The organism is Geodermatophilus africanus (assembly GCF_900107105.1).
Lineage (GTDB): Bacteria > Actinomycetota > Actinomycetes > Mycobacteriales > Geodermatophilaceae > Geodermatophilus > Geodermatophilus africanus.
Genome location: NZ_FNOT01000003.1, coordinates 400167 through 513516, shown reverse-complemented (window position 1 = coordinate 513516; position 113350 = coordinate 400167). Strand labels below are relative to the sequence as shown.

Here is a 113350-nt window from a genome sequence, read left to right as displayed (position 1 = left end):
TATCCCAGAGCCGGGGGCAGGTTGCCCACGTGTTACTCACCCGTTCGCCACTCATTCCCCACCGAAGCGGGTTCAGCGTTCGACTTGCATGTGTTAAGCACGCCGCCAGCGTTCGTCCTGAGCCAGGATCAAACTCTCCGTAGATGAATCGATCCGGGCGAGAACCGAGAACAGGCGCTCTCGAAATCCATCAACCCAAAGAAACCCACAAAGGGGTTCTATACTTGGCACTGACTTTCGGCACGCTGTTGAGTTCTCAAAGAGCGGACGCGCAGCGACTCGACCCTCTCGGGCTTCGTCTCTGGCGGCTTGTCCCACTGTACGCCGTCTTCGGAGTCTCGCACCCGGAGGTGCTCTCCGCGGCCCTCCCGGGCCCGTCCGGCGCGTAGAGAACCATACACGACCCTGGGCGCGGGTGCGCAAGTCGACCGAGGGCGTCGCCCGTCACAGGCGCGCCGTCCCGGCCCGCGCCCTGAGCTGACGCCGAAGGGGAGGTCGGTGGCGCGGTCCGGAGGCCGCCCTGAGCCTGCGGAGGCCGAGGGGACGGGGCCTCCCTCAGAGTCCGAGGAAGCCCTCGATGCCCACGGTCAGGCCGGGGTGCCGGCCGATCTCACGGACGGCGAGGAGCACACCGGGCATGAAGGACGCCCGGTCGAAGGAGTCGTGCCGGAGCGTGAGCGTCTCCCCCCCGGCGCCCATGAGCACCTCCTGGTGGGCGACCAGACCGGTCAGCCGGACGGCGTGCACCGGGATGCCCTCGACGTCGGCTCCCCGGGCGCCCGGGAGCGAGTCGGAGGTGGCGTCCGGCGCGGCCGGCACGCCCGCCGCGCGCCGGGCGGCCGCGATCAGGCGGGCGGTGCGCACGGCCGTACCCGACGGGGCGTCCACCTTGTTGGGGTGGTGCAGCTCGACGACCTCCGTCGAGGGGAAGAAGCGCGCCGCCTCCTGGGCGAACCGCATGAGCAGCACGGCACCGATGCCGAAGTTCGGCGCAATGACGACACCGACGTCGGGCTTGGGCTGCAGCCACTCGGCGACGGTCGCGAGCTTGGCCTCGTCGAAGCCGGTCGTCCCGACGACGCAGTGGATGTCGTGGTCGATGCAGAACCGGATGTTGTCCATCACGACGTCCGGCCGGGTGAAGTCCACGACCACCCGGGCGCCGGCGTTGGCCACGTCGAAGAGCCAGTCCCCTGCGTCGACCATCGCGACGAGCTCGAGGTCCTCGGCGGCGTTGACCGCCTTGACGACCTCGGTGCCCATCCGCCCGCGGGCGCCCAGCACGCCCACGGGGATGAGCGGGTCCTCCCCGGCGGGGGCGGGCGCGGCGTGCTGGTCGGCGGCGGAGCTCGGAGTCACCGGGTCAGGCTTCCCGTCGCCGGCGCACGACGCAAGGCAGCCTCAGGAGGTCAGGTGCGGGGGCGCCGTGCGGCCCAGGCCCAGGCCAGCAGACCGGCGAGGACGCCGACGACGTCGGCGACCCAGTCGGCCACCGACGCCGACCGCTCCAGGGCCGACACCCCCTGGACCACCTCGCTGACCGCGGCGTAGACCACCAGGAGCACGCCGAGGACGCCGGCCCGCGCGCCGGCCCACCTGCCGCTGCCCGCCAGGGCGGCGAACAGCAGCAGGTGCACCAGTGTGTCCACACCCGGCGGCGCCGAGGGGACGTCGTCCGCGGGGGCGAACAGGACGGCCAGCGACACCAGGACAGCGACGGCGAAGACGCCGCGCGAGAGCGCGCCGTGGACGGCGAGGGCGGGGTGCGGGCGGGGCATCAGAGCCGGTCGAGGTCCGATTCGCGGTAGGGACCCACCACGGCCAGGCAGGTCTCGCGGGTGAGGAGCTCGGCGGCGACGGCGCGGACCTGCTCCTCGTCGACGCCGTCCAACCGGTCGAGCACCTCGCGCACCGGCAGGTACTCGCCGTAGGAGAGCTCGCTCTTGCCCAGCCGGCTCATCCGCGAGCCGGTGTCCTCCAGGCCCAGGACCATGCCGCCCTTGAGCTGACCGCGCCCGCGCGCGACCTCCTCGGCGGTCAGCCCGTCGGCCGCCACGCGCGCGAGCTCCTCACGGACGAGCCGCAGCACCTCGGGCACCCGCTTGGGCGAGCAGCCCGCGTAGACGGAGAACGACCCGGTGCCCGCGTAGTGCGACAGCGACGAGCCGACGCTGTACACCAGTCCGCGCTTCTCCCGGATCTCCTGGAACAGCCGCGAGCTCATGCCCCCGCCGACCGCGACCTCCAGGACCGCCGCCGCGTAGCGCCGCTCGTCGAGCCGGCCGAGGCCGACCGAGCCGAGGAGCAGGTGGGTCTGCTCCGTGCGCCGCCGGACCAGGCCGGTCGGCCGGGCGGGGCTGGTCGCCGCCTGCTCGCCGGTGCGCAGCGGTGCCGGGCGCCCCGGGCCGGACAGCCGGGAGTCGAAGGCGGCGGCGACCAGGTCCAGCACCTGCTGGTGCTCCACCCGGCCGGCGGCGGTCACCACGACGGAGGGGACGGTGTAGCGCCGGCGGTACCAGCCGTCGACGTCGTCCCGCGTCAGGGCCTCGATCGACTCCACGGTGCCCAGCACCGACCGGCCCAGCGCGGTGCCGCCGAACAGCGTCTCGGCGAACAGGTCGTGCACCAGGTCGGAGGGCTCGTCGTCGCGCATGGCGATCTCCTCGAGCACCACCGTCCGCTCGCTCTCCAGGTCCGCGGCCGTGTTGAGCGCGTCGGTGACGAGGTCGCCGAGCAGGGTGACGGCCAGCGGGAGGTCGCTGGCGAGCACGTTCGCGTAGTAGCAGGTGTGCTCCTTGGCGGTGAAGGCGTTCATCTCACCGCCGACGGCGTCCATGGCCGTCGCGATCTCCAGCGCACTGCGGCTGCCGGTGCCCTTGAAGAGCAGGTGCTCGAGGAAGTGCGAGGCGCCGGCGACCGGGTCGGTCTCGTCCCGCGAGCCGACGCCGACCCAGATGCCGACGGTCGCCGACAGCACGCCGGGCATCGTCTCGGTCAGCACCCGCAGGCCGCCGGGCAGCTCGGTGCGCTCGACCCGGCCGCCGACCTCGTCGACGTCCAGGACGACGGTCTCCCCGACACCGGCCGGGGCCGGGACGGGTGCGGCACCCGTCCCGGCCCCGGTCAGAGCCTGCTGCGTGCTCGTGGTCACGCCTCCGCGGGCGCGACGTCGGCCGCCGGGGCGGCGTCGCCGGCCGGGGCGGCGTCAGCGGCGCCGTCCCCCTCGGCCGCCACCGGGACGAGGCTGATCTTGCCGCGGGCGTCGATGTCGGTGATCTCGACCTGCAGCTTGTCACCGACGTTGACGACGTCCTCGACCTTGCCGATCCGCTTGCCGCCACCCAGCTTGCTGATGTGCACCAGGCCGTCCTTGCCCGGGAGCAGGGAGACGAAGGCGCCGAACGGCGTGGTCTTGACGACCGTGCCGAGGAAGCGCTCGCCGACCTTGGGCATCTGCGGGTTGGCGATGGCGTTGATCCGGTCCACCGCCGCCTGGGCCGAGGGGCCGTCGGAGGCGCCGACGTAGATCGTGCCGTCGTCCTCGATGGTGATGTCCGCGCCGGTCTCGTCCTGGATCGCGTTGATCATCTGGCCCTTGGGGCCGATGACCGCGCCGATCTTGTCGACCGGGATGCGCACCGTGGTCACCCGCGGGGCGTACGGGCTCATCTCGTCGGGGCCGTCGATGGCCTCGTTCATCACGTCGAGGATGTGCAGGCGGGCGGCGCGGGCCTGGGTCAGCGCCTGGGCGAGCACGTCGGACGGGATGCCGTCGAGCTTGGTGTCCAGCTGCAGCGCGGTGACGAAGTCCCGCGTGCCGGCGACCTTGAAGTCCATGTCACCGAAGGCGTCCTCGGCACCGAGGATGTCGGTCAGCGCGACGTACTCGGTCGTGCCGTCGACCTCGTCGGAGACCAGGCCCATGGCGATGCCGGCGACCGGGGCGCGCAGCGGCACACCGGCGTTGAGCAGCGCCAGGGTCGAGGCGCAGACCGAGCCCATGGACGTCGAGCCGTTGGAGCCCAACGCCTCGGACACCTGCCGGATCGCGTAGGGGAACTCCTCGCGGTCGGGCAGCACCGGCAGCAGCGCACGCTCGGCCAGCGCGCCGTGGCCGATCTCCCGGCGCTTGGGCGAGCCGACGCGACCGGTCTCACCCGTGGAGTACGGCGGGAAGTTGTAGTTGTGCATGTAGCGCTTGCGGTTCACCGGCGAGAGGGTGTCCAGCTGCTGCTCCATGCGGAGCATGTTCAGCGTGGTGACGCCGAGGATCTGGGTCTCGCCGCGCTCGAACAGCGCCGAGCCGTGCACCCGCGGGATGACCTCGACCTCGGCCGAGAGCGGGCGGATGTCGGTGAGGCCACGGCCGTCGATGCGGACCTTGTCGCGCAGGATGCGCTGCCGGACGACCTTCTTGGTCAGCGCGCGGAAGGCCGCGGAGACCTCCTTCTCGCGGCCCTCGAACCGGCCCGCGAGCGCGGCGACGGTCTCGTCCTTGAGCTCGTCGGTGGCGTCGTTGCGCTCGGTCTTGCCGGCGATCACCTGGACCTCGGCCAGCCGCGCGCCGGCCTGCGCCTCGACGGCGGCGTAAACGTCGTCCTGGTAGTCCAGGAATCGCGGGAAGTCCGCGACCGGCTTGGCGGCCTTCTCGGCCAGCGCCGACTGTGCGTTGCACAGCTCCCGGATGAAGGGCTTGGCGGCCTCGAGGCCCTGGGCGACGACCTCCTCGGTCGGGGCCGTGGCGCCGCCGGCGACGAGCTGGATCGTCTTCTCGGTCGCCTCGGCCTCGACCATCATGATCGCGACGTCGCCGTCCGGGAGGACGCGGCCGGCCACGACCATGTCGAAGACGGCGTCCTCGAGCTCGGCGTGGGTCGGGAAGCCGACCCACTGGCCGTTGATCAGCGCGACGCGGGTGCCGCCGACCGGGCCGGAGAACGGCAGGCCCGAGAGCTGGGTCGACGCCGAGGCGCCGTTGATGGCCAGCACGTCGTAGAGGTGGCCGGGGTCCAGCGACAGGACGGTGATGACGACCTGGACCTCGTTGCGCAGGCCCTTGGCGAAGGTCGGGCGCAGCGGGCGGTCGATGAGCCGGCAGGTGAGGATCGCGTCCTCCGAGGGGCGGCCCTCGCGGCGGAAGAACGAGCCGGGGATGCGCCCGGCGGCGTACATGCGCTCCTCGACGTCCACCGTCAGCGGGAAGAAGTCGAAGTGCTCCTTCGGCTGGCGGCCGGCCGTGGTGGCCGACAGCAGCATCGTGTCGCCCGTGCTGACGACGACGGAGCCGGCGGCCTGCTTGGCCAGCCGGCCGGTCTCGAAGGTGATGCTGCGGCTGCCGAAGCTGCCGTTGTCGATGACCGCGGTGGCGGTGGTGACCCCGTCCTCGGGGTCGAACTCCGCGGCGATGGTGTTCTGGGTGGTGGGTGCGGACACGGTGTCCTCTTCCTACGTCGCATGCGGCGACGTCCTCTTGTGGCCTCGCGCCTGACTGCGCCCGGGTGACCGGTCTTCGATCGAAGCCCGCGGGAGACGCCCCTCGTCCGGAGGGGCGTGCCCGGGGGCCACTACCGAGGACCGACCAGCGTCGGGATCCGGCGCGCTGCCTGGGCCCGTGCGGCGGGTGCCGCACGAGAGAGGGGACCGTCCCGGCCGGGACGGTCCCCTCTGGCTCACCGGCGCAGGCCGAGCCGCTCGATGAGCGACCGGTACCGGCCGATGTCGGTCTTGGCCAGGTAGTTCAGCAGCCGGCGACGACGACCGACCAGCAGGAGCAGCCCCCGCCGGCTGTGGTGGTCGTGCTTGTGCTGCTTGAGGTGCTCGGTCAGGTCGCTGATCCGGCGGGTCAGCATCGCGACCTGCACCTCGGGCGAGCCGGTGTCCTTCTCGACCGTGGCGTACTCGGTCATGATCTGCTGCTTCGTCGCGCTGTCGAGCGCCATGGATCGCCTCCGGAGGCAGGTCGCGTGTGGCCCCCGGTCTCTGTCACGGGGGCAGGTCGCACACAGGTCGGCTCTGCCGACCATCGTTCAGGTTACCAGTGAGGGCGGGACGACAGACCGTGGCGTCCGGAGCCAGGCCCGGACCGGCAGCGTCCACACCGACCGGAGACGGCACCTGGCCGGGGTGGACCGGTCGCGGGGGCCCGGAGGGTCCCCGGGCCGGGACACGGGCAGCGGCTCAACGGCCGCCGGGGACGGCACCTGACCGCGGTGCCGGCCGGTAGGTCGGCGATGTCACCGCCGGTCCACGCCCATGACCTCCCGGGTCCGGGCGACGTCGCGGTCCATCTGGGCGACCAGTTCCTCGACGCCGGAGAACGCGGCCATCGGGCGCAGCCGCTGCACGAACTCCACGCCGACGTGCTCGCCGTAGAGGTCGCCGTCGAAGTCGAGCAGGTACGCCTCGACCGTGCGCCGGCTGCCCTGGAACGTGGGGTTGGTGCCGACCGAGATGGCCGCCGGTGACGAGCTCACGCTGGCCCCGGTGCGCGGGTCGAGGATGACCAGGCCGCCGGCGTAGACGCCGTCGGCGGGGATGGCGGTGAACGGCGGGGACTCCACGTTGGCCGTCGGGTAGCCCAGCTCGCGGCCGCGCCGGTCGCCGCGGACCACGACGCCCTCGATGCGGTGCGGGCGCCCCAGCGCCCGCGCGGCCGAGACCATGTCCCCCGCCGCGACGCAGGCCCGGACGTAGGTCGAGGAGATGGTGATCTCGCCGTCGGCCGAGGAGTCGCCGGCCAGCGGGACCGGCTCCACGGTGAAGCCGAACCGCCGTCCCTCCTGGGCGAGCGTGGTGACCGTGCCCGCCGCACGGTGCCCGTAGGTGAAGTTCTCCCCCACCACCACGGAGGCGGTGTGCAGGTGCTCCACCAGCACGGTGTGGGTGAACGTCTCGGGCGAGAGCCGCATGAACTCCGGCGTGAACGGCAGGACGCACATCTCGTCCACGCCGAGCTCGGCGACCAGCTCGGCCTTGCGGTCCAGCGAGGTCAGGATCGCCGGGTGCGACCCCGGCCGCACCACCTCGGAGGGGTGCGGGTCGAAGGTGAGCAGCAGGCAGGGCCGGTCCAGGGCGCGGGCCCGCGCGACGGCCGCGCCGATCAGCTGCTGGTGACCGCGGTGGACGCCGTCGTACATGCCGACGGTCACCACCGTGCGTCCCAGGTCCCCGGGGGTCGCCTCCAGCCCCCGCCACCGGCGCACGTCGATGCGTCCGGCCCGCTCAGGCGACCCGGTGCAGCCAGCCGTGGGTGTCGGGCACCCGGCCGTGCTGGATGTCGAGCAGGTCCCCGCGCAACCGCATGGTCAGCGGCCCCGGCTCGCCGTTGCCGACCGTGAAGTCGCCGGTGCGCGCCTTCACCTCGCCGACCGGGGTGATGACCGCGGCGGTGCCGCAGGCGAAGGTCTCGGTGACCGTGCCGTCGGCGACGCCGGAGCGCCACTCCTCCACGCTGAACCGCCGCTCGGTGACCCGGTGGCCCATCTCGCGGGCGACGGTGATCAGCGAGTCGCGGGTGATGCCGGGCAGCAGGGTGCCGGTGAGCTCGGGGGTGACCAGCTCGGCGTCGTCCCCGGAGCCGAGGACGAAGAACAGGTTCATCCCGCCCATCTCCTCGACGTAGCGCTTCTCCACCGCGTCGAGCCAGACCACCTGGTCGCAGCCGGCGTCGATCGCCTGCTCCTGCGCGAGCAGGCTGGCGGCGTAGTTGCCGGCGCACTTGACGTCGCCGGTGCCACCGGGCGCGGCGCGGATGTAGTCCTCCGACAGGTACACCGAGACCGGGTGGACGCCGCGGGGGAAGTAGGCGCCGGCCGGGCTGGCGATCACCAGGAACAGGTACTCGTGCGCCGGGCGGACGCCGAGGAACGGCTCGGTCGCCAGCTGGTAGGGCCGCAGGTAGAGCGTCTGGTCGGGGCCGGTGGGCACCCAGTCCCGGTCGGCCTCGACGAGCGCGTCGACGGCGGCGAGGAACGCCTCCTCGGGCACCGGCGGCATGGCCAGCCGCTTGGCGCCGCGGACGAAGCGGGCGGCGTTGGCCTCCGGGCGGAAGGTGGCGACGCTGCCGTCGGGCTGGGCGTAGGCCTTGAGCCCCTCGAAGATCGACTGGGCGTAGTGCAGCGCCGCGGTGGCCGGGTCGACCTGCAGCGGTCCGTACGAGGTCAGCCGGGCGTCGTACCAGCCCTCGCCGGCGCGGTAGCGCGCGACGAACATCGAGTCGCTGAAGTAGCGACCGAAGCCCGGGTCGGCGAGCAGGGCGTCGCGCTCGGCGGCGGGCCGACGCCGCACGTCCTCCACGACCACCGGCACGCCCTCCGTGAACACCCGGGAAGAGGTACGGCTGTCGGCGAGCGTGTCGGTCATGGCTCCCACCTGGACGTGCGCGGATCCGAGGGCGGGCCGGCTGCTGCCGGACCGCCCGCTCACCCTAGCTCCGCCGCCGACCACTCCGGCGGCGACCGCCGCGGACGGTCACGGCCGATCGGGCGCCGCGCTCTCGATCACCTCGTAGGACCACAGGTGCGAGGAGTCGCTGGCCGCCGGCGCCAGGTCCGAGCCGCCGCCCTCGTGGGCGCGGGCGAAGTCCTGCCCGGACTCCCACGCGCGGTAGGCCTCCTCGCTCTCCCACCGGGTGTAGACGAGGTACTGGTCGGTGCCCTCCAGCGGGCGCAGCAGCTCGAACCACTCGAAGCCCGGGGTGCTCTCGACGGCACCGGCGCGGCCCTTGAAGCGCTCCTCGAAGCGCTCCTGCTTGTCCTTGGGCACGGTGATCGCGTTGATCTTGACGACGCTCATGGACGCCCCCTGCCCGGCGGGGCGGCCGGTCAATCCCGCGATCCTGCGGGGCGGCCGGTCGACCCCGCGATCCTGCGGCCCGGCCGGTCCCGGGCGAGGATGGCGCGATGACCTCGGCTCCTCGGCCCGGCGTCCTCCTCGACGTCGACGGCACGCTGCTGGACACCAACTACCTCCAGGTCCTCGCCTGGTGGCGCGCCTTCCGCGACACCGGTCACCCCGAGGTCTCGATGGCCGACTGCCACCGCGCGATCGGCATCGCCAGCGCCGAGCTGGTCACCCACCTGCTGGGGAACGACGCGGACGACGTCGACGAGGTGATGGAGGCCAAGGAACGGCGCTACGAGCCGCTGCGCGAGCTGGTGACCGCCTTCCCGCAGGTGGACGAGCTGCTGGCCGCGTGCCGGGAGCGGGGCCTCGCCGCGGTGCTGGCGACCAGCGGACAGCAGTCCGACCTGGAGTGGATGACGCCGGCCATCGGCGGCGAGGACGTCGTCGACGGGGCCACGACGTCGGCCGACGTGGAGTCGGCCAAGCCGGCACCCGACCTGCTCCAGACCGCTGTGGCCCACCACGGCCTGGACCCGGAGCGCACGGTCGCCGTCGGCGACACGATCTGGGACGTGCGGGCGGCGCGGGACGCCGGGCTGCCCTGCGTCGCCCTGACCTGCGGCGGCATCTCGCGGGCCGAGCTGGTGGAGGCCGGTGCCGACGAGGTCTACGACGACCCGGCCGACCTGCTCGCCCACCTCGACGACTCGCTCGTCGGCAAGGCCGCTCGCGGCTGAGGAAGGACCCCCGTGCCCCCCACCGCTCGGCCCCCTGCAGGGCCCCGCCGCGAGCCTGCGAGCGGTGGGGGGCAGGGGGTCCTTCCGCCTGCACGGGAGCCGTTCCAGTACCTCACCCGGTGGGGAACCCGACGGCGACATGGGCGGTGGCGCCGGCGTCCTCGACCAGCGCGACCAGCCGGTCCGCGTCGTCCACCGCGGCGTACAGGCCCGGGGCGCCGCTGGCCGGGATCCGCTGCCCGTACCCGAGGGCGCGGGCCTCGTCGGCGCTCAGCGTGCGCACCGGGAAGACCGCTCGCGCGGCCTCGGTGAGGCCCAGCACCCCCACTCCCCCGCCGGCGGCCAGCGCCTGTCCGGCCTCCTCGACCGGCGCGGCCTCGGCCACCGCGAAGGGGCCGGAGGCGGTGCGGCGCAGTGCGGTCAGGTGGCCGCCGACGCCCAGCCCGGCGCCGGCGTCGCGGGCGATCGCCCGGACGTAGGTGCCGGCGGTGCAGGCGACGGTCACCTCGACGTCCACCAGGTCGGGGGTGGGCCGGGTGACTCGGTGGACGTCGAGCCGGTGGACGGTGACCGCGCGCGGCTCGAGCACCACCTCCTCGCCGGCGCGCACCCGGTCGTAGGAGCGGCGGCCGGCGACCTTGACCGCGCTCACCGACGAGGGCACCTGCAGCAGCGGGCCGGTCTGCGCGGCCAGGGCCGCGGCCACCGCGTCGTCGTCCAGGTGGGCGGCGGACGTAGTGGCGACGACCTCGCCCTCGCGGTCGTCGGTCACGGTGGACTGCCCGAGCCGGATGGTCGCCTCGTAGGTCTTGTCGTGCCCGCCGACGTACCCGAGCAGCCGGGTCGCCGCCCCGACACCGAGGACCAGCAGGCCGGTGGCCATCGGGTCGAGGGTGCCGGCGTGCCCGACCCTGCGGACCGAGAGCACCCGCCGGGCGCGGGCCACGACGTCGTGGGAGGTCATGCCGCCGGGCTTGTCGACCAACAGCAGGCCCGGGGGGACGTCGGCGTCGGGGCGGCGTCTGCTCACGCCGTCACGGTGGCAGGTGCGGTCAGCCAGCGGTTCCCCGCCACCCGGACGAGGACGCCGGCCAGCCGGAGCGCGACGAACAGGGTCAGGCCGGTCCACACGCCGGCCAGCCCCCACCCGAGCGGGACGGCGAGCAGCGACAGCGGGACGAAGCCGAGCAGGGCCGCCCCGATGGTCACCGTGCGCAGGTAGCCGACGTCGCCGGCGCCCATCAGCACGCCGTCGAGGGCGAAGACCACACCGGCCAGTGGCTGCATCCCGGCGAGGAACCACCAGGCCACGGTCGCCTGCGCCACGACCGCCGGGTCGTCGGTGAACAGCGGCAGCAGAACCGGCCGCAGTGCCAGCAGCACGCCCGCGACCACCACGCCGGTGGCCAGGCCCCAGGCGGTGACCCGGCGGGCGGTGGCGCGGGCGGCGTCCGGACGGGCCGCGCCGAGGGCCTGGCCGACCAGGGTCTGCGCAGCGATGGCGTAGGCGTCGAGCACCAGGGCGAGGAAGAAGAACAGCTGGATGGCGATCTGGTGCGCGCCGAGCTCGGCGGTGCCGGCACGGGCGGCCACGCCGGTGGCCACGAGGAAGGACACCTGCAGGACGGCGGCCCGCAGCAGCAGGTCGCGGCCGATGACCAGCTGCGCCCGCAGCGCCGCGAGGTGGGGCCGCCAGGCGACGCCCTCGCGCAGCAGCGACCGGACGAACAGCGCGGCGGTGAGCGCCTGCCCGGCGACGTTGGCGACCGCCGAGCCGACCAGCCCCAGCCCGGCCGGGTGCACCAGCAGGGGGCAGAGCACCAGGCTGGCGAGGCTCCCGGCCAGGACGTACCCCATGGGACGGCGCAGCTCCTGCACCCCGCGCAGCCAGCCGTTGCCGGCCAGGGAGACCAGCAGCAGCGGCGCGCCGAGGGAGGCCACGCGCAGCCAGCTCTCCCCCGCCGCGGCGACCGGGCCCTCCCCTCCGGCGAGCAGCCGGGTGAGCGGGCCGGCGAGCAGTTGGAGGAGCACGAGCACGGCCAGGCCGAGGGCCAGGGCCAGCCAGGTGGCCTGCACGCCCTCGGCCACCGCACCCGCCCGGTCACCGGCACCGGCCCGGCGGGCGGCGCGGGCGGTGGTGCCGTAGGCCAGGAAGTTCAGCAGCGCGGCAGCCCACGCCAGCAGCCCGCCGCCGACGGCGAGCCCGCCCAGCGCGACGGTGCCCAGGTTCCCGACGACCGCGGTGTCGACGAGCAGGTACAGCGGCTCGGCGGCCAGCACGACCAGCGCCGGCGCGGCCAGGGCAAGGACGCCGGGAGTCCGCCGCCCACCAGCGGCGAGATCGGCGATCTGGCCCGGTTGTGGGGCCGGATCCGTGCGAGATCGGCGATCTCGCCAGGACGACGAGCGCCCGGTCACCCCCCGGTCAGAAGGGACCGGACGGCCCGCACGGTGGCCTCGCGGTCGTCGTGCGAGGGGAAGCCCGCCGCGGCACGGTGGCCGCCGCCGCCCAGTGCCATGGCGACGCGGGCGACGTCGGTGGCACCGCGGGAGCGCAGCGACACCGACCACGAGCCGTCGTCCTGCCCCTTGAGCACGCAGGCGACGTCGGCCTCCTGGGTGGACCGGACGACGTCCACCAGCGCCTCGAGCTGCTCGCCGGGCAGCCCGTGCTCGGCGGCCTCGGCGGTGCTCGACCAGGTCCACACCAGGCCCGCGCCGACGTCGGCCTCTAGCACGGCGCGGCCGGCGACGACCGACAGCAGCCCGAGCCAGCCGAACGGCGCGGTGTCGAACAGCCGCTGGCTGATGGCGGCGTGGTCGATGCCGGTCGCGAGCAGCCGGGCGGCGAGGTCGTGGGTGTCCGGGCGGGTGTTGCCGAACCGGAAGGAGCCGGTGTCGGCGGCCAGCCCGGCGTAGAGGCAGGTGGCCAGCCGCTCGTCGAGGGCGATGCCGAGCCCGTCGAGCAGGTCGGCGACGAGGACGACGGTCGCCGGCGCGGCCGGGTCGACCACGCGCACGTCGCCGAAGCCCGGGTTGCTCGCGTGGTGGTCGACGACCACGGAGGTGGCCGCGCCGTCCACGAGCCGGGCCAGCTCACCGAGCCGGCCCGGCGAGGCGGCGTCCAGGCTGACGAACACCTCGGGCGACGCCGGCACCGCCGAGGAGGGCACCATCCCCTCGGCGCCCGGCAGCCAGGCCAGCGACGCCGGCAGGGTGAACGGGTCGGGGAACGTGGTCAGCACCCGGGCGCCGCGGCGCCGCAGGCCCTCGGCGAGGGCCAGCGTGCTGCCGAGGGCGTCGGCGTCGGGCTGCACGTGCCCGGAGAGCACGACGGTGGCGCGGGCCGCGGCCGCCTCCGCGAGCACGGCGGCGGCCCGGCCGGTCAGGTCCGTGCCGCGGGGGAGGGAGATGGTCACGAGTCCGGGCCGGGGTCGGCGACCGGGGACGCGTTCTCCTCCTCGGTCACCAGCCCGCCGCCGACCGGGTACCCCTCGCCGTCGCTCGGCTCGTCGGACGCGATGCTCGGCGCCTCGCCAATCTCGCCCCGCTTGCCGCCGAGGGTGGGGTCGCCCGCGTCGGGCTCGGGGCGGCCGCCCAGCTCCGAGCGGCCCTGCCCCTCGTCGGGCAGGTTCGGGTCGGGGTCGTTCTCGCTCATCAGAGGCTCCTGCTCCGGGTGGGCACGTCGCTGCTGTCATCGGCAGCCCCGCCGTCGGCACGGTCCTCGGCGGGGTCGTCCTCGTCGTCGTCCTCGGCGGGACGGCGGTAGGGGTCGGCGTCCCCCGCGTACGTGGCGCCCGCGCGGATGCGGGCGAGCTCGGCGTCGGCGTGCCGGACCCGCTCGAGCGCCTCATCGAGCTCGCGGGCGGTGTCCGGGACGTGGTCGGCGACGAAGGCGAGCGTGGGCACGAACTTGATGCCCGTCTGCCTGCCGACGGTCGAGCGCAGCACACCGGTGGCCGACGCGAGCGCCTTGGCGGAGTCCTCGACCTGGGTGGCGTCGCCGTAGACGGTGTAGAAGACCGTCGCCTCGCGCAGGTCGCTGGTCACCCGGGCGTCGGTGACGGTCACCATGCCCAGCCGCGGGTCCTTGATCTGCGTCTCGATCGCGGCGGAGACGATCTGGCGGATGCGCACCGCGAGCTTGCGGGCGCGGGCCGGGTCGGCCACTGCGGACCTCCGGGGTCTCGGGGCGTCGGGGACGCCGGTGGACGGGGGCGGCCTCCTCGCAGGGCCCACCCCGAGCCTGCGAGGGGTGGGGCGAGGGGATTCTTCGTCAGTCGGTGTCGCTGAACAGCTGCCGGTGCGTCGAGAGCAGCGTCACCTCCGGCCGCTCGGCCAGCAACCGCTCGCAGGCGTCGAGGACGTCGGTCACCTGACCGGCGTCCCCGGCCACCGTGGCCACCCCGACCTGCACGCGGCGGTGCAGGTCCTGGTCACCGACCTCGGCGGCGGCCACGGCGAAGCGGCGCCGCAGCTCGGCCACGATCGGCCGGACCACGGCGCGCTTGCCCTTGAGCGAGTGCACGTCGCCCAGCAGCAGGTCGGCGGTGAGAGCTCCGGTGAACAACTGCTCACCGCCGACCGGCTGGAACGGCCCCCTTGCAGGGTCCCGTCACGAGCGTGCGAGTGGCGGGGGGCAAGGGGGTCCTTTCTTACGCGCGGGGCTTCTCGCGCATCTCGAAGGTCTCGATGACGTCCTCGACCTTGATGTCGTTGAACGACCCGAGACCGATACCGCACTCGTAGCCCTCGCGGACCTCGGTCACGTCGTCCTTGAAGCGACGCAGCGACTCGACGGTGAGGTTGTCGGCGACGACGACACCGTCACGGACCAGCCGGGCCTTCGAGTTCCGGGTGATCGTCCCGCTGCGCACGATCGAGCCCGCGACGTTGCCGATCCGCGGCACCCGGAAGACCTCGCGGACCTCGGCCGAGCCGAGCGCGACCTCCTCGTACTCGGGCTTGAGCATGCCCTTGAGGGCCGCCTCGATCTCCTCGATCGCCTGGTAGATGACCGAGTAGTACCGGACGTCCACGCCCTCGCGGTTGGCCAGCTCGGTGGCCTGACCCTCGGCCCGGACGTTGAAGCCCAGGACGATGACGTCGTCGGCCAGCGCCAGGTCGATGTCGCTCTTGGTGATGCCACCGACGCCGCGGTGGATGACCCGCAGCGAGATGTCGTCGCTCACCTCGATCTTCATCAGGGCCTCCTCGAGCGCCTCCACGGTGCCCGAGTTGTCGCCCTTGATGATCAGGTTGAGCTGACGGTTCTCCTTGAGCGCCGCGTCGAGGTCCTCCAGGCTGATCCGCTTGCGCATCGAGGCGTTCTGCGCGTTGCGGATGCGGGCCTGGCGGCGGTCGGCGATCTGCCGGGCGACGCGGTCCTCCTCGACGACGAGGAAGGTGTCACCGGCGCGAGGCACCGACGTGAGCCCGACGACCTGCACGGGGCGGGCCGGGAGGGCCTCCTTGAGCTTGTTGCCGTGCTCGTCGAGCAGCGAGCGGACGCGGCCGTAGGCGTCGCCGGCCACGATCGAGTCGCCCTGGCGCAGCGTGCCGCGCTGGACGAGAACGGTCGCGACGGGGCCGCGACCCTTGTCCAGCTTGCCCTCGATGACGACGCCCTGGGGGTCCTGCTGCGTGTTGGCACGCAGGTCCAGCGAGGCGTCCGCGGTCAGCAGGATCGCCGTGAGGAGCTCGTCGAGGCCCAGGCGCTGGGTCGCGGAGACGTCGACGAACATCGTGTCGCCGCCGTACTCCTCGGCCACCAGCCCGTACTCGGTGAGCTGCTGACGGATCTTGGCGGGGTTGGCCCCCTCCTTGTCGATCTTGTTGACCGCGACCACGATCGGCACCTCGGCGGCCTGGGCGTGGTTGAGCGCCTCCACCGTCTGCGGCATGACGCCGTCGTCGGCCGCCACGACCAGGACGACGATGTCGGTCACCTTCGCGCCTCGCGCACGCATCGCGGTGAACGACTCGTGACCCGGGGTGTCGATGAAGGTGATCGGCCGCTCGTTGTCCTCGAGCTCGGTGACGATCTGGTAGGCGCCGATGTGCTGGGTGATGCCGCCGGCCTCCCGCGCCACCACGTTGGTGTTGCGGAGGGCGTCCAGCAGCTTGGTCTTGCCGTGGTCGACGTGACCCATGACGGTCACCACCGGCGGACGGGCCTCCCAGTCCTCCTCGTCACCCTCGTCGCCGAAGGTGAGGTCGAAGGTCTCGAGCAGTTCGCGGTCCTCGTCCTCGGGGCTGACCACCTGGATGTCCCAGTCGATCTCGGCACCGAGCAGCTGCAGCGTCTCGTCGTTCACCGACTGCGTCGCGGTGACCATCTCGCCCAGGTGGAACAGGGCGGTGACCAGCGCGGCCGGCTGGGCGCCGATCTTCTCGGCGAGGTCGGTCAGCGAGGCGCCGCGCGGCAGCCGGACGGTCTGCCCGTTGCCCCGCGGCAGGCTGACGCCGCCCATGCTGGGCGCCGCCATGGAGTCGAACTCCTGGCGCCGCTGCTTCTTGCTCTTGCGCCCGCGGACCGGGCCACGCCCGCCGGGACGACCGAAGGCACCCGCGGTACCGGCACCGGAGCCACCACGGCCCCGGCCGCGGCCACCGCCGCCACCGCTACGGAAACCGCCGCCGGCGGGAGCGCCACCGCCACCGCCACCGGGACCACCGCCACCGGGACGGAAACCGCCACCACCGCCACCGGGGCCGCCCCCGGGACGGCCGCGACCGGCAGGAGCGCCGGGACGGCCGCCACCGGCCGGCCGCGGCGGCATCATGCCGGGCGAGGGACGCTGCGGCATCATGCCCGGGTTCGGGCGGGGACCGCCGGGGCCGGCCGCCGGACGCGGACCGCCGGCACCGGGACCCGGACGCGGACCACCGGCCGCCGGGCGGGGACCGCCGGCACCGGAGCCGGGGCGGGGGCCGCCGGGACCAGCCGGGCCGGGACGCGGGCCACCGGCACCGGGGCCCGGACGCGGGCCACCGGCGGGGCCGGGACGCGGCGCACCGCCGGCCGGAGCCGGACGGGGAGCGCTGCTGAAGGGGTTGTTGCCCGGGCGCGGAGCCGGACGCGGGCCCGGTCGCGGACCGGCGCCGGGGGCGGCCGGGCGCGGGCCCGAGGTGGGGCCACCGGCCGGGCCGGGGCGCGAGGCACCCGCTGGACGCGGGCCGCTCGGCGCCGCGGGCGGCTGCTGGGTCGGGGCGCTCGCCGCGGGGGCCTGGGGCTCCGGAGCGGTCGGCCGGGGGCCGGGCACGGGCGCGCCCGGACGGGTCGCACCCGGGCGCGGGCCCGGGGTCGGCGCGCCGGGGGCGCGGGTCAGCGGCGACTGCGGCTCGGGCGCCGGAGCGGCCGGCGGCGCCGGCGCGACAGGGTCGGACGGCGCGGCCGGAGCTGCGGCGGCCGGTGCCTGCGCGGGGCGCGGGCCGGGACGCGGGGCGGGCCGGGAGGCGGCCGACTGGCCGCCGCCGTTGCCGCCACCGTTGGACCCTGACGCGACGAAGGCCTCCCGGAGCCGCCGGGCCACGGGGGCCTCGACGGTGGAGGAGGCGGACTTCACGAACTCGCCCTGCTCCTTGAGCTTGGCGAGCACGGTCTTGCTGTCGACACCGAACTCCTTGGCGAGTTCGTGTACGCGGGCTTTGCCTGGCACGGATCTCCTCTTGTGAGGCCGGCGGCTGGCCCGCGCGACCTCGTCGTCAGTACTGCATCTGGCTGGTCATCTGGGGGACTTCACGGCTTGCTCATCCGACGACGTCCTGCTCTCGACGTGCGGACCCGCCGGGTGCGGGTCCGTCTGTGTTGGTGCGGTTGTCGTTCGTGCGGTGCTCGCTGGTGTGCTGTCGCCCGCCCGGGTCCGGCTCCCCGGGGGCGCCGCAGACGGCGCGCCGAGGACGTGGTCCCGGAGCGGACCGGCCGCCACCGGGGTGCCGCCGCCTCCGGGGAGGCGCAGCGCCCGGGGGAAGGCCCGGCGTCGCTCCGCTGCGTGCAGGCACTCCGGGGTGGGGTGCAGTGAGGCACCCCGGCCGGGGAGCCTCCGTCGCGGGTCGGGGACGAGCACCCCGTCCCGCGCGACGACGCGCAGCAGGTCGGTGACCGGAGCGCGTTCCCGGCAGCCCACACAGGTGCGCACCGGGATCGACGTTTCGGCCACCCTGCACTCTAGCGCGCTGAGGGCCCCGGGTGTTCCGGACTCCGGCCACCGGGCACCCGGCCGGGGCGGGCACCCGCACCCGGGCCCCCGGGGCGACCGCCCCGCGCGGCCGGCGCACCCGAGCGCAGCGGCGCGCGCCCGACCCCCGGCGAAGGGGTGGCGTCGTCGGGCTGGGCGTCGCTGCGGATGTCGATCCGGCAGCCGGTCAGCCGCGCGGCCAGGCGGGCGTTCTGCCCCTCCTTGCCGATCGCCAGCGACAGCTGGAAGTCCGGGACGACGACCCGCACCGCCTTGGCCTGCCGGTCGACGAGCTGGGCGGTGGTGACCCGGGCCGGGCTCAGCGCCGAGGCGACGAAGGTCGCCGGGTCCTCGGCCCAGTCGACGATGTCGATCTTCTCGCCGTGCAGCTCGCTCATGACGTTGCGCACCCGCTGCCCCATCGGGCCGATGCAGGCGCCCTTGGCGTTGAGCCCGGGCACCGAGGTGCGGACGGCGATCTTCGAGCGGTGACCGGCCTCGCGGGCGACCGCGACGATCTCCACGCTGCCGTCGGCGATCTCGGGGACCTCGAGGGCGAAGAGCTTGCGCACCAGGTTCGGGTGGGTGCGCGAGACGGTGACCTGCGGGCCGCGGAAGGTGCGGGCCACCGACACCACGTAGGCCTTCAGCCGGCTGCCGTGCGGATAGCTCTCCCCCGGCACCTGCTCGGCCGCGGGCAGCACCGCCTCGACCTTGCCGATGTCGACGAGCACCGTGCCGCTGGCGTTGCGCCGCTGGTCGGCCTGCACGATGCCGCTGACGATGTCGCCCTCCTTGCCCGCGTACTCGCCGAAGGTCTGCTCGTGCTCGGCGTCGCGCAGCCGCTGGACGATGACCTGCTTGGCGGTGCTGGCCGCGATGCGGCCGAAGTCCTGCGGGGTGTCGTCCCACTCGCGGACGACCTCGCCGTCTGGCCCGAGCTCCTGGGCCAGCACGGCGACCTCGCCGGTCCTGCGGTCCACGTGCACCCGCACGTGCTTGCTCGCGCCGTCGGCGTGCCGGTACGCGGTGACCAGGGCCGTCTCGATGGCCTCGATGACCGTGTCGGCCGGGATGCCCTTCTCCCGCTCGACCGCCTTGAGGGCGGTCACGTCGATGTTCACTGTGCTCCTCCGTCGTCGTCCGCGGGACCCGCCTGCGCCGCGAGGTCCTCGGGCTCCCCGCCCGCCTCGTCCCCGCCGGCCCGTCCCCGGCCGAACTCCACCTGCACCCGCCCGGTGCCCAGCTCTCGCCACGGCACCTGCCGTGGGGTGGGCGGCCGCTTCTTCGCCCCGGGCTTGCCCGTGGCCTCCACCGCGAGGGTCACCCCGTCGCCGTCGACCTCCAGCACCCGCCCGGTCACCTGCCCGGCCGAGCCCGGGGGGCCCACGGCCACGGTGACCAGCCGCCCGGTGTTGCGCCGCCAGTGCCGCGGCTCGGTCAGCGGCCGGTCGACCCCGGGGCTGGTGACCTCCAGCACGTAGGGGGCGCTGCCGAACTCGCCGTCGTGCTCGTCGAGGGCCGTGGAGACCGCCCGGCTGACCTCGGCGACGTCGTCCAGCGTCACGCCGGCGTCCCGGTCGACCACGACCCGGACGATGCTGCGCCGGCCGGCCGGGGTGACGACAAGCTCCTCGAGGTCGTAGCCGGCGGCCTCGACCACCGGGGCGACCAGCCCGGCCAGGCGGGTCGCGGCGGGGTCGGTGCGGGGGGCGGCGGACACGGCTCCCTCCCTCTCCTGGCTCGGTCGGCGGCAGGCGCACGGTGGTCCGGCGCCCCGTGTCGCGGCCCGTGGAGGGGTCGGTGGACACGCCGTCGGCCCGGTACCGGGCGGAGGGTCAGGCTACCGCTCCGCAGGCGGGCCCGAGACCGGGCGGCCGGGGAGGGACCCGCCCACCGTGTGCTCCCGGCCGGGTGCGGGCGGGGCTGAGAGGATGGCGGTGATGGTCCCCCTGCCTCCTCCCGCCCCGGTGGGCTGCTCCCGTCGCGCCTTCCTCGCCGCCTCGGCCGGCCTCGCGCTGCTCGCCGCCGGCTGCACCTCGGGCTCTCCGGACGCCCCGGCGGTGAGCACCGAGGAGGCCGACCGGCTGGCCGAGCAGGTGACCGTGCAGGAGGCGGTGGTCGCGGCGTACGCCGCGGCGACGACCGCCGACCCCGCGCTGGCCCTGAGCGACCTGGCGGCGCAGGCCACCGACCAGCTCGACCGGCTGCGCGCCGCGGCCCCGTCCTCGACGTCGTCGCCGGCCGCGTCCTCGTCCGCGGCGCCGGCCGCGCCCCCCGGCGGGGACGTGCGCACCTGGCTGCGCGAGCAGGTGGCCGGCGCGGCCGTGTCGCACGCCGCGGCCTGTGCCCGGCAGACGGGTGCGCGGGCGGCGCTGCTCGGGTCGATCGCCGCGGGGCTGCGCGGGCACGAGGCGGCACTGGCGTGAGCGGAGGGTGGGCACGTGGCTGACGACGGCGTCCTGGACGTGGGCACCGAGACCGCGGCGCTGCGCGAGGTGGTCGCCGCCGAGCACGCCGCCGTGTGGGGGTACGGCGCGCTGGGTGCGGCGCTGCCCGCGGACGCCCACGAGCCGGCGGTCGCCGGGGACGTCGCGCACCGCGGTGTCCGCGACCGGCTGGTGGCGCTGCTGGAGTCGCGCGGCGCCGACCCGGTCCCCCGCGAGGCGGGCTACACGCTGCCCTTCCCGGTGCTGTCCGCCGTGGACGCCGCGGCGCTCGCCGTCGTCCTCGAGGAGGGCGTGTCGGCGGCCTGGGTGCGGCTGCTCGACCAGGCCGCGGAGCCCGCGGTGCGGGAGTTGGCCGTGGCGGAGCTCGGTGCCGCCGAGATCCGCGCCGTGGGGTGGCGCGCCGCCGCCGGACGGACGCCGGTCACCAGCGCCTTCCCCGGCCTGCCGCAGTAGGAGGACCGCCCGCCCCTGGTCCTCGATGATCGTGGGTCCGGGTGGCGACACGCGGTGTGGACCCGGCGTGTCGCCACCGCAGCTCGGTGATCGTCGGGAGGCAACGCCGGAGGTGGCTCACGACCAGCCGGGTCCAGAGATCCAGGTCCCGCGTCCGGACACACCGGTGCCCTGACCCGCCGGCCCCTCAGCCGCCCAGGCCGCCGAGGAAGACGTCGGTCACGTCGACGGCCACGCTGCTGGACTGGCCCGTCTCCACGAGGACGGCGAAGGCCAGGTCGCCCTGCGGCCCGCCGAGCTGATAGCCCATGAACCAGCCGTGGGCGTCGGGCGGGGTGTTGCCGCCGAACTCGGCGGTGCCGGTCTTGCCGTAGACCTCGCCGCGGTCGGCCAGCCCGTTCGCCGTCCCGGAGAGCACCACCTCGCGCATCATCGGCCGCAGCGCCTCCAGCACGGCAGGGTCCGGCCCGGCGGGCACCTGCCCGGCCGACTCCGCCCCGACGACCTCGACCGGCACCGCGGGCGTCCCGCCGGCGACGCCGGCGGCCACCAGGGCAAGCTGGGCGGGGCTCATGAGCACCTGGCCCTGGCCGATGGCGTTGGCCGCCTTCGTCGTCCCGGTGCTGTCGACCGGCACCTCGCCGCTGAACACGTCGACCGGCAGCTGCCAGTCGGTACCCACCCCGTAGGAGGCGGCGGCGCCGGCCAGCGCGTCGTCGGGCAGCTGCAGCCCCTGCTCCATGAAGGTCGTGTTGCACGACCGGGCGAAGGCCTCCGTGAACGGGACCGTACCCAGGTCGAACTGGTCGGCGTTCTCGAACTCGCGGCCGTCGACGACGAACGTGCCCGGGCAGGCGACCGGCGTCTGCGGCGTCAGCGTGCCGGTGGCCAGCAGCGCGGTGGCGCTGATCGTCTTCATGCTCGAACCCGGCGGGTACTGGCCGGTGAGGGCGTTGCCGGCCGCGGCGGCCTCGTTGGAGGACACCGCCAGGATCTCCCCCGTGCCGGGCCGGACGACCACGAGGTGGGTCGGCAGCTGCTGGGTCGCGACGGCGGCGTCCGCGGCGGTCTGCACCGCGCGCACCAGCGGCGTCTGCACCGGCTCGCCGGGCACCGGCGCCACCGCGTCGACCTCCCGGCCGGCGACGCCGGTGGACTCGTCGGTGCTGACCACGCTCACGGTGAAGCCGGGGGTGCCGGTCAGCTGCTCCTGCAGGGCGCGCTGCAGCCCGGAGAGGCCGAGCTGGTCGCCGGTGGCGTACGCGGGGACGCCGTCGTCGGCGGTGGTCTCCTCGAGCACCTCGGCGGTCGCCGGCCCGACCCGGCCCAGCAGGGCGGAGGCGAACCGGGGGCTCGGCGCCAGCAGCCGGGTGTCGGTGGGGAAGACGGCGCCGGGCAGGTCGAAGACCTGTGCGCGGACGGCCTCGAAGTCCGGACGGCGCAGCGTGATCACCGGCACGAACTGGCCTGCCGGCGCGGCCTGGACGTCGGCGACGATCTCCTCGGCGGCGATCCCGGTGGCCGACGAGAGCGACGCCGCCAGCGCCGGCAGGTCGGTGACCTGGGCGGGGTCGACGCCGACGTTGACGACCTCGGTGCGGGCGAACAGCGGCTGCCCCGCGGCGTCGGTGATCGCCGCGCGCTCGGGCAGCTCGCGCTCCAGCAGCAGGCGCTGCCCCTCGCCCAGCTCGCGGTGCACGAGGGCGGGCTCCGGGACGACGTCCCAGCCCTCCTCGGCCTCCTGCAGCCGCAGGGTGGCCGGGTAGCTCCACTCGGGCGCGGCGGCGAGGTCCCAGGTGGCGGTCCAGTCGACGGTGGCGGTGCCGTCCTCGACGGTCACCTGCCCGACCTCGGGGGTCAGCGCCGCCCCGGGCAGGTCGGTCGCGGTCTGCTCGAGCAGGGCGGTCGCGACCTCCGGGTCGGTGGTGGCGCCGGCGGCGGCCGCGGTGTCCCCGGCGGCCCAGTCGCCGAGGAAGGCCTCGGCCGCGGCCCGGACGTCGTCCTCTGCGTTGCCGGAGCAGGCCGCCAGCACCGGCACGGCGAGCAGCGTGAACGTGGACCCCAGGACCGTCCCCCGACGTGTACGCACGGGGAGACAGCGTTCCAGACCTGAGCGCCGATCCCCGGGAGGCAGGCCCTCTGCAGGGGCCCGCCGCGAGCCCGGTGACGTGCTGGAACGGCCACCCTTCAGGGTCCCGCTGGCCTCCCTGCAGGGTCCCGCCGCGAGCGTGCAAGTGGTGGGGGCAGGGAGGTCCTTTCACGAGGCGTGGGGGGAAGGGTGGTCCTCCTTCAGAAGAGCACGCTGGCGAAGCGCCCGACCTCGCGGAACCCGACCCGGGCGTAGGCGGCGCGGGCCGCGCCGTTGAAGTCGTTGACGTAGAGGCTGACCACGGGCGCGATCGCCGTGCGGGCGTACTCGACGACGGCTGCGGTGCCGACGGTGCCGATGCCCCGGCCGCGGTGGGCGGGGGCGACCCACACGCCCTGCACCTGGCAGACGCTGCGGGAGACCGCGCCGATCTCGGCCTTGAACAGCACTTCGCCGCCCTCGATCCAGGCCAGCGACTGGCCGGCGCGGACCAGGTCGGCGACCCGGGCGCGGTAGCCGGCGCCGCCGTCCACCCGGAGCGGGCTGACCCCGACCTCCTCGGTGAACATCGCCACCGCGGCCGGCAGCAGGACGTCGAGATCGGCGAGCCGCACCGGGCGCACCCGCGGCTCCGGGGCGACGGCCGGCGGGCCCTCGATCGCCAGCAGCGGCTGGCGGGGCCGGTGGTCGCGGGCCGGGCCCCAGGAGGGCTCCAGGAGCGCCCACAGCGGGTCCACCGACGCGGCCGGGCCGACGATGGTCGAGCAGCGCCGCCCGGCGCGGCGGGCCCGGTCGGCGAACGCCTCGGCCGCGGGCCGCTCCGCTCCGGGCAGGGCGAACGGGATCAGGTTCGCGCCGGCCAGGCAGACCGCGTCCAGCGAGGGTCCGCTGCCTAGGCCCCACAGCGGGGCGCCGAGGGCCGCGGCGGAGGTGCCCGCGGCCTCCACCCGCCCGGCGATGACGCACGCCGCCACCGGGTCGCTGGTGAGCAGGGCGCGGACGGCGGGCTCGTCGGTCTCGTCGAGGACCCGCGCCGTCGGGGCGGTGGGGTGGGTGGGCGGCACCGGGGCGGTGGGGTGGGTGGGAGGCACCGGGGCGGTGGGGTGGGTGGGAGGCACCGGGGCGGTGGGGTGGGTGGTAGACACCGGGGCGGTGGGGTGGGTGGTAGACACCGTCGAGCGCAGCACCGGACCGGTCAGCCGACGGTGACGACGGGCGGACCGGACGGCGTCCCCTCGTCGACGGCCTGGCCGGCCAGCCGCATGGCCTCCTCGATGAGCGTCTCGACGATCTTGGACTCGGGGACGGTCTTGACGACCTCGCCCTTGACGAAGATCTGGCCCTTGCCGTTGCCCGACGCCACACCCAGGTCGGCCTCGCGGGCCTCACCGGGGCCGTTGACGACGCAGCCCATGACGGCCACCCGCAGCGGCACCTCCAGCCCGTCGAGCCCCGCGGTGACCTCGTCGGCCAGCGTGTAGACGTCGACCTGGGCGCGCCCGCAGGAGGGGCAGCTGACGATCTCCAGGCCGCGCTGGCGCAGGTTGAGCGACTCCAGGATCTGGTTGCCGACCTTGACCTCCTCGGCCGGCGGGGCGGAGAGGGAGACGCGGATGGTGTCGCCGATGCCCTGGCTCAGCAGCGCCCCGAAGGCGACGGCGGACTTGATGGTGCCCTGGAAGGCGGGGCCGGCCTCGGTGACGCCGAGGTGCAGCGGGTAGTCGCACTGCGCGGCCAGCTGCTCGTAGGCGCGCACCATGACCACCGGGTCGTTGTGCTTGACCGAGATCTTGATGTCGCGGAAGTCGTGCTCCTCGAACAGCGAGCACTCCCACAGCGCCGACTCGACCAGCGCCTCGGGGGTGGCCTTGCCGTACTTGGCCAGCAGTCGCTTGTCGAGCGACCCGGCGTTGACGCCGATCCGGATCGGGATACCGGCGCCCTTGGCCGCCCGGGCGATCTCGCCGACCTTGTCGTCGAACTTCTTGATGTTGCCGGGGTTGACCCGAACGGCAGCGCAGCCGGCGTCGATCGCGGCGAACACGTAGCGCGGCTGGAAGTGGATGTCGGCGATGACCGGGATCTGCGACTTCTTCGCGATGATCGGCAGCGCCTCGGCGTCGTCGGTGTCCGGGACGGCGACCCGCACGATCTGGCAGCCGGAGGCGGTGAGCTCGGCGATCTGCTGCAGCGTGGCGTTGATGTCGGCGGTCTTGGTCGTCGTCATCGACTGCACGCTGACCGGGTGGTCGCTGCCCACGCCGATGTCGCCGACCATAAGCTGGCGGGTCTTGCGCCGGGGCGCGAGGACGGGCGGGGGCGCAGCGGGCATGCCGAGACCGACGGGGATCGCCATGTCCGCCAGTATCCCCGCTTCCCGCAGGTCGGTGCGGAGGTGCGGGGTGTGACGCCTGGCGGGCCTACTGCAGGGTGATCGGGTTGACGATGTCGGCGATCAGCAGCAGGCCGGAGAGGACGACGAACAGGCCCGCGACGACGTAGGCGACCGGCATCAGCCGGGCGATGTCGAACGGGCCGGGGTCGGGCCGGCCGCGGAGCCGGGCGACGACCGCGCGCGCCTTCTCGTAGAGCGCGCCGGCGACGTGCCCGCCGTCGAGCGGGTAGATCGGCAGCAGGTTGAACAGGAACAGCACCAGGTTGATGCTCGCCAGCAGCTGCAGGAACGTGCTGACCTTCTCCAGCGTGGTGAGCTCCGGGATCGAGAACACCTCACCGGAGATGCGCCCGACGCCGACGACGCCGATCGGGCCGTTGGGGTCGCGCTCCTCTCCCAGGAACGCCGCGCGGAACAGCTGCGGGATGCGCTCGGGGATCTCGACCAGCCGCTCGACGGCGTTGGCGACGACGGTGCCGAAGTAGGCGGGGACGTCGGCGAGGTCCTGCCGCGCCAGCGCACCGCTCGGGGAGACGCCGAGGTAGCCGGCGGTCGTCGTCCCCTCGGTCGCGTCGGTCGGGTCGGCGTAGACGGTGTTGGCGATCGGCGTCACGGTGACCTGCTGCCGTGCGCCGTCCCGCTCGATGGTGAGGTCCAGCGGCTGCCCCGGGCTGGTGCGGATCGCCTCCTGCACCGTCGTCCAGCTGTCGTACGCGGTGGGGTCCAGGGGCTGCCCGTCGATGGCGACGATCGTGTCGCCGGGGCGCAGGCCGGCGGCCGCGGCGGGGCTCTGCTCGGGCAGCGCGCAGCCCGGCGTCCCGGCCTCGCAGGTCTGCCCGGCCGGGTCGACCGGCACCGTGCACGGGTCGGTGCCGGCGGGGGTCTGGGTGACGGCGGTGGCGGGCAGCACGCAGGCCGGGACGTCGCGCACCGTCGTCGTCAGCACGCTGGTGCCGACGACGGTCAGCAGCACCGTGAACAGCAGGACCGCCAGCACCAGGTTGTGGAAGGGGCCGGCGAACATGACGATGACCCGCTGCCACCAGGGCTTGGCGTAGAACACCCGGCCCTCGTCACCGGGGCGGACGTCGTCGAGCGCCGCGCCGCGGACCTCGGCGATGAACGAGCGCATCCGCGTGGCCCGCGTGCTCTCGTTCTCCTCTGCCGGCGGGATCATCCCGATGATGCGGATGTAGCCACCGAGCGGGACGGCCTTGACGCCGTACTCGGTCTCCCCGCGCGTGCGGGAGAAGACCGTCGGGCCGAAGCCGACCATGAACTGCGGCACCCGCATGCCGAACTTCCGGGCCCAGAAGAAGTGCCCGTACTCGTGGAAGGCGATCGAGAGCAGCAGGCCGGCCGCGAAGGCGACGATCCCGAGGACGGTCAGCAGCAACCCGCTCAGCTCAGCCTCCGGCGATCACGCTCCCGGCGTGCTGCCGGGCCCACCCCTCCGCCGCCAGGACGTCCTCGACGCGGGTGGGGGCGCCGAGGTCCGGCGCGTCGTCGAGGGTACGCGCGACGAGGTCGACGATGCCCCGGAACGGCAGCCGACCCGCCAGGAACGCCGCGACCGCCTCCTCGTTGGCGGCGTTGTAGACCGCCGGGGCGACGCCGCCCGCCTCGCCGGCGGCACGGGCCAGCGCGACCGCGGGGAACGCCTCGTCGTCCAGCGGGGCGAACTCCCAGGTGCTCGCCGTCGACCAGTCCAGTGCCGGCTGCACGTGCGGCAGCCGGTCGGGCCAGGCCAGGGCCAGCGCGATCGGCAGCCGCATGTCCGGCGGGCTGGCCTGGGCGAGGGTGGCGCCGTCGGCAAAGGTCACCATCGAGTGCACGATCGACTGCGGGTGCACGACCACGTCGATGTCGCCGAAGGGGACGCCGAAGAGCAGGTGCGCCTCGATGAGCTCCAGGCCCTTGTTGACCAGCGTCGCGGAGTTGATCGTCACGACCGGTCCCATCGCCCACGTCGGGTGCGCCAGCGCCTGCTCGACGGTGACGTCGGCCAGCTCGGCGGCGCTGCGGCCGCGGAAGGGCCCGCCGCTTGCGGTGAGCACCAGCCGGGCCACCTCGCCCCGGGCGCCGCCGCGCAGGCACTGCGCCAGCGCGGAGTGCTCGGAGTCGACCGGCACCAGCTGCCCGGGCGCGGCCGCGGCGGTGACCAGCTCGCCGCCGGCCACCAGCGACTCCTTGTTGGCCAGCGCCACGGTGCGCCCGGCCCGGAGCGCCGAGAGCGTGGGCCGCAGCCCGATGGACCCGGTGATGCCGTTGAGGACGACGTCGGCCGGGCGGGCGGCGAGCTCCTCGGCCGCCCGCGGACCGGCGAGGATCTCCGGCAGCGCGTACTCGCCCCTCGACCAGCCGCGCTGGGACGCGGCGGCGTAGAAGGCCAGCTGCAGGTCCTGGGCGGCCGTCGCCCGCGCCACGGCGACGGTGCGGACGCCGAGCGACAGCGCCTGCTCGGCCAGCCGCGCGACGTCCCCGCCGCCGGCCGCCAGCCCGGTGATCCGCAGCCGGTCCGGGTTCTGCTCGGCCACCGCGATCGCCTGCCGGCCGATCGACCCGGTGGAGCCCAGCACCGTCACCTCGCGCACGCCGTCCACGGGCGCATCCTCCCCGACCCCGGCACGCCGCCGGTCCCTCGGGGAGTGGGCCGGCTGCGGGCCTGGCAGGATGGCGGTGTGAGCGAGCAGACCCACCGCGAGCGGATCTCCGTGAACCACCCGGCAACCGAGCGGGTCAACCAGCCCGGCCGCGAGGAGGGCGTCGTCAGGGCCGGTGCCGCGCCGGTCGAGCACGAGCGCCCCGAGGACTGGGGCTGGCACGGCGAGACCGGCAGGTGGGGCCGCATCGGCGCCGTCATCGCGACGCTGTTCATCCTGGCCTACCTCTTCGGCAACCACGAGGGGCGCATCGAGGACCTCTGGGTCGTCGCGATCGCCGGCCTGATGATCCTGATCCTGCTGCTCGACTGGCGGCGCCGCCGCAACGCCTGGCGCGCCAAGTAGCCGCGCGCCCTCGAGAGGCCCGTCCCCTGCCGGGGGCGGGCCTCTCGTCGTCCAGAGGGGTGGCGGGTCGATCGCCGGGCGCGTCGCCTCGAGGAGCGGCACGGTCGTCGCGGCGCACGGGGAGCTACGGGACCCACCGGAGCCGGATGTCAGGTGTCGCCCTCGCACCCCCGACCACCGGGGTTCCTCTCGTGCAGGCGTGCCAGGAGTGACGGCTGGGTCCGCTGGGGCGGCGTTCGTCAGACATGGCCGACGATCCGTCTGATCTTGGTGACTGTCAGCTACACCTCCGGCGGCTCACAGTCGATAGACAGTGCGAGAGAAGTCCGGAGCACCCGGACTCCTGACCGACCGGAGAGCCGACGATGTCCCGCACCACCACCCGCGCCGCAGCCCTGACCGGACTGACCGCCACCACCGTGGCCACCGGTCTGCTGCTCGCCCCCGCCGCGTTCGCCGCGCCGAGCGCCCCGGTCGTGGCGCCGTCCGCGGTCGCGGCGGGCGAGGACTTCACCGTCTCGGGCGAGGGCTGCCTGCCCGAGTCCGACCCGCTGAACCCCACGGCCGTCGAGCTGTTCATCGAGGACGGCACCGAGTCCGGCTACTGGGACTACGTCGAGCCGGCCGCAGACGGGAGCTGGTCGGCCACCCTGTCCTTCCTCGAGGGGACGACGCCGAAGGACTACGTCATCGAGACCGCGTGCCTGGACTACCTGAACGAGGCCCCGCGGTTCGTGTACCCGAACACCAGCGTGACCCTGAAGGGCGCCCCCGCGTCCACGCCGCCCACCCCGACCGAGACTCCCACCACCGAGGCGCCGAAGAGCACGCCGGCCGGCGAGATCCGTGGCACCCAGGCCAACACCAAGGGCGTCGCGAGCCCGGATGGCGGCTCGGCCACCGGTGACAGCGCGGCCCCGGGCCGCAAGGTCGTCAAGGTCCTCACCGGCTTCAAGCCCGGCGAGGTCGTCACGGTGACCCTGCACTCGACCCCGCAGACCATGGGCACGTTCACCGCCGACCGGAACGGCACCGTGACGGTCTCCTTCACCGTCCCGGCCGGCACCCCGACCGGCGACCACACCCTGGTCTACGAGGGGAGCATGGGCACCTACTTCCAGGAGTCCTTCTCCGTGACCGCGGCCGCGGCGACCTCCAACGCGTCCTCCTCGAGCCTGGCCTACACCGGCGCCGACGTCGCCCTCCCGCTGGGCCTGGGCGTGGGTGCCCTCGCGCTCGGCGGCGGCCTGGTGTTCGCCGCCCGCCGCCGGTCCGCGGAGGGCTCGCAGGCCTGAGCGTGACCGCACCGCACGACCCCGACGCCGGCCAGGGCTCCCCTGGCCGGCGTCGGCCGTCCCCGGGACGGCGAGGCCGGACACGAGTCCTCCTCGCCGTCCTGGTCCTGGTGGTCCTCGCCGTCGGCGTCGACGTCGCGCTGCTCGCCGGCCGCGTCGGCGAGGTCGCCGTGGACCTCTCCCCCGACGACTCCGACGGCCGCACGTGGGTCCTCGTGGGCCTGGACTCGCGGGACCACCTGCCCGCCGGCGCCGACCCCGCCGTCTTCGGCACGCCCGAGGCCGTCCCCGGCACCCGGGCCGACGTGGTGCTCGTGGTCCACCAGACCGACGCCGGGACCACGGTCCTGTCGGTGCCCCGGGACCTGCTGGTGCTCCGGGACCAGCGGCGGACCCGGCTGACCCTCACGTGGCGGGACGGTCCCCGAGCGACGGTCGACGCCCTCTGCTCCATCGGCATCGACGCCGACCACCTGGTCGCGGTCGACTTCGCGGGGTTCGCCCAGGTCGTCGATGCAGCCGGCGGGCTCACGGTGGACGTGCCGGTCCCGGTACGCGACCCGGGCGCCGGGTTGGACCTGCCGCGCGCCGGCGTCCAGCACGTCGACGGGCGCACCGCGCTGGCCCTGGTCCGCTCCCGGCACCCGCAGCACCTGGTCGACGGGACGTGGACGCCGGTGCCGATGGACCCGGACGGACGGGCGTCGGCCGCGGGCACGGTGCTCGGTGCGCTGGTGGACGCCGTCCGCGGATCGGTCGTCCGGCCCTTGCGGCTGCAGACCGTGGGGTGGGCGACCACCGGGGCACTCAGTGTCGACCCGGGGACCTCCGTGACCGATCTCGCCGCGCTCGCCGGCGCGGACCTGTCGACGGTCGAGGTGGTGCCGAGCGACCTCCGGGACGGCGCCGTCCCGGTGGCTCTGCCCACCGCCGGCACGCGCGCCGCGATCGAGGCCGCCGGGCTGTCGTGCCGGTGAGGGTCAGCTGACGCCGACGCCGATCGCCAGCCCGACCGCGTAGGTGACACCGGCCGCGACCGCGCCGAAGAGCAGCTGCCGCAGGGCGGCGTACCACCAGGGCCGAGGCGTGAAGCGGGACGACAGCGCGCCGGCCACGGCCAGGCCCACCGCCCCGCACACCAGGGCTGCGGCGAGCACGGAGAAGCCGAGCAGGTAGGGCAGCAGCGGGATCACCGCGCCGGTGGCGAAGGTCAGGAACGACGAGACCGCCGCCGTCCACGGCGAGGGTTTGTCGGCCGGGTTGAGCCCCAGCTCGGCGACGACGTGCAGCCGCAGCGCGGTGTCGGGGTCGCGGTGCAGCTGGACGGCGACCTGCCGGGCGAGGTCCTCGTCCACGCCGCGGACCCGCATCATCTGCACCAGCTCGGCGAGCTCGCCGCCCGGGTTGCGCTCGAGCTCGCGGCGCTCCTTCTCCACCTCGAGGTCGAGCTGCTCGTTCTGCGTCCGCACCGAGGTGTACTCGCCCAGCGCCATGGAGATGGCGCCGGCGACCAGGCTGGCCACGCCGGAGAGCACGATCGCGCGGGAGGACGCTCCCCCGCCGCCGACCCCGGCCACCAGCGCGGTGTTGGTCACCAGCCCGTCCATCGCCCCGAAGACCGCGGCCCGCAGCCAGCCGCCGGAGACGTCGGCGTGGCTGTGCTCGTGCGCCTCGGCCGGCGGGGCCTCCGAACTCACGCGTCGGCCTCGGCGCCCAGCTCCACGGGCGGCTCGAGGGACGGCGTGGGCAGCGCGACGCTCGGGACGCCCTCCACCCGGTCGGCCGCGGCCAGCTGCCCGCAGGCGCCGTCGATGTCCTGGCCCCGGGTGTCGCGGACCGTCGTCGGCACGCCGTGCGCGCGCAGCCGGGCGACGAACTCGCGCTGCGCGGGCAGCGGGCTGGCGTCCCAGCGGCTGCCCGGCGTGGGGTTGAGCGGGATGAGGTTGACGTGCGCCCGGCGGTCGGCGAGCAGCCGGCCGAGCAGGTCGGCGCGCTCGGGCTGGTCGTTCACGTCGCGGATGAGCGCGTACTCCACGGAGTAGCGGCGGCCGGTGCGCGCGGCGTACGCGTCGGCGGCGTCGACGACGTCGGCCACCTTCCACCGCGTGTTGATCGGCACCAGGCTGTCGCGCAGCTCGTCGTCGGGCGCGTGCAGGCTGACCGCGAGGGTGACGTGCAGCCCCTCCTCGGTGAGCCGCCGGATCGCCGGGACGACGCCGACGGTGGAGACCGTCACCGAGCGCTGGGACAGGCCCAGCCCGTGCGGCGCCGGCGTCACCAGGGCGTCGAGGGTCTTGCGCACGCGCGCGTAGTTGGCCAGCGGCTCCCCCATGCCCATGAAGACCACGTTGGACAGCCGGCCGGGCCCGCCGGGGACCTCGCCGTCCGCCATGGCCGCGGCCGCCGCGACCGCCTGGCCGATGATCTCGGCGGCCGAGAGGTTGCGGGTCAGCCCGTTCTGGCCGGTCGCGCAGAAGGGGCAGGCCATGCCACAGCCGGCCTGGCTGGAGATGCAGACGGTGGCGCGGTCGGGGTAGCGCATGAGCACGCTCTCGACCAGCGCGCCGTCGTGCAGCCGCCACAGCGTCTTGCGGGTGCGGCCCCCGTCGGCGCTCAGCGTCCGCACCGGCGTGAGCAGCCCGGGCAGCAGCGCGCCGGTCAGCTCCTCGCGGACCGCGGCCGGCAGGTCGGTCATCCGCGCCGGGTCGGTGACGCCCCGGTAGAAGTGCCGGGCGAGCTGGTCGGCCCGGAACGCCGGCTGGCCGAGCTCGGTGACCGCGGCACGGGCCTGCTCGCGGGTGAGGTCGGCGAGGTGGCGCGGCGGCTTCCCCCGGCGCGGGGCGTCGAACACGAGAGGGAGGGCAGTCATGGCGTCGTCCATGGTCCCACCCCTCGGCGCCTGCCGGGCCGGCCTGCGGGTGAGATCACCCTCCTGGCGGCCCGGTCGTCTCCGTAGGCGTCGGGAGCTGCGGAGGCTCGGGCAGCGGCGACGGATCGGTGTCTTCCTCGGGGGCCCCCTCCTCCTCCGGGTCGTCCGGGTCCTCGGTGGACGGCGGAGTCGTCGGGTCGGGCTCGGGTGTCGTCGTGGGCTCCGGTGTGCCGGACCCGTCGCCCTCCGTCACGTCGTCCGAGGTGTCGTCCGCCGTCTCGTCGGCGCCGGTCCCCCCCGTCGTGTCCACGATCGGCGTCCCGATGACCGAGGTGCGGTCCGGGGCGGGCTCGGGATCCTCGAGTCCCGGAGGAGGGACGGGCGCGCCCGTCGCCCCCTGGACGGGGACCGGCACGGCGGGCGCCGGGGTCTCGGTGGCACGCGGGGGTGCCGGGACGGTGACACGGGGCGGCACCCCGCTGGCGTGGGCGGACCGCGGGGCCGCTGGAGCGGCAGCGGGCGGAGGCGTCGTCACCGTCGTCGCGGGCGGGGTGGCCGGCGCGGGGACCGGCGTCGGTCGGGGGGTGGCGCGGCCGGGCATCGCCGGGGCGGAGGTAGCCGGGGCGGCGACGTCCGCGGCGGGGACCGGGGTGTCGCTCCGGGCGGCCAGCAGCGACGCCGCGGCGACGGCCCCGGCGACCAGCAGGCCGGCCGCCACGGAGAGCGCGCGGCGACGCGACGGGGGGCGGCTGCCGACGACGACGCGGACGGGCGGGGGCTGCGGGAGAGCTCCGGGCTCGAACAGCTCCGCAGGCTCGGCATCCGCGGTGGCGGGTCCGGTGGGCGTTCCGTCGGGATCCGCGGTGAGGAGGTCGTCGACACGGACCACCGGCGGCTCGAGGTCCGGTTCGGGGGCGGCCTGCGCCTCCGCGTCCGGCTCAGGCGCGACGTCCGGCGCGGGCGCGGCGTCCGGCTCGGGCACGGGGTCCGGCGCGGGCGCGGCGTCCGGCTCGGGCACGGGGTCCGGCGCGGGCGCGACGTCCGGCGCGGGCGCGGCGTCCGGCTCGGGCACGGGGTCCGGCGCTGGGACGGTGTCCGGCTCCGACAGCTCGTTCGACTCCGCCGCGACCAGCTCGGGCTCGGGGTCCGGCTCGGGGGCGGTCTCCTCGACGGACGTCGCCCCGTCGGTCCCGTCGCCCAGCCACTCGGGCAGCCAGGCGTCGTCCCACTCGGCCGGATCGGGGGTCTCGTCGGGACGGCCGGGATCGGCCGGGACGGTCGACTCGTCGACGTCGTCCGGATGACTGGAGCCCATGGCCTCCCCTGCCTCGCCGGGTGCGGTGCCGTCTCCCTGTCATCGGCAGCCGGAGGCCGGGACGGCACCGTACGTGCCGTGGTCTCGGCAGGTGAGCCGCGCCACGGCCTGCGAAGCTCCACCGCATGAGCCGGCTCGCCGACGTGGACCTGACCCTGCGGCTGTCCAAGGCAGAGGAGGAGAAGCAGCTCAAGGCCGCGCAGAAGCGGCTGGTGCACCTGCGTCTGCTCCTGGGTGGACAGATCGGCCCGGGCGAGATCGGGCCGCCCCTGCTGGTGCTGTTCGAGGGCTGGGACGCCTCGGGCAAGGGCGGCGCGATCAAACGCCTGGTCGAGCGGCTCGACCCCCGGCACGTGCGGGTCGCCCAGTTCGCCGCGCCCACCCATGACGAGAAGCGCCACCACTTCCTGTGGCGCTTCTGGCCGGTCCTTCCCGGCTGGGGCGGGATGGCCGTGCTCGACCGCACCTGGTACGGGCGGGTGCTGGTGGAGCGGGTCGAGGGCTTCACGGTCGAGGAGGCGTGGCGCCGCGCCTACGGCGAGATCGTCGACCTGGAGTCCAGCCTCGCCGACGAGGGCACGGTGATCGTCAAGTTCTGGATGCACCTGTCGCCCGAGGAACAGCTGCGCCGCTTCGAGTCCCGCCGCGAGGACCCCTACCGCGCCTGGAAGCTCACCGACGAGGACTGGCGCAACCGCGAGAAGCGCCCGGCCTACGAGGCGGCGGTCGAGGAGATGCTGGAGCGGACCGACACCGCGGCAGCCCCCTGGCACGTGGTCGCCGGGGAGGACAAGCGGTGGGCTCGGGTGGCGGTGGTCCGCACGGTCTGCGAGGCCGTGGAGGCGGCCCTGCGCGCCCGGGGCCTCGACCCGGACCCGCCGCTCACGTGAGGCCGAGCCGGGCGTGCTGCCGGATCCAGGCGTGCATGGCGATGCCCGCTGCCACGCCGGCGTTGATCGACCGCGTGGAGCCGAACTGGGCGATGGAGACGGTGGTCGAGGCGGCCGCGCGGGCCTCCGGCGTCAGCCCCGGTCCCTCCTGACCGAAGAGCAGCACGCATCGCTCAGGCAGGTCGGCGGTCTCCAGCGGGACGGCGCCCGGTCCGTTGTCGACGGCGACGAGCGGGAGCTCCTCGCGCGCGGCGTGGGCCGCCAGCGCGCCGACGTCCGCGTGGTGGCGCAGGTGCTGGTAGCGGTCGGTGACCATCGCTCCCCGACGGTTCCAGCGACGGCGGCCGACGACGTGCACCTCGGCGGCCAGGAAGGCGTTCGCCGTGCGCACCACCGTCCCGATGTTGAGGTCGTGGCCGAAGTTCTCGATCGCGACGTGGAACGGGTGCCGGCGGGCGTCGAGGTCGGCGACGACGGCCTCGACGGTCCAGTAGCGGTAGCGGTCGGCGACGTTGCGCCGGTCGCCGTGCGCGAGCAGCTCGGGGTCGTAGCGCGGGTCCTCGGGCCACGGTCCCGGCCAGGGGCCGACCCCGACCGTCGTCCCCCACTCCGTCGGGCCCGCCTCGCCGTCCACGCGGCCGATCGTCTCCCACGCCCCGGGTTCCCGTGCGCTCCGGGCAGGATCGGCGGACGTGACCGCCGGCGCCCTCGTTCACTGACCGAGCCCGCGGCCTAGCGGGCGGCGCTCGACGCCGGGGCGCTGTTCCCGCCGTCCCTCGCCGAGCAGGGGTTCGTGCACCTCTCCACGCCGGAGCAGGTGCACCTGCCGGCCGGGCGGCTGTTCCCCGGACGGCGGGACCTCGTGCTGCCCGTCGTCGACCCCGCGCGGCTGGCCGACCCGGTGCGCTGGGCCCCCGGCGTGCCCGGGGACCCACCCGACGTGCGCTTCCCGCACCTCCATGGTCCGCTGCCGACCAGCGCCGTCGTCGCCGTCGTGCCGTACCGGCCGCCCGCCGACCCGGTCCTCCCCCGGCCGGACGACGCGCTGGGCCGGGCGCTGGCGCTGTCCCTGTCGCTGCGCACCCGGCGGGCCGCCGAGGTGCGCGACGTCCCGGGTGGGATCGCCGTGCTCGACCCGCGCTTCCGGTACTCCCGGGACGACAACCGGCTGGTGCTCACGGTCCCGCCGGACGCCGGCACGGTCGCGCGGACGGCGGCCGAGGTCGCCGCCGACGCGGGCTGGCCGCACCTGGCGGCCACGCTGACCGGGCCCGGTGCGGACGACGTGGCGCGGGAGCTCGCCGGCCGCGGGTGGCGGGCCGAGGAACTGCTGGTGATGGCCCGCCCCGCCACCCCCGCGCCGCCCGGGCGCCGCGCCGAGCCGGTCGACCAGCGGGAGGTGCACGAGAGCTCTGGGAGCGCTCGTGGCGGCGCGACCTGCCGCCGTCCGAGGCGGCGCTGGACGAGCTGGTGGCCCAGCTCATCGGGCGGGAGCACCGCAACGCCCGTCCTGGCCGCGGCACTGAACCGCGCCGCCGACCGCGGTTGCGACCTCGTGGTGCTGGAGGCCGACGCCATCGACTGGCCGCGGCACTGGTACGCCCGGCGCGGCTTCGAGCCCGTGGGGTCGGTCCGGGAGGTGTCGGCACCCCGCGCTCAGGCGGGCGCGACGACCGACAGCAGCAGGTAGGCGACGGCGGCGGAGGGCAGCAGCGAGTCCAGCCGGTCCATGATGCCGCCGTGGCCGGGCAGCAGCTGCCCCATGTCCTTGATGCCGAGGTCGCGCTTGATCAGCGACTCGCCGAGGTCGCCGGCGGTCGCGCTGACGGCCAGGGCGACGCCGAAGAGCACCCCGCCCCACCACGGCCCGCCGAGGGCCAGGGTCACGATCGGGGTGGCGACCAGCACGCAGGCGACGACCGAGCCGGCCATCCCCTCCCAGGACTTCTTGGGGCTGACCGACGGCGCCATCGGGTGCTTCCCGAACAGCACGCCCGCGGCGAAGCCGCCGACGTCGTTGCCGACCACGGTGGCGATGAAGGCCAGCACCCGCGCCGCGCCGTCCTCCGGGACGAGCAGCAGGACGGCGAACCCGGCGAGCAGCGGGACGTACAGCGCCACCAGGACGCCGGCCGAGGCGTCCCGCAGGTAGCCGTCGGGGCCCTCGGCGAGTCGCCACAGCAGGACGGCCAGGACGGTGAGCAGGAACGCCACGACCAGCCCCGATGCGCCCCGCGTCCAGGCCAGCGCGATCATCGCGACCGTGCCCACGAGGAGCGGCACCAGCGGGGCCCGCGCGCTCCCCGCACGCAGCGCCCGGGTGAGCTCGACGACGCCGGTGAGGATGGCCGCGCCGAGCACCAGCAGGAACGCCGGGCGGTAGACCAGCAGGGGGAGCAGGATGGCCGCGCCCAGAGCGGCACCGACCCCGATGGCCGCCACCATGTCCCGCCCGGCCCGCCCGGACTTCTTCGTGGGCGCGTGCACCAGGTCCGGGCCTACGGACTCGGTCGTCGAGACGGGGACCTCGACCTGCGTCGTCCTCGGCTCGCGCGGCGACGGCTCAGCGGTCGCCGGCTCCTGCACGGGCAGCGGCGCCATCCGCAGGTCGGTGACCGCCCGCGGCGGCAGCGGCGGCGGTGGCGGGGCCGGACGCCGGCCGACGGTCGGGATCGGCCCGGTGTCGGGGTCGGGGGTCATGTGCGGGGTCCGGTCGGGTCAGACCTCGAGCAGCTCGGACTCCTTGTTCTTGACCGCCTCGTCGATGCCGTGCACGTGCTTGGCGGTCAGGTCGTCGAGCTCCTTCTCCGCGCGGCGCACGTCGTCCTCGCCGGCCTCGCCGTCCTTGGCGATGCGGTCGAGCTCCTCCTTGGCGCGGCGGCGGACGTTGCGGATGGCGACCTTGGCGTCCTCGCCCTTGGCGCGGGCCTGCTTGACCAGGTCGCGGCGGCGCTCCTCGGTCAGCTGCGGGAACACCACGCGGATGATCTGGCCGTCGTTGGTGGGGTTGACGCCGAGGTCGCTGTCGCGGATGGCCTTCTCGATGGCCGACAGCTGGCCGGTGTCGTAGGGCTTGATCACCGCCATGCGCGCCTCGGGGACGGTGATCGACGACATCTGCGGCACGGGCGTCGGCGCGCCGTAGTAGTCGACCAGGACCTTGTTGAACATCGACGGGGCGGCCCGCCCGGTGCGCACCGAGCCGAGGTCCTCCCGCGCGACCGACAGGGCCTTGTCCATCCGCTCCTCGGCGTCGAGCAGGGTGTCGTCGATCACGGGTCTCTCCTCCTGGTGCGGCGGAGCGCTCCGCCGCGGGTGCGGGTCTGCGGGCTGGCGGCGGCGTTCAGGCCGGGTCGCTGATCAGCGTTCCGATCCTCTCACCTGCCACCGCTCGGGCGATGTTCCCCGGCTCCAGCAGGTTGAACACGACGATCGGCATGCTGTTGTCCATGCACAGGCTGATGGCCGTCGCGTCGGCGACCTTCAGCTGCTTGGCCAGCACGGTGCCGTAGTCGAGGTCCTCGTACATGACCGCGTGGGAGTTGGTGCGGGGGTCGTCGTCGTAGACGCCGTCCACCCCGTTCTTGGCCATGAGCAGCACCTGGCAGCCGATCTCCAGGGCGCGCTGGGCCGCCACCGTGTCGGTGGAGAAGTAGGGCATGCCGGCACCGGCGCCGAAGATCACCAGCCGGCCCTTCTCCATGTGCCGCACGGCCTTGCGTGGGATGTAGGGCTCGGCGACCTGGCCCATCGTGATCGCGGTCTGCACCCGCGTCTCCAGGCCGACCTGCTCGCAGAACGCCTGGAGGGCCAGCGCGTTCATCACGGTGCCGAGCATGCCCATGTAGTCGGCGTGCCGGCGGTCCATGCCGGCCTCGGCCAGCTCGGCCCCGCGGAAGAAGTTGCCACCGCCGACCACGACGGCGACCTGGGTGCCGCCGTGCACGACCTCGGCGAGCTGCGACGCGATGCTGTGCACGATGCCGCCGTCGACACCGACGCTGCCGCCGCCGAAGGCCTCGCCCGAGAGCTTGAGGAGGACCCGCTTGTAGCCGCCGCCGTCGGCGGGCTGGAAGGCGGTGGGTGCGGACAGGGGCGCGGTGTGCTGCGGCGCGGCGGTGTCGGTCAACGGTTCTTCCCTCGCTCGGCGTCGTTCCCCGCATCCTGCCGCACCGGGGGTGCGGCAGCTTGCGGGCAGGGGTCCCTCGCACCGGTCCCCGGACACCGAAGGACCCCGCTGCCCCCCACGCCTCGCAAGCTCGGCGCGGGCCCCTGCAGCGGGGCCGATCGGGGGCGCGGGGTCCTTCTCCGCTGCTGTTACGCCTGGCCGACCTCGAAGCGGGCGAACCGCTCCACGGTCAGGCCGGCCTCGTCGACGATCTGCTTGACCGTGCGCTTGGGCTCGGTGATCGACGGCTGCTCGAGGAGGACGAAGTCCTTGTAGTAGGCGTTGACCCGACCCTCGACGATCCTGGTGATCGCCTGCTCGGGCTTGCCCTCCTCCTTGGCGGTCTGCTCGGCGACGCGGCGCTCGGTCTCGACCGCCTCGGCCGGGACCTCGTCGCGGGACAGGTACCGCGGGCGGGCCGCGGCGATGTGCATCGCCAGGCTGCGTGCGGCGTCCTCGCTGCCGCCGCTGTACTGCACCGCGACACCGATCGCCGGGGGCAGGTCGGTGGCCCGCTTGTGCAGGTAGGTGGCGGTCTGACCGTCGAAGGCGACGAACTTCGACAGCACCAGCTTCTCGCCGATGCGGGCCGACTCGGCCTCGACCAGCGAGGCGACGGTCTGCCCGTCGACCTCGGTGGCCAGCAGCGCGTCGGCGTCGGCCGGCTTCTGCTGGAGGGCGATGTCGAGCAGGCGGTCGGCCAGGGAGACGAAGTCGGCGTTCTTGGCGACGAAGTCGGTCTCGCAGTCGAGCTCGAGCAGCGCGCCGCCCTTGCTGACGACGACGCCGTTGGTCGTGGAGCGCTCCAGGCGCTTGCCGACGTCCTTGGCGCCCTTGATGCGCAGCAGCTCGACGGCCTTGTCGTAGTCGCCCTCGGCCTCGGTGAGCGCCTTCTTGCAGTCCATCATGCCGGCGCCGGTGGCGTCGCGGAGACGCTTGACGTCGGCCGCGGTGAAGTCAGCCATGCCTCAATTCCTTCTGGTGATGGGTCCGGCCCCGCTGCAGGGGCCCGCCGCGAGCCTGCGAGTGGCGGGGGGGCAGCGGGGTCCTTACGCGTTCTGGGCGCCCTGGGTGCCGGTGGTCGTGTCGCCGGTCGCGGGCACGCCCTCGACGGGGGCGACCTCGGACGCGGTCACGGCCGGGGGCTCGGCCGGGGTCTCCGGCAGCGGGGTGGCCTCGGCGTCGGCAGGGGCATCGGTGGTGGCGGCGTCGCCCTGCTGGCCGGTGAGCAGCTCGCGCTCCCAGTCGGCCAGCGGCTCGTCGCCACCGATCGCCGGCTGGCCGCCGTCCTCGCGGCCGGCGTTGGCCTGCGCGGCCGAGCGGGCCATGAGGCCGTCGGCCACGGCGTCGGCGATCACGCGGGTCAGCAGGGCGGCGCTGCGGATGGCGTCGTCGTTGCCCGGGATCTTGTAGTCGACCTCGTCGGGGTCGCAGTTGGTGTCGAGGATCGCGACGACCGGGATGTTGAGCTTGCGGGCCTCGCCGACGGCGATGTGCTCCTTCTTGGTGTCCACGATCCAGACGGCGCTGGGCACCTTCTGCATGTCGCGGATACCGCCGAGGCTGCGCTCCAGCTTGGCCTTCTCGCGCGTGAGGCCCAGCTGCTCCTTCTTGGACAGGCTGACCAGCACGCCGGTCTGCTCCATGTCCTCGAGCTCCTTGAGCCGCTGCAGCCGCTTGTGGACGGTCGAGAAGTTGGTGAGCATGCCGCCCAGCCAGCGCTGGTTGACGTAGGGCATGCCGACGCGCTGCGCCTGCTCGGCGATGACCTCCTGCGCCTGGCGCTTCGTGCCGACGAACAGGATCGTGCCGCCGTGCGCGACCGTCTGCTTGACGAACTCGTAGGCGTTGTCGATGTACCCGAGCGTCTGCTGCAGGTCGATGATGTAGATGCCGTTGCGCTCGGTGAAGATGAACCGCTTCATCTTCGGGTTCCAGCGACGGGTCTGGTGCCCGAAGTGGACGCCGCTGTCGAGCAGCTGCTTCATGCTGACGACTGCCATGGCCGCAGCCTCTCTGTGCTCTGCGCGCGGCCACGCGGGGCCGCGCTCCTCGGTTGTCGCGGGCACCGGGTGGCGCTCCGCCCTGGCGTCCGGGCCGCCACGACCCCGCGGACGGGGACCGAAGGTGGCGACCGTCCCGCTGCTGCCAGCGGGGAGGAGGACGCGCGAAGTCGACCCGCCACAGACGGGTCGCGAGGCCGAGCATACGCCCCGCCGCCGGCGGCCCTCCCCAGCGCCCGAGGCCGTCCACAGCCCGCGGCAGGTCGCCGCGCCCGCCGTCGCGCAGGGTCACGCTCCCCGGGTGCGCCGCCCGCTGCTCGCCGTCCTGCTGCTGGTCCCGCTGCTGCTGCCGGTCGGGGGAGCTGTCGCCGCGCCCGCCGAGGTCCCGGCCGGCCTGTGGTCGCGGCCCGTGGACGGTGCGGTGACCCGCCCGTTCGACCCGCCGCCGGACCGGTTCGGAGCCGGTCACCGCGGTGCCGACCTCGCCGGGGCGCCGGGGTCGCCGGTGCGCGCCGCCGGGGACGGCGTCGTCGTCTTCGCCGGGATGGTGGCCGGGCGGCCGGTGATCAGCGTCGACCACGCCGGCGGCCTGCGGACGACGTACGAGCCCGTCGACGCCTCCGTCGGCGCCGGGGAACCGGTCGCCCGCGGCGCGGTGCTCGGGACGCTGGCCGCCGGTCACGCCGGCTGCCCGGTCGCGGCCTGCCTGCACTGGGGGTTGCGGCGCGGGGACGTCTACCTCGACCCGCTGTCGCTGCTGGAGCCGCCCGAGGTGCGGCTGCTGCCCATGGGGTGACCGCGCGCCGTCAGGCCCGGGTCGGGGTCGCGGTGAGCACCTCGCGGAAGTGCTCCACGGTGGGGAACGGGTCGTAGAAGGAGTGCAGCAGCTCCCGCCAGCGCTGGTAGGCGGCCGAGCCGCGGAAGCCCTCGGTGTGGTCCTCGAGTCGCTCCCACTCGACGAGCAGGAGGTAGGTGCCCGGCCGCTCGAGGCAGCGCGACAGCGAGAGCCGCCGGAAGCCGGGGCTGGCCGCGATCAGCTCCCGGGCCTCGGCGAAGGCGGCCTCGAAGGCCTGCTCCAGGCCCGGCCGGACGGGCAGCAGGGCGTGCTCGAGGACCACCGCTCAGGCGATGTCGGCGAGCTTGGTGCGCAGCTGCAGCACCGCCTTCGTGTGCAGCTGGCAGATGCGGCTCTCGGTCACGCCGAGGACGCGGCCGATGTCGGCCAGCGTCAGGCCCTCGAAGTAGTAGAGGCTGACGACGACCTTCTCGCGCTCGGGCAGCTGCTCGACCGCGCGGGCCAGCAGCTGCCGCGCCTCGCTGTGCTCGGCCATGGCCTGAGGGTCCAGCGCGCTGGTGTCCTGCAGGGTGTCGACCAGCCGGGGGGCGCCACCCTCGTCGTCGGAGAGCAGCTCGTCGAGCGCGACCACGTTGACCAGGGACAGCTGGCCGAGGAACTTGCGGACCTCCTCGACGTCCATGTCCATCTCGGCGGCCACCTCCTCCTCGGTGGGGCTGCGCTGCAGCCGGCTCTCGAGGGCGGCCACCGTGCGCTCGAACTGCCGGGCCTTCATCCGCACCGACCGCGGGATCCAGTCGGTGCTGCGCAGCTCGTCGATGATCGCGCCGCGGATGCGGGCCATCGCGTAGCTCTCGAACTTGACCTCGCGCGAGGGCTGGTAGCGGGTGATCGCGTCGATGAGGCCGAAGGTGCCGTAGGACACCAGGTCGGCCTGCTCGACGTGCGCGGGCAGGCCGCTGCCGACGCGGCCGGCGACGAACTTCACCAGCGGCGCGTAGTGCAGGATCAGCCGGTCGCGCAGCTCGGGCGCCCGTTCGGCGACGTAGGCGGCCCACAGCTCGGCCAGCGCGGCGTCGGCGGCGTCCGGGGTCTGGTGGAGCCGGTGGATGGCGGCCTCGGTCACGGTCTGCGCTCCCGATCGTCGGAGGCCCCTGACGGGAGGCCTCGGGGTGGCACGGTGGTGGTACGCGATCCGGTGGCGCGCACGTCAACTGTCTCATCCACGGGCGGCTGTCCTCTCAGGCGCGCGGGTGTGCCTGCGCGTGGACGGCGCGCAGCCGCTCGACGGTGACGTGCGTGTAGATCTGGGTGGTCGCGAGGCTGGCGTGGCCGAGCAGCTCCTGCACCGAGCGCAGGTCGGCACCGCCCTCCAGCACGTGGGTGGCCGCGGAGTGCCGCAGGCCGTGCGGGCCGATGTCGGGGGCGCCCGGCGCGGCGGCGACCGCGGCGTGGACGGTGCGGCGGACCTCGCGGGCGTCGAGCCGGCCGCCCCGCAGACCGAGCAGCAGCGCCGGGCCGGAGCGCTCGGTCGCGAGGGCGGGCCGGCCGCGGGTGAGCCAGGCGTCGAGCGCCCGCTCGGCCGGCGCGCCGTAGGGGACGCTGCGCTCTTTGCGGCCCTTGCCGAGCACGCGCAGCAGACGGCGGCCCCGGTCGACGTCGTCGACGTCGAGCCCGACCAGTTCGCTGACCCGCACGCCGCTGGCGTAGAGCAGCTCGAGCACCACCGCGTCGCGCAGTCCGGCCGGTTCGTCGGCCCCGGCCGCGGACTCGACGACCACCCGGGCCTGGTCGGGGGCGAGCACGTCGGGCAGCGTGCGCTGCGCCTTGGGGCTGACCAGCCGGAGGCCGACGTCCTCGGCGGTGAGGCCGGCCCGGCGCAGCCAGGCGGTGAACGACCGGGCGGCCGCGGCGCGGCGGGCGGTGGTCGCCCGGCCGGCACCGCGGGTGCGGCCCTGGGCCAGCCAGCTGCGCAGCGTGGCCAGGTCCAGGTCGTCGACCCGCGTGCCGCCGCGGCGGACCAGGTGGTCGAGCAGCCAGACCGCGTCGCTGACGTAGCCGCGCACGGTGTGCTCCGAGAGGTCCCGCTGCGTGCGCAGGTGTTCCTCGTAGCCGGCCAGCGCCTCCGCCAGCGCCGTGGGCAGCGCCGAGCGGGCGTCGGCGGTGCGGGCGGTCACCCCAAGACGGTCGGTCGGCCCGGGCCCGGGGTCAAGCCGAAGCGCCCACCACGCGGGGGCTCACACCGCCTCCTCCCCTGCCGTCACCCCCGCCCCTCGCCGGTCCGCCCCGGCCGGGCCAGGCGCCACCCGGCGTCGGTCACCTCGACGAGGTCGGCGAGCTCCAGCGCGGGCAGCACCCGGAGCACGTCGAGGACGTCGCAACCGGCCACCCGGGCCAGCCGCTCGGGGCTGACGCCGTTGCGGACGGGACAGGCGTCGAGCACGCGCACCGCCAGGTCGGAGAGCTCGTCGCGGGGACCGCTGGGCCGCTCCGGCGGGTCGGCGAGGTCCTCCCCCAGCCGGCCGACCAGCTCGACCACCTGGGCGGCGTTCGTGACGAGGACCGCAGCCAGCTCGGCCTCGCGCAGCAGCTCGTGGCAGCCCACGCTCATGGCCGAGGTGACCGGGCCGGGGACGACCATCACCTGCCGGCCCAGCCGGTGCGCCCGCCGCGCGGTCGCCTGCGCACCGGAGCGGGCCGCCGCCTCGACGACCACGGTGCCCCGGGTCAGCGCGGCGATCAGCCGGTTGCGGACGAGGAAGCGGTGCTTGTGCGGCGCGGCTCCGGGTGGCCACTCGCTGACCAAGAGGCCGGACTCGGCGATGCGGTGGAACAGCGCCCCGTGCGCGGCCGGGTAGGGCCGGTCGACGCCGCAGGCGAGCACCGCGACCGTGGCGGCGTCCGCGGCCAGCGCACCCCGGTGTGCCGCCGCGTCGATGCCGAAGGCCCCGCCGGAGACCACCGTCCAGCCGCGCTCCCCCAGCTGGTGGCCGAGCTCGCCGGCGACGTGCTCGCCGTAGGCGGTCGACGCCCGGGCACCGACGAGCGCCACCGACCGGTCGGCCAGCTCGTCGAGCCGGGCGGCTCCCCGGATCCACAGGGCCAGCGGCGGCACCGGAGCGGTCGTGCGCGGCGAGTGGTGCCGCGGGTCGTCGGGCTCCTCGCCGGTGGCCAGCGTGAGGCAGTGCAGCAGGTGCGCCGGCCACTCGTCGTCCTCGGGCACCACCAGCCGCGCGCCGCAGCGCTCGGCCCGGAGCAGGTCGGTCAGCGAGGCGTCCTGCCCGGCGCGGGCGCCGACCAGCGCCCGGACGGCGTCGGGCGCCCGGCCCGCCCGCAGCCGGCGCACCGCCTCGACCGGGCCGGCGTCCTCGACGAAGCGCCAGAACGCGACGCTGCCCGGTTCGGCCGCGCGGCTGAGCCAGGCTCGCGCCCGCCGCACCGCGGGCCCGGCGAGCCCGTCGGACGTCGGCACCTCGGACAGCCCCTGTGCCATGTCCTCGTCGAGGCCGGACCGCTCGCTCACGCCGCGGCCCGTTGCAGCCGCAGCCCCAGTGCCTCGGCGACGTCGTCGGCACCGGGCACCGTCCGGCCGGCGAGATCGGCGAGCGTCCACGCCACCCGCAGCACGCGGTCGTAGCCGCGGACCGACAGCGCGCCGCGCTCCAGGGCCCGCTCGACCAGCCGGAGCGCGGACCGCGGCGGCGACCACCGCTCGCGCAGCAGCCGGCCCGGCACCTGGCTGTTGACGTGCAGGCCCGCGCCGGACAGCCGCGCGGCCGCGGCCCCCCGTGCCTGCGCGACCCGGTCGGCGACGACGGCGGTCGGCTCGGGCGCCGTCCCGGCCTCCAGCCAAGCGGCTCTCGTGACCGCCGGCAGGTCCACCCGCAGGTCGATGCGGTCGAGCAGGGGCCCGGAGAGGCGGGCCTGGTAACGCCGCCGCTCCAACGGGCTGCATGTGCAGGCGGCGTCGCCGGCGGCACTGGCGCAGGGGCAGGGGTTGGCCGCAAGCACCAGCTGCGCCCGGCACGGGAAGGTGGCCGCGCCGCTGGCCCGGGAGATGGTCACCGAGCCGCGCTCGAGCGGCTGCCGCAGCGTGTCGAGGACCGCCCGCGGGAACTCCGGCGCCTCGTCGAGGAAGAGCACCCCGCGGTGGGCCCGGCACAGCGCGCCGGGGCGGATCAGCCCCGACCCGCCGCCGACCAGGGCGGCCATCGTCGCCGAGTGGTGCGGCGCCTCGAAGGTCGGGCGGGTCACCAGCGGGGCGTCCGGCGGCAGCGTCCCGGCGACCGAGTGGATGGCCGTGACCTCGAGCGCCTCCCGCTCGTCCAGCGGCGGCAGCAGGCCGGGCAGGCGCTCGGCGAGCATCGTCTTGCCCGCACCGGGCGGCCCGCTCAGGAACAGGTGGTGCCCGCCGGCGGCCGCCACCTCCACCGCCCGGCGGCCGATCGACTGGCCGACGACGTCGCCCAGGTCGGGCCCAGGGGGCGTGGGGGGCAGGGGCCGGCGGGTGTGCCGGGGCAGCGGCGCCCGGCCCCTGAGGTGGGCGACCACCTCGGCGAGCCTGCCGGCGGCCAGCACCTCGACGCCCTCGACCAGCGCGGCCTCCTCCGCGTTGCCGGCGGGGACCACGACCGTCGGATGGCCGGCCCGGGCGGCGGCGAGGACGGCCGGCAACACCCCGCGGACGGCGCGCAGCGAGCCGTCGAGCCCCAGCTCCCCGAGCAGGACCAGGCGGCCCACCGACTCGGCCGGCACCGCTCCGTCGGCGGCAAGGACGGCCGCGGCCAGCGCCAGGTCGAAGCCGCTGCCCTGCTTGGGCATCGACGCCGGCGACAGTCCGATGGTGATCCGGCGCAGCGGCCACCTGCCGCCGGCGTTGACCACCGCCGCACGCACCCGGTCGACCGACTGGCGCACGACGGCGTCGGGCAGGCCGACGAGCACCACGCCGGGGACGCCGGCCGACAGGTCCACCTCGACGTCGACCATCGCGCCGTGCACCCCGGCCAACCCCACCGACCAGGTCCGCGCGAGCGTCACGAGAACGCCGCCCGCAGATGGGTGACCAGCGCCGGCCCCTCGGTGCGCACCAGCACGCCGACGACGTCGAAGCGCAGCTCCGGCGCGTGCTCCTCGTGGGCGGCCAGCCAGCGCTGGGCCAGCGTGCGCAGCCGGCGCTGCTTGACGTGCCCCACCGCCTCCACGGGGTGGCCGAAGCCGACCGCACGGCGGGTCTTGACCTCGCAGAAGACCAGCGCGTCGCCGTCGCGGGCGACGATGTCGAGCTCGCCGTCGCGGCAGCGCCAGTTCCGGTCGAGGACCCGCAGGCCGCGGTCGGTCAGGTAGGCGGCAGCGATGCGCTCGCCGTGGGCGCCGAGGTCCGATGTCGTTCGCACCCGGCCGACCGTCGTCCGCCCGCACGGGCCGGGACAGCCGTCCGGCCGATCTGTGGACGGAGCCGGCGGCTGTGGACGCCGGGTCCCGCACCGTCAGCGGGCAGGGTCAGCCGCCGGCCCGTGACACGCGGATCAGGTCAGCCGGGGACCGTCGGGCAGCTCGAGGTCGGGCTTGTCCAGCTCCTCGACGTTGACGTCCTTGAAGGTCAGCACCCGGACGTTGCGCACGAAGCGGGCCGGCCGGTACATGTCCCAGACCCAGGCGTCGGAGAGCTTGAGCTCGAAGTAGACCTCGCCGCCGGCCTCCCGGACCTGCAGGTCGACGGAGTTGGCGAGGTAGAAGCGCCGCTCGGTCTCCACCACGTAGGTGAACTGCCGGACGATGTCCCGGTACTCGCGATAGAGCTGCAGCTCCATCTCGGTCTCGTACTTCTCCAGGTCCTCGGTGCTCATCGAGGCTCTCCGGACACAGGGCGCATGAACCCATCATCGACCATCGCGCCGGAGCCGGTCAGCTGGACTCCCCGGGCGGCGTGCGCGTCGCGGGCCCGGACCACGTTGACGAAGCGCCTCCGGTGCTCCGGGCAGGGCCCGTACCGCTGCAGGGCGGCGTCGTGCGCAGCGGTGCTGTAGCCCTTGTGGACGGCGAAGTCGTACTGCGGCCAGCGCTCGTGCAGGTCCAGCATGATCCGGTCCCGCGTGACCTTGGCCAGCACCGACGCCGCCGCCACGCACGCCGCCACCCGGTCGCCCTTCCACACTGCGAGGGTCGGGCGGGCCAGCCCCGGCACGGGGAAGCCGTCGGTGAGCACGTAGTCCGCGCCGGGGTCGAGAGCCCACACCGCGCGGCGCAGCGCCTCGATGTTGGTCACGTGCATGCCGCGCGCGTCGAGGTCGGCGACCGGCAGGACGACCACGGACCATGCCTCGGCGCGCTCGACGACCTCCTGGTACACCCGATCGCGGGCCGCGGCGGTCAGCAGCTTGGAGTCCGCGAGGCCGGGGACCCTCCCCCGGCGGCCGGCCGGCAGCACGCATGCGGCGGCGACGAGCGGACCGGCGCAGGCCCCGCGGCCGGCCTCGTCGGCGCCGGCGACCGCGGCGAACCCGCGGCGGCGCAGGGAGCGCTCCATGTCCCACAGGGCGTCGGGCCGGTCGTCGGCGAGCGGGACCGCGCGGGCGCGGTGCCGCGGCCCGGGAGGAGCGGGGGTGGTACGGACTGCCATCGCGGTCCGACAGTACGACGCCGGGGAGACACCGCGGGCCGGTCGTCGCGGGCACAGAACGCCACGGGCCGGCCCCCGGGGTCAGAGGGGGCCGGCCCGTGGACCGTCGGCCGCCGGAGCGGCCGGCCGGACCGCCGAGGAGGCGGGCGGTCCGGCCGGGCCCGGCGGCCCTGTCCAGAGGCTCGCCGTGAGCCTGCGAACGGTGAGGAGGACGGGGTCCTCTTTCAGGCCTCGGCGGTGGTCGGGGCCAGGGCGTGGGCGCCGCAGGTGCAGGCGGCGGGGTTGCGGGAGGACAGCACCAGGGAGACGGCGTGCGCCCGGTCGCGGGCACCCAGCTTGCGCAGGATGGCCTTGACGTGGGACTTGACGGTGTCCTCGCTGATGAACAGGTTGCGGCCGATCTGCCGGTTCGACTGGCCCTGGATCAGCTCGTCGAGGACGTCGGACTCGCGGCGGGTCAGCGGCACCTCGGGGGCGAAGGGCTTGGCGGCGGGAGTGGCCGACGGCTCGACCCGGCGGATCTGCGGGTCGACGACGGTGCGGCCGGCGCGGGCGGCCAGGATGGCCCAGCCGAGCAGCGTCGGCGAGGTGTTGATCATCAGGTAGCCGCGGACGCCGGCGGCCAGCGCCTCGTTCACCACGGCGGGGTCCTCGGAGGTGCCCAGGGCCACGATCGTCACCCGGGGGTACCGGCGGCGCAGGTCGCGGCAGGCGTTGAGGGTCGCGGCGCGGCCCGAGCCCAGCTCCACGACCACCGCGTCGGGGCGGGCGGTCTCGACCAGCGTGAGGGCGCGGCGCAGCTCGCCCGGAGTGCCGACCGACTGCATGCCGGCGGTCTCGTTGACCATGCTCACCAGCCCACGACGCAGGACGGGGGCGTCGGCGAGGATGAGCACGCGGGTGACGCCGCGGGCGGCGCTCGCCAGGGGTGCGGACACAATCGGCTCCGTTTCACACGTTCGGGGAACTCTCTCACGATCTCCATCGGACGGGTGAGACGGTTGCTTGAATGCTTTTCCGACATTATCCGAACAATTCCGCGATAGCTCTGCGGACCGCACCGAGTTCCACGGGTAACACCTGAATGGCGACCGGTCGCATTCGTGTCGACATGGCGATGGCATTCCGCGGCGGTCCCGGGAACGACTCGACCCGCACGCCCCGAGGTGACGGGAGGTGCGGGTCGAGGGAGGCCTGGAGCCGGTCAGCCGCCGCGTGACCTGCGCCGTCGCCAGGCGGTGAGCGGCACGGCACCCACGAGGCCCAGGGCGTAGGGGGCGGCGACCGCGGCGGCGCCGGAGACGGGGACGCCGGCCGCCTCGGTGCCCTGGATGTCCGGTGAGCCGAGCGTGCCGAAGCGGTCGAGCGGCCAGACGATCAGCGCGGCCTTGCCGACGACGTCGTCCACGGCGACCGTGCCCGACCACTCGTCGCCGACGTGCGCCTTGGAGTCCGCCGACGCCGAACGGTGGTCGCCCATGACCCACAGCCGGCCCTCGGGCACGGTCACCGGCCCGAAGGCCCGGCTCTCCAGGGGGGTGTCCTCGAAGACGTAGGGCTCGTCGAGCGGTTCACCGTCCACGGTGACCCGGCCCTCGGGATTGCAGCACTGCACCGTCTGGCCGCCGGTGGCGATGACCCGCTTGACGAAGTCGTCCTCGCTCGGCGGCGCGACGCCGATGGCACGGCCGAGCCACAGCAGGCCGCCGGAGAACCAGTTGCCCGGCTCGGCGACGTCCACCTCGGGCGACCAGCTCTCCGGCCCCTCGAACACGACGATGTCGCCGGGCTCGGGCGCACCGAACCAGTAGGGCACCTTGTTGACCAGGACGCGGTCGCCGGTGCAGCCGGGGCAGCCGTGCAGGGTCCGCTCCATCGAGCCCGACGGGATGAAGAAGGCCTGGACCAGGAAGGTCTTGACCAGCAGGGCGAGGACGAAGGCGATGAGCAGCAGCACCGGCAGCTCGCGCAGCAGCGAGCCCTTCTTGGCCTCCTGCTCGCGGCGGCGCCCCCGGCGGCCGGGAACCGGGCTCACGGGATCGGTGTCGGCGGTGGACCCGGTCGCCTGGGGCTCCTCCGGCTCCGGAACGACGTCGGCGGGCCTCCCGGGCCGGTCACTGCTCATCGGAGCCAGCGTACGGCCGGGGGAGACCCGCCGCGGTCAGGCCGGACCGGCCTGCGTCGTGTCAGCGCGGAGCGTCAGCGCGAGACGGTCTCGCGCTTCTCCTTGATCTTGGCGGCCTTGCCGCGCAGCTCGCGCAGGTAGTACAGCTTCGCGCGACGCACGTCACCGCGGGTCAGCACCTCGATCTTCTCGACGACCGGGGTGTGCACCGGGAAGGTGCGCTCGACGCCGACGCCGAAGCTGACCTTGCGGACGGTGAAGGTCTCGCGGATGCCCCCGCCCTGCCGGCGGATGACGACACCCTGGAAGACCTGGATGCGGGAGCGGTTGCCCTCGATGACGCGCACGTGCACCTTGACGGTGTCGCCCGGGCGGAACTCGGGGATGTCGTCGCGCAGCGAGTCGGCGTCGAGTACGTCCAGGGTGTTCATCGCGGCAGTCCTGTCCTAGCGGTCATGTCGTTGCGGCGCGGACAGCAGACGCCCCCGGCTGTCCGATCCGGGGCGCTGCGCTCCGGGAGGAGCTCGCCGTCGACGGGGCGACGCGTCCGCAGCAGCTCTCTACTGTGCCACATCGTCAGCCGACGAAGCGCGGCGGCCCCGTCCACGGGCCGCGGGACAGCTCCGCCAGCAGGTCGGCGAGCTCCCGCGGCGCGAAGGTCTCCGCACTCGCGGCGACCTCCTCGGCGCTCCACCAGCGGTGCGGCTCGGCGCCCAGCAGCTCGAGCTCGGTGCGCCCGCTCGCGTCCACCTCGTGCTCGACGTCGCGCAGTACGAAGAACGTCTCGCGGGAGTCGATCTGCACGAAGGCGTTCGGACCGACGTGCCGCCGGAACCACACCGGCCCCTCGAGCCGGCCGGGGTCGACGAGGAGGCCGATCTCCTCGGCGAGCTCACGGGCCGCGGCTCCCCGCACGCCCTCCCCCGGCTCCACGCCGCCGCCGGGCGTGTACCAGAACAGCACGTCGCCGGGCGGGACGGCGGGGTCGGTGAGCCGGGCGCCGAGCAGCAGCACCCGCCCGGACGGGTCCAGGACGACCACGCGGGCGGTCGGCCGGACCCAGGCGCGGTCGGTCACTCGCCGAGGACGGCGCGGTCGTCGTCGGTGAGCGCGCCGTCTGGCAGCGCGGCCAGCAGGTCCGGACGCCGGGCCGCGGTCCGCCGCAGGGACTCCGCGCGCCGCCACCGGGCGATCGCGGCGTGGTCGCCCGACAGCAGCACGGCCGGGACCTCGTGGCCGCGCCAGGACGCCGGGCGGGTGTAGGACGGCCCCTCCAGCAGGCCGTCGGCGTGCGAGTCGTACTCGACGGACTCCCGGTTGCCGACGACGCCGGGCAGCAGCCGGGTCACCGCCTCGACCATGACCAGCACCGCGGACTCGCCGCCGGCCAGCACGTAGTCGCCGATCGAGACCTCCGACACCGGCCCGGCCCCGGCGGCCCAGTCGGCGACCCGCTGGTCGATGCCCTCGTAGCGGCCGCAGGCGAACACCAGGCCGGGCTCGGTCGCCCACGCGGCGGCCACGGCCTGCGTGAAGGGGCGCCCGGCAGGGGTCGGCACGACCAGGCGGGTGCCCGGCGAGCGGACGGCCTCGAGCGCCCGGGCCCACGGCTCGGGCTTCATCACCATGCCCGGGCCGCCGCCGTAGGGGGCGTCGTCCACCGTGCGGTGGAGGTCGTCGGTCCACTGCCGCAGGTCGTGCACCTCCACGCCGACCAGGCCTCGCTCGGCGGCCTTTCCCAGCAGCGACTGCCGCAGCGGCGTCAGGTACTCGGGGAAGATCGTGACGACGTCCACCCGGAAGGGCACGCTCACAGGTCGAGCAGCCCCTCGGGCGGGTCGACGACGACGAACCCACCGGCGACGTCGACGGTCGGGACGATCGCCGTGACGAAGGGCACCAGCAGCTCCCCACCCTCGACCCGCCGGACGACGAGCAGGTCGGCGCCCTCGTGGCGGACGGCGGCCACGGCGCCCAGCCCGGTGCCGTCGGGCAGCCGGGCGGTCAGGCCGACCAGCTGGTGGTCGTAGTAGTCGTCGGGGTCCTCGAGCGCGGGCAGCTCCGCCACGGGGACGTGCAGCTCGGTGTTGCGCAGCTCCTCGGCCGCCTCGCGGCTCTCGACGCCCTCGACGGCGAGCAGCAGGACCTCGCGGTGCCAGCGGCGGCCGGCAACGGTCAGCGGCCCGCGCTCGGCGGGGTCGGTGCGCAGCACCGCGCCGGGGGCGAACCGGAGGTCCGGGTCGTCGGTGCGGACCTCGACGGTCACCTCACCACGGACACCGTGGGGCCGGCCGATGCGGCCGACCACCACGGTGTCGGTGGTCTCGTGCGGTTCTGCGCTCACCGGGTGGTGCTCCGGGTGAGGTGCTCAGCGCCCGTCGGTGTCGACGACGTCGACCCGCAGGCCCCGGCCGCCGACACCGGTCATCACGGTGCGCAGCGCCTTGGCGGTGCGGCCGCCGCGGCCGATGACCTTGCCGAGGTCGTCGGGGTGCACCCGGACCTCGAGGGTCTTGCCGCGACGGTTGGTCAGCAGGTCGACCGTGACGTCCTCGGGGTGGTCGACGATGCCCTTGACCAGGTGCTCGAGCGCCTCTTCGAGCACGACTTACTCGGCGGGCGTCTCGGCGGGGGCGTCGCTCGCCGCCGCGTCGTCGGCCTTGGGAGCGGCCTTCTTCCTCGGGGTGGTGGCGCCGGCGGCCGGCTCCTCACCCGAGGCGCGGACGGCCTCCTCGTAAAGGGCCTTCTTGTCCGGCTTCGGGGCGGCGACCTTCATGGGCGGCGGCGCGGCCTCGCCCTTGAACTTCTGCCAGTCACCGGTGACGCGGAAGATGGCGGCGACGGCCTCGGTCGGCTGCGCGCCGACACCCAGCCAGTACTGCGCCCGCTCGGAGTCGACCTCGATGAAGGACGGGTCCTCCTTCGGGTGGTACTTGCCGATCGTCTCGATCGAACGCCCCTCGCGCTTGGTGCGGGAGTCGGCGACGACGATGCGGTAGTACGGCGCGCGCATTTTGCCCAGGCGCATGAGCTTGATCTTGGTGGCCACGGTGTGTGGTGTTCTCCTCGAACGCAGGTCGTGTGTGCCCGCCCGGAGCGACGCGTGGGGGTACGGCGGGGGCGGTGCGGCTGGACACGGCCGGCAACGGTGAGAGGGCCGCCCACCGCCGTGTTCGACGGTCCATTGTGCCAGAAAGAGAACCCCGTCCTCTTCCCGCCCTCGCACGCTCGGGCGCGAGCCTCTGGACGGGGCCATGCCGGGTACATCTAGCCGCGGACGGCGGCCAGCGCCCGGGCGGCGGCCTCGGCGACGGGCACCTCCTCGCGCTCCCCCGTCGCCCGGTCGCGCAGCTCGATCACGCCGGCGGCGAGCCCGCGGCCCACGGTGACGATGGTCGGCATCCCGAGCAGCTCGGCGTCCTTGAACTTGACCCCGGGCGAGACCTTGGGCCGGTCGTCGTAGAGCACGGTCAGCCCGGCCGCGACCATCTCCTGGGCCAGCGACTCGGCAGCCTCGAAGACCGCGGCGTCCTTGCCGGTGGCGACCACGTGCACGTCGGCCGGCGCGACCTCGCGCGGCCACACCAGGCCCAGCTCGTCGTGCGTGGACTCGGCGATCGCGGCCACGGCGCGGGAGACGCCGATCCCGTAGGACCCCATGGTGACCGTGACGAGCTTGCCGTTCTCGTCGAGCACCCTGAGGTCGAGTGCCTCCGCGTACTTGCGGCCCAGCTGGAAGATGTGGCCCAGCTCCACCCCGCGGGCCAGCTCCAGCGGGCCGGAACCGTCGGGCGCCGGGTCGCCGGGCAGCACCTCGGCGGCCTCGATGACGCCGTCCCAGGTGAAGTCCCGGCCGGCCACCAGGTCGAAGACGTGCTTGCCGGGCTCGTTGGCGCCGGTGATCCAGCGGGTGCCGGTCACCACCCGCGGGTCGACGAGGAAGCGGATGCCCGACGCGCTGTCGGCGCCGAGCACATGCGGACCGATGTAGCCCTTGACCAGCTCGGGGTGGGCCTCGAAGTCGCTGAACGGCTCCACCTCGGCCGGCGAGACCTGCGCCTCCAGCCGCTTGAGGTCGACCTCGCGGTCGCCGGGGATGCCGACCACCAGCGGCTCGCGGGTGCCGTCGGGGTGCATCAGCGTGACGACGACGTTCTTCAGCGTCGAGGCGGCGGTGTGGTCCTCGTCGGGGAACAGCTGCTGCGCGACCGCGACCAGCGTCTCGATGGTCGGGGTGTCGGGGGTGTCCTCGACGTGGGCTTCGGGCAGCCCCTCGAGCGGGATCTCGTCGGGGACGACGGTGGTCACCGCCTCCACGTTGGCCGCGTAGCCGCCGGCCGAGCGGACGAACGTGTCCTCGCCGATCGGGGTGGGGTGCAGGAACTCCTCGCTCCGGGACCCGCCCATGGCTCCCGACATCGCCGAGACGATGACGTAGTCCAGGCCCAGCCGGTCGAAGACCCGGATGTAGGCGTCGCGGTGGGCGGCGTAGCTCTTGTCCAGCCCGGCGTCGTCGACGTCGAAGGAGTAGCTGTCCTTCATCGTGAACTCGCGGCCGCGGAAGAGCCCCGCCCGGGGACGCGCCTCGTCCCGGTACTTGGTCTGGATCTGGTACAGCGCGAGCGGCAGGTCCTTGTACGACGAGTACAGGTCCTTCACCAGGAGGGTGAACATCTCCTCGTGGGTGGGGCCGAGCAGGTAGTCGGCACCCCGGCGGTCCTGGAGACGGAAGAGGTTGGGGCCGTACTCGGTCCAGCGGTTGGTGGCCTCGTAGGGCTCACGCGGCAGCAGCGCCGGGAAGTGCACCTCCTGCGCGCCCATCCGGTTCATCTCCTCGCGGACGACGCGCTCGACGTTGCGGAAGACGCGGTAGCCCAGCGGCAGCCAGGTGAAGCCACCCGGCGCGGCCCGCCGGATGTACCCCGCCCGCACCAGGAGGCGGTGGCTGGGCACCTCCGCGTCGGCCGGGTCGTCGCGCAGGGTGCGCAGGAACAGCGTGGACATCCGCAGCAGCACGCGACGAGTCTCCCAGGCGGGCCCGCGGGGTCGCCGCTGGGTTTGCCGCGACGGCGGAGAGCACGCTGCCGGGCTCGGTGCGGGGGTCACCGAGCCCGGCAGCGGGTCCGTGGGAGGGGCAGCGGTCAGTCGTCGACGCGGTCGCCGCCGTCGTCGTCGCCGGGCGGGTCGTCGGAGCCGTGCCCGCCGCCCACCCGGCCGGTGGAGTCGTCGGCGCCCGGGGCGGGCGACGGTGAGCTCGAGTCCTCGGGCCGGTCCTCGTCGGCCCGCACGCCCTCGTCGCGGAAGGAGGGGACGCCGTCGGCGCAGGCGACGTGCACCTCCACCTCCTGCGTGGCGCTCCCGAATTCCACCTCCCCGTGCTGGTCCTGGTCGTCGACCCACCAGCCGGTCGCCGGGGCCGCCCCCACCTGCAGGATCCCGCCGTCGCAGGAGGCGAAGACCGTGCCCCCGACGGTGGCGTACTCGCCCGAGGGCGGCGCCGCGGCCGGTGGCTGCGACGCGGCGGCAGGCAGGCCGGCGTCGTGGGAGCCGGCCGGCGAGGCGGACACCGACTCGGTGGCCGCGATCGGCCGGGTCACCGGCGAGGCCTCGGCGTCGACGAGGGACACGGCGAGGAAGCCGACGGCCGACGCCGCCGAGGCGGTCCAGAGGGCTGCGAGTGCAACGGTCCGCGTCATGCCGCAGACGCTCCCGCCGCGTCGGTCGAGCTCACCCACAGAGACTGACGCGTGCGGCCCCCGTGATCATCCCCCTGACTTGGGGACACGAACTGCCGGCCCGGGGACGTCACGATCAGCGCACGGCCCGACTCCTGGTCGTGGAGGACGACGAGCGGATCCGCACCGCCGTCATCCGGGCACTGCGCGACCGCGGCCACGCCTTGGGCTCCGACGGCACCGGCCTCCGCCCCCGGCCGCACCGAGGTCACGCTGGGGCTCGGATCGCCTCCGGCCTAGACGACCCGGCCGCGCAGCACGATGTGCCGCGGCCGGGCGAGGGTGCCGAGGTCGGCGCGCGGGTCGGCGTCGTAGACGACCAGGTCGGCCGGCGCCCCCTCCTCGATGCACGGCAGCCCGAGCCACGAGCGCGCCGACCACGAGGCCGCCGCCAGTGCCGCCTCGGCCGGGAGACCCGCTGCGTGCAGGGCGCGCACCTCGTCGGCGATCCGGCCGTGGTCGATGCCGCCCCCGGCGTCGGTGCCGGCGAACACCGGCACGCCGGCCTCGAACGCCGCCCGGACGACGGCGCCCGACGAGGCGTGCAGCCGCCGCATCGTGCTGGCGTACGCGGGGAACCTCTTCTCGCCCGCGGCCGCGAAGCCGGGGAAGTTCTCCACGTTGACCAGCGTGGGGACGACGGCGGTGCCCCGCGCAGCCATGACGCCGACGAGCTCCTCGGTCAGGCCGGTGCCGTGCTCGATGCAGTCGATGCCGGCACCGATGAGGTCGGGCAGCGCGTCGGTGCCGAAGGTGTGCGCGGTGACCCGGGCGCCCTCCTCGTGCGCGGCGGCCATCGCGGCCGCGAGGACGTCGGCCGGCCACTCGGGCGCGAGGTCGCCCACGCCGCGGTCGATCCAGTCCCCCACCAGCTTCACCCAGCCGTCGCCGCGGCGGGCCTGCGCGCGGACCTCCTCGACCAGCGCGTCCGGCTCGATCTCGGCGGCCAGCCCGGGGATGTAGCGGCGGGTGCGGGCGATGTGCCGGCCGGCGCGGACGATCGTCGGCAGGTCCGGCTCGTCGTCCAGGGCCCGGGTGTCGACCGGGGAGCCGCAGTCGCGCAGCGCCAGGACGCCCGCGCCGCGCTCGGTGAGCGCCTGCTCGCGGGCGGCGGCGAGGTCGTCGACCGGCGATCCGCCGGTGGCGATGCCGACGTGACAGTGCGCGTCGACCAGGCCGGGCACCAGCCAGCCCCCGCGGCCGACCGTCTCGGCGCCGGGCACCGGCTCGAACGTGACGCGGCCGTCGTGGACCCACAGGTCGCGGTGCTCCCCCTCGGGCAGCACGACGCCGGCGAGGTGCAGGGCGGGCGCGCTCACCGGGAGGGCCGCTCGTCCCCGGGCTGGTCGAAGGTGAGCTTGGTGAGGTCGGGCAGGCCCTGCCCCGGCGGCAGCCCGGGCATGCCGCCGGGCACACCTCCGGGGAACCCGCCGCCGAAGGGGTTGCCCGCGCCCGGCGGCAGGGCCGGGGCGCCGACGGGCCGGCGGGCTGGGCCGCCCTTGCCCTTCCCCTTGCCCTTCTTGCCCTTCTTCGCCTGGGCCTGCATCTGCCGGCCGCGGGCCTTCTTCGACATCGGGCCCATGCCGGGCAGGCCCATGCTGCCGGCCATCTGGCCCATCATCTTCTGGGCCTGGGCGAAGCGCTCCAGCAGCTGGTTGACCTGGGTGACGGTGACGCCCGAGCCGTTGGCGATGCGCACCCGCCGCGACGAGTTGATGATCTTCGAGTTGACCCGCTCCTCGGGCGTCATCGAGCGGATGATCGCCGCGGTGCGGTCCAGGTCGCGGTCGTCGACCTGCTTGAGCTGCTCCTTCATCTGCCCGGCACCGGGCAGCATGCCGAGCAGGTTGGCGATCGGGCCCATCTTGCGGATGGCCATCATCTGCTCGAGGAAGTCCTCGAGGGTGAAGCCCTCGCGGCTGACGAGCTTGCCGGCCATCTTCTCGGCCTGCTCGGCGTCGAAGGCCTGCTCGGCCTGCTCGATGAGGGTGAGCACGTCGCCCATGCCGAGGATGCGCGAGGCCATCCGCTCGGGGTGGAAGACGTCGAAGTCGGTGAGCTTCTCGCCGGTGGAGGCGAACATGATCGGCTGGCCGGTCACGTAGCGCACGGACAGGGCGGCACCGCCGCGGGCGTCGCCGTCGAGCTTGGTGAGGACGACGCCGGTGAAGCCCACGCCGTCGCGGAAGGCCTCGGCGGTGGTGACGGCGTCCTGACCGATCATCGCGTCGACGACGAAGAGCGTCTCGTCGGGCCGGACGGCGTCGCGGATGCCGGCCGCCTGCGCCATCAGCTCGGCGTCGATGCCCAGCCGGCCGGCGGTGTCGACCACGACGACGTCGTGCATGGTGCGCCGCGCGTGGTCGATCGAGTCGGCGGCGACGCGGATCGGGTCGCCGACGCCGTTGCCCGGCTCGGGCGCGAAGACGTCGACCCCGGCCTGGCCGGCCACGATGGAGAGCTGGTTGACCGCGTTGGGCCGCTGGAGGTCGGCGGCGACCAGCAGCGGGGTGTGGCCCTGGGACTTCAGCCAGCGGCCGAGCTTGCCGGCCAGGGTCGTCTTACCGGAGCCCTGCAGACCGGCGAGCATGATCACCGTGGGCGACTGCTTGGCGTAGCGCAGCCGGCGGGTCTCCCCGCCGAGGATCTGGATGAGCTCCTCGTTGACGATCTTGATGACCTGCTGCGCGGGGTTGAGCGCCTGGGACACGTCGGCCCCGCGCGCCCGCTCCTTGACCGCGGTGATGAAGGCCCGCACCACCGGCAGGGCGACATCGGCCTCCAGCAGCGCGATGCGGATCTCCCGCGCGGTCGCGTCGATGTCGGCGTCGGTCAGCCGGCCCTTGCCGCGCAGGCCGCTGAAGACCTTGTCCAGGCGGTCGGAGAGGGTCTCGAACACAGCACGTCCTCGCAGAGCTCGTGGGCGCGGCCGGCCGGTCGCTCCGACCGGCTCTTCGGCCTCCGGCGTCCGGGGAGCCCCCGGGGCCGTCGCGCCACCTCCGGACCAGCCTAACGAGCAGGAGCCAGGGGACGGCGGGATCGGCCGACCGGACCGCGCCGCGGGCCCGGTGACGGAGTCGCACGGCCACCCTTCAGGGACCCGCGCCGAGCCTGCGAGGCGTGGGGGGCAGGGTGGCCCTTCTTCAGGCCGCGCGGCGGGCGGGCGCGGCCACGGCGGCCACCGGGGCGGCCGTGACGACCGCCGTGCCGCAGTCGGCGCAGGACCACTCGGGGCACTCGTCGCCGCCCTCGGTGTGCCCGTCGACGCACGGCGGCTGGACGAACTCCCGGTCCCCGTCGCAGGAGGGGCAGGGCCAGACCCTGCCCTCGGCTGCGGCGACCTCGACGGACGTGCCGGTCATGCGGGGTGCCTCCCTGCGGTCGTCGTCGGAACCGTTCCGTCCCGCTCGTCCCGACGGTGGCACGGGGGTACGACAGGACCGCGCACCTCAGCCCGGCGTGTCCGCCGGGTCGGGCACCGCGCCCCGGACGGCGGCGGCCAGGGCGGCCTCCACCCGGGCCCGCTGGTCGGCGCCGATCGGCTCCCCGGAGGGGTTGGCGACGTAGAAGTGGTCGGCGGCGTCGGCGCCGAGGGTCTCGACCCGGGCCGAGGTGACGTCGAGGCCCTCGGTCACCAGCGCCGCGGTCAGCCGATACAGCAGCCCGGCCCGGTCCCCCGCGCGCACCTCGACGATGCCGGTCGCGTCGCCGGTCACCTCGCCGTTGTGCCAGGACACCCGCGGCGGCGTCGCCCGGGCGGCGTCCTGCCGGTAGTCGGCCTCCCGCTGCCGCAGCCGCTCGGCCAGCGGCAGGGTCCCCTCGAAGGCGGCCCGCACGGCGTCGGCCAGAATCGAGGCCACCGGCGCCCGACCGAACCGCGGCCGGACGGCGAAGACCGCGGTGGCGCGGTGGCCGGCGACGTTGACCTTGGCGGCGCGCACGTCGAGCTGGTTGAGCGCCAGGACGCCCGCGAGCTGGCTGAACAGGCCGTGCCGGTCGGGCGCGACGATCGTCACCTGCTGGCCGTCGGCGACGTCCTCCACGCCGACGGAGATGGCGCTGGCGGCGTCGGCCGGGGCGTCGGTGCTCACCTGCGGCTCCCCCGGGTGCAGCACCGGCTCGGGCTCGGGGACCGGGGTGCCGCCCAGCCGCGCCTGCACCCGGGCGACCAGCGCGGCGACCAGGTGGGCCTTCCAGGGCGACCAGGCCGAGGAGCTGGTCGCGGCGCCGTCGGCCTGCGCCAGGGCGTGCAGCAGGTGCAGCAGTGCCGGGTCGTGCCCGATGGTCGCGGCCACCCGCTCGACGGTGGCGGGGTCGTCGATGTCGCGGCGGGTCGCGGTGTCGGGCAGCAGCAGGTGGTGGCGCACCATCGCGGCCAGCGTGGCGACGTCGGCCGCGGCGAAGCCCATCCGGGCGGCGATGCGGGCCGCGATGGGTTCGCCGACCTCGCTGTGGTCGCCGGGCCAGCCCTTGCCGACGTCGTGCAGGAGCGCGCCGACCAGCAGCAGGTCGGGCCGGTCGACGTCCCTGGTCAGCTCCGCGGCGGCCGCGGCGGCCTCCACCAGGTGCCGGTCGACGGTGAACCGGTGCCACGGGTGGCGCTGCGGCAGCGAGCGGATCCGGTCCCACTCCGGCAGGAAGCGGGACAGCAGCCCCTCCTGGTCGAGCTGCTCGAGGACCGCCACCGCGGACCGCCCGCTGGCCAGCAGCCGCAGGAACGACCAGCGCACCTCCGCCGGCCACGGCTCGGGCACCGGCCGCGAGTGCACCGCGAGCACCTTGAGCGTGTAGGGGGACAGCAGCAGGTCCTCGCGCGCGGCGGCGGCCGCGCCCCGGAGCACCAGGCCGGGGTCGGCGGCGGGGCGCGCGTCGCGGGCGAGCACGACTTCGTCGCCCTGGCGGACGACGCCCTCGGCCAGGGGCTCCCGGCGCACCCGCCGGTACCGGCCCCGGGGACGGCGGACCAGCGCGGCCTCCACCCGCCGCCAGGTCTCGTCGGCGACGAACGCCAGCCGGCGCCCGGCCAGGCTCACCTCGCGCAGCAGCGCGTCCTCGTCGGGCAGGCCGAGCGCCACGGCCACCGGGCGCTGCTCCTGCCGGACCAGCACGTCGCTGGGCCGGCCCGTGCGCCGCCGCAGTTCGTCGCGCACGTCGAGCAGGAACGCGTAGGCCTCCTCGACCTCAGCGGTGGGCTCGTCGGCCAGCTGGGCGGCGGCCACCGCGCGCAGCACCTGCCCCTCCCGCAGGCCGCCGTAGGCCTCCTTGAGGTCGGGCTCGAGGAGGAAGGCCAGCTCGCCGACCTGCCGGGCGCGGCCGCAGCGCAGGTCGCGCAGCTGGGGCAGCAGCCGGGACGCCGACTGCCGCCAGCTGCCCAGGGTCGCGCTGCGCAGCGTCGCCGCGAGCCCGGCGTCCCCGGCGACGAAGCGGACGTCGACCATCCCGAGCCCGGCCTTGACGTCGGTGGAGGCGACGCCGACCGCCTCGGCGACCGTCCGCACCGAGTGGTCCAGCCGCAGCCCGGCGTCCCAGACGGGGTACCAGATCGCGTCCGCGAGCGCGGCGATCTCCGGACGCCCCTCGTGCACGAGGACGAGGTCGAGGTCGCCCTGCGGCGGGAGCTCCCGGCGACCCAGGCTGCCGACGGCGACCAGGGCGACGCCGTCGGTCCCGGTGCGCGGCGGTTCTCCAGCCCGCCCGCCCGCACCCCGGCGGGAGCGGGGCGGCGGGGTGCCCGCGACCGCCTCGTCGAGCAGGCCGGTGAGCCAGGCGTCGAGCACCTCCGCGCGCTCGCCCCGCGGCAGTGCGGGCAGCGACCCGGTGTCCAGCACGTCTCCCCCTCGCTCCTCGTCAGCTGCTCCTGGGAACGGCGTCGGCCGGGGTGGCAGGCACTCCTCCCACCCCGGCCGTCGAAGGACCCCCTGCCCCCACGGGCTCGCGCGAGCTCGCCGCGGGCCCCTGCAGGGGGCCGGGTGTCAGAGGGCGTCGGCGCCGCGCTCCCCCGTGCGGACGCGCACGATCTCGTCGATCGTCGTCACCCACACCTTCCCGTCGCCGATCTGGCCGGTGGAGGCGGCCTCGACGATCGCGTCCACGACCCGGGCGGCCTCGACCTCCCCGACGACGACCTCGATGCGGACCTTCGGCACGAAGTCCACCTGGTACTCCGCCCCGCGGTAGACCTCGGTGTGGCCCCGCTGGCGGCCGAAGCCCTGGACCTCGCTGACGGTGAGCCCGGCGATGCCGATCAGCTCGAGGGCGTCCTTGACGTCGTCCAGCTTGAACGGCTTGACGATGGCGGTGACGAGCTTCACGCCCGGCTCCTCTCGGTGGGAACGGTCATACCCCGGGCCTCGGCGTGCGCCTGGTTGCCCAGGGTCGCGCTGCCGCCCCCGCCGCCGAGGGAGTCGAGGTCGTAGCCGGTCTCAGCGTGCACGACGGAGTCGATGCCGGTCACCTCGTCCTCCTCGGCCACCCGGAAGCGCATGGTCTTGGCGATGACGACGCCGATCACCAGGGTGAGGACGAAGGAGTAGACCAGCACGGCGACGGCGCCCAGCGCCTGCCGCCACAGCTGGTCGAGACCGCCGCCGTAGAGGAGGCCGTCGACGCCGGCCGTGGTGCTCGCCGAGGCGAACAGGCCCACCGCCAGGGTGCCCCACAGGCCACCGACGAGGTGGACGCCGACGACGTCGAGCGAGTCGTCGTAGCCCAGCCGGTACTTCAGGCCCACCGCCAGGGCGCAGACGACGCCGGCGACCAGGCCGATGAGGATCGCCCCGATCGGCGTCACCGACGAGCAGGCCGGGGTGATGGCGACCAGACCGGCGACGACGCCGGAGGCGGCACCCAGGGAGGTGGCGTGGCCGTCACGCAGCTTCTCGATCAGCAGCCAGCCCAGGGCCGCCGCACCCGTGGCGACCAGCGTGGTCACGAAGACCTCGGCGGCCTGCCCGTTGGCGGCCAGCGCGGAGCCGGCGTTGAAGCCGAACCACCCGAACCACAGGATGCCGGCGCCGATCATCACCAGCGGCAGGTTGTGCGGCCGCATCGGGTCGCGCCCGAAGCCGCGCCGCTTGCCCAGCACCAGGGCCAGCGCCAGGCCGGCCGCACCGGCGTTGATGTGCACCGCGGTGCCGCCGGCGAAGTCGATGGCCAGCAGGTCGTTGGCGATCCAGCCACCGGTCTCGGACTCCGCGCCGTCGAAGGCGAAGACCCAGTGCGCGACCGGGAAGTAGACCAGCGTCGCCCAGACACCGGCGAAGACCATCCACGGGCCGAAGCGGGCCCGGTCGGCGACGGCGCCGGAGATGAGCGCGACGGTGAGGATGGCGAACATCGCCTGGAAGGCGACGAAGGCCATCGACGGCACCGTGAAGACCAGGCTCTCGGGCTGGAAGCCGCCCTCCAGGCCGCTGGTGCCCAGCAGCGCGGAGAGCCCGAAGAACTCCAGCGGGTTCCCGAGCAGGCCGCCGCCGATGTCGTCGCCGAAGGCCATCGAGTAGCCGTAGAGCACCCACAGCACGCTGATCAGGGCGAGCGCGCCGAAGCTCATCATCATCATGTTGAGGACGCTCTTCGCGCGGACCATGCCGCCGTAGAAGAGCGCCAGACCGGGGGTCATGAACAGCACCAGCGCGGCACTGGCCAGGACCCAAGCGGTGTCGCCGGTGTCCACGGCAACCTCCTGACGGATCGGTGCGGCCGGCATCGCGCAGGCCGCACGGGACGGGGCCGGGACGTCGGGAGACGCCCGGGCCGAGGGGCTGACCGGCGCTCCTCCCGGGGAGGGGCGACGTTGACGCTCACCGTGCCGCCGGCACGTTTCGGCGACCGGCGCGCCACTGTTTCCGCGCGGTGAACTCCGGCCCGCGTGTCTGCCCGTCGTGTTCCGGTCGTGTTGCGGAGCCCGCTCCCGGCGTCCGTTGCACCTTGTTGCAAGCCATGTGCAGTTGCGAAGAGGCTGCAATAAGGTCCCCGGCAGGCACCCACCGCACGGGGTGGGGCCGCCTCCCGAGGAGTCCGCGTGCACCTGCCCGCCGTGTCAGCCCCGTTCCGCGCGCCGCTGCGCCTCGTGCGGGTCGGCAGCGGCTTCAGCCACCACGAGCGCCGGTCCATCGGCGCCATGGCCGCGGTCGTGCTGCTGCTGCACGTCGTGGGCTGGGGCGTGCTGGTCCTCGCGGTCGCCCCCGCCGGGTACCAGCTCGGCAGCACCGGGGTCCTCGGGGTGGGCGTCGGGCTGACCGCCTACATGCTCGGCGTCCGCCACGCCTTCGACGCCGACCACATCGCCTCGATCGACAACACCACCCGCAAGCTGGTCGACGAGGGCAAGCCGGCGGTGAGCACGGGCTTCTGGTTCTCCCTCGGGCACTCGTCGGTGGTCTTCGCCGCCAGCCTGCTGCTGGTCGCCGGCGTCCGGTCGATCGCCGGCGTCGTCCAGGACGAGAGCTCCTCGGTCAACCAGGCGCTCGGGCTGGTCGGCACGCTCGTGGCCGGTACCTTCCTGCTGCTCATCGGCCTGATGAACCTCGGTTCGGCGGTGGGCATCGCCCGGGTGTTCCGCCGGATGCGCGCCGGGGAGTACGACGAGGCCGAACTGGAGCACCACCTGCACAACCGCGGGTTCCTCGCCCGTCTCCTGGGGAGGGTGACCCGGCGGGTCAGCAAGCCGTGGCACCTCTACCCGGTCGGCCTGCTCATGGGTCTGGGCTTCGACACCGCCACGCAGGTCGCGCTGCTGGTCCTGGCCGCCGGCTCCGCCGCCTTCGTGCTGCCGTGGTACGCGATCCTGGTCCTGCCGGTGCTGTTCGCGGCGGGGATGAGCCTGTTCGACACCGCGGACGGCGTACTGATGACCCGCGCCTACGGCTGGGCGTTCCTCAAGCCGGTCCGCAAGGTGTTCTACAACCTCACGATCACCGTCCTGTCGGTGACCGTGGCCCTCGTGATCGGCTCACTGGTGCTCGTCGGGCTGCTCGTGGAGCGACTGTCCCTCGACGCCGGCCCGCTGGTGTGGATGGCGTCGCTGGACCTCGAGTTCGTCGGCTTCGCGATCGTCGGCCTGTTCCTCGTGACCTGGGCGGTCGCCGTGGCCGTGTGGCGCTTCGGTCGCATCGAGCAGCGGTGGACCGACGGCGCGGCGGCCGCCGACGCCGCATAGCCCCGCCGCCGGCCGCTCGTCGAGCGGTCGGCGGCCCCCCTGCAGGGTCCCGCTGCGAGCCCGGTGACGTACGGGAACGGCCCCCTGCAGGGTCCCGCTGCGAGCCTGCGAGCAGTGGGGGGCAGGGGGGTCCTTTTCAGTCGGCGCCGCCGACCAGGGCCTCCGCGAACGCCTCGGGCTCGAACGGCGCTAGGTCGTCGGCGCCCTCCCCCAGCCCGACGAGCTTGACCGGGATGCCGAGCTCGCGCTGCACCGAGACGACGATGCCGCCCTTGGCGGTGCCGTCGAGCTTGGTGAGGACGACGCCGGTGACGGTCACCGCTCCGGTGAACACGCGGGCCTGGACGACGCCGTTCTGGCCGGTCGTGGCGTCGAGGACCAGCAGCACCTCGGTCACCGGCGCGACCTTCTCGACGACCCGTTTGATCTTGCCGAGCTCGTCCATGAGGCCGCCCTTGGTGTGCAGCCGGCCGGCGGTGTCGACCACGACGGTGTCCACCTCGCCCTCCAGCCCGGTGCGCGCCGCCTCGAAGGCGACCGACGCCGGGTCGGCCCCCTCCCGGCCGCGGACGGTGAGGACGCCGACCCGCTCGCCCCAGGTCTCCAGCTGGTCGGCGGCGGCGGCGCGGAAGGTGTCGGCGGCGCCCAGGACGACGCTCTTGCCGTCACCGACGAGGACGCGGGCGATCTTGCCGACGGTGGTCGTCTTGCCGGCACCGTTGACGCCGACGACCAGGACGATCCCCGGTCGGCCCTCGTGCCGGTCCACGCCCAGGCTGCGGTCGAGGTCGGGCCCGAGGACGGCGGTGAGCTCCCGGACCAGCAGCAGCCGCAGCTCCGCGCCGGAGGCGGTGGCCAGCACCATCGACTGGGTGCGCAGCCGGTCGACGATCTGCTGGGTGGCCGCGACGCCGACGTCCGCGGCGAGCAGGGTCTCTTCGACCTCCTCCCAGTCGTCCTCGGTCAGCCGCTCGCGGGCGAGGACGGTGAGCAGGCCGCGGCCCAGGTTCGACTGGGAGCGGGCCAGCCGCGACCGCAGCTTCACCAGCCGCCCGGCCGACGGTGGCGGGGTCTCGAAGACCAGGCCGGGCTCGGGGGTGGCCGGGGGCAGCTCGACGTCGGGCGGCGCCTCGGGCGAGACGGCGTCCGGCTCGGCCGTCGTCCCCAGCCCGCTCGCCGTCGCCCCCGACGGCCGGGGCGGGGCCTCGGCCGTCGGGGTGGGCGGGCGCGGCCGGGTCAGCGTGGTGCCGGCGGTGGCGTCGTCGTCCAGCCGGGTGGTCCGCCGGCCGCGGCCGACGAGCAGGCTGACCCCGAGGACCAGACCCACGACCAGGATCGCGATCGCGATCAGCACGAACTCCATGGCCCCCAGTCTCCCAGCACCCGGGGTCGGGGTCGGTGCGGATCCCGCGCCCGTGCGCCACCCTGGGCGGCATGCCGCTACCCGGCCGGAACGCCCCGGTCCTCCTCCTCGGTCCCCTGCTGCGGCACGTCGACCCCGTCTCGGCCACCGTGTGGGTGGAGACCGACCGGCCGTGCGAGGTGACGGTGCTCGGCCGCCGCGCCCGCACCTTCGCCGTGAGCGGGCACCACTACGCCCTCGTCGTCGTCGAGGGGCTCGAGCCGGGCAGCGTCACGCCCTACGAGGTGCACCTGGACGGCGAGCGGGTCTGGCCCGCGGCGTCGTCCACGTTCCCGGCCAGCCGGATCCGGACGCCGGGCCGGCCGGGGCCCTTCCGGATCGCCTTCGGCTCCTGCCGCTACGCCACCCCCAGCACCGTCGACGCCACCGAGGGCATCCCGCCCGACGCGCTGGACACCTACGCCGCCCGGCTCGCGGAACAGCCGGAGGACGAGTGGCCCGACGCGCTGGTGCTGCTGGGCGACCAGGTCTACGCCGACGAGCTCACGCACGCGACCCGCGACTGGCTCTCGCTGCGCCGGCAGCACCCGGCCCCGGCCGACGCCCAGGTCGACAACTTCGAGGAGTACACCCGGCTCTACGCGGAGTCCTGGAGCGACCCGCAGGTGCGCTGGCTGCTGTCCACCGTGCCGTCGTCGATGATCTTCGACGACCACGAGATGATCGACGACTGGAACACCTCCGCCGCCTGGCGCCGCGAGGTGACCGGGCAGGACTGGTGGACCCGCCGGATCTGCGGTGGCCTGGTCAGCTACTGGGTGTACCAGCACCTGGGCAACCTCAGCCCGCAGGAGCTGGCCGACAACACCACCTGGCAGGCGGTGCAGGAGCGGCGGGACGACGCCGAGCCGGTGCTGCAGGCGATGGCCGGGGCCGCCGACCGCGATCCGCGCTCGATCCGCTGGAGCTACGTGCGGCACTGGGGCGAGGCGCGGATGATCGTGATCGACAGCCGGGCCGGCCGGGTGCTCGACGAGTCCGCCCGGGCGATGCTCGACGACGACGAGTTCGCCTGGGTGGAGGCGGCGATGCGCCGCGCCGTCGACGAGGGCGTCGAGCACCTGGTGCTGGGCACCTCGCTGCCGTGGCTGCTGCCGCACGCCATCCACGAGGTCGAGCGGTGGAACGAGACGCTGGTCCGGCGGCACCTGGGTCGCCCGCTCGGCTGGGTCTCCGAGCGGCTGCGGCAGGCCGCCGACCTCGAGCACTGGGCGGCGTTCGGGGACTCCTTCGAACGGCTGGGTCGGGCCCTGGTGGCGCTGGGCCGCGGCGAGCAGGGCCGGGCGCCGGCGACCGCACTCGTGCTCTCCGGCGACGTCCACCACGCCTACGCCGCCGAGCTGGTGGCCCCTGACGGCCTGCGCACCCGGGTGCACCAGCTGACCGTGTCGCCGCTGCACAACCAGGCGCCGCATCCGATCCGGGTGGGCTTCCGGATCGGCTGGAGCCGCTGGGCCCGCCGGCTGACCACGGGGCTGTCCCGCCTGGCGCGGGTCCGCCCCTCCGAACTGGACTGGGCCAAGCAGGCCGGCCCGTACTTCGGCAACCAGCTCGGCGAGCTCGTCCTCAACGACCGCGACGTCTCCTTCCGGCTGTTCGTCACCGACCGGGACGACGCCGGCCAGGAGCGGCTGCAGCTGGTCGCCGACCTGCCGCTGTCGGACCCCGTCGCGGCGGAGGTGACAGGCTGACGCGGGTGAGCGACCCCCTGGGCACGCGGCCCGCTCCCGGCCCCGACCAGCCGCCGATCCCGGTCCGGCTGGTCACCTTCAACACCCACCACGGCGTCGGGGTCGACGGCCGCCACGACCTGCCGCGGCTGGCCACGGTGCTCGCCGCGGCCGACGCCGACCTCATCTGCCTGCAGGAGGTGGACCGGTACTACGGCGACCGCAGCGAAGACGTCGACCAGGCGCTGCTGCTCTCCCGGGCGCTGGACATGCAGCTGGCGTGGGGCCCGGCGATCGACGAGCCGCGCCGGGAGCGGGTGCTGCGCCGCCAGTACGGCAACGCGCTGCTGTCCCGGCTGCCGATCCTGGTCAGCGACGTCCACCCGCTGCCCGGTGGCGGCGAGCCGCGCAGCGCGCTGCGGACGATGGTCGAGCTCGACGGTGCCGTGCTGTGGGTGACGACCACGCACCTGTCGACCCGCTCCCCCGCGGAGCGCGCCGAGCAGATCGCCGCGATCGCCGCGCTGCACACCGAGCCGATGGAGACCGGCGTCCTCGTCGGGGACTTCAACGCCGACCCCAGGAAGGCCCCCGAGCTGGCCGAACTGACCGGGCGCTTCACCGACGCGTGGGACCTGGCGCCCGACCGCGAGGACCGGGCCGGCTGGCGCTTCTGGCACCACCAGCACGGCGAGACGCACCCGGCCCGGCGCCCGCGCCGGCGGATCGACCAGGTGTGGGTCTCCCCCGGCGTCGGCGTGGCCCGCGCGCACGTACTCGACGGCGCCGGCGCCTCCGACCACCTGCCGCTCGTCGTCGACCTGCAGGTCCGCTCCGGCGTGTGACGCCGCTCGGAACGGGGCCACGGACCGGTGCACGGGTCGGTGACCGGGCGCGACGCCAGAGAATGGGGGACCGACGTGCGGGTGGCGGTGGTGGGAGCGGGCATCGGCGGCCTCGCCCTGGCCCAGGGGCTCCACCGGTCAGGACTCGACGTGGTCGTCGTCGAGCGGGACCTCGACCTCGCTCGGACGGGCGGCTACCGGTTGCACCTCGGTGTGCCGGCCCTGACCGCGCTGCGCGAGCTGCTCGATCCCTCCCTCGTCGAGCTCCTGCACGCCTCGGCGGCGCGGGACGACCGCGGCATCGCGGTGCGCGACCACCGCGGACGTCTCATCGCCCACGGCGGCACCGCCGGGCAGGAGGCCCTGGACGTCGACCGCGTGACCCTGCGGCTGCTGCTCGCGCACGGACTCGGCGACGTCCTGCGCCTCGGCCGCCGGTGCACCGGCCACGAGGTCCGCGGCGACCGCGTCGTCACGCACCTCGACGACGGCTCGAGCGTGGAGTCCGACGTCCTCGTCGGCGCCGACGGTGTCTCCTCGGTGGTCGCCACCGCCCTCGCCGGGCGCCCGACGGCGCGGCCGACCGGGCTCTCGGGTGTCGCCGGCTGGACGACTGCCGACGTGCTCCCCCCGGAGGCCCGTCGCCTCGTGGACCGGAGCGCCGTCCTGGCCATCGGTCCCGGGGGCAGCGGCCTGTACCTGTCGTTGCACGACCCGCTGCAGCAGAGCCCGATCCGGATCGGGACGAGCGCGGCCACGACCCGTGAGCCACGGGTCATCTGGGGCGTCATCGCCACGGACGCCGTCCTCCCCCCGCAGCTGCGCCGGTCATCGTCGCCCGAGGTCGTCCGAGCGGCGGCCACGGTGCTGCGCCGGGGTCACTGGGCCGACTCCCTGGTCTCGATCGTCGAGCGCGCCGACCCCGAGGGGGTCAGCGTCTTCCGCTTCTCGGCTGCCGACCCCACCGACATCGCGTCCTGGCCCTCGACCCGCGTGACCGCGCTGGGCGACGCGGTCCACGCCGTCCCGCCGACCGGAGGACGCGGTGCCGCCACTGCGGTCGTCGACGCTGCCGAGCTCTGCACCGCGCTGACCGCCGCCGCTCGCGGGGAGGTGACGCCCGTCATGGCCGTCCACGACTACGAGCGCCTCCTGCGGCCGCGCGCCGCGGACGCCGTCCGCGAATCCCTGCAGCCCGTCGGGTGGATCCGGGCCACCGCCACGCCCGCGGGGAGCGTCGTCGCCCGCGCCGCTCTTCCGCTCGCCGCGCTCGTCGGTGGCGCGGCCGCCGCGGTGCGCCGCCGGCGCTGACCGTGGGCGTCGGACTCCCGGTGGGTCGCGACCGACCGGCAGGCGACACTCCCCCGACGCCGTCCGCACCCGGCCGCGCCGGTGTCAGGCGGGCTCGGTCTCCCGAAGGCGCTGGCTGATGACGCCGGTGATGCCGTCGCCGCGCATGCTCACGCCGTAGAGCGCGTCGGCGATCTCCATCGTCCGCTTCTGGTGGGTGATGACGATCAGCTGCGAGGTCGCGCGCAGCTGATCCACGAGGGTCAGCAACCGCCCGAGGTTGACGTCGTCGAGGGCGGCCTCGATCTCGTCGAGCACGTAGAACGGCGAGGGGCGGGCCCGGAAGATCGCCACGAGCAGTGCGACGGCGGTCAGCGAGCGCTCGCCGCCGGACAGCAGCGACAGCCGCTTGACCTTCTTGCCCGGCGGGCGGGCCTCGACCTCGACGCCGGTGGTCAGCACGTCCTCGGGGTCGGTCAGGTGCAGCCGGCCGTGCCCGCCCGGGAAGAGGACGGCGAAGACCTGCTCGAACTCCCGCTGCACGTCGGCGAACGCCGAGGCGAAGACGTCGTGGATGCGCCCGTCGACCTCGCGGACGACGGTGAGCAGGTCCCGGCGGGTGGCCTTGAGGTCCTCGAGCTGGGTGGCCAGGAAGCCGTGCCGCTCCTCCAGCGCCGCGAACTCCTCCAGCGCCAGCGGGTTGACCTTGCCGAGCGTGGCCAGGTCGCGCTCGGCCCTCGCGGCGCGGCGCTCCTGCGCGGCCCGGTCGTAGCGCACCGGGACGGGCTCGGGCTCGCCGGCGTCCTGCGCGGCGGCGACCTGCGCCGGGGTGGGCGGCACCGTGGCGGCCGGGCCGTACTCGGCCAGCAGGGTGGGCAGGTCGACGCCGTACTCCTCGGCGGCGCGGTCCTCCAGCGCCTCGATGCGGTAGCGCTGCTCGGCGCGCGCCACCTCGTCGCGGTGCACCTCGTCGGTGAGCCGCTCCAGCTCGGCGGTGGCCGCGCGGACGGCGACGCGCACCTCCAGCAGCTCGGCCTCGCGGGCGGTGCGCACGCGGGCCAGCTCGTCGCGCTCGGCGGCCGCCCGCTCCAGGGACGACGCCAGCGCGGTCAGCGCCGTCTCCGCGCCGGACCGCACCCGTGCGGCGACCTGCGCGCCCCGCTCCCGGGCGACCCGGGCCGCGGCGGTGCGCTCGCGGGCGGACCGCTCCTGGCGGGCCTGCCGGCGCAGCGACTCCGCCCGCCCGGACAGCGCCCGCGCCCGCTCCTCGGCGGTGCGGACCGCCAGCCGCGCCTCGGTCTCGGCCTGCCGCGCCGCGGCCGCCTCCAGCCGCAGCCGGTCCCGCTCGGCGGGGTCGGGCTCCTCCTCGACGGGCGCGGCCTCGGCATCGGCCAGGCGCTGCTCCAGCGCGGCGCGCGCGGTCTGCGCCTGCTCCAGGGCGCCCTCGGCGCGGACCCGGGCGGCCGCGGAGCGCTCGGCCTCGGCGGTGGCCGACCGGGCGGCCGCGCCCAGCTCGGCCAGCCGGGCGGCGACGGCCGAGCGGCTGCGGTCGGCAGCCTGGCGGGCGGCCAGGGCCTCGTCGACGTCGGCGGAGCGGGCGTGGGCGGTCTCCCGCGCAGCGGCCAGCCGCTCGGCGAGCTCGGTGGCCCACGCGGCCGTGGCGGCGAGCTCCTGGCCGGCGCGGTCCACGCGGGCGCGGACCTCCAGGCCGGACGGCGCGTCGGCCTGGCCGCCGACCGACCAGTCCGAGCCGACGAGGTCGCCGTCCGCGGTCACCGCCCGGACGCGCGGGTGACGGGCGACGAGGGTGACGGCGGCGTCGAGCGAGGGCACGACGGCGACGCGGTCGAGCACGCGGTCGAGGGCGGGGCGCAGCTCCTCGGGGGCGTCGACCAGGTCGCGGGCCCAACCCAGGCCCTCGGGCAGCTGCGGCCACCCGTCCCGGGGCAGCGCCGGCAGCCCGCCGGTGACCAGCAACCCGGCCCGGCCGCCGACGACGTCCTTGAGGTGGGCGAGCGCGGCGGCCGCGCCGGCGACGGAGTCGACGACGAGCGCGTCGGCCATGCCGGCCAGGGCCGCGGAGAGCGCCACCTCGGCGCCGGGCGCGACCGTGATCCGCTCGGTCACCGCGCCGAGCACCCCAGGCAGCCCGGCGGCGAGCACGGCGGCGGCGCCGTCGGCCGGGGCCAGGCCCTGGGCCAGGGTGTCGCGCCGGGCCTGCGCGGAGGCACGGTCCCGCTCCGCGGCCCGCTCGGCGGCAACCAGCTCGGTGACCGCGCGGGCGGCCTCGGCGTGCGCGGCGACGGCGTCCTGGTGCGCGGTGACGAGGGCGACGTCGCCGTCCTCCTGCTCGGCGACCGCCTCGCGGCGCTCGGCCAGCCGGTCGGCGGCGACCTCGGCGCGCTCGGCGGCCTCGGCGGCGGCCAGCGCCAGGCGCTCGATCTCGGACTCCCCCGCGGCGACGCGGGAGCGGGCGGCGGCGACCTGGCCGGAGAGCCGGGCCAGGCCCTCGCGGCGGTCGGCGAGCGCGCGGGCGGCGGCGACCCAGGCCCGCTCGGCCTCGGCCAGCGCGGACTCCACCTCGGTGCGGGCGGTGACGGCGGTGGCCAGCCGGCCGCGCTCGGCCGCCAGTCCCGCGGCGAGCTGGGCCTCGGTGGCGGCGACGCGGTCGGCCTCGGCCTCGAGCTGGTCGGGGTCCCGGCCGGCGGCGGCCGCGGGTGGTGCGGCGGAGAGGTGGCGGTGCCGCTCGCCGGCCAGCTGCGCGGTGCCGCGGAAGCGCTCGGTGAGCGCGGACAGCCGGTACCAGGTGTCCTGCCCGGCGACCAGCAGCGGGGCGCTCGTGGCGAGGTCGCTCTCCAGCGCCGACTCGCGCGCCGACGTCCGCGCCAGCTCGGCCTCGACGACCGTGCGCCGCGCCCGGGCGGCGGTCTCGTCGGCGACCTCCCGGTCCAGCGCGTCGCGCAGCTGCACCAGGTCGTCGGCGAGCAACCGGAGTCGGGCGTCGCGCAGGTCGGCCTGCACCCCGGCCGCGCGGCGGGCGACCTCGGCCTGCCGGCCCAGCGGCTTGAGCTGGCGGCGCAGCTCAGCGGTCAGGTCGGCCAGCCGGTCGAGGTTGGCCTGCATCCCGTCGAGCTTGCGGAGCGCCTTCTCCTTGCGCTTGCGGTGCTTGAGGACGCCGGCGGCCTCCTCGATGAAGGCGCGGCGGTCCTCGGGACGCCCGGAGAGGACGGCGTCGAGCTGTCCCTGGCCGACGATGACGTGCATCTCGCGCCCGATGCCGGAGTCGCTGAGCAGCTCCTGGACGTCGAGCAGCCGGACCCTGTCCCCGTTGATCTCGTACTCGCTCTCCCCGGAGCGGTACATCCGCCGGGTGATCGAGACCTCCGTGTAGTCGATCGGCAGCGCGCCGTCGGTGTTGTCGATGGTGAGCGTCACCTCGGCCCGGCCGAGGGCCGGGCGACCGGCGGTGCCGGCGAAGATGACGTCCTCCATCTTGCCGCCGCGCAGGCTCTTGGCGCCCTGCTCGCCCAGGACCCAGGCGATGGCGTCGACGACGTTGGACTTCCCGGAGCCGTTGGGGCCGACGACGGCGGTGATCCCCGGCTCGAGGCGCAGGGTCGTCGCGGACGCGAAGGACTTGAAGCCCTTGAGCGTCAGGCTGGAGAGAAACAGGACCCCGTCCTCCTCACCCCTCGCAGACTCGGGGCGAGCCTCGGGACGGGGCCGAAAGGCTCAGGCCAGCGCGGGCTCGGCGTTGTCGCCGGCCAGGCTGAGCAGCTCGTGGGCGATCGCGGCGTCACGCTGGGCGCGCAGCTCCAGCAGTTCCTGCTCCAGCCGGCGCACCTTGGCCCGCAGGACGGCGTTCTCCTCGACTACTCGGAGCTCCGCGGGTGCGACGACGTGACCGAACAGGGCCTTGGCCATGGCGACAACGGCCTTTCGACTGCGTGAGGGGATGACCTGCGCCCCGTACGACGGTCGGCGCGGTCCGTGTGTTCCCAGGGTGACAGGCCTGGACACGCAGGTCAACGGGCACACTCCAACACCCACGTGTCGGGGAGGTGTCACGTTCGTCACGCCGTCGTGAAGCCGGTGCTCCCCTGCGCCGGCTCGTCCCGGATGTCGACCCCCGCCACCGCGCCCGGTGCCCGCGGCCCCTCCAGGTCGGCCAGGACGGCGGCCACCGCAGGGCCCGGTCCCTCGAGGACGACCTCGACGCGCCCGTCGGGCAGGTTGGTCGCCGACCCGGCCAGGCCCGCGGCGTCGGCCCGGCCGCGGACGAACCAGCGGTAACCGACGCCCTGCACCGAGCCCGAGACCAGGGCGACGACGCGGCGCCGGTCCCCCGACTGCGGCGTCATGACCGGCGGGCCCTCGGGCGCGGCTGGCACCGGGGGCAGCTGTAGCTGGAGCGGTTCATGAAGGACTCCCGCACGATCGGCGTCCCGCAGCGCGGGCACGGCCGGTCGGCCTGGCCGTAGACGGCCAGGTGCCGGGAGAAGTAGCCGCTCTGCCCGTTGACGTCGACGTAGAGCGAGTCGAACGAGGTGCCGCCCTGCGCGAGGCTCTCCGTCAGCACGTCCCGCACCCCCTCCAGCAGGTCGGCGACCTGGGCCCGGCTGAGCCGTTCGGTGGGGCGGCTGCCGTGCAGCCGGGCCCGCCACAGCGCCTCGTCGGCGTAGATGTTGCCCACCCCGCCGATCAGCGTCTGGTCCAGCAGCGCGCGCTTGACCTCGGTGCGCCGGCGGCGCAGCGCCGCGCTGAACCGGTCGGCGTCGAAGCCCGCGTCGAGCGGGTCGATGGCGATGTGCGCCAGCCGGGCAGGGATGCTGCCCCCGTCAGCGTCCTCGACCGCCAGCCCGCCGAACGTGCGCTGGTCGACGAAGCGCAGCTCCCGGCCGCCGTCGGTGAAGGTGAACCGGGCGCGCAGGTGCGTCTCGTCGGGCTGGGACCGCTTCTCCACCAGCAGCTGGCCGCTCATCCCGAGGTGGGCGACGAGCGCCTGCCCGGCGGGCGTGTCGTCGGCCTCGGCGATCGGCAGCCACAGGTACTTGCCGCGGCGGTACGCCGCGGTGAGGGTGCGACCGGTGAGCGCGGCGGTGAAGTGGTCGGCGCCCTCGAGATGGCGGCGGACGGCGCGCGGGTGACGCACCTCGACGGCGGCGACGGTGCGGCCGGCGACCCAGCGCTCCAGGCCGCGCCGGACCACCTCGACCTCGGGCAGCTCGGGCACGGCGGGTCAGTCCGCGCCGGACCCGGCCGGCAGGGTCGCGCCGTCCGACGTCCCGCCGACCGGCGCGGCGTCCGCCGGGTCGACGCCGTCGGAGAGGGCACGCCAGGCGGCCTCGGCGGCCTCCTGCTCGGCGGCCTTCTTGGTGCGTCCGGCGCCGCGGCCGTGGACGGTGCCCGCGAGGACGACCGCGGCGGTGAAGGTCTTGGCGTGGTCGGGACCGGTGTCCTCGACCACGTAGTTCGGCGCCCCGAGTCCGAGCCGGGCGCCCAGCTCCTGCAGGCTGGTCTTCCAGTCCAGGCCCGCGCCGCGGGTGGCGGCCTGGTCGAGCAGCGGGTCGAACAGCCGGTGCACGACCGCCCCGGCGGTGTCCAGGCCCAGCCCGACGTGGACGGCACCGATGAGCGCCTCCACCGCGTCGGCGAGGATCGAGTCCTTCTCCCGCCCGCCGGTGGTCTCCTCGCCGCGGCCCAGCAGCAGGTGCGGGCCCAGGCCCCCGGCGCCCATCCGGCGGGCGACACCGGCCAGCGAGGCCATGTTGACCACCGAGGCGCGCAGCTTGGCCAGCCGGCCCTCGGGCAGGTCGGGGTGGCGCCGGTAGAGCTCGTCGGTGACCACCAGGCCGAGCACCGAGTCCCCGAGGAACTCCAGGCGCTCGTTGGTCGGCAGCCCGCCGTGCTCGTAAGCGTAGGAGCGGTGGGTCAGCGCCAACGCCAGCAGGCCGCCGGGCAGCTCGACACCGAGGGCGTCGAGGAGCCAGGCGGCCGCGCGGTCGGCGTGTGCCGCACCCGCCGGGGAACGGCCGGCGGCCCCAGCCGTCGCGAGCTGGGTACCGGTGGCCGTCGTCCCCACGGCTGGTCCTGCCGCGGTCAGACCGAGAGGACCTGACGGCCCGCGTACTGCCCGCAGTTCGGGCAGGCCTGGTGCGGCGGCTTGAGCTGGCCGCAGGCCCGGTTCGGGCACGGCGTCAGGGTGGGCGCGGTGGCCTTCCACTGCGAACGCCGGGCGCGGGTGTTGGAGCGGGACATCTTCCGCTTCGGGACGGCCACGTCAGTTCTCCTCTGGGTTGTCCGCGTCGGGGGTGCCCGGTGCGGCGGTGAAACGTGCGGCGAGCCCGGCCCAGCGCGGGTCGAGCTGCTCGTGGGTGTGGTCGGCGGGCAGGTCGTCGAGCCGCTGCCCGCAGTCGACGCACAGCCCGGCGCAGTCCTCGGTGCAGGTCGGCGCCAGCGGGAGGCTGAGGACGACGAGGTCGCGGACCATCGGCTCGAGGTCGAGGTGCTCGCCCTCGACGCGGCGGACCTCGTCCTCCTCGCTGGTGGCCTCGGTGGTGCTGCCCGCGTAGGCGAACAGCTCCTGGACGTCGAGCTCGAGGGTGTCCTCGATCGGCTCCAGGCACCGCGCGCACGACCCGGCGACGGGGACGTCGACCTCGCCGGAGACGAGCACGCCCTCCATCACCGACTCGAGCCGCAGCCTCAAGTGGACCTCCGCGCCCTCGGGGACGCCGATGAGCTCGACCCGCCAGTCCGCGGGCGCCGGCAGTGTGCGCTCGAGCTCGTGCATCGACCCGGCGCGGCGACCGAGCTCCCGCAGGTCCACGAACCAGGGATTGGCGGCGGGACGCCGGGCGTCCGGGGACGCGGCGCCTGAGCGGTGCGGCGGTGCGGCAGGCATGTCGGTACTCGCGGTAGGCAGCGGGGAGGAGGCCGGCCGGGGTGCGGGGACCTCCGGCGGTCGGACCAGGGGCCCAGCCTACCCGATGGGTGGCACGCCGCCGTCCCGGTGCGGAGGTGGCCCTGGTGACGGCCTGGACCGCCCCCGAGCCAGTGGACGGACCTCCCCCCTCACCCCTCGCACGCTCGGGCGAGGCCGACCGGCGAGGCGCGGGCGGGGAGGGCGGTGGCGCCCTGCAGGGTCCCGCCGCGAGCTCGCGAGTGGCGGGGGGCAGGGGGGCCTCTCACTCGCGGAGGGTGGCCCGCGCCTTCTCCACCGAGCGGAGCATCCGCTCCAGCGTGCTGCCGAAGTCGGCCAGCCGGGTGTCGACGTACTCGTCGACCTCGGTGCGCATCCGGGCAACGTCGGCGGCGGTCTGCGCGCCGAGCTCGTCGGCGCGGTCGACCGCGCCCCGGTAGACGTCGGTCTCGCTGACCAGCCGCTCGTGCTCGGCCTGCGCGGCCGCGAGGACCTCCGCCGCCTGGGCGTGCGCGTCGGCGATCAGCGCCTCGTGGTGCCGGCGGGCCTCCTCGACGACCTGCTCGGCCTCCTCCTCCGCCCGGGCGAGCAGGTCCTCGGCCTCGGCCTGGGCGCGGGCGAGCAGGTCGTCGCGCTGTCGCCGTGCCGTGCCGAGGATCTCCTCGCGCTGCCGGCGGGCCGCGACGACCACCTGCTCGGACTCGCTGCGGGTGCGGCCGGTCAGCCGCTCGGCCTCGGCCTGCGCCTGCTGGAGGATCTCGGTGCGCTGCTCGACGATCGCGCCGGCCTTGTGCACCTCGGCGGGCAGGTTCTCCCGGAGGTCGTCGAGCAGGTCGAGCAGGACGTCGCGGGGCACCATGCACGAGCCGCCGGACATCGGCACGCTGCGGGCGTTCTCGATGACGCTGCTCAGCTCGTCGACGGTCTCGTACAGCCGGTAGACGACCTCGGTCACGGCACCTCCTCACCGGCGCTCGTCGGGACCGGACCCGGCGGTGCGGTGTCCACCCGTGACCCCGCGGGCTTGGTCACGTCCCCTGCTCCCGCTGCGCGGTGAGCCGCTCGTGCACGGCCTTGGGGACCAGGCCCGACACGTCGCCCCCGAAGGTGGCGATCTGCTTCACCAGGCTCGAGGAGAGGTGGCCGACCTGCGGGGCGGTGGGCACGAAGAGCGTCTCCACACCGGCCAGCTCGCGGTTCATCTGCGCCATCTGCAGCTCGTACTCGAAGTCGCTGACCGCGCGCAGTCCCTTGACGATCACCGGGATGTCCTTGCTGCGGCAGTAGTCGACGAGCAGCCCCTGGAAGCTGTCGACGGTCACGTTGGACACGTCGGCGACCGCGTCGCGCAGCAGCGCCATGCGCTCGTCAACGGTGAACAACCCCGCCTTGCCGGGGTTGACCAGGACGGCGACGACCAGCTCGTCGTAGAGCGCCGCCGCCCGGGTGATGACGTCGACGTGGCCGTTCGTCACGGGGTCGAACGACCCGGGGCAGACCGCTCGCCTCACGGACAGCGACCGTACCGGAGCACGGCCTCGCCGTAGCGGCGCTCGCGCAGTCCGCGAAGGGGTGTCGGCCACTCGAAGGGCGCCTCGCGGCTGGAGCGCTCGACGACGACGACGGCGTCCTCGGCCAGCCACCGCCCCGTGACCAGCGCCTCCAGCACCCGGAGGACCTCGGGCAGGGGCGTGGCGTACGGCGGGTCGGCCAGCACGACGTCGAAGACGGCGGGGGGCGGTCCGGCGACGACCGTGGGCACCGAGCCGGACACCACGCGGGCACCGGGCAGGCCGACCGCGTCGACGTTGGCGCGCAGCACCGGCAGCACCCGGGGTCCGTTCTCGACGAACACCACCTGGGCCGCGCCGCGGCTGAGGGCCTCCAGCCCCAGGGCGCCCGAGCCGGCGTAGAGGTCCAGGACGGTGGCGCCGTCGAGGTCGGTCAGCGTCGAGAGGCTGTTGAACAACCCCTCACGGGCGCGGTCGCCGGTGGGCCGCACGCCCGAGGGCGGCACCCTCAGCCGCCGCCCGCCGGCCACGCCCGCGATCAGTCTGGTCACGGCCCCGTCCCGAGCCCCGCCCCGAGCCCCGCCCCGAGCCCGCGAGTGGCGGGGGGCAGGGGCTCCTGCGAGGCGGGCGAGGGGTCCTTCGAGAGGTCCCTCCTCATGCCTTCTCCAGGTACTCGGCCCGCTCGTCGGTGGCCAGCGCGGCCACCTCCATCGCCAGACCGGGGAAGTCGGCCAGGCCGCGGTCGGTGCCGAGCAGCGCGGTGGCCTCGGCGCGGGCCTCGGCGATGAGCTGCTCGTCCTCCAGCAGCGAGAGCAGCTTGATGCCCGAGCGGCGGCCGGACTGCGCGGCGCCGAGCACGTCGCCCTCGCGCCGGGTCTCCAGGTCCAGTCGGGCCAGCTCGAAGCCGTCGGAGGTGCCGGCGACCGCGGCCAGCCGCTGCCCGGTGGCCGAGGTGGTGGGCGCCTCGGAGACCAGGAGGCACAGCCCCTGGTGCTTGCCGCGGGCGACCCGGCCGCGCAGCTGGTGCAGCTGGCTGACGCCGAACCGGTCGGCGTCCATGACGACCATCACGGTGGCGTTGGGCACGTCGACGCCGACCTCGACGACGGTGGTGGCGACCAGGACGTCGACCTCGCCCGCCGCGAAGGCGCGCATCCGCGCCTCCTTGTCCTCCGGGGTCATCCGGCCGTGCAGGACCTCCACGCGCAGCCCGGCGAGCGGCCCGGCGCGCAGCTCGTCGGCGACGTCGAGGACGGCCAGCGGCGGACGGCGTCCCGAGCCCTCCTCCGCCGGCACGCCGTCGGCGTCGTCGGGCTCCTCCTCGGTGGCGGCGTCCTCGCCGATGCGGGGGCAGACGACGTAGGCCTGGCGGCCGGCCGCCACCTCCTCGCGCAGCCGTTCCCAGGCGCGGTCGAGCCAGGCGGGCTTGTCCCGGACCGGGACCACCGAGCTGGCCACGCCGCCCCGGCCGCCGGGCAGCTGGCGCAGCGTGGAGGTCTCCAGGTCGCCGTAGACGGTCATCGCCACGGTGCGCGGAATGGGCGTGGCGGTCATGACCAGCACGTGCGGCGGCCGGTTGCCCTTGGCCCGCAACGCGTCGCGCTGCTCGACGCCGAAGCGGTGCTGCTCGTCGACGACGACCAGGCCGAGGTCGGAGAAGTCCACGCCCGCCTGCAGCAGCGCGTGCGTGCCGATCACGATCCCGGCGCTGCCGTCGGCCACCGCGGCGCGGCCCTCTCTCCGGGCGGCGGTCTTCTGCGAGCCGGTGAGCAGCACGACGCGGGTGCCGGCCGGGTCGCCGTCCAGCTCGCCGGCACGGCCCAGCGGGCCGAGCATCGCGCTGATGCTGCGCGCGTGCTGGGCTGCGAGCACCTCGGTGGGGGCGAGCAGCGCGGCCTGGCCGCCGGCGTCGACGACCTGGGCCATGGCGCGCAGCGCGACGACGGTCTTGCCGGCGCCGACCTCGCCCTGCAGCAGCCGGTGCATGGGCTGCTCGCGGGCCAGCTCGACGGCGAGCTCCTCCCCCACCGCGCACTGCCCGTCGGTGAGCGCGAAGGGCAGGGCCGCGTCGACGGCGTCCAGCAGGCCGCCGGCCCGCCGGGGGCGGGCGACGCCGGGCTCCAGCGAGGCGGCGCGGCGGCGGGCGGCGAGGGTCAGCTGGAGGGTGAGCGCCTCGTCCCACCTGAGCCGGTGCGCGGCGTGCTCGACGTCGTCGTCGGAGGTGGGCCGGTGGATGTCGAGCAGCGCGGCCGCCAGGCTGGGCAGCCCGTGCCGGGCGCGCAGCTCCTCGGGCAGCGGGTCCTCGACGAAGCCGAAGCCGCCGGAGGCGTCGAGCAGCAGCCGCACCGAGCGCTGGATCACCCAGCTGGAGACCTCCTTGGTGGCCGGGTAGATCGGGATGAGCGCCCGCGCCCAGTCGACGTCCTCGTCGTCCCCGGTCATGAGGTGGCAGTCGGGGTGGGCGAACTGCAACCGGCTGCGGTACTCGCTGACGGTGCCGGCGAACAGCCCCCAGGCGCCGGGCACGAGGCGCGTGTACCGGTGGTTGAAGAAGACCAGCTTCATGGTCCCGGCGCCGTCGCCGACGGTGACCTCGGTGAGGGTGCCGCGGCGCTGCCGCATCGGGCGGCTGTCGACCGACCGGACCTGCGCCAGCACGGTCACCCGGTCGCCGACCTGCAGGTCGTCGAGGCGGGTCATCTCGCCCCGCTTGGCGTAGCGGTGCGGGTAGTGCCGCAGCAGGTCGCGCACGGTGTGGAGGCCCAACGATTCCCCCATCGCCTTGGCCGTCCGGGCGCCGAGCACCCGGTCCAGACGGGTGGTCATCTCCACGGCCATCACTCCACCCCCACCTGCAGCGGGACCCCCTCGGGCGCGCCCTCGTACCGGGCGACCTCGACCGTCGGGTGCGTACCCGCGAGGTGCGCGGACACGGCGTCGGCGAGGTCGGCGTCGGGACCCACCACCAGGGTGACCAGCTCCCCGCCGGCCGACAGCATGCGGTCGAGCAGCTCGCAGGCGACGGCGACGGCCTCGCCGCCGATGAGCAGCACGTCGCCCTCCGCCGAGCCGAGCACGTCGCCCGGCGCGCAGCGGCCCGCGCTGGTCAGCGCCTCCTGGTCGGCGACGGTGACCTCGGCCCAGCGGGTGGCCGCGGCCGCCTCGGCCATGGTGATGACGTCGTCGCCGAACCGCCGTGACGGCTCGGCGACGGCGAGCGCGGCCAGCCCCTGCACCGGCGCGCGGGTGGGGACGACCGCGACGTCGCGACCCGCCTCGCGGGCCCGCTCGGCGGCGCGGGCGGCCACTGCGGTCAGGCCTGCGTCGTTGGGCAGGACGACGACGCCGGCCGCCCCGGACGCCACGACCGCGGCCAGCACCTGGTCCTCGGTGACGCCGTCCGGCCCGCAGGGGACGACGCCGGCGCCCTCGGCGCGGAACAGGTCGGCCAGCCCGCCGTCGGGGACGATCGCCACGACCGCCCGCGCGCCGGGCACCGGTGCCGGCGGGCGCACCGGGGCCAGCGGGGTGACCGAGATGCGGTACGGGCGGCCGGCCTCGATGCCGGCCTCGATCGCGGCGCCGACGTCGGCCGCGTGCACGTGGACGTTCCACTCGCGCCCGGCCGGGGTGTCGACGCCGACGACGACGAGGCTGTCGCCGAGGGCGGCCAGTCGCTGCTGCAGCCGCGCCACGGCGACCTCGTCGCTGTCGGCGAGCAGGTACTGGATCTCGCTGCCGGGGCCGGCCGGCGGCTGGTGCGGCAGGTCGCCGTGGTCGTGGGCGTGGTGGTGCCCGCGCTCGGCCCGGCGGGCCAGCGACGGCCGGTCGGGTTCGACGCCGGTGACCGTGGTGACCAAGGCGTCGAGGACCAGGCACAGCCCCGCTCCCCCGGCGTCCACAACGCCGGCGTCGCGGAGCACGGCGAGCTGCCCCGGCGTGGCCTCGAGGGCCGCGCGGGCGCCGTCGGCCGCGGCGCCCACGACCTCGCCCAGGGCGGTGCGCCCGGCGGCGACCGCGGCGACCGCCGCCTCGGCACCGGCCCGCGCGACCGTGAGGAAGGTCCCCTCCTCGGGGTCGGCGACGGCGCCGTAGGCGGTGTCGGCTGCCTTCTGCAGGGCCGCCGCGAACGTGGGCCCGTCGGCCGGGGGCTGTCCCGCCAGCTGGTCGGCCAGCCCGCGCCACAGCTGGGCGAGGATGGTGCCGGAGTTGCCGCGGGCGCCCAGCACCGCGCCACGGGCCAGCAGCGCCCAGGCCGGCTCGGGGCGGCCATCCCCCGCCTCGTCGAGGGCTGCGAGGGCGGCCTCGGCGGTGGCCACCAGGTTGGTGCCGGTGTCCCCGTCGGGCACGGGGAAGACGTTGAGGTCGTCGATGCGACCGCGGGCCGCGGACAGGGCGGCGACCGCGGCCCGGCACCACTGGCCGACCGCGGCGTCGTCGAGCGCCGGCAACACGGCCGGAGGGTACCCACCCGGACCGACGGTGCCGGGTGCGCGACCGGCTGCGAGCGGGGTCCCGGGACCTCCGCGACGTCCCGGCGGGGAAGCGGTTAGACTCTCCGTTGGTCTGTGTGCGGGCGCGTCGGCGTGCCGCCGTCCGTGAACGAATCTCCTGGGAGTGATCCACCGTGGCTGCCGTGTGCGATGTCTGTGGCAAGGGGCCCGGTTTCGGTATGTCGGTGTCGCACTCGCACCGCCGCACGCCGCGCCGTTGGAACCCGAACATCCAGTCCGTGCGGGCGCTCGTCGCCCCGGGCAACCGTCGCCGCATCAACGCCTGCACCTCGTGCATCCGCGCGGGCAAGGTCGTGCGCGCCTGAAGTAAGGGCCCCGCGTCCCCCAGCCCTCGCACCCTCGGGCCGGGGCCCTGACGCGGGGCCGTTCCAGCACGTCGCCACGCGGAGCCCGGAGGTCCTCGGACCTCCGGGCTCCGTCGCGTTCCGGGCCGACTGATCTCCCGCTCCTGTCCCGGCGAGATCGGCGATCTCACACGCCTACGGGCCGGTAGCCGTGCGAGATCGCCGACCTCGCCGGACCTGTGGACGACGCCCCCGAGCCGGACCCCGCACCAGGCACGCTGCCGCGGTGCCCCGCCGACGCCCTGCTTCCCGACTGACCGGTCCCGCCACCCGCGCCATGGCCCGCGAGGCGGGGATCACCGACCGCCAGCTGCAGCACCCGGCCGTGGTCCGCCTGTCGCGGGACACCTACCTGCCCCGCGCGGTGGCCGGTGAGCCGACCGCACGACTGGCCGCGGTGCTGCTGACCGCGCCGCCGGGGGCCGTCGTCAGCCACGCGACGGCGGCCGGGCTGTGGGGCGTCGAGATCCCCCTGCAGGTCGATCGGTCCGGCCGGGTCGACCTCACCGTGCCCCTGTCCTCACGGTCGGAGAGCCGGCGGGACCGCAGGGTGCACCGCCAGCCGCTCCCGGAGGAGGACCACACCCGGCGGAGCGCGCTGCCGGTGACCACGCCGGCGCGGACGTGGCGCGACCTGGCCGCCGTCCTCCGCCCGCCGGCCCTGCTCGCCGTCACCGACCAGCTGCTCGCCCGGTGGGTGATGCACGACGAGTTGGCGCGCCAGCTGCAGGCCTGCTCGACCGGACGGGGCTCGGCACGCGCTCGGGACGTGCTGCCCATCGCCGACCCCCGGGCCGAGTCCCCCATGGAGTCGGTGCTCCGCTGGCTGGTGCACGAGGCCGGTCTCCCCGCGCCGGCCGTGCAGTACGTCGTCCGGGACGAGGCGGGAGCCGTCCTCGGCCGGGCCGACCTGGCCTGGCCGGACCGACGGGTGCTCGTCGAGTTCGACGGCGACGTCCACCGCGAGCGCGACGTGTTCGTCAACGACCTGCGCCGGCAGAACCGGCTCGTCGCCGCCGGGTGGACGGTCCTGCGGTTCACCTCGGCCGACGTCCTGGGCCGGCCCGCGGACGTCGTCGCGGAGATCCGCCGGGCCCTCGCCTGGCGAGATCGGCGGTCTCGCACGACTGCAGGCCGGTAACCGTGCGAGATCGCCGATCTCGCCGAAAGCGGCTCAGCCGATGCCGCGGGCGCGGGCGGCGTCCACCACGAGGTCGACCACCGTCTGCAGCGGCAGGGCCGTGCTGTCGACGACCAGGTGGTAGAGGCGGGGGGACGCCGGGTCGGCGCGGTAGCACCGCCGCACGTACCCCTCCCGGGCCGCGTCGTTGGCCCGCAGGTCCCGCCGCACCTCCTCGACCGGGCGCCCGGTGCGTGTCACCGCCGCCTCCAGCCGCCGTTCCGGCGGGCCGTCGAGGCGGACGTGCAGCGCGTCGGCACGGTCGCCCAGCACCACCGCGGCGGCGCGGCCCAGGACGACCCCGCCCGGCCCGTCGGCGATCTCGCGCACCACCCGCTCGGTCTGCAGGCGGAACGACCGCTCGTCGAGCTGCTCGGTCACCGGGACGACGCCGCCCATCGGGTCGGGCATCGTGCCCAGCGAGGCGAGGACCCGCCACAGCCCGCGGGCGACGGTCTCGTCGTTGGCCTCCGCCTCGGCCACCGGGACGCCGAGCCGGCCGGCCACCTGGGCGGGTATGGCGCGGTCGTGGAAGACCAGGCCCAGCCGCGCGGCGACGGCCGGCCCGACCTCGGCACCGCCGGCGCCGTAGGACGCCGAGATCGTCACCACGCCCGAACCCGTCACCGCTCCTCCTCCAGCCGCTTGCCCAGGAACACCGCGCCGGGTGCGTCGGCGTACACGCCGTACCCCGGGGCAGAGGTGTAGCCGAGCGCGGCGTACAGCGCCAGCGCCTCGGGCTGCCGCGAGCCGGAGTTGAGCACCACCGCGCGGGTGCCGGCCGCGGCCGTGCTCTCCTCGAGCGCCGCCATCAGCAGCTGCGCCAGCCCCTGCCGCCGGAACGCCGGGTCCACGAACACCCGCTTGACCTCGGCCACGCCGGGCTCGTGCACCCGCCAGGCGCCGCACCCCGCGGGGACACCGTCCACCTCGGCGACGAGGAACAGCCCCACGGGCGGCTCGAACTCGGCCGGGTCGACGACGGCCTCGTCGGGCCCGCCGTAGCGGGCCACGTACTCCTGCTGCACGCGGCCGACGAGCTCGCGGGCCAGGGGGTCGTCGTACGGCACCGCCCGCAGCACCACCGGGCGGCCGTCGGCCAGCCGGGCCTCAGCGGAAGTGCGCATGCCCGGTCCCCTCCGCCCCGACGGCCGCGGCGACCGCCTCGGCCGGCTCGCCGTCCACCCGCACCCCGGGCTCCCCCTCGCGCACCGTGCCGATCCGCGCCCAGCCCTCCGGCAGGTCGGCATCGGCCGGGAAGGTGGCCAGCAGCGCGTGGTCCTCGCCGCCGGTGAGCACCCAGGCCATCGGGTCCCCGCCGAGGGCGGCCGCGACCTGCTGCAGCGGGCCGGGCAGCTCGAGGGTCACCCGGACCAGCGCCGCCCGGTCGACGTCGACGAGCACCCCGCTCTCCTGCGCCAGGTGCCCGGCGTCGGCGAGCAACCCGTCGCTGACGTCGCACATCGCCGTCGCCCCGGCCTCGGCCGCCGCCGGGCCGGCCGCGTACGGCGGTGCCGGACGGCGGTGCGCGGCCACCGCGGCGGCCGGGCTGGTGAAGCCGCGGCGCAGCACGGCCAGGCCGCACGCCGACCAGCCCAGCCGGCCGGTCAGGGCCAGCACGTCGCCGGGCCGGGCGCCCGAGCGCAGCACCGGCGCCCGGCCGCCCAGGTCGCCCAGTGCGGTCACTGACAGGACGACGGCCCCGCTGTCGGGTGCCGCCGACACCGTGTCGCCGCCGACGACCGCCGCCCCCAGCGGCGCGCACTCCGCGGCCAGCCCCGCGGCCACCCCCTCCAGCCACGTCGTCGGGGTGTCCGCCGGGCAGGCCAGCCCGACCAGCAACGCGGTCGTCACCCCGCCCATCGCGGCCACGTCGGCGAGGTTGGCCGCCGCCGCCTTGTGCCCGACGTCCTCGGCCGACGACCAGTCGCGCCGGAAGTGCCGGCCCTCGACGAGGACGTCGGTGGTGGCGACCACGCGCCCGTCGGGTGCGCGCAGCACGGCGGCGTCGTCACCGGGTCCGACGTCGGCCACGCGCGCGGTGCCGGAGCGCGCCAGCACGCGCGCGATCACGCCGAACTCGCCGACGACCCGCACGCTGTCGGCGGGGTCGTCGCGCGGGACCAACGGACGGGGACGAGTCACCGGTCACTCCAGGTCGCTGGGGTAGGTTGCGCAACTGTCCGCCCGCCGGTGCGGACGCCGCACCCGCAGCGCCACCCGAGGAAAGGTCTCCCGTGGTCCACGCCTACATCCTCATCCAGACCGAAGTCGGCAAGGCCGCCCAGGTGGCGTCGACCATCAGCGAGATCTCGGGTGTCACCAAGGCCGAGGACGTCACCGGCCCCTACGACGTCATCGTGCGGGCCGAGGCCGAGACCGTCGACGAGCTCGGCCGGTTGGTCGTGGCCCGCGTGCAGTCGGTCGACGGGATCACCCGCACGCTGACCTGCCCCGTCGTCAACATCTGAGCGCCCTGACCGAGAACACCCCCGCCCCGGAGCAGACATCGCGGCCGTCCCGGCCGGACGACCCGCTGCGGCGCGTCGCGCTCGTCGTCACCGCCGTCGTCCTGCCGCTGGTCGTGGTGCTTCTGGTGCTGACCCGCGTGCTCGGCGGGGACGACGGGGCCGACGGGTCCGGCGACGCGGTCGCCGACGTCGGGGGCACACCGGCGCCCGGGCGGGCCGACCTGCCGCCGCTGCCCGTCGAGGTCCCCCCGGTGACCCCCGAGGCCGACGCGAACTGCCCCGCGCTCATGGGCGCGCTCCCCCTGGAGCTGGCCGGCGAGCCGTCCCGCCCGGTGCAGTCGGACTCCCCGTACGCCTACGCCTGGGGCGAGCCGCCGGTGCTGCTGGTCTGCGGCGTCGACCGGCCGGCCGTACTGGAGCCGACGTCCCCGCTGATCCAGGTGAACGCGGTGAACTGGCTGGTCGACACCAGCGACCCGGACCGCATCGTCTGGACCGCCGTCGACCGGCCCGTCTACGTGCAGGTGACGGTCTCCGCCGACACCGACAGCGCCCCGGTCACCGCGCTCGGCCCGGTCATCAACGACACGCTCCCCACCCAGCCGGTCGACGCCGGCTGAAAGAGGGCCCTCCTGCCCCCGCCACTCGCGAGCTCGCGGCGGGACCCTGCAGGAGGGCCGTTCCAGCACGTCACGGCGGGGGCAGCCGCTCCAGCTGGGCCGCGATGACGGCCACCACCTCCTCGGTCGCCGCCTGCACCGACCCGGAGACGGCGGTGACCCTGAGGCTGAACGCCCCCTGGGCGCACCAGGCGGAGGCGGTCGGCGCGGCCATCCGCGCCGCCGGGGCACCCTCCTCGAGCTGCAGCAGCCGGCACCCGGCGGGCAGGTCCGGCGGGTCCTCCCGCAGCAGGCCGCCGTAGACCTCCGCCTCGTGCGCGGCCAGGTCCGCGGTGAACGCCAGGGCGCCCTCGGTGGTCTCGAACTGGTGGGCGGCGACGGTGGTCAGCGGGCCGGCCCCGGATCCCCAGTAGCGCTCCCAGCCGAAGCGGTACCCGTAGTCGTCGAGCACCTCGCGCTCGCGGGCGGCGTCCTCGGCGTAGCCGGCGACGTCCTCGGGCCACTTCTCCCCCGCCGGCGGCGACAGCGCGTCGTCGGGCACGCGCGGCAGGCCCGAGGGGACGTCGGGGACGACGAGCGGCTCGAGCTCCCGGGGTGTGTCCGGCGTCGCGGCGGCCGGCGCGGCGGACGCGCCGCCGTCGGCCGGGGAGCCGCAGCCGGTCAGCAGGGCCAGCAGCAGCGCCAGCCCGCCGTGCCGGACCACCGCCCCCAGGTTCACGCCCGGGTGCCGTCCAGCGTCGGGTCGGAGGCGGTCGGCGCCCCGGCCAGAGCCACCTCGACCAGCCGGTCCACCAGGGTGGCGAAGTCGACCCCGGCGGCCGCCCACATCCGCGGGTACATCGAGATCGGCGTGAACCCCGGCATGGTGTTCACCTCGTTGACCACCAGCCGGTCGGCGCCGTCGGGGCCGGTGCCGAGGAAGAAGTCGACCCGCGCCAGGCCGCGGCAGTCCATCGCGAGGTAGGCGCGGCAGGCCGCCTCCTGCACCGCCCGCGTCTGCTCGGCGGTGAGGTCGGCGGGGACGTCGAAGTCCGCGGCGTCGTCCAGGTACTTGGCGGCGAAGTCGTACCAGTCGGTGCCCGGGTGCAGCCGGATCTCGGCCGGCAGGCTCGCCTGCGGCAACCCGCCGCCGGGCCCGGCCAGGACGCCGCACTCGACCTCCCGCCCCGGGACGGCGGCCTCCACGACCACCTTGGGGTCGACCGCGGCGGCGGTCGCCACGGCCTCGGGGAACTGCGCCCAGTCGGTGACCTTGGTGATGCCGATGCTGGAGCCGGCCCGCGACGGCTTCACGAACACCGGCAGGCCCAGCCACTCCCGGGTGGCGGCGTCGAGCACGCCGGGGTCGGCCGACAGCGCACCGGAGGGGTCGCGCAGCACCACGTGGTCGCCCTGGGGCAGCCCGGCCGAGGTGAGCAGCTTCTTGGTGAACTCCTTGTCCATCGACGCCGCACTGGCGAAGACGCCCGAGCCCACGTAGGGGATGCCGCTCATCTCCAGCTGCCCCTGGATGGTGCCGTCCTCGCCGTAGGCGCCGTGCAGCACGGGGAAGACGACGTCCAGGCCGATCCGCTCGCCGGTGCCGTCCAGGCGCTGCAGGCCGCGGCCGCTCGGGTCGCCGACCAGCGTCACCGGGGTGCCGCCGGTGACCTCCGGCAGCTCGCCGCCGACGATCGCCAGCCGCAGCCCCGGGTCGGGGAGCACCCAGCCGCCGTCGCGGGTGATGCCCACGGGGACCACGTCGTACCGGTCGCGGTCCAGCGCCGCGAGGACGGCCCCGGCGGAGACGCAGGAGATGGGGTGTTCGGCGCTGCGCCCCCCGAAGACGACCGCGATGCGCAGCTTGCCCGGCTGTCCGCTCATCGCGGCCGACCCTAGTGGAGACCCGCTGGAGCGCCCGGACGACGGGCGGACGGGGCCGTCGCGCGCGGCGTGTGGCAGCCTCCTCCCGATGGGCGAGAACGCGGTGGCTCCGGCGGTCTACCCGCGTCGGCTGCGGCTGGCCGGGGCGGCCGTCCACGTCTACACCGCGAGCGGGTCGGTGCTCGGGCTGCTGATCGTGCTCGCGGCCTTCGACGGCGACGCGGTGGCGGCGCTGTGGCTGGGCCTGGTCGCCCTCATCGTCGACGGCACCGACGGGATGCTGGCCCGCCGGCTGCGGGTCAAGGAGACGATCCCCTGGTTCGACGGCGCCCGGCTCGACGACATCGTCGACTACCTGACCTATGCCTTCGCGCCGGTCGTGCTGCTGTGGACGACCGGGTCGCTGCCCGGGGGTGCCGTGGGGTGGGTCGTGGCCGCGCTGCCGCTGCTGGCCTCCAGCTACCAGTTCTGCCGGGTCGACGCGAAGACCGAGGACCAAGCCTTCCTGGGCTTCCCGAGCTACTGGAACGTGGTCGCCTTCTACGCCGTCGTCCTCGACCTGGCCCCGGCGGTGGTGGCCACGGTGCTCGTCGTCTGCTCGGTGCTGGTGTTCGTGCCGGTGCGCTACCTCTACCCGTCCCGGACGACGGCCCTGCGCGGCCTGAGCCTGGTGCTGACGGCGGTCTGGCTGGTCACCTACGCCGTCCTGCTGGTGCAGGTGCCCGACCCCGCCCCGCTCGTGGTGGCGCTGTCGCTGACCTACCTCGTGTACTACGTCGCGGTGAGCCTGTGGCTGACCGCGCGCGCGGCCCGCCGCCGGCGCGGCGAGCGCCCCGCGACCGGATGAAGGACTCCCTGCTCCCCGCCACTCGCAGGCTCGCGCCGGGACGCTGCAGGGGGCCGTTCCAGCACGTCACCCGAGGGCGGCGTCGAGGGCGGCGGAGAGGTCGGCGACCAGGTCGGCGGTGTCCTCGATGCCGCAGGAGAGCCGCACGAACCCCTCGGGGACGGCGTCCCCGCCCCACTGGGCCCGCCGGTCGACGGTGCTGTGCACCCCACCGAAGCTGGTGGCCGCCGTCCACAGCCGGCTGGCGGCCAGCACCCGCGCCACCGCGGCGGCGTCGGGCAGCTCGGCGGAGACGACGCCGTTCGGGCGCAGCATCTGGCGCGCGGCGAGCTCGTGGGAGGGGTCCCCGGGCCGCCACGGCCAGCGGACGCCGCTCACCGCGGGATGCTCGGCGAGCAGGTCGGCGACCGCCGCCGCGGTGGCCGCCTGGCGGGCCAGGCGCAGGTCGAGCGTGCTCATTGAGCGGTGCCCCAGCCAGGCCTCGAAGGGGCCGGGCGTGCCGCCGGTGTGGTCGCGGAAAGACCGCAGCCGGGCGTACAGCTCGTCGTCGGTGGTGCTGACGTGGCCGAGCAGCAGGTCGCTGTGCCCGGTCAGCGCCTTGGTGTCGCTGCCGACGGTGAGGTCGGCGCCGAGCTCGAGCGGCCGCTGGCCCAGCGGGGTCGCCGTGGTGTTGTCGACGGCGAGCACCGCCCCGGCGGCACGGGTGGCGCGGGCGACGGCGGCGACGTCGCAGACGTCGAGCTGGGGGTTGCTCGGCGTCTCCAGCATCACCAGCGCGGCGCCCTCGAGGTCCCCGCGGGCGGCCACCGCCCCGATCTCCGGGGTGGGCACGTACTCCACCCGCACGCCGAAGCGCTCGAGCTCGTCGCCGGCGAGCAGCCGGGTCGTGTAGTAGCCGTCCGAGGGCAGCACCACCCGGTCGCCGGCGCGGGCCACGGCGAGCACCGCCGCGCTGATCGCGGCCATGCCGGTGGCGAAGGACAGGCACCGGCCGCCGTCGAGCTCGCCGATCGCCGCCTCGAGGACCCGCAGCGTGGGGTGCTCGGTGCGCGCGTAGGCGTCGGCGCCCTCGGCGCGGGGCGGGCGGTCGCCGAGGTGGTACGGGGCGGCGAAGACCGGCGAGGGCCGCAGCGGCACGCCCGGCACGGGCGCGTCCTCGCCGGCGCGGACCGAGCGGGTGCCGTCCCCCCAGTGACGGCTCACTCCGGCTTCGCCTCCCGCGACATGATGTCCTTCACGATCTGCGTCACCGGGACGCCGTCGTGGCACACCCGGACGATGGCCTCGGTGAGCGGCATGTCCACCCCGTGCGCCCGTGCCAGGTCCAGCACCGGTTCGCAGCTCTTCACCCCCTCGGCGACCTGCCGGGTGGTCCGCTGCACCTCCTCCACCGACATGCCGCGCCCCAGCCGCTCGCCGAAGGTGCGGTTGCGCGACAGCGGGGAGCTGCAGGTGGCCACCAGGTCTCCCAGGCCGGCCAGCCCCGCGAACGTGGCCGGTTCGGCGCCCAGGGCCACGCCCAGCCGGGTGGTCTCGGCCAGCCCGCGGGTGATCAGCGAGGCGCGGGTGTTGTCGCCGAACCCCATGCCCTCGGTGATGCCGCACGCCAGCGCGATGACGTTCTTGACCGCGCCGCCGAGCTCGCAGCCCACCAGGTCCTGGTTGGTGTAGGGGCGGAAGTAGGGGGTGTGGCAGGCGGCCTGCACCTGCGCGGCGCGGTCGTGGTCCTCGCAGGCCACCACGGTCGCGGCCGGCTGCTCCTCGGCGATCTCGCGCGCGAGGTTGGGGCCGGAGAGGGCGGCGACCCGGTCGGGCCCCGCGCCGGTGACCTCGCCGATCACCTGGCTCATCCGCTTGGTGGTGCCCAGCTCCACGCCCTTCATCAGCGACAGCAGGACCGCCTCGGGGGGCAGCAGCGGCGCCCACTCGGTGAGGTTGCCCCGCAGCGACTGGGAGGGGACGGCGAGCACCACGATGTCGGCGTCGGCCAGGGCGTCGACAGCGTCGGCCGTGGCGCGCAGCCGGTCGGGCAGCCGGATGCCGGGGAGGTAGTCGGGGTTCTCGCGGGTCTCGCCGATCGCGTGCGCGAGCTCCGCGCGGCGGGCGTGCAGCACCACCGAGCAGCCCGCGTCGGCCAGCACCTTCGCGAAGGTGGTCCCCCAGGAGCCTGCCCCCAGGACGGCGGCCCGCGTGCCCGGGCTGCGGCTCACGCGGCGCTCCCCGGCAGGTCGCCGGGCAGGGTGGGCCGGAGGTGGGGGGTGGTCGTGGTGGGCGCCGGCTCCCCGCGGAGCTCGGCCAGCTGGTCGCGCACGGAGGCCATCATCCGGTCGGTCACCTCGCGCAGCAGCTCGCCGGTGATCGGCCGGCCGCCGCGCACCTGCGCGCGCAGGTCGGTGAGGTCCACCGGCTCGCCGACCAGGTAGTCGGCGGGCGCGCGCAGCCGCAGGTGCAGCCGCTTGGCGTGGTAGTCGTGCAGCCGCTGCGGCCCCCACTGGGCCACCGGCAGGACGACGGCGTCGCTGGTCAGGGCCAGCCGCGCGACCCCGGTGCGGGCCTCCATGGGCCACCAGTCCGGGTCGCGGGTGACCGACCCCTCGGGGTAGATGACCACGACGTTGCCGGCGGCCAGGTCGGCCTCGGCGGCCGCCAGCGAGTGGCGCGCGTCGGCGCGGCCGCGGGCCACCGGGATCTGCCCGGCCGCGCGCAGGATCCGCCCGGCCGGCCCGGCGAAGACCGCGTCCTTGGCCAGGAAGTGCGGAACGCGGCCGCAGTCCCACACCAGCCGGGCGCAGGCCAGCGGGTCGAGGACCGACACGTGGTTGGCGACCACGAGCACCGGGCCGGTGCGGGGGAAGCGCCCGGCGTGCCGGTAGCGCATCCGGAACAGCAGCGCGGTGACCGGGTAGACGACCGCGACGCAGAACAGCAGGGCCGGGGGGAGCGGCCTGCGGGTGCGCCACCGGGACGACGGGGCTGCGGTACGGCGCGATCCCCCGGTGCCCCGGGACCCGTCCTGCGTCACCGGCTCCCCCCTTCCTGCGTGCCCGGCCCGGTCGGCCGTGACGTCCTGCCCCCATGATCGGCCCTGGGCCGTTCCGCGGGGTGCACCGGGTTCGGTCCGTCCGGCCGGAAGCGCGCGCCGGTGTGCTCACATTGTCGCCGTGCGCGCGTGGTCGGTCGTCGTCCCGGCGAAACGGCTGGCGCTGGCCAAGACCCGGCTCACCCCGCTCCCCGAGGGCCTGGCCGGCCCGCCGGCGACCGCCCACGACCGGCTGGTCCTGGCCCTGCTGGCCGACACCGTGGCCGCGGCGCTGGCCTCGCCCGCGGTGACCGGCGTCCTCGTCGTCACCGACGACCCCGACGCCGCCGCGGCGGTGAGCCGGCTGGGGGCCCGCACGGTGCCCGACGAGCCCGACCGCGGGCTCAACCCGGCGCTGGTCCACGGCGCCCGCGCCACCGGGGCCGCCGCGGTGGCCGCGCTCTCCTCCGACCTGCCGGCGCTGCGCCCCGAGGAGCTCACCGCCGCGCTGGCCGCCGCGCAGGGTGCGCCGCGCTGCTTCGTCGCCGACGCGCAGGGCACCGGGACGACGCTGCTCACCGCCGTCGGCACCGAGCTCGCCCCCGCCTTCGGGGCCGGGTCGGCGCAGCGGCACGCGGCCGGCGGCGCCGTCCCGCTGACCGGCGCCTGGCCGGGCCTGGCCCGCGACGTCGACACGCCGGGCGACCTGCGCGCCGCCCTCGCGCTGGGCGTCGGCCGGCACACCGCGGTGCTGCTCGGCGGGGCCGCCCGGCCGCCGGGCTGACCCCCCGTCGACCACCCGCCGGCACCCGGACTGCGGCACGATGAGCCCGTGCCCTCGACCAGACCCGGCGCCCCCGCCGACCGGTACATCAACCGCGAGCTGTCGTGGCTGGACTTCAACGCCCGTGTGCTCGAGCTGGCGGAGGACGACACCCTCCCCCTGCTGGAGCGGGTGAAGTTCCTGGCGATCTTCGCCGGCAACCTCGACGAGTTCTACATGGTCCGCATCGCCGGCCTGAAGCGCCGGCAGAGCACCGGTCTGACCGTGCGCTCCCCCGACGGCCTGACCATCCGCGAGCAGCTGGCGCGGGTCACCGAGCGCACCCGCGACCTGGTGCACCGGCACGCCGACGTCTTCACCAAGGACATCACCCCGCGCCTGGAGGAGGCGGGGATCGGGATCGTGCACTGGGGCGAGCTGGACGACGACGAGACCAAGCGGCTGCGCGAGTACTTCCGCGACCAGGTGTTCCCGGTGCTGACCCCGCTGGCGGTCGACCCGGCGCACCCCTTCCCCTACATCAGCGGCCTCTCGCTGAACCTCGCCGTCTCGGTGCGCGACCCCGACACCGGCGCCCCGCGCTTCGCCCGGCTCAAGGTGCCCAACAACGTGCCCCGCTTCGTGCAGGTCGCGAGCTCCGACCGCGACGCCACCTTCCTGCCGCTCGAGGACCTCATCGCCGCGCACCTGCAGCAGCTGTTCCCGGGCCTCGACGTCATCGACCACCACCTGTTCCGGGTGACCCGCAACGCCGACCTGGAGGTCGAGGAGGACCGCGACGAGGACCTGCTGCAGGCCCTGGAGCGCGAGCTGGCCCGCCGCCGCTTCGGCCCGGCCGTGCGGCTGGAGGTCGCCGAGCCGATGGACCCGCGGATCCTCGACGTGCTGATGAGCGAACTGGAGGTGGACGGCTCCGACGTCGTCCACGTGCCCGGCCTGCTCGACCTCGCCGCCCTGTGGGAGCTCTACGGCCTCGACCGGCCGGAGCTCAAGGACGAGCCGTTCGTGCCGGCCACCCACCCGCGGCTGTCGGAGGGCGAGACGCCCAAGAGCGTCTTCGCGACGCTGCGGGAGGGCGACGTGCTCGTCCACCACCCGTACCACTCGTTCGCGACCAGCGTGCAGCGCTTCATCGAGCAGGCGGCCGCCGACCCGAACGTGCTGGCGATCAAGCAGACGCTGTACCGCACGTCGGGTGACTCCCCGATCGTCAACGCGCTCATCGACGCCGCGGAGGCGGGCAAGCAGGTCGTCGTCCTGGTGGAGATCAAGGCGCGTTTCGACGAGGAGGCCAACATCAGCTGGGCCCGCTCGCTGGAGCGGGCCGGCTGCCACGTCGTCTACGGGCTGGTGGGGCTCAAGACCCACTGCAAGACGGCGCTGGTGGTGCGCCGGGAGAGCGGCGTGATCCGCCGCTACTGCCACATCGGCACGGGCAACTACAACCCGAAGACCGCCCGGCTCTACGAGGACCTCGGCATCCTCACCGCCGACCCCCGGGTGGGCGCCGACCTCACCGACCTGTTCAACACCCTCACCGGCTACTCCCGGCAGACCACCTACCGCCGCCTCATGGTCGCCCCTCACAGCATCCGTCCCGGGCTGGTGGAGAAGATCCGCCGGGAGGCCCGCCACGCCAGCGAGGGCCGGCCGGCGGGCATCCGGATCAAGGTCAACTCACTGGTCGACGAGGAGCTCATCGACGCCCTCTACGAGGCGTCGGCGGCCGGCGTCCCGGTGGAGCTGCTCATCCGCGGCATCTGCTCGCTGCGGCCCGGCGTGCCCGGACTGTCGGAGAACGTGCGGGTGCGCTCGATCGTGGGCCGGTTCCTCGAGCACTCGCGGGCGATGTGGTTCGCCGGCGGCGGGGAGGGCGAGTGGTGGCTCGGCAGCTCCGACCTCATGCACCGCAACCTCGACCGTCGGATCGAGGTGCTGCTGCAGGTGTGCGACCACACCGCCGAGCGGCAGCTGCAGGAGACCTTCGACGCGGCGATGGCCGACGGCGTGCGCTGCTGGGAGCTGGGCAGCGACGGCGCCTGGACCCGCACCGGCGAGCGCGACTACCAGGCCGGCCTGATGGCGGCGGCGGTGGACCATGCCGGCTGAGACCGGCGGGCTGGTGCGTGCCGCCGGCGGTGCCCTGTGGCGCCCGGCCGACGGCGGCGGCATCGAGACCGCGCTGGTGCACCGGCCCAAGTACGACGACTGGTCGCTCCCGAAGGGCAAACCCGACGAGGGCGAGCACCTGCTGGAGACCGCGGTGCGCGAGGTGGCCGAGGAGACCGGCCTCGACGTCGTCGTAGGACGGCGCAGCGTGCGCACCGAGTACGAGGTGCCCGAGGGCCCCAAGCGGGTCGACTACTGGCTGATGCGGGTCGCCGACGGGACGTTCGAGCCCAACGACGAGGTCGACGAGCTGCGCTGGCTGCCGGTCGAGGCGGCCTGCGCGATGGTCAGCCACGCGCACGACCGGGCCGTGCTGGCCGACCTGGCGCGCACCGACGTCCCCCGGCAGCCCGCGCTGCTGCTGGTCCGGCACGCCAAGGCCGGCAGCAAGTCCGACTGGGACGGCCCCGACGAGCTGCGGCCGCTCGACCACAAGGGCCACCGGCAGGCGGCGCGGTTGGCGCGGGTGCTGCCGCTGTTCTCCCCCGTCGAGCTGCTGACCGCCGAGCGGGTCCGCTGCCGCGAGACGCTGGAGCCGCTGGCCGCGCAGACCGGTCTCGACGTCCACCCCCTGCCCGAGCTCGGCGAGGAGGAGTACGCCGCCGACCCGCAGGCGACCCTCGCCACCGTCGAGCGGCTCCTGGGCAGCACGGGCGACGACGGGACGCCGGGGACGGTGGTGGTCTGCAGCCAGGGCGGGGCGATCCCGTCGGTGCTGGCGGCCCTCGGCGTCCGCTTCGCGGGCACCGGCGCGGCTGTGACCCCGCCGGCGGCGAAGGGCAGCACCTGGGTGCTGACCGGCCGGCCGGGTGCCCTCGCAGCCGACTACTACCGCGACTTCTCGCCCGAGGCCGCCGACGAACCCGCGTTCACCGGCCTGCGCTGAGGGAGGCCCCCTCCTCCCCACCCCTCGGACGCTCGGGGCGGGCCTCCTGGTCGGGCGGCCGCAGGCCATGGCCGCACTGTCGCGCTGTTCCTGACGCCTCCTCGCTGCTGCCGGCCCTGTCCCGGGACCCGCCCTGAGCCTGCGAAGGGTGGGGAGGACGGGGTCCTTCTTCAGGCGGGCTGGGCCGGCAGCGCCTTCGGCAGCCAGGCCGGACGGCGCGCCTCGAAGGCCTCGATGTCGGCCAGGTGCCGCTCGGTGAGCCCGACGTCGTCGAGGCCCTCCAGCAGCCGCCAGCGGGTGTACTCGTCGACCTCGAACGGCACGCTGTGCTCGCCGTGGGAGACCCGCCGCTCCTCCAGGTCGACGGTCACGGGCGTGGCGGGGTCGGCCTCCACCGCCGCCCACAGCGCCTCGACCTCGGCCTGCGGCAGGACGACGGTGAGCAGCCCGGACTTGGTCGAGTTGTTCTTGAAGATGTCCGCGAACCGCGAGCTGATGACCACGCGGAAGCCGCCGTCGAGCAGAGCCCAGCAGGCGTGCTCGCGGGAGGAGCCGGTGCCAAAGTCCGGACCCGCGACGAGGATCGAGGCGTCGGCATACTGCGGCTGGTTGAGCACGAAGTCCGGCTCGTTCTTCCGCCAGGCGACGAACAGGCCGTCCTCGAACCCGGTGCGGGTGATCCGCTTCAGGTACTCGGCCGGGATGATCTGGTCGGTGTCGACGGCGCTGCGGCGCAGCGGGGCCGCGGTGCCGGTGTGCGTGGTGAAGGCGTCCATGGCTCTCAGGGCTCCAGTGCGGGTCAGACGGTGGCCGGGACGGGGGCGTCGGCCAGGTCGGCGGGGGCGGTGAGCCGCCCGGTCAGCGCGGTCGCCGCGGCGACCGACGGCGACACCAGGTGGGTGCGCCCGCCCTTGCCCTGCCGGCCCTGGAAGTTGCGGTTGCTGGTCGAGGCCGACCGCTCCCCCGGCGCGAGCTGGTCGGGGTTCATGCCGAGGCACATCGAGCACCCCGCGCCGCGCCACTCGGCACCGGCCTCGGTGAACACCCGGTCCAGGCCCTCGGCCTCGGCCTGCAGCTTCACCCCGACCGACCCGGGGACGACGAGCATCCGCGTGTCCGGGTCGATGTGCTTGCCGCGCAGCAGCTCGGCGGCGACGCGCAGGTCCTCGATGCGGCCGTTGGTGCAGGAGCCGAGGAAGACCGTGTCGACCTCGATCTCGCGCAGCGGCGTGCCGGGGGTCAGCCCCATGTAGGCCAGCGCCTGCTCGGCGGCCCGGCGCTCGTCGTCGTCGGCCATGGTCGCCGGGTCCGGCACCGACCCCGCGATCGGCAGGCCCTGCCCGGGGTTGGTGCCCCAGGTGACGAACGGCGTGAGCTCGGCGGCCTCGAGGACGACCTCGGTGTCGAAGACGGCGCCCTCGTCGGTGCGCAGCGTCTGCCAGTACTCGACGGCGGCGTCCCAGTCGGCGCCCTGCGGGGCGTGCGGGCGGCCCTGCAGGAAGTCGAAGGTGGTCCGGTCCGGGGCGATCAGCCCGGCGCGGGCGCCGGCCTCGATCGACATGTTGCAGATCGTCATCCGGGCCTCCATCGACAGCGCCTCGATGGCGCTGCCGCGGTACTCGATGACGTGGCCGGCGGCACCGTTGGTGCCGATCTTCGCGATGACGGCCAGGATGACGTCCTTCGACGAGACCCCCTCGGGCAGCTCGCCGTCGACGGTCACGGCCATCTGCTTGGGCCGGTACTGCGGCAGGGTCTGCGTGGCGAGCACGTGCTCGACCTCGCTGGTGCCGATGCCGAAGGCCAGCGCGCCGAAGGCGCCGTGCGTGGAGGTGTGGCTGTCGCCGCAGACGATCGTCATGCCCGGCTGGGTCAGCCCGAGCTGCGGGCCGATGACGTGCACGATGCCCTGGTCGCGGTCGCCCATGGGAGCCAGTCGGATGCCGAACTCGGCGGCGTTCGCGCGCAGCGCCTCGACCTGTGCGCGGCTGACCGGGTCCGCGATGGGCTTGAGGATCTCCAGCGTCGGGACGTTGTGGTCCTCGGTCGCCATCGTGAGCTCGGGGTGGCGCACGGTGCGGCCGGCGGCGCGAAGGCCGTCGAAGGCCTGTGGGCTGGTCACCTCGTGCACCAGGTGCAGGTCGATGTAGAGCAGGTCCGGCTCGCCCGCGGCGCTGCGCACGACGTGGGCGTCGTAGACCTTCTCCGCCAGGGTCTTCGGCACGGCTGGTCCCTCCGGGGTCGGGGCTCGCCCCCTCGGACGACCGGACTGGTCATCTCATGCTGTGGGATGCGAGTATTGCTGTGTGGGACAGCCTAACCCCGTCGCCGTCTTGGACAAAGCGGTGGCCATCCTCCGCGCCGTCGCCGCCGAGCCCGCGACCCTCGCCGAGCTCGTCGAGCGCACCGGGCTGCCCCGGGCGACCGCGCACCGGCTGGCGGTGGCCCTCGAGGGACACCGCCTGGTCCGGCGCACGCCGGTCGGCGCCTGGGCGCCTGGCCCGGCACTGGCCGAGCTGGGTCGCGGGGTGGCCGACCTCGCCGAGCTGGCCGGCCGGCACCTGGTGACGCTGCGCGACGTCAGCGGAGAGAGCGCCCAGTTCTACGTCCGGGACGGCGCCAGCCGGGTGTGCGTCGCCGCTGCCGAGCGGGCGCACGGGCTGCGCGACACCGTGCCGGTGGGGGCGCGGCTGCCGATGACTGCGGGTTCGGCCGCGCACGCGCTGCTCGCCTTCGCCCCCGCCGACGAGGTCACCCCGCTGCTGCCCAGCGCCAGCTTCACCGCCCGCACGCTGCTCGACGTCCGCCGCCGGGGCTGGGCGCACAGCATCGCCGAGCGGGAGCCCGGGGTGGCATCGCTGTCGGCGCCGGTGCGCGACGCCGCGGGCGGGGTGCTGGGCGCGGTCTCCATCTCCGGGCCGGTGGAGCGACTGGGCCGCCGTCCGGCCCCGGAGGTGGTCGGCGCGGTGCTCGACGCCGCCGGTGCCATCTCCCGCGCCGCCCGCTGAACGAGGACCCCGTCCTCCCCAACCCTCCCTCCCGCCGTCGATCATGGGGTTGCTGCAGGGTCCCGCGGCGTGTCGTCGCGTGTCGGCTGCCACAAGCCCATGATCAACTCGATGGGCGGCGTGAGGCCCGGCCCCGCACGCCCACCCGGCCGCCGACTGCTGGCCGTCTGACCGCCCGGGCTGTTCCGCTCGACCGTCCTCCGGCGAAGACTGGGCGGCATGACCGCCACCGAGCCCACGTACCGCGGCCGCGCCCGGATCGCCGAGCCCGGGGAGGGCATCGGTCCCGACGAGCTGGCGCTGGCCACCCGCAACCACGGGATGCCGCTGGAGGCGCTGCGCTACGACGTGACGCCGCCGGGGCTGCACTACGTGCTCACCCACTACGACATCCCCGCCGTCGACCCGGCCACCTGGTCGCTGGAGCTGGGCGGCGCCGTCACCCGCTCCCTGCGGCTCACCCTCGACGAGCTGCGCAGCCGCCCGGCGGTCACCTCCCGAGTGCTGCTCGAGTGCGCCGGCAACGGCCGCGCCCGGTACGAGCCGCGGCCGGTGAGCCAGCCGTGGCTGCTCGAGGCGGTGGGCACCGCCGAGTGGACCGGCACGCCGCTGGCCCCGCTGCTGGAGGAGGCCGGCATCGCCGCCGGCGCCGTCGACGTCGTCTTCACCGGGGCGGACCACGGCGTGGAGCGCGGCGTCGAGCAGGACTACGCGCGCGGCCTGCCGCTGGCCGAGGCGATGCGCCCGGAGGTGCTGCTGGTGTGGGCGATGAACGGCGCACCGTTGCCGCCCCAGCACGGCGCTCCGCTGCGCCTGCTGGTGCCCGGCTGGTACGGCATGGCGCACGTGAAGTGGCTGACCCGCGTCGAGGTGCTCGACCGCCCCTTCGACGGCTTCCAGAACGCGGTCGCCTACCGCCTCAAGGTCGGCGCCGGCGACCCCGGCGAGCCGGTCACCCGGATCGCGCCCCGCGCCCTGCTCACGCCGCCCGGCTGGCCGGACTTCATGACCCGCGAGCGCTTCCTGCGCCCCGGCCCGGTGCTGCTGACCGGGCGGGCCTGGTCGGGCCGGGCGCCGGTCACCGCCGTCGAGGTCAGCACGGACGGCGGGGCCACCTGGTCGGCCGCCGAGCTCGCCCCCGCCGACCCGGCGCACCCCTTCGCCTGGCGTTCCTGGTCCTTCGCGTGGACGGCGGAGCCGGGCAGCTCCGAGCTGGTCGCCCGGGCGACCGACGCGGAGGGCGGTCAGCCCACCGAGCAGGTGTGGAACCGGCAGGGCATCGCCAACAACCTGGTGCAGCGGGTGCCGGTGACCGTCCTCGGATGACCGGGTCCGCTCCGAGGGGCAGGAGGGTCCTCCTTCAGTGCCCGGGGGGCCGGTCCTCGTCCCCGGCGACGTCGGCGCCCGGGTCGACCACCACGGGGCGCAGCCGCGACCACAGGGCGAAGACCGCGGCGAAGACCAACATGGCGATGCCGACCCACAGGTTGGCGTTGAGGTCGCCCGTCTTGGCCCGGTCGTCCGCCGAGGTGCTGAACAGCCCCATGAGGACCAGCACGACGCCGTAGAAGCCGATCAGCGCGGCGATGACGTTGCGGACGTCGAAGGCGCCAGCCGCCTGCTTGGCCGGGGTGGCGCGGTTGCTGCTACTGCTGCTCATGACCGGTGCTCCTGCCGTCAGCGGAAGATCACGTTGAGGACGACGACCATCACCAGCGCGATGCCGGCCAGCTTGGTCGGCGACTGGTACCAGGGCAGCCGGTGCGCGTCGGGGTCGGTGCGCTGCTCCCTCGGCGTCTCGGAGTAGACGAGGCCGGCGAGCTGGGCGACCGGCTTGGGCGCGGTGACCTGGCTGACCACCACGCTGACGACGATGTCGACGACGAACGCGGCGCTTGCGGCGACGAAGCTCGCACCCTGGCCGCCGAGGGGCAGCACGCCCAGCGACGCCGTCCCGAACGCGTCCTCGCTGAGGAAGGCGACGACGACGGCGGCCAGCGTCCCGGACACCAGGCCCATCCAGCCGGCGGTCGGCGTCATCCGCTTCCAGAACATGCCGAGGATGAAGGTCGCGAACAGCGGCGCGTTGAAGAAGCCGAACAGCGTCTGCAGGTAGTCCATCAGGTTCGTGTAGCCCGAGGCGATGATCGCCGTCCCGATGGCGGCCACGGTGGCCCCGACCGTCGCCCACCGGCCGACGGCGAGGTAGTAGGAGTCGGGCCGGTCCTTGCGCACGTACTGCTGCCACAGGTCGTAGCTGAAGACGGTGTTGAAGGCGGAGATGTTGGCCGCCATGCCGGCCATGAACGCCGCGAGCAGGCCGGCGAGGGCGACGCCGAGCAGTCCGTTGGGCAGGGTGTCGCGGATCAGCAGCAGGATCGAGTTGTTGTAGTCGAAGTCCGTGGCCGACGCGGCGCGGGCCTCGACGACCTCCGGCACCAGGACCGTGGCGATGATGCCGGGGATCACGACGATGAACGGCACGAACATCTTCGGGAAGGCGCCGATGATCGGGGTGCTGCGCGCGGCCGACATCGACTTCGTCGCCATCGCCCGCTGGACCTCGACGAAGTTCGTCGTCCAGTAACCGAAGGACAGCACGAACCCGAGGCCGAAGACGATGCCGATGACCGACAACACCGGGCTGCCGATGCCCGACAGCTCGGTGGCCGGCCACGAGGTGAGCTCCTCACCGCGGCCGGCGTCGGTGACCCGGTCGACGAGCCCGCCGACGCCGCCGACCCGGCTGAGGCCGATGAGGGTCAGCGGCAGCAGCGCGGCGACGATGACGAAGAACTGCAGGACCTCGTTGTAGATGGCCGCCGACAGCCCGCCGAGGGTGATGTAGCTGAGCACCACGGCCGCGGCGACGATGAGCGAGAGCCACAGCGGCCAGCCCAGCAGCGCCTCGACGATGGTGGCCAGCAGGTAGAGGTTGATGCCGGCGATGAGGATCTGGGCGACGGCGAAGCTCAGCGCGTTGACCAGGTGGGCGCCGGTGCCGAACCGGCGGCGCATGAACTCCGGGACGCTGCGGACCTTCGACCCGTAGTAGAAGGGCATCATCACCACGCCCAGGAACAGCATGGCCGGGACCGCGCCGATCCAGAAGTAGTGCATGGTGCTCATGCCGTACTGCGCGCCGTTGGCCGACATGCCGACGATCTCGACGGCGCCGAGGTTGGCCGAGATGAACGCCAGGCCGGTCACCCAGGCGGGCAGCGAGCGGCCGGACAGGAAGAAGTCGAGGCTGTCGGACACCCGCCTGCGAGCAGCGAAGCCGATCAGCAGGACGACGGCGAAGTAGGCGGCGACGAGCAGGTAGTCGACGAACGAGGCGTCGAGACGCAGGGTGTCCACGGGCGGGACCTCCTCTGGGGGCAGGTGGTCAGGCCAGGCGTCGGGCGCCTGTGGAGGGCACGACCGCGAAGGCCCGCGGCGGGGGGAAGCCCTGCTGCGCGAAGCGGTCGTCGATCGCCCGCGCCACGTCGTCGGTGCGGCCGGCGTCGACCAACACCACGGCGCTGCCGCCGAACCCGCCGCCCACCATGCGGGCGCCGGCGGCGCCGGCCTCCCGGGCGGTGGCCACGGCGGTGTCGAGCTCGACGGTGGAGATCTCGAAGTCGTCGCGCAGCGAGGCGTGGCCGGCGGTGAGCACCGGCCCGATCGCCGCGGGATCCGGGGTCTCGCGCAGGATCCGCACGACCTCCAGCACCCGCGCGTTCTCGGTGACGATGTGCCGCGCCCGCTTCAGCAGCACGGTCCCCTCGGGGGTGCCGTCGTCGAGCGGGGCCAGCGCGGCCACGTCCGGGACGTCGCGCAGCGCCCGCACCCCGAGCCGCTCGGCGGCCTGCTCGCACTCGCGGCGCCGGTCGCCGTAGCCGCCGGTGGCGTGGTCGTGCGTCGTCCCGGTGTCGACGACGAGCAGCTCCAGCCCGGCGGCCCGCAGGTCCAGCGGCACCTGCTCGGTGCTGCGGTCGCGGGTGTCGAGGAACAGCGCGTGGCCAGGGGTGCACAGCAGCGACGCGGACTGGTCGAGGATCCCGGTGGGCGCGCCCACGAAGTCGTTCTCGGCCCGCCGGGCGACGTCCACCAGGTCGGCGACGGCGAGGTCGGGGGCGGCGAGGTCGCGCAGCGCCAGCGCCACCGAGCACGACAGGGCAGCGGACGACGACAGCCCCATCCCCGCCGGGACGTCGCCGTCGACCAGCACGCTCACCCCGCCGGGCACCCGCTCGCGCAGCGCGTGGACGACGCCCGCCGGGTAGCCCGCCCAGCCGCCGGGACGGCCGGGCGCCAGCTCGACGACCGACACCTCCACCCGCTCCCCCGGGTGCTGCGCGGAGACCAGCGCCACCAGCCCGTCGTCCCGCCGGGCGACCGCGGCGCGGGTGGTGTGCGGCAGGGCCACCGGCAGCACGAAGCCGTCGTTGTAGTCGGTGTGCTCGCCGATGACGTTCACCCGTCCGGGCGCGGCCCAGACCCCCTCGGGCGGCCCGCCGAACGCCTCGGCGAACGCCTCGCGGGCCGCGTCCGCCGCCGTCACCGGGTCGTCCGTTCGGCTCCGGGCTCGCTCCGCTCCTCGGTCCGCCACCCGGGTCGCCTCCGCGCTCGCTCCGCTCCTAGCTCGCGGCTCGCTGCGATGCTCACCCACTGTCGGCTCCTGGGCATCTCCCTGCGATGCTCACTCGCCCGTCGTCCTCACACCCACGCTCCGCAGCTGCTCGGCGACGTCCTCCGGGACCGTGTCGGTGATGAACGCCCCCATGCCGGACTCCGAGCCGGCCAGGTACTTCAGCTTCCCGGGTGCCCGGCGCAGCGAGAACAGCTGCAGGTGCAGCCACCAGTCCTCGCGGCCGCGGCCGACCGGCGCCTGGTTCCAGGAGGCGATGTAGGGCATCGGGGTGTCGAAGCGGCGGGCGAAGCGGCCCAGCACGTCGAGGTAGAGCCCGGCCAGCGCGTCGCGCTCGGCGGCCGTGAGCGCGGGCAGGTCGGGCACCCGGCGGTGCGGGAACACTTGTAACTCGTAGGGCCAGCGCGCGGCGGCCGGCACGAACGCCGTCCAGTGCTCGTTGGCGGTGACCACGCGGGGCCCGGCGCGCTCGGCGGCGAGCACGTCGGCGAACAGGTCGCCGCCGGTCTCCCGCCGGTGCCGCTCGACCGAGGCCAGCACCTCCGCCACCCGGGGCGCCACGAACGGGTAGGCGTAGATCTGCCCGTGGGGGTGGGAGAGGGTGACCCCGATCTCCTCGCCGGAGTTCTCGAAGACGTAGACCTGCTCGACCCCGTCGATGTCCGACAGCTCGGCAGTGCGCTCGGCCCACACGTCGACGACCAGCCGGGCCCGGTCGGCGCCGAGGGTGGCGAAGGACCGGTCGTGCTCGCTGGTGAAGACCACGACCTCGCAGCGGCCGAAGCCCGGGCGCAGCTCGGACAGCGGGGCGCCGGGCGCGGTCGCGGGGACGTCGCGCTCGACCGCCGTCGCCAGGGACGGGAACCGGTTCTCGAACACGACGACCTGGTAGTCGGCCTCCGGCACCTCGGTGGGCTCCCTGCCCGGCCGGGTGGGGCACAGCGGGCAGAGGTCCGCCGGGGGCAGGAAGGTCCGCGTCTGCCGGTGCGAGGCCAGGACCACCCACTCACCGAGCAGCGGGTCCCAGCGCAGCTGCGAGCGGGTGCTGACCGGGGGCAGGTCGCGGGGGTCCTCGGCGGTGCGCGGCGGTGCGGTGTCCCCGGCGTCGAAGTAGAGGATCTCCCGGCCGTCGGCCAGCCGACGACTCGTCCGGATCACGAGGGTGGACCTGCCTTCCCGCCGCTCGTGACTGTCCGTGAACGGCGTCCCGACGCTAGACCCACCCCCAGCCCCCCGGCCACTCCGGTGGGCCGCGGACGGCGAGAGCCCCCGGTCAGGCAACCGGGGGCTCTCGCGCGCGTAGCCCCGAAGGGATTCGAACCCTCGCTACCGCCGTGAGAGGGCGGCGTCCTGGGCCGCTAGACGACGGGGCCGTGCGGCGTCCATCGTGCCACGGGCCGTCGGCGACCTGCGTACCGGCCTACCGGGCCCGGGGACGACGAGAGCCCCCGGCCGGGGGGCCGGGGGCTCTCGCGCGCGTAGCCCCGAAGGGATTCGAACCCTCGCTACCGCCGTGAGAGGGCGGCGTCCTGGGCCGCTAGACGACGGGGCCGTGCAGGTGGTGCGGTCGTGCTGAGGAACGTTGTTCCAGGCAACAGCTTCCTCGCTGGGGTACCAGGACTCGAACCTAGACTAACGGAACCAGAAACCGTCGGGCTGCCAATTACCCCATACCCCAAGGGTGGTGCTGCACCTCGCGGCGCTGGGCACCAGCATACCCGACGGCCGGGAGCGGTCCCGGCACCCCCCACGGTGACGGTGGTCGCAGGTCGAACGCCGCGCTGCGCACCTCCGGCCGCAGCCGCCGGCGGGTCCGGGCGACCAGGGCGACGTAGGCGGCCATGGCCAGCAGGTCGACGAGCACGACCAGCAGCCCGGCGCCGGCCGGCACCTCGTCAGTGGGCACCCCCTCCCCCAGCGCGCCGGCCAGGACGAAGACCACCACGTTGTTGACCGTGTGCAACACGATCGCCGCCTCGAGCCCGCCGGTCAGCCAGACGACGGCCGAGGCGGCCAGGCCGAAGGCGAAGCGGTCGAGGAAGACGGTCGGCTCGAACTGGCCGTGCGCGGCCGAGAACAGCAGCGCGGTGAGCACCCCGGCGACGACCGGCCCGACCACGGGCTCGCGGAGCCACCCGGCGATCGCCTGGCTCAGGTACCCGCGGAAGACGTACTCCTCAGCCGCGGACTGCACCGGCGTGGTCAGGAGGACCACCAGGAGCAGCCACCAGAACCCCGGGATCGGCCCGGTCACCTCGCCGTCGGCGACGAGCAGGCTGAGCAGCACGGCCACGGCGATCCCGACGCCGAGCGTGCCGAACGCGAACAGCGTGTACGGCGCGACCAGCCGCCAGCGCAGCCGGGCCAGCACCGACGACGACCAGCCGGTCCGCATGCCGTGCGCGGCGACCCAGGACAGCCACACGCACGGGATGGCCACGGCCAGCGAGAGGTTGGTGAGCAGCAGCAGGCCGGGGTCGGTGAGGTCGGTCGGGTCGATCTGCGTCGGGTCGGGGAGGACCCCGGCCGCCAACCCCGCGAAGACGACCACCACCGTCGCCACGAGGTAGACCACGACGAACAGCAGCAAGCCCAGCAGCGGCCGCCACCAGCGCCACGTGCGGCTGCGCATGGCGAGCAGGAACTCGGCCGGCTCGTCGTGCGGCGGGGTGCCCGGCGCCGGCTCCCACCGCATGCCCGGCGGCGGCGCCGGCGGCCCCCACGGCGGGGCGGGCCCCCAGGGCGGGGCGGTGTGCGGGAGGGACTGCAGCGGCACCGGCCCGAGCGGCCACGGGACCGGGCCGGCCGCCGTCCCCGGGACGGGTGACGCGTGCACGCCGTGCAGCGCCCCGGGGACGTACGGCGGCGCTCCGTAGGGCCCGGTCGGCGGCGGCCCCTGGTAGGGCTCGTCGTCCGGCAGGGCCCGGTCGGGCGGTCCCGCCGCGCTCACCCGGTCACCCGGGGACGGCGACCCGCGCCGCGGCGAGGCGGGCGAGGGTGCGCTCGCGGCCCAGCAGCTCGATCGACTCGTACAGCGGCGGCGACACCGTGCGGCCGCTGACCGCGACGCGCACCGGGCCGAACGCCTGGCGCGGCTTGCGGCCCAGCCCCTCGACGAGCGCCTCCTTCAGGGCCGTCTCGATGGCGGCCGTCGTCCAGTCGGGCAGCTCGCGCAGCGCGGTCTGCGCGGCGTCGAGCACCTCGGCCGCCTCCGGACCGGCCAGCTGCTTGGCGGCGGCCGCCGGGTCGACCTCGACGTCCTCGACGAACAGGAAGCCGAGCAGGCCCACGGCGTCCGAGAGCACGATCATGCGCTCCTGGGCCAGCGGGGCGATGGCCCCGAGGACGCGCCGCTGCTCGGCCGTCGGCGGGTCGGCGACCAGCCCGGCGCGCGCCAGGAACGGCACGACGCGCTCGGTGAAATCCTCCACCGGCAGCGCGCGCAGGTGGGTGGCGTTGATCGCCTCGGCCTTCCTGAGGTCGAAGCGGGCCGGGTTGGCGCTGACCCGGGTGACGTCGAAGGCCTCGGCCATCTCGGCCATCGAGAAGACGTCGCGGTCCTCGGCGATCGACCAGCCCAGCAGCGCGAGGTAGTTGGCGAAGCCCTCGGGGACGAAGCCGCGCTCGCGGTAGACGTCGACGTTGGACTGCGGGTCGCGCTTGGAGAGCTTCTTGTTGCCCTCCCCCGTGACGTAGGGCAGGTGTCCGAAGCGCGGCGCGCCGGAGGCCACGCCGATGTCGGTCAGCGCGGCGTACAGCGCCAGCTGCCGCGGCGTGGAGGGCAGCAGGTCCTCGCCGCGCAGCACGTCGGTGATGCCCATCAGGGCGTCGTCGACCGGGTTGACGAACGGGTAGAGCGGGACGCCGTTGGCCCGGACGACGACGAAGTCGGGCACCGAGCCCGCGGCGAACCTGATCTCGCCGCGCACCAGGTCGGTCCAGGTGAGGTCCTCGTCGGGCATCCGCAGCCGCAGCACCGGCTCGCGGCCCTCGGCGCGGAAGGCCGCCTTCTGCTCGTCGGTGAGGAACCGGTCGGCGTTGTCGTAGCCGAGCTTCGGGTCCTGCCCCGCGGCCAGCCGGCGGGCCTCCACCTCCTCGTTGGTGGAGAAGGACTCGTAGGCGTGCCCCGCGGCCAGCAGCGCCTGGGCGACCTCGCGGTAGACCTCGTGCCGCTCGGACTGCCGGTACGGCCCGTGCGGGCCGCCCACCTCCGGGCCCTCGTCCCACTCCAGGCCCAGCCAGCGCAGGCTGTCGAGCAGGTGCCGGTAGGACTCCTCGGAGTCGCGGGAGGCGTCGGTGTCCTCGATGCGGAAGACGAACGTGCCGCCGGTGTGCCGGGCGTGCGCCCAGTTGAACAGCGCCGTCCGGAGCAGGCCGACGTGCACCATGCCCGTCGGTGACGGGCAGAACCGGGTGCGGACGCCGGTCGTGGAGGGGGACGTCATCGCAGGCCGCCGGCGGTGGAGGCGGTATCGGCCCCGGAGACGCCGTTGGTCAGCGACCCCAGACCCTCGATGCTGCACTCGACCCGCTGGCCGGGCGCGATCGGCCCGACGCCGGCGGGGGTGCCGGTGAGCACGACGTCACCGGGCAGCAGGGTCATCACCTGGGAGATGGAGGAGACCAGAGTCGGGACGTCGAAGAGCAGCTGGCTGGTGCGCCCGGACTGGCGCAGCTCGCCGTCCACCGTGCAGGTGACCTCGAGGTCGGCGGGGTCCTTGCCCAGCCCGGCGAGGTCGGTCTCGATCCACGGGCCCAGCGGGCAGAAGGAGTCGAAGCCCTTGGCGCGGGTCCACTGCCCGTCGGCCTTCTGCATGTCCCGCTCGGTGACGTCGTTGGCGATCGTGTAGCCGAAGACACTGCCCGGGACCTGCTCCGGGGTGAGGTTGCGCGCCCCGCGGGCCCCGATGACGACGGCGAGCTCCACCTCGTGGTGGACGTTGGTGCTGCCCGGCGGGATGCGGATGGCGTCGCCGGGGCCGATGACCGACGTCGACGGCTTGAGGAACAGCAGCGGCCGCTCGGGGGCGTCCCCCGTGTTCATCTCCCGGACGTGCTCGGCGTAGTTCTTGCCGACGCAGACCACCTTGCTCGGCAGGATCGGCGAGAGCAGCCGGACGTCGGCGCGCGGGAAGCGCTGGCCGGTGAAGGAGATGGTGCCGAACGGGTGGCCCTCGATCTGGGCGACCTGGCCGTCCCCGTCGAGGACGCCGAAGGACATGCCCGAGGGCGAGGCGAAGCGGACGATGCGCACGCTCCGAGGCTAGTCGGCGTTCTCCCGCGCGCCCCCGCCGAGGAGGACCTAGCGTGCCCCCATGGCCTGCCGTTTCTCCGAGCTGGTGGTGGACAGCCGGGACCCGGAGTCGCTGGCGGCCTTCTGGGCGGAGGTCCTCGGGTACGAGGTCCTCGACCGGGAGGAGGACGGCGCCGTGGAGATCGGCCCGGCGGCCGGCTTCGGCGGTCCGGCGCCGACGATCGTGTTCGCACCGGTGGCCGAGCCGACACCGGGCAAGGTGCGGCTGCACGTCGACGTCAGTCCCACCGACCGCGACCAGGACGCCGAGCTGGCACGGCTGCTCGCGCTGGGGGCCACCCGGGCGAGCGTCGGCCAGTCCGGCGACGAGAGCTGGCACGTGCTCGCCGACCCGGAGGGCAACGAGTCCTGCCTGCTGCGCCGTCGCCTCGCCCCACTGTGACCGACTCCTGAGAGGAGACCGACATGATCCTGATCGTCATCAAGATGCCCGTGCGGCCCGACCGCATCGACGAGTTCCGGACCCACGCCGACGAGTACGCCCGCGCGGTCAACGCCGAGAAGGGCAGCCTGTTCTTCGAGTGGTCCCGCAGCGTCGAGGACCCGAACACCTTCGTCTGCATCGAGGGCTTCCAAGACTCCGCGGCCGGTGCCTCGCACGTGGCCACCCCGCACGCCAAGGCCGCCTTCGACTGGATGTCGGACCTGGTCGCCGAGCAGCCGCAGATCATCTACATCGACGCCCCGGAGGTCAGCGGCTTCGGCCCCATGGGCGAGGTCGAGCCCAGGGGCTGAGCAGCCCGGCTCCCGGCCGAGGTGGACCGGTCGCGGGGGCCCGCAGGGTCCCCCGACCGGGACACGGGCAGCGGCTCGGCGGCGGCCGGCGACGGCACCCGGCCGCGGTGTCGGCCGTTAGGCTGACCGCGTCATCGCCGGATGCGTCGTTCCCGCGCAACCGGCGGGGCACCTGCGAGAGTGATCACGTGACCCGCGCTCTCGCGGTGCTGACGTGCCTCGCGCTGCTGACCGTCGTCGTCGAGGCGACCGACGACCCGCACCCGCTGCTCGCGGTCGCCCTCGGCACGACGTTCGCGGCGCACGCGCTCGTCGCGCTCCCCTGGCTGGCCGGTCAGCCGGTGCCGCGCCGGTACTGGCTGACCGCCGGCCACGTGTGCCTGCAGATGCCGCTCGGCGTGCTGCTGTTCGGGGCGGCGCACGCCGGTGTCGGGGCGACGCTGCTGCTGCTCGTGCTGGTCGCGCAGAGCGTGCTGCTCCTGCCGTTGCCCGCCGCCGCCGTCGTCACCGCGCTGGTCCCGCTGGTGCACCTGGGGATGGGGTGGGCGGACTTCGCGCGCAACGGCCTGGGGCTGCTGGGCGCCGCGGTGTTCACCGCGGTCGTCACCGCGCTGCTCCAGCGCGAGCAGCGGGCCCGGGCCGAGCTGGCCGAGGCCAACGAGCGGCTGCGCGGGTACGCCGCCCAGGCCGAGGAGCTGGCGACCACGCGGGAGCGCAACCGGCTGGCGCGCGACATCCACGACGGTCTCGGTCACCACCTGACGGTCGTGCAGATGCAGGTGCAGGCCGCCCGCGCGGTGCTGTCGTCGGACCCCGGGCGCGCCGACGCCGTCCTGGCGAAGGCGCAGCAGCAGGCCAGCGACGCACTGGCCGAGGTGCGGCGGTCGGTGGCCGCGCTGCGCGGGCCCCGGACGGCGCCGCCGCTGCGCGTCGCGCTCGAGGCCCTGACCGCGGAGGTCGCCGCGGCCGGCGTCCCGGCCACGCTGGAGGTCGTCGGGACCGAGCGGCCGCTGCCCGCGGAGGCCGAGGAGTCCCTGTTCCGGTCGGCGCAGGAGGGGCTGACCAACGTCGGCAAGCACGCGGCGGCCGGCTCCGCGCGGGTGACCCTGACCTACGGCGACGACGGGACGGTGCGGCTGCGGGTGCGGGACGACGGCTGCGGCCTGCCGGCCGGTGGGCAGGGCCCCGAGCCGGGCGGCTTCGGCCTGGTCGGGCTGCGCGAGCGGGCGGCGCGCGCGGGCGGGCACCTGAGCGTGGCGTCGGTCCCGGGCGGGGGCACCGAGCTGCTGGTCGAGGTGCCGGGGTGAGCGCCGTCCGGGTGCTGGTGGTCGACGACCAGGCGCTGTTCCGCGAGGCGCTGGGCACCCTGCTGGGCGCCCGGCCGGAGATCGAGGTGGTCGGCGAGGCCGGGGACGGGCACCAGGCGCTGGAGCGGGCGGCCGCGCTGGCGCCCGACGTGGTCCTCATGGACCTGCACATGCCGGTGCTCGACGGGATCGGCGCGACCCGGCGGCTCCGGGTCGAGCAGCCCGGCGTGCGGGTGCTGGCGCTGACGACCTTCGACGACGACGAGGACGTCTTCGCCGCGCTGCGGGCCGGCGCGCTGGGCTACCTGCTCAAGGACGTCTCCGCCGACCGCCTGGTCGAGGCGGTGCAGGCCGCCGCGCGCGGGGAGTCGGTGCTCCAGCCGTCGGTGGCGGCGAAGGTGGTGGCCCGCTTCGCGCAGCTGGACGACGCACCGCGCCCCCGGCCGCAGCCGCTGGTCGTGCCGCTGTCCGACCGGGAGCTCGACGTCCTCCGCCTGCTGGCCGACGGGCGCAGCAACCGGGAGATCGCGACGGCGCTGTTCCTGGCGGAGGGCACGGTCAAGAACCACGTCACCAACGTGCTGGCCAAGCTCGGCGCGCGTGACCGCACCCAGGCCGCGCTGCGCGCCCGCGCCCTCGACCTGCTCTGAGGGTCATGCCGGGAGGTGACCGGCGACCGTGACGTCCGGCACCTGGCAGGGACGCCGCGGCGCCCGACGCTCTGCGACATGACGACGCAGCACACCCGCACCCGGAGCCGGCACACCTGGCACCTCGTCCGCCACTACCTGGAGATGGTCGTGGCGATGGTGGTCGGGATGGTGGTCCTGGGCCCGGTCGAGAGCCTCGTCTGGCCCGGCC

General features: G+C 75.2%; 113 protein-coding genes, 3 tRNA genes, 1 rRNA gene and 2 pseudogenes (1 of these 119 running past the window's edge). 28 read left to right on the top strand and 91 right to left on the bottom strand.

The window, feature by feature from the left end; genetic code table 11:
• The 9 genes from BLW63_RS07750 to BLW63_RS07710 form a co-directional block, all read right to left on the bottom strand.
• A 16S ribosomal RNA gene (locus tag BLW63_RS07750) occupies window positions 1-144 on the bottom strand; the annotation flags it as partial.
• Between the two features lie 411 nt (window positions 145-555).
• On the bottom strand, window positions 556-1359 hold the full coding sequence (gene dapB, locus BLW63_RS07745; RefSeq protein ID WP_091153120.1) for a 4-hydroxy-tetrahydrodipicolinate reductase: 804 nt from the start codon (window positions 1357-1359) through the stop codon (window positions 556-558).
• Between the two features lie 50 nt (window positions 1360-1409).
• Window positions 1410-1778 (bottom strand): VanZ family protein, encoded by a 369-nt coding sequence (locus tag BLW63_RS07740; RefSeq protein ID WP_091153118.1) that lies wholly within the window; start codon window positions 1776-1778, stop codon window positions 1410-1412.
• Window positions 1778-3151 (bottom strand): M16 family metallopeptidase, encoded by a 1374-nt coding sequence (locus BLW63_RS07735; RefSeq protein ID WP_091153116.1) that lies wholly within the window; start codon window positions 3149-3151, stop codon window positions 1778-1780. The genes BLW63_RS07740 and BLW63_RS07735 overlap by 1 nt, the downstream gene beginning before the upstream one ends.
• Window positions 3148-5433: a polyribonucleotide nucleotidyltransferase gene (locus tag BLW63_RS07730; RefSeq protein WP_091153113.1), complete on the bottom strand. Its 2286-nt coding sequence runs from the start codon at window positions 5431-5433 to the stop codon at window positions 3148-3150. The genes BLW63_RS07735 and BLW63_RS07730 overlap by 4 nt, the downstream gene beginning before the upstream one ends.
• Before the next feature lie 236 nt (window positions 5434-5669).
• A complete protein-coding gene (gene rpsO / locus BLW63_RS07725) occupies window positions 5670-5939 on the bottom strand; it encodes a 30S ribosomal protein S15 (protein WP_091153111.1) in 270 nt (89 codons plus the stop codon).
• A 294-nt stretch (window positions 5940-6233) separates the two neighbouring features.
• Complete coding sequence (locus BLW63_RS07720; protein WP_091153109.1) at window positions 6234-7202, bottom strand: bifunctional riboflavin kinase/FAD synthetase; 969 nt, start codon at window positions 7200-7202, stop codon at window positions 6234-6236.
• 19 nt (window positions 7203-7221) lie between these two features.
• Window positions 7222-8361, bottom strand: a complete 1140-nt coding sequence (locus tag BLW63_RS07715; RefSeq protein WP_170856689.1) for a branched-chain amino acid aminotransferase — start codon at window positions 8359-8361, stop codon at window positions 7222-7224.
• 108 nt (window positions 8362-8469) lie between these two features.
• Entirely contained in the window at window positions 8470-8793 is a 324-nt protein-coding gene (locus tag BLW63_RS07710) for an antibiotic biosynthesis monooxygenase family protein (protein WP_091153252.1), read from the bottom strand.
• A 107-nt stretch (window positions 8794-8900) separates the two neighbouring features.
• On the opposite strand from BLW63_RS07710, the gene BLW63_RS07705 reads away from it, so the two are divergent.
• Complete coding sequence (locus BLW63_RS07705) at window positions 8901-9581, top strand: HAD family hydrolase (protein WP_091153106.1); 681 nt, start codon at window positions 8901-8903, stop codon at window positions 9579-9581.
• 112 nt (window positions 9582-9693) lie between these two features.
• On the opposite strand, the gene truB is transcribed toward BLW63_RS07705, so the two are convergent.
• From truB to rimP, 11 genes and pseudogenes are all read right to left on the bottom strand, one after another.
• On the bottom strand, window positions 9694-10611 hold the full coding sequence (gene truB, locus BLW63_RS07700; protein WP_091153105.1) for a tRNA pseudouridine(55) synthase TruB: 918 nt from the start codon (window positions 10609-10611) through the stop codon (window positions 9694-9696).
• Window positions 10608-11861, bottom strand: coding sequence for an MATE family efflux transporter (locus tag BLW63_RS07695; RefSeq protein ID WP_244522424.1), 1254 nt, complete (start codon window positions 11859-11861; stop codon window positions 10608-10610). Before BLW63_RS07695 ends, truB begins: the two co-directional genes overlap by 4 nt.
• Window positions 11862-11995: 134 nt before the next feature.
• Window positions 11996-13000, bottom strand: a complete 1005-nt coding sequence (locus BLW63_RS07690) for a DHH family phosphoesterase (RefSeq protein ID WP_091153103.1) — start codon at window positions 12998-13000, stop codon at window positions 11996-11998.
• On the bottom strand, window positions 12997-13239 hold the full coding sequence (locus BLW63_RS07685; RefSeq protein WP_091153102.1) for a hypothetical protein: 243 nt from the start codon (window positions 13237-13239) through the stop codon (window positions 12997-12999). Before BLW63_RS07685 ends, BLW63_RS07690 begins: the two co-directional genes overlap by 4 nt.
• A complete protein-coding gene (rbfA, locus tag BLW63_RS07680) occupies window positions 13239-13751 on the bottom strand; it encodes a 30S ribosome-binding factor RbfA (protein ID WP_091153100.1) in 513 nt (170 codons plus the stop codon). Before rbfA ends, BLW63_RS07685 begins: the two co-directional genes overlap by 1 nt.
• Before the next feature lie 106 nt (window positions 13752-13857).
• A complete protein-coding gene (locus BLW63_RS07675; RefSeq protein WP_091153098.1) occupies window positions 13858-14151 on the bottom strand; it encodes a DUF503 domain-containing protein in 294 nt (97 codons plus the stop codon).
• Window positions 14152-14236: 85 nt separating this feature from the next.
• Window positions 14237-16069 (bottom strand): translation initiation factor IF-2, encoded by a 1833-nt coding sequence (infB, locus tag BLW63_RS27810; RefSeq protein WP_244522432.1) that lies wholly within the window; start codon window positions 16067-16069, stop codon window positions 14237-14239.
• A 1032-nt stretch (window positions 16070-17101) separates the two neighbouring features.
• Window positions 17102-17242: pseudogene (locus tag BLW63_RS28500) on the bottom strand (translation initiation factor IF-2 N-terminal domain-containing protein); the annotation flags it as partial.
• A 66-nt stretch (window positions 17243-17308) separates the two neighbouring features.
• Window positions 17309-17710 (bottom strand): YlxR family protein, encoded by a 402-nt coding sequence (locus tag BLW63_RS07665; RefSeq protein ID WP_091153248.1) that lies wholly within the window; start codon window positions 17708-17710, stop codon window positions 17309-17311.
• A 41-nt stretch (window positions 17711-17751) separates the two neighbouring features.
• Window positions 17752-18885: a transcription termination factor NusA gene (gene nusA / locus BLW63_RS07660; protein ID WP_091153094.1), complete on the bottom strand. Its 1134-nt coding sequence runs from the start codon at window positions 18883-18885 to the stop codon at window positions 17752-17754.
• Window positions 18882-19484 (bottom strand): ribosome maturation factor RimP, encoded by a 603-nt coding sequence (gene rimP, locus BLW63_RS07655; RefSeq protein WP_244522423.1) that lies wholly within the window; start codon window positions 19482-19484, stop codon window positions 18882-18884. The genes nusA and rimP overlap by 4 nt, the downstream gene beginning before the upstream one ends.
• A 220-nt stretch (window positions 19485-19704) precedes the next feature.
• Between rimP and BLW63_RS07650 the strand changes: the two genes are divergently transcribed.
• Together BLW63_RS07650 and BLW63_RS07645 are read left to right on the top strand one after the other, a co-directional pair.
• Window positions 19705-20190 carry a hypothetical protein gene (locus tag BLW63_RS07650; protein ID WP_091153092.1) on the top strand — a complete coding sequence of 162 codons (486 nt, stop codon included), beginning with the start codon at window positions 19705-19707 and terminating at the stop codon, window positions 20188-20190.
• A gap of 15 nt (window positions 20191-20205) precedes the next feature.
• Complete coding sequence (locus BLW63_RS07645; protein WP_091153091.1) at window positions 20206-20664, top strand: ferritin-like domain-containing protein; 459 nt, start codon at window positions 20206-20208, stop codon at window positions 20662-20664.
• A 187-nt stretch (window positions 20665-20851) separates the two neighbouring features.
• On the opposite strand, the gene BLW63_RS07640 is transcribed toward BLW63_RS07645, so the two are convergent.
• The 5 genes from BLW63_RS07640 to dxr all read right to left on the bottom strand — a co-directional run bounded on the left by BLW63_RS07640 (window position 20852) and on the right by dxr (window position 27751).
• Window positions 20852-22753, bottom strand: a complete 1902-nt coding sequence (locus BLW63_RS07640; protein ID WP_091153089.1) for a penicillin-binding transpeptidase domain-containing protein — start codon at window positions 22751-22753, stop codon at window positions 20852-20854.
• A gap of 200 nt (window positions 22754-22953) precedes the next feature.
• Window positions 22954-23844 (bottom strand): GNAT family N-acetyltransferase, encoded by an 891-nt coding sequence (locus BLW63_RS07635; protein WP_244522422.1) that lies wholly within the window; start codon window positions 23842-23844, stop codon window positions 22954-22956.
• Window positions 23845-23948: 104 nt separating this feature from the next.
• Window positions 23949-25109 (bottom strand): flavodoxin-dependent (E)-4-hydroxy-3-methylbut-2-enyl-diphosphate synthase, encoded by a 1161-nt coding sequence (gene ispG, locus BLW63_RS07630; RefSeq protein ID WP_091153085.1) that lies wholly within the window; start codon window positions 25107-25109, stop codon window positions 23949-23951.
• Between the two features lie 64 nt (window positions 25110-25173).
• On the bottom strand, window positions 25174-26544 hold the full coding sequence (locus BLW63_RS07625) for a M50 family metallopeptidase (protein ID WP_091153083.1): 1371 nt from the start codon (window positions 26542-26544) through the stop codon (window positions 25174-25176).
• 10 nt (window positions 26545-26554) lie between these two features.
• A complete protein-coding gene (gene dxr, locus BLW63_RS07620) occupies window positions 26555-27751 on the bottom strand; it encodes a 1-deoxy-D-xylulose-5-phosphate reductoisomerase (protein ID WP_091153081.1) in 1197 nt (398 codons plus the stop codon).
• A 78-nt stretch (window positions 27752-27829) separates the two neighbouring features.
• Here dxr and BLW63_RS07615 point away from each other — a divergent pair, with 78 nt between their 5' ends.
• The 3 genes from BLW63_RS07615 to BLW63_RS07605 all read left to right on the top strand — a co-directional run bounded on the left by BLW63_RS07615 (window position 27830) and on the right by BLW63_RS07605 (window position 30428).
• A complete protein-coding gene (locus tag BLW63_RS07615) occupies window positions 27830-28156 on the top strand; it encodes a DUF2631 domain-containing protein (protein WP_091153079.1) in 327 nt (108 codons plus the stop codon).
• A 365-nt stretch (window positions 28157-28521) separates the two neighbouring features.
• Window positions 28522-29451 carry a hypothetical protein gene (locus tag BLW63_RS07610; RefSeq protein WP_091153077.1) on the top strand — a complete coding sequence of 310 codons (930 nt, stop codon included), beginning with the start codon at window positions 28522-28524 and terminating at the stop codon, window positions 29449-29451.
• Between the two features lie 2 nt (window positions 29452-29453).
• Complete coding sequence (locus BLW63_RS07605) at window positions 29454-30428, top strand: LCP family protein (protein ID WP_091153075.1); 975 nt, start codon at window positions 29454-29456, stop codon at window positions 30426-30428.
• 3 nt (window positions 30429-30431) lie between these two features.
• Here BLW63_RS07605 and BLW63_RS07600 read toward each other — a convergent pair whose 3' ends face one another.
• The 3 genes from BLW63_RS07600 to BLW63_RS26725 are packed head-to-tail and all read right to left on the bottom strand — an operon-like array spanning window position 30432 to window position 33635.
• Window positions 30432-31148, bottom strand: coding sequence for a VIT1/CCC1 transporter family protein (locus BLW63_RS07600; RefSeq protein WP_091153073.1), 717 nt, complete (start codon window positions 31146-31148; stop codon window positions 30432-30434).
• Window positions 31145-32320, bottom strand: coding sequence for a dual-specificity RNA methyltransferase RlmN (gene rlmN / locus BLW63_RS07595; protein WP_091153246.1), 1176 nt, complete (start codon window positions 32318-32320; stop codon window positions 31145-31147). The genes BLW63_RS07600 and rlmN overlap by 4 nt, the downstream gene beginning before the upstream one ends.
• A 55-nt stretch (window positions 32321-32375) precedes the next feature.
• Window positions 32376-33635 (bottom strand): hypothetical protein, encoded by a 1260-nt coding sequence (locus BLW63_RS26725; RefSeq protein WP_091153071.1) that lies wholly within the window; start codon window positions 33633-33635, stop codon window positions 32376-32378.
• A 125-nt stretch (window positions 33636-33760) separates the two neighbouring features.
• Here BLW63_RS26725 and BLW63_RS07585 point away from each other — a divergent pair, with 125 nt between their 5' ends.
• Window positions 33761-34525, top strand: a complete 765-nt coding sequence (locus BLW63_RS07585) for a polyphosphate kinase 2 family protein (protein WP_091153069.1) — start codon at window positions 33761-33763, stop codon at window positions 34523-34525.
• Here the strand turns inward: BLW63_RS07585 and BLW63_RS07580 are convergent.
• Window positions 34518-35159: a TrmH family RNA methyltransferase gene (locus tag BLW63_RS07580; protein WP_091153067.1), complete on the bottom strand. Its 642-nt coding sequence runs from the start codon at window positions 35157-35159 to the stop codon at window positions 34518-34520. The genes BLW63_RS07585 and BLW63_RS07580 overlap by 8 nt on opposite strands.
• 117 nt (window positions 35160-35276) lie before the next feature.
• On the opposite strand from BLW63_RS07580, the pseudogene BLW63_RS07575 reads away from it, so the two are divergent.
• Window positions 35277-36215 (top strand): annotated as a pseudogene (locus BLW63_RS07575) (DUF952 domain-containing protein); the annotation flags it as partial.
• On the opposite strand, the gene BLW63_RS07570 reads toward BLW63_RS07575, so the two are convergent.
• From BLW63_RS07570 to rpsB, 5 genes are all read right to left on the bottom strand, one after another.
• Window positions 36182-37225 carry a phosphatidate cytidylyltransferase gene (locus BLW63_RS07570; RefSeq protein WP_170856688.1) on the bottom strand — a complete coding sequence of 348 codons (1044 nt, stop codon included), beginning with the start codon at window positions 37223-37225 and terminating at the stop codon, window positions 36182-36184. The pseudogene BLW63_RS07575 and the gene BLW63_RS07570 overlap by 34 nt on opposite strands.
• An 18-nt stretch (window positions 37226-37243) precedes the next feature.
• Window positions 37244-37801, bottom strand: coding sequence for a ribosome recycling factor (gene frr, locus BLW63_RS07565; protein WP_091153065.1), 558 nt, complete (start codon window positions 37799-37801; stop codon window positions 37244-37246).
• Window positions 37802-37868: 67 nt separating this feature from the next.
• A complete protein-coding gene (pyrH, locus tag BLW63_RS07560) occupies window positions 37869-38654 on the bottom strand; it encodes a UMP kinase (protein ID WP_425284240.1) in 786 nt (261 codons plus the stop codon).
• A gap of 188 nt (window positions 38655-38842) precedes the next feature.
• The gene (tsf, locus tag BLW63_RS07555) at window positions 38843-39658 is read right to left on the bottom strand and encodes a translation elongation factor Ts (protein WP_091153063.1); all 816 of its coding nucleotides are present in this window, start codon (window positions 39656-39658) and stop codon (window positions 38843-38845) included.
• A gap of 84 nt (window positions 39659-39742) precedes the next feature.
• Entirely contained in the window at window positions 39743-40696 is a 954-nt protein-coding gene (gene rpsB / locus BLW63_RS07550; protein WP_091153061.1) for a 30S ribosomal protein S2, read from the bottom strand.
• Between the two features lie 301 nt (window positions 40697-40997).
• Between rpsB and BLW63_RS07545 the strand changes: the two genes are divergently transcribed.
• Window positions 40998-41492, top strand: coding sequence for a murein hydrolase activator EnvC family protein (locus BLW63_RS07545; RefSeq protein ID WP_091153060.1), 495 nt, complete (start codon window positions 40998-41000; stop codon window positions 41490-41492).
• 10 nt (window positions 41493-41502) lie between these two features.
• On the opposite strand, the gene BLW63_RS07540 is transcribed toward BLW63_RS07545, so the two are convergent.
• From BLW63_RS07540 to BLW63_RS07420, 24 genes are all read right to left on the bottom strand, one after another.
• Window positions 41503-41814: an antibiotic biosynthesis monooxygenase family protein gene (locus BLW63_RS07540; RefSeq protein ID WP_091153058.1), complete on the bottom strand. Its 312-nt coding sequence runs from the start codon at window positions 41812-41814 to the stop codon at window positions 41503-41505.
• A 3-nt stretch (window positions 41815-41817) separates the two neighbouring features.
• Window positions 41818-42618: an RNA polymerase sigma factor WhiG gene (gene whiG / locus BLW63_RS07535; RefSeq protein ID WP_091153056.1), complete on the bottom strand. Its 801-nt coding sequence runs from the start codon at window positions 42616-42618 to the stop codon at window positions 41818-41820.
• A 115-nt stretch (window positions 42619-42733) separates the two neighbouring features.
• Complete coding sequence (locus tag BLW63_RS07530) at window positions 42734-43669, bottom strand: tyrosine recombinase XerC (RefSeq protein WP_091153054.1); 936 nt, start codon at window positions 43667-43669, stop codon at window positions 42734-42736.
• An 83-nt stretch (window positions 43670-43752) separates the two neighbouring features.
• Window positions 43753-45015: a DNA-processing protein DprA gene (gene dprA, locus BLW63_RS07525; RefSeq protein ID WP_244522420.1), complete on the bottom strand. Its 1263-nt coding sequence runs from the start codon at window positions 45013-45015 to the stop codon at window positions 43753-43755.
• The gene (locus BLW63_RS07520) at window positions 45012-46532 is read right to left on the bottom strand and encodes a YifB family Mg chelatase-like AAA ATPase (RefSeq protein WP_091153052.1); all 1521 of its coding nucleotides are present in this window, start codon (window positions 46530-46532) and stop codon (window positions 45012-45014) included. The genes dprA and BLW63_RS07520 overlap by 4 nt, the downstream gene beginning before the upstream one ends.
• Entirely contained in the window at window positions 46529-46888 is a 360-nt protein-coding gene (locus tag BLW63_RS07515) for a YraN family protein (RefSeq protein ID WP_091153049.1), read from the bottom strand. Before BLW63_RS07515 ends, BLW63_RS07520 begins: the two co-directional genes overlap by 4 nt.
• A gap of 132 nt (window positions 46889-47020) precedes the next feature.
• Window positions 47021-47341 carry a DUF2469 domain-containing protein gene (locus tag BLW63_RS07510; RefSeq protein WP_012949990.1) on the bottom strand — a complete coding sequence of 107 codons (321 nt, stop codon included), beginning with the start codon at window positions 47339-47341 and terminating at the stop codon, window positions 47021-47023.
• Window positions 47338-48114, bottom strand: a complete 777-nt coding sequence (locus tag BLW63_RS07505; protein ID WP_091153047.1) for a ribonuclease HII — start codon at window positions 48112-48114, stop codon at window positions 47338-47340. Before BLW63_RS07505 ends, BLW63_RS07510 begins: the two co-directional genes overlap by 4 nt.
• A gap of 224 nt (window positions 48115-48338) precedes the next feature.
• Window positions 48339-49052 (bottom strand): response regulator transcription factor, encoded by a 714-nt coding sequence (locus BLW63_RS07500; protein WP_091153045.1) that lies wholly within the window; start codon window positions 49050-49052, stop codon window positions 48339-48341.
• 266 nt (window positions 49053-49318) lie between these two features.
• The gene (gene lepB, locus BLW63_RS07495; RefSeq protein WP_091153044.1) at window positions 49319-50239 is read right to left on the bottom strand and encodes a signal peptidase I; all 921 of its coding nucleotides are present in this window, start codon (window positions 50237-50239) and stop codon (window positions 49319-49321) included.
• A 74-nt stretch (window positions 50240-50313) separates the two neighbouring features.
• Window positions 50314-50670: a 50S ribosomal protein L19 gene (gene rplS, locus BLW63_RS07490; RefSeq protein WP_012949994.1), complete on the bottom strand. Its 357-nt coding sequence runs from the start codon at window positions 50668-50670 to the stop codon at window positions 50314-50316.
• A gap of 145 nt (window positions 50671-50815) precedes the next feature.
• Window positions 50816-51316, bottom strand: a complete 501-nt coding sequence (locus tag BLW63_RS07485; RefSeq protein ID WP_091153042.1) for an NUDIX hydrolase — start codon at window positions 51314-51316, stop codon at window positions 50816-50818.
• Window positions 51313-52053 carry a tRNA (guanosine(37)-N1)-methyltransferase TrmD gene (gene trmD, locus BLW63_RS07480; RefSeq protein ID WP_091153039.1) on the bottom strand — a complete coding sequence of 247 codons (741 nt, stop codon included), beginning with the start codon at window positions 52051-52053 and terminating at the stop codon, window positions 51313-51315. The genes BLW63_RS07485 and trmD overlap by 4 nt, the downstream gene beginning before the upstream one ends.
• A complete protein-coding gene (gene rimM, locus BLW63_RS07475; RefSeq protein ID WP_091153037.1) occupies window positions 52050-52583 on the bottom strand; it encodes a ribosome maturation factor RimM in 534 nt (177 codons plus the stop codon). Before rimM ends, trmD begins: the two co-directional genes overlap by 4 nt.
• 24 nt (window positions 52584-52607) lie before the next feature.
• Entirely contained in the window at window positions 52608-52844 is a 237-nt protein-coding gene (locus BLW63_RS07470; RefSeq protein ID WP_091153035.1) for an RNA-binding protein, read from the bottom strand.
• A 3-nt stretch (window positions 52845-52847) separates the two neighbouring features.
• Window positions 52848-53288 (bottom strand): 30S ribosomal protein S16, encoded by a 441-nt coding sequence (gene rpsP / locus BLW63_RS07465; protein WP_091153033.1) that lies wholly within the window; start codon window positions 53286-53288, stop codon window positions 52848-52850.
• A 218-nt stretch (window positions 53289-53506) separates the two neighbouring features.
• Window positions 53507-55255, bottom strand: coding sequence for a proline--tRNA ligase (locus BLW63_RS07460; protein ID WP_091153031.1), 1749 nt, complete (start codon window positions 55253-55255; stop codon window positions 53507-53509).
• A gap of 125 nt (window positions 55256-55380) precedes the next feature.
• Window positions 55381-55935, bottom strand: a complete 555-nt coding sequence (locus BLW63_RS07455) for a hypothetical protein (RefSeq protein WP_091153029.1) — start codon at window positions 55933-55935, stop codon at window positions 55381-55383.
• Window positions 55936-56210: 275 nt separating this feature from the next.
• Window positions 56211-57293, bottom strand: coding sequence for an amidohydrolase family protein (locus BLW63_RS07445; RefSeq protein WP_170856687.1), 1083 nt, complete (start codon window positions 57291-57293; stop codon window positions 56211-56213).
• Window positions 57290-58873: a signal recognition particle protein gene (ffh, locus tag BLW63_RS07440; RefSeq protein WP_091153024.1), complete on the bottom strand. Its 1584-nt coding sequence runs from the start codon at window positions 58871-58873 to the stop codon at window positions 57290-57292. The genes BLW63_RS07445 and ffh overlap by 4 nt, the downstream gene beginning before the upstream one ends.
• Before the next feature lie 244 nt (window positions 58874-59117).
• The gene (locus BLW63_RS07435; protein ID WP_091153022.1) at window positions 59118-59336 is read right to left on the bottom strand and encodes a hypothetical protein; all 219 of its coding nucleotides are present in this window, start codon (window positions 59334-59336) and stop codon (window positions 59118-59120) included.
• An 87-nt stretch (window positions 59337-59423) separates the two neighbouring features.
• On the bottom strand, window positions 59424-61802 hold the full coding sequence (locus tag BLW63_RS07430) for a [protein-PII] uridylyltransferase (RefSeq protein ID WP_091153020.1): 2379 nt from the start codon (window positions 61800-61802) through the stop codon (window positions 59424-59426).
• Window positions 61803-61946: 144 nt separating this feature from the next.
• On the bottom strand, window positions 61947-62285 hold the full coding sequence (locus BLW63_RS07425) for a P-II family nitrogen regulator (RefSeq protein ID WP_091153018.1): 339 nt from the start codon (window positions 62283-62285) through the stop codon (window positions 61947-61949).
• Window positions 62282-63649, bottom strand: coding sequence for an ammonium transporter (locus BLW63_RS07420; RefSeq protein WP_091153015.1), 1368 nt, complete (start codon window positions 63647-63649; stop codon window positions 62282-62284). Before BLW63_RS07420 ends, BLW63_RS07425 begins: the two co-directional genes overlap by 4 nt.
• 348 nt (window positions 63650-63997) lie before the next feature.
• Between BLW63_RS07420 and nicT the strand changes: the two genes are divergently transcribed.
• The gene (gene nicT / locus BLW63_RS07415) at window positions 63998-65134 is read left to right on the top strand and encodes a Nickel transporter NicT (protein ID WP_244522419.1); all 1137 of its coding nucleotides are present in this window, start codon (window positions 63998-64000) and stop codon (window positions 65132-65134) included.
• Window positions 65135-65270: 136 nt separating this feature from the next.
• Here the strand turns inward: nicT and ftsY are convergent, their stop codons facing one another.
• Window positions 65271-66497, bottom strand: a complete 1227-nt coding sequence (gene ftsY / locus BLW63_RS07410) for a signal recognition particle-docking protein FtsY (RefSeq protein WP_091153013.1) — start codon at window positions 66495-66497, stop codon at window positions 65271-65273.
• 71 nt (window positions 66498-66568) lie between these two features.
• On the opposite strand from ftsY, the gene BLW63_RS07405 reads away from it, so the two are divergent.
• From BLW63_RS07405 to BLW63_RS07395, 3 genes are read left to right on the top strand one after another with little or no spacing between them, the layout of a single operon-like run.
• A complete protein-coding gene (locus BLW63_RS07405; protein WP_091153234.1) occupies window positions 66569-68248 on the top strand; it encodes an alkaline phosphatase D family protein in 1680 nt (559 codons plus the stop codon).
• Window positions 68249-68253: 5 nt separating this feature from the next.
• On the top strand, window positions 68254-69072 hold the full coding sequence (locus BLW63_RS07400) for an endonuclease/exonuclease/phosphatase family protein (protein WP_091153011.1): 819 nt from the start codon (window positions 68254-68256) through the stop codon (window positions 69070-69072).
• Between the two features lie 39 nt (window positions 69073-69111).
• Complete coding sequence (locus BLW63_RS07395; protein WP_170856686.1) at window positions 69112-70383, top strand: FAD-dependent oxidoreductase; 1272 nt, start codon at window positions 69112-69114, stop codon at window positions 70381-70383.
• Window positions 70384-70467: 84 nt separating this feature from the next.
• On the opposite strand, the gene smc is transcribed toward BLW63_RS07395, so the two are convergent.
• The 12 genes from smc to BLW63_RS07335 all read right to left on the bottom strand — a co-directional run bounded on the left by smc (window position 70468) and on the right by BLW63_RS07335 (window position 83249).
• Window positions 70468-74019: a chromosome segregation protein SMC gene (smc, locus tag BLW63_RS07390; RefSeq protein WP_280140499.1), complete on the bottom strand. Its 3552-nt coding sequence runs from the start codon at window positions 74017-74019 to the stop codon at window positions 70468-70470.
• A 75-nt stretch (window positions 74020-74094) separates the two neighbouring features.
• Window positions 74095-74286, bottom strand: coding sequence for a hypothetical protein (locus BLW63_RS07385; protein ID WP_091153005.1), 192 nt, complete (start codon window positions 74284-74286; stop codon window positions 74095-74097).
• Window positions 74287-74435: 149 nt separating this feature from the next.
• Window positions 74436-74723 carry an acylphosphatase gene (locus BLW63_RS07380; RefSeq protein ID WP_091153232.1) on the bottom strand — a complete coding sequence of 96 codons (288 nt, stop codon included), beginning with the start codon at window positions 74721-74723 and terminating at the stop codon, window positions 74436-74438.
• Window positions 74720-75595 (bottom strand): bifunctional DNA-formamidopyrimidine glycosylase/DNA-(apurinic or apyrimidinic site) lyase, encoded by an 876-nt coding sequence (mutM, locus tag BLW63_RS07375; protein WP_091153003.1) that lies wholly within the window; start codon window positions 75593-75595, stop codon window positions 74720-74722. Before mutM ends, BLW63_RS07380 begins: the two co-directional genes overlap by 4 nt.
• Window positions 75596-75601: 6 nt before the next feature.
• Window positions 75602-76444, bottom strand: coding sequence for a ribonuclease III (gene rnc / locus BLW63_RS07370; RefSeq protein ID WP_244522418.1), 843 nt, complete (start codon window positions 76442-76444; stop codon window positions 75602-75604).
• Between the two features lie 17 nt (window positions 76445-76461).
• Window positions 76462-76641, bottom strand: coding sequence for a 50S ribosomal protein L32 (rpmF, locus tag BLW63_RS07365; RefSeq protein ID WP_091153000.1), 180 nt, complete (start codon window positions 76639-76641; stop codon window positions 76462-76464).
• 1 nt (window position 76642) lies between these two features.
• Complete coding sequence (locus BLW63_RS07360) at window positions 76643-77266, bottom strand: YceD family protein (protein WP_091152998.1); 624 nt, start codon at window positions 77264-77266, stop codon at window positions 76643-76645.
• A gap of 283 nt (window positions 77267-77549) precedes the next feature.
• Window positions 77550-78239: a hypothetical protein gene (locus tag BLW63_RS07355; protein ID WP_091152996.1), complete on the bottom strand. Its 690-nt coding sequence runs from the start codon at window positions 78237-78239 to the stop codon at window positions 77550-77552.
• A gap of 73 nt (window positions 78240-78312) precedes the next feature.
• The gene (gene coaD / locus BLW63_RS07350) at window positions 78313-78795 is read right to left on the bottom strand and encodes a pantetheine-phosphate adenylyltransferase (RefSeq protein ID WP_091152993.1); all 483 of its coding nucleotides are present in this window, start codon (window positions 78793-78795) and stop codon (window positions 78313-78315) included.
• Window positions 78792-79346 (bottom strand): 16S rRNA (guanine(966)-N(2))-methyltransferase RsmD, encoded by a 555-nt coding sequence (gene rsmD, locus BLW63_RS07345; protein ID WP_091152992.1) that lies wholly within the window; start codon window positions 79344-79346, stop codon window positions 78792-78794. The genes coaD and rsmD overlap by 4 nt, the downstream gene beginning before the upstream one ends.
• Before the next feature lie 103 nt (window positions 79347-79449).
• Window positions 79450-81621 (bottom strand): ATP-dependent DNA helicase RecG, encoded by a 2172-nt coding sequence (gene recG, locus BLW63_RS07340; protein ID WP_244522417.1) that lies wholly within the window; start codon window positions 81619-81621, stop codon window positions 79450-79452.
• Window positions 81622-81632: 11 nt separating this feature from the next.
• Entirely contained in the window at window positions 81633-83249 is a 1617-nt protein-coding gene (locus BLW63_RS07335) for a DAK2 domain-containing protein (protein WP_091152990.1), read from the bottom strand.
• A 182-nt stretch (window positions 83250-83431) separates the two neighbouring features.
• On the opposite strand from BLW63_RS07335, the gene rpmB reads away from it, so the two are divergent.
• Window positions 83432-83614, top strand: a complete 183-nt coding sequence (gene rpmB, locus BLW63_RS07330) for a 50S ribosomal protein L28 (protein ID WP_425283681.1) — start codon at window positions 83432-83434, stop codon at window positions 83612-83614.
• 265 nt (window positions 83615-83879) lie between these two features.
• A complete protein-coding gene (locus BLW63_RS07325) occupies window positions 83880-84794 on the top strand; it encodes an endonuclease domain-containing protein (RefSeq protein WP_139263501.1) in 915 nt (304 codons plus the stop codon).
• Window positions 84795-84827: 33 nt separating this feature from the next.
• Here the strand turns inward: BLW63_RS07325 and BLW63_RS07320 are convergent, their stop codons facing one another.
• The 3 genes from BLW63_RS07320 to BLW63_RS07310 are packed head-to-tail and all read right to left on the bottom strand — an operon-like array spanning window position 84828 to window position 86978.
• Window positions 84828-85460, bottom strand: a complete 633-nt coding sequence (locus BLW63_RS07320; RefSeq protein WP_091152985.1) for a cytidylate kinase-like family protein — start codon at window positions 85458-85460, stop codon at window positions 84828-84830.
• Window positions 85457-85960, bottom strand: a complete 504-nt coding sequence (locus BLW63_RS07315) for a GNAT family N-acetyltransferase (RefSeq protein WP_091152983.1) — start codon at window positions 85958-85960, stop codon at window positions 85457-85459. Before BLW63_RS07315 ends, BLW63_RS07320 begins: the two co-directional genes overlap by 4 nt.
• Complete coding sequence (locus BLW63_RS07310) at window positions 85944-86978, bottom strand: thiamine-phosphate kinase (RefSeq protein WP_244522416.1); 1035 nt, start codon at window positions 86976-86978, stop codon at window positions 85944-85946. The genes BLW63_RS07315 and BLW63_RS07310 overlap by 17 nt, the downstream gene beginning before the upstream one ends.
• 92 nt (window positions 86979-87070) lie before the next feature.
• On the opposite strand from BLW63_RS07310, the gene BLW63_RS07305 reads away from it, so the two are divergent.
• Both BLW63_RS07305 and BLW63_RS07300 read left to right on the top strand, forming a co-directional pair.
• Window positions 87071-87304, top strand: coding sequence for an Lrp/AsnC ligand binding domain-containing protein (locus BLW63_RS07305; RefSeq protein ID WP_091152981.1), 234 nt, complete (start codon window positions 87071-87073; stop codon window positions 87302-87304).
• A 116-nt stretch (window positions 87305-87420) separates the two neighbouring features.
• On the top strand, window positions 87421-87924 hold the full coding sequence (locus tag BLW63_RS07300; RefSeq protein ID WP_244522415.1) for a DUF3515 domain-containing protein: 504 nt from the start codon (window positions 87421-87423) through the stop codon (window positions 87922-87924).
• A gap of 70 nt (window positions 87925-87994) precedes the next feature.
• Here BLW63_RS07300 and BLW63_RS07295 read toward each other — a convergent pair whose 3' ends face one another.
• Window positions 87995-88642, bottom strand: coding sequence for a hypothetical protein (locus BLW63_RS07295; protein ID WP_091152977.1), 648 nt, complete (start codon window positions 88640-88642; stop codon window positions 87995-87997).
• Window positions 88639-89787, bottom strand: coding sequence for a D-alanine--D-alanine ligase family protein (locus tag BLW63_RS07290; RefSeq protein WP_091152975.1), 1149 nt, complete (start codon window positions 89785-89787; stop codon window positions 88639-88641). The genes BLW63_RS07295 and BLW63_RS07290 overlap by 4 nt, the downstream gene beginning before the upstream one ends.
• A gap of 88 nt (window positions 89788-89875) precedes the next feature.
• On the opposite strand from BLW63_RS07290, the gene BLW63_RS07285 reads away from it, so the two are divergent.
• Window positions 89876-90634: a CDP-alcohol phosphatidyltransferase family protein gene (locus BLW63_RS07285; RefSeq protein WP_091152972.1), complete on the top strand. Its 759-nt coding sequence runs from the start codon at window positions 89876-89878 to the stop codon at window positions 90632-90634.
• Between the two features lie 66 nt (window positions 90635-90700).
• On the opposite strand, the gene BLW63_RS07280 is transcribed toward BLW63_RS07285, so the two are convergent.
• From BLW63_RS07280 to BLW63_RS07270, 3 genes are read right to left on the bottom strand one after another with little or no spacing between them, the layout of a single operon-like run.
• On the bottom strand, window positions 90701-91837 hold the full coding sequence (locus BLW63_RS07280) for a cystathionine gamma-lyase (protein WP_091152971.1): 1137 nt from the start codon (window positions 91835-91837) through the stop codon (window positions 90701-90703).
• Entirely contained in the window at window positions 91834-92844 is a 1011-nt protein-coding gene (locus tag BLW63_RS07275; protein ID WP_091152969.1) for an NAD(P)H-dependent glycerol-3-phosphate dehydrogenase, read from the bottom strand. The genes BLW63_RS07280 and BLW63_RS07275 overlap by 4 nt, the downstream gene beginning before the upstream one ends.
• Window positions 92841-93656, bottom strand: a complete 816-nt coding sequence (locus BLW63_RS07270; RefSeq protein ID WP_091152967.1) for a lysophospholipid acyltransferase family protein — start codon at window positions 93654-93656, stop codon at window positions 92841-92843. Before BLW63_RS07270 ends, BLW63_RS07275 begins: the two co-directional genes overlap by 4 nt.
• Before the next feature lie 139 nt (window positions 93657-93795).
• Between BLW63_RS07270 and cofC the strand changes: the two genes are divergently transcribed.
• From cofC to BLW63_RS07255, 3 genes are read left to right on the top strand one after another with little or no spacing between them, the layout of a single operon-like run.
• Window positions 93796-94437, top strand: a complete 642-nt coding sequence (gene cofC / locus BLW63_RS07265; RefSeq protein WP_244522414.1) for a 2-phospho-L-lactate guanylyltransferase — start codon at window positions 93796-93798, stop codon at window positions 94435-94437.
• Window positions 94438-94485: 48 nt separating this feature from the next.
• Complete coding sequence (locus tag BLW63_RS07260; RefSeq protein ID WP_091152965.1) at window positions 94486-96546, top strand: RNA degradosome polyphosphate kinase; 2061 nt, start codon at window positions 94486-94488, stop codon at window positions 96544-96546.
• A complete protein-coding gene (locus BLW63_RS07255) occupies window positions 96536-97492 on the top strand; it encodes an NUDIX hydrolase (RefSeq protein WP_091152963.1) in 957 nt (318 codons plus the stop codon). The genes BLW63_RS07260 and BLW63_RS07255 overlap by 11 nt, the downstream gene beginning before the upstream one ends.
• A gap of 170 nt (window positions 97493-97662) precedes the next feature.
• On the opposite strand, the gene leuD is transcribed toward BLW63_RS07255, so the two are convergent.
• Both leuD and leuC read right to left on the bottom strand, forming a co-directional pair.
• Window positions 97663-98268, bottom strand: coding sequence for a 3-isopropylmalate dehydratase small subunit (gene leuD / locus BLW63_RS07250; protein WP_091152960.1), 606 nt, complete (start codon window positions 98266-98268; stop codon window positions 97663-97665).
• A gap of 23 nt (window positions 98269-98291) precedes the next feature.
• Window positions 98292-99716 carry a 3-isopropylmalate dehydratase large subunit gene (leuC, locus tag BLW63_RS07245; RefSeq protein ID WP_091152957.1) on the bottom strand — a complete coding sequence of 475 codons (1425 nt, stop codon included), beginning with the start codon at window positions 99714-99716 and terminating at the stop codon, window positions 98292-98294.
• Between the two features lie 61 nt (window positions 99717-99777).
• Between leuC and BLW63_RS07240 the strand changes: the two genes are divergently transcribed.
• Window positions 99778-100500, top strand: a complete 723-nt coding sequence (locus tag BLW63_RS07240) for an IclR family transcriptional regulator (protein ID WP_483099035.1) — start codon at window positions 99778-99780, stop codon at window positions 100498-100500.
• A gap of 219 nt (window positions 100501-100719) precedes the next feature.
• Window positions 100720-101826 (top strand): sulfite oxidase, encoded by a 1107-nt coding sequence (locus BLW63_RS07235; RefSeq protein WP_091152954.1) that lies wholly within the window; start codon window positions 100720-100722, stop codon window positions 101824-101826.
• Between the two features lie 34 nt (window positions 101827-101860).
• Here the strand turns inward: BLW63_RS07235 and BLW63_RS07230 are convergent, their stop codons facing one another.
• The 10 genes from BLW63_RS07230 to BLW63_RS07185 form a co-directional block, all read right to left on the bottom strand.
• Complete coding sequence (locus tag BLW63_RS07230; protein WP_091152952.1) at window positions 101861-102160, bottom strand: hypothetical protein; 300 nt, start codon at window positions 102158-102160, stop codon at window positions 101861-101863.
• A gap of 17 nt (window positions 102161-102177) precedes the next feature.
• A complete protein-coding gene (locus tag BLW63_RS07225) occupies window positions 102178-103860 on the bottom strand; it encodes a sodium:solute symporter family protein (RefSeq protein WP_091152950.1) in 1683 nt (560 codons plus the stop codon).
• Window positions 103861-103888: 28 nt separating this feature from the next.
• Window positions 103889-105046: a galactokinase gene (gene galK, locus BLW63_RS07220; RefSeq protein WP_091152948.1), complete on the bottom strand. Its 1158-nt coding sequence runs from the start codon at window positions 105044-105046 to the stop codon at window positions 103889-103891.
• A 138-nt stretch (window positions 105047-105184) separates the two neighbouring features.
• Window positions 105185-106291, bottom strand: coding sequence for a galactose-1-phosphate uridylyltransferase (gene galT, locus BLW63_RS07215; protein WP_091152946.1), 1107 nt, complete (start codon window positions 106289-106291; stop codon window positions 105185-105187).
• 142 nt (window positions 106292-106433) lie between these two features.
• Window positions 106434-106506 (bottom strand) — tRNA-Glu (locus BLW63_RS07210).
• A gap of 106 nt (window positions 106507-106612) precedes the next feature.
• A tRNA-Glu gene (locus BLW63_RS07205) sits at window positions 106613-106685 on the bottom strand.
• Window positions 106686-106739: 54 nt separating this feature from the next.
• Window positions 106740-106811: transfer RNA gene (locus BLW63_RS07200), tRNA-Gln, on the bottom strand.
• Window positions 106797-108083 carry a CPBP family intramembrane glutamic endopeptidase gene (locus BLW63_RS07195; protein ID WP_091152944.1) on the bottom strand — a complete coding sequence of 429 codons (1287 nt, stop codon included), beginning with the start codon at window positions 108081-108083 and terminating at the stop codon, window positions 106797-106799. The genes BLW63_RS07200 and BLW63_RS07195 overlap by 15 nt, the downstream gene beginning before the upstream one ends.
• A 4-nt stretch (window positions 108084-108087) precedes the next feature.
• Window positions 108088-109578: a glutamate--tRNA ligase gene (gene gltX / locus BLW63_RS07190; RefSeq protein WP_091152942.1), complete on the bottom strand. Its 1491-nt coding sequence runs from the start codon at window positions 109576-109578 to the stop codon at window positions 108088-108090.
• A complete protein-coding gene (locus BLW63_RS07185; protein WP_091152940.1) occupies window positions 109575-110387 on the bottom strand; it encodes a fumarylacetoacetate hydrolase family protein in 813 nt (270 codons plus the stop codon). Before BLW63_RS07185 ends, gltX begins: the two co-directional genes overlap by 4 nt.
• Window positions 110388-110448: 61 nt before the next feature.
• On the opposite strand from BLW63_RS07185, the gene BLW63_RS07180 reads away from it, so the two are divergent.
• The 5 genes from BLW63_RS07180 to BLW63_RS07160 form a co-directional block, all read left to right on the top strand.
• Complete coding sequence (locus BLW63_RS07180; RefSeq protein ID WP_091152938.1) at window positions 110449-110829, top strand: VOC family protein; 381 nt, start codon at window positions 110449-110451, stop codon at window positions 110827-110829.
• Window positions 110830-110852: 23 nt separating this feature from the next.
• The gene (locus tag BLW63_RS07175) at window positions 110853-111182 is read left to right on the top strand and encodes a putative quinol monooxygenase (RefSeq protein ID WP_091152936.1); all 330 of its coding nucleotides are present in this window, start codon (window positions 110853-110855) and stop codon (window positions 111180-111182) included.
• 188 nt (window positions 111183-111370) lie between these two features.
• Window positions 111371-112489, top strand: coding sequence for a sensor histidine kinase (locus BLW63_RS07170; RefSeq protein WP_091152934.1), 1119 nt, complete (start codon window positions 111371-111373; stop codon window positions 112487-112489).
• Complete coding sequence (locus BLW63_RS07165) at window positions 112486-113139, top strand: response regulator (RefSeq protein WP_091152932.1); 654 nt, start codon at window positions 112486-112488, stop codon at window positions 113137-113139. The genes BLW63_RS07170 and BLW63_RS07165 overlap by 4 nt, the downstream gene beginning before the upstream one ends.
• Before the next feature lie 78 nt (window positions 113140-113217).
• Window positions 113218-113350 carry the 5' portion of a hypothetical protein gene (locus BLW63_RS07160; RefSeq protein WP_091153222.1) on the top strand. It continues 263 nt past the right edge of the window, so 133 of the gene's 396 nt are visible here — the first part of the coding sequence; its start codon is at window positions 113218-113220; its stop codon lies off the right edge, out of view.

What these genes read in the sequence shown, in the direction of transcription:
- BLW63_RS07740 (WP_091153118.1), bottom strand. Translation starts at nt 1,778, where the DNA reads ATGCCCCGCCCGCACCCCGCCCTCGCCGTCCACGGCGCGCTCTCGCGC.
- rpsO (WP_091153111.1), bottom strand. Translation starts at nt 5,939, where the DNA reads ATGGCGCTCGACAGCGCGACGAAGCAGCAGATCATGACCGAGTACGCC.
- BLW63_RS07715 (WP_170856689.1), bottom strand. Translation starts at nt 8,361, where the DNA reads ATGACCGACACGCTCGCCGACAGCCGTACCTCTTCCCGGGTGTTCACG.
- BLW63_RS07710 (WP_091153252.1), bottom strand. Translation starts at nt 8,793, where the DNA reads ATGAGCGTCGTCAAGATCAACGCGATCACCGTGCCCAAGGACAAGCAG.
- BLW63_RS07705 (WP_091153106.1), top strand. Translation starts at nt 8,901, where the DNA reads ATGACCTCGGCTCCTCGGCCCGGCGTCCTCCTCGACGTCGACGGCACG.
- BLW63_RS07685 (WP_091153102.1), bottom strand. Translation starts at nt 13,239, where the DNA reads ATGAGCGAGAACGACCCCGACCCGAACCTGCCCGACGAGGGGCAGGGC.
- infB (WP_244522432.1), bottom strand. Translation starts at nt 16,069, where the DNA reads ATGGCGGCGCCCAGCATGGGCGGCGTCAGCCTGCCGCGGGGCAACGGG.
- BLW63_RS07650 (WP_091153092.1), top strand. Translation starts at nt 19,705, where the DNA reads ATGGTCCCCCTGCCTCCTCCCGCCCCGGTGGGCTGCTCCCGTCGCGCC.
- ispG (WP_091153085.1), bottom strand. Translation starts at nt 25,109, where the DNA reads ATGGCGATCCCCGTCGGTCTCGGCATGCCCGCTGCGCCCCCGCCCGTC.
- BLW63_RS07610 (WP_091153077.1), top strand. Translation starts at nt 28,522, where the DNA reads ATGTCCCGCACCACCACCCGCGCCGCAGCCCTGACCGGACTGACCGCC.
- rlmN (WP_091153246.1), bottom strand. Translation starts at nt 32,320, where the DNA reads ATGACTGCCCTCCCTCTCGTGTTCGACGCCCCGCGCCGGGGGAAGCCG.
- BLW63_RS26725 (WP_091153071.1), bottom strand. Translation starts at nt 33,635, where the DNA reads ATGGGCTCCAGTCATCCGGACGACGTCGACGAGTCGACCGTCCCGGCC.
- BLW63_RS07585 (WP_091153069.1), top strand. Translation starts at nt 33,761, where the DNA reads ATGAGCCGGCTCGCCGACGTGGACCTGACCCTGCGGCTGTCCAAGGCA.
- BLW63_RS07570 (WP_170856688.1), bottom strand. Translation starts at nt 37,225, where the DNA reads ATGACCCCCGACCCCGACACCGGGCCGATCCCGACCGTCGGCCGGCGT.
- tsf (WP_091153063.1), bottom strand. Translation starts at nt 39,658, where the DNA reads ATGGCTGACTTCACCGCGGCCGACGTCAAGCGTCTCCGCGACGCCACC.
- rpsB (WP_091153061.1), bottom strand. Translation starts at nt 40,696, where the DNA reads ATGGCAGTCGTCAGCATGAAGCAGCTGCTCGACAGCGGCGTCCACTTC.
- BLW63_RS07510 (WP_012949990.1), bottom strand. Translation starts at nt 47,341, where the DNA reads ATGAGCACCGAGGACCTGGAGAAGTACGAGACCGAGATGGAGCTGCAG.
- BLW63_RS07505 (WP_091153047.1), bottom strand. Translation starts at nt 48,114, where the DNA reads ATGGCAGTCCGTACCACCCCCGCTCCTCCCGGGCCGCGGCACCGCGCC.
- lepB (WP_091153044.1), bottom strand. Translation starts at nt 50,239, where the DNA reads ATGAGCAGTGACCGGCCCGGGAGGCCCGCCGACGTCGTTCCGGAGCCG.
- rplS (WP_012949994.1), bottom strand. Translation starts at nt 50,670, where the DNA reads ATGAACACCCTGGACGTACTCGACGCCGACTCGCTGCGCGACGACATC.
- BLW63_RS07455 (WP_091153029.1), bottom strand. Translation starts at nt 55,935, where the DNA reads ATGACGCGGACCGTTGCACTCGCAGCCCTCTGGACCGCCTCGGCGGCG.
- BLW63_RS07435 (WP_091153022.1), bottom strand. Translation starts at nt 59,336, where the DNA reads ATGACCGGCACGTCCGTCGAGGTCGCCGCAGCCGAGGGCAGGGTCTGG.
- ftsY (WP_091153013.1), bottom strand. Translation starts at nt 66,497, where the DNA reads ATGGAGTTCGTGCTGATCGCGATCGCGATCCTGGTCGTGGGTCTGGTC.
- BLW63_RS07405 (WP_091153234.1), top strand. Translation starts at nt 66,569, where the DNA reads ATGCCGCTACCCGGCCGGAACGCCCCGGTCCTCCTCCTCGGTCCCCTG.
- BLW63_RS07385 (WP_091153005.1), bottom strand. Translation starts at nt 74,286, where the DNA reads ATGGCCAAGGCCCTGTTCGGTCACGTCGTCGCACCCGCGGAGCTCCGA.
- BLW63_RS07380 (WP_091153232.1), bottom strand. Translation starts at nt 74,723, where the DNA reads ATGACGCCGCAGTCGGGGGACCGGCGCCGCGTCGTCGCCCTGGTCTCG.
- BLW63_RS07360 (WP_091152998.1), bottom strand. Translation starts at nt 77,266, where the DNA reads ATGCCTGCCGCACCGCCGCACCGCTCAGGCGCCGCGTCCCCGGACGCC.
- recG (WP_244522417.1), bottom strand. Translation starts at nt 81,621, where the DNA reads ATGACCACCCGTCTGGACCGGGTGCTCGGCGCCCGGACGGCCAAGGCG.
- BLW63_RS07315 (WP_091152983.1), bottom strand. Translation starts at nt 85,960, where the DNA reads ATGCGCACTTCCGCTGAGGCCCGGCTGGCCGACGGCCGCCCGGTGGTG.
- BLW63_RS07290 (WP_091152975.1), bottom strand. Translation starts at nt 89,787, where the DNA reads ATGAGCGGACAGCCGGGCAAGCTGCGCATCGCGGTCGTCTTCGGGGGG.
- BLW63_RS07285 (WP_091152972.1), top strand. Translation starts at nt 89,876, where the DNA reads ATGGGCGAGAACGCGGTGGCTCCGGCGGTCTACCCGCGTCGGCTGCGG.
- BLW63_RS07255 (WP_091152963.1), top strand. Translation starts at nt 96,536, where the DNA reads ATGCCGGCTGAGACCGGCGGGCTGGTGCGTGCCGCCGGCGGTGCCCTG.
- leuD (WP_091152960.1), bottom strand. Translation starts at nt 98,268, where the DNA reads ATGGACGCCTTCACCACGCACACCGGCACCGCGGCCCCGCTGCGCCGC.
- BLW63_RS07235 (WP_091152954.1), top strand. Translation starts at nt 100,720, where the DNA reads ATGACCGCCACCGAGCCCACGTACCGCGGCCGCGCCCGGATCGCCGAG.
- BLW63_RS07230 (WP_091152952.1), bottom strand. Translation starts at nt 102,160, where the DNA reads ATGAGCAGCAGTAGCAGCAACCGCGCCACCCCGGCCAAGCAGGCGGCT.
- gltX (WP_091152942.1), bottom strand. Translation starts at nt 109,578, where the DNA reads ATGACGTCCCCCTCCACGACCGGCGTCCGCACCCGGTTCTGCCCGTCA.
- BLW63_RS07180 (WP_091152938.1), top strand. Translation starts at nt 110,449, where the DNA reads ATGGCCTGCCGTTTCTCCGAGCTGGTGGTGGACAGCCGGGACCCGGAG.
- BLW63_RS07175 (WP_091152936.1), top strand. Translation starts at nt 110,853, where the DNA reads ATGATCCTGATCGTCATCAAGATGCCCGTGCGGCCCGACCGCATCGAC.